Below are 114,645 nucleotides of genomic sequence, written 5' to 3' on the forward strand. Positions count from 1 at the left end.
CCTGCAGCAGGCTTTCCAGCTCTTGGCGACGACCGGCCTTGTCGAGTTCCTTGCGGGTCTCGAGGATCGCCATGATGTTGTCGGCTACCGAGAGTTTGCGGAAGATCGATGCTTCTTGCGGAAGATAGCCGATGCCAGCCTTCGCACGACCATGCATAGGCTGGTGGCTGACATCCAGGTCGTCAATCAGTACGCGGCCCTGATCGGCCTGTACCAGGCCGACAATCATGTAAAAGCAGGTGGTCTTGCCGGCGCCGTTTGGGCCTAGGAGACCGACGATCTGACCGCTGTCGATCGACAGGCTGACGTCACGCACGACCTGGCGGCTCTTGTAGCTCTTGGCCAGATGCTGAGCTTTCAGAGTTGCCATTACTGGGCCTTTTGCTCGTCGGTTTTCTTCTTCGGCTGGATCACCATGTCGATGCGCGGACGCGACTCGGTGACCTTGTTGCCCGTCGCGCGACCGGCGCTGGCCAGCTTTTTGACCGTGTCATAGACGATTTTCTCGCCTTGGGTGACGTTGTTGTCCTTGTCGACAACTTTTGCCTTGTCGATCAGTACGACGCGGTTTTGCGCTGCGTGGTACTGGATGGTCACGCCCCAGCCCTGAACGGGTTTGGTGTCGCCTGCAGTTTGCAGTTGCTCGAAATAGGCGAGGTTGCCCACCGAAGTCACCACGTCAATGTCGCCGGTCGGCGTGCGGGTGATGGTCACGGTGTTGCCTTTAACGATCATCGAGCCCTGAGTGATGATCACGTCACCTTTATAGGTGGCAACGCCATTCTTGTCGTCCAGCTGGGCATCGTCGGCCTGAATGCGGATAGGCTGCGTTTGATCGGTCGGCAGTGCCCAGGCGCTCACGCTTCCCAGTGCTGCGCTCAGACCGAGCAAAATAGGGAGGGTTTTAACGAGCCTCATACTGTCCTCTTACGTTCGATAGCAGGTGTATCCTGCTTTCTTTCAAATACGCTTTCATTCCCTTGCCAGTCGACACACCACCAGCGCCGTCGATTCTAACGGGTTGCTCGGTCTGCGCATATTGCTGCTGCGGGAACACTGTCATGCGGGTGGTGGTAATCAGGGTCTTGCGGTTTTTCTCGTCGAAGCGCGTGATGCGCACCGAGTCAATCAGTTCGACCTGAGTGCCGTCGGGATTCACTTCGCCGTGCTCGCTCTGGACGTGCCACGGAAACTCGGTTCCGCGGAACATGTTCAGGTCGGGATTGGTCAGCAGTGTCACTTCGGTGGCTTTCAGGTGTTCAACCTTGTCGGACGTCATTTCGTATTGCAGTTTGCCGTCCGGTAGATATTGCACGCTGTGGGCGTTGATCGCGTAATAGTCGATCGCGGTTTCATCGATCTTTGCCACTGGCTTATCGAGGAAGCGTTCCGGGCTGATGTTCCAGTAGCCGACCGCTGCGAATATCGCGGCGATGCAACCGAACACCAGGAATTTGCGAATCTTTTTGCTCAGCATAGTTGGCTCACAGGTACGCGGCGTTTGCCGCATCAAGGCGGCCCTGCGCGCGCAGGATCAATTCGCAGAATTCGCGAGCGGCACCCTCGCCCCCGCGGGCCTGGGTGATGCCGTGGGCGTGGTCACGGACGAAACTGGCGGCGTTTGCCACCGCCATGCCCAGGCCGACGCGGCGAATCACTGGCAGGTCCGGCAGGTCGTCACCGAGATAGGCGACTTGCTCATAGCTTAGGTTGAGTTGGGCAAGAAGCTCGTCGAGCACCACCAGTTTGTCCTCGCGCCCTTGGTACACGTGTGGAATACCGAGGTTCTTCGCGCGTCGCTCGACCACCGGGGTTTTGCGGCCACTGATGATAGCGGTCTGCACGCCGGCTGCCATCAACATCTTGATACCTTGGCCGTCGAGGGTGTTGAACGTCTTGAATTCGCTGCCGTCTTCGAGGAAGTACAGGCGTCCGTCGGTCAGTACGCCATCGACGTCAAAAACCGCCAGTTTGATGTTCTTGCCGCGTTGCAGCAGGTCGGTGCTCATTACATTACTCCTGCACGCAGCAGATCGGACAGGTTGAAGGCGCCGATCGGACGGTCCTCCTTGTCCACCACTACCAGCGCGTTGATTCGATGGTCTTCCATGATTTTCAGGGCCTCGGCCGCAAGCATATCGGCCCGGGCGGTCTTGCCGTGGACGGTCATGACCTCGTCGATGGTCGTATGGTGGATGTCGATGGTCCGGTCAAGGGTGCGGCGCAAGTCGCCGTCGGTGAAGATCCCGGCCAGTTTGCCATCGGCCTCCACAATCGCAGTCATGCCCAGGCCCTTGCGGGTCATTTCCATCAAGGCGTCCTTGAGTAGCGTGCCACGTTGCACCTGGGGCAGTTCTGCTCCGGCGTGCATGACGGTTTCCACTTTCAGCAGCAGGCGTCGGCCAAGCGCGCCGCCGGGGTGGGAAAAGGCGAAATCTTCAGCGGTAAAACCGCGGGCTTCCAGCAACGCAACGGCCAGGGCGTCGCCCATGACCAAGGCGGCAGTGGTCGACGAGGTCGGTGCCAGGTTGAGCGGACAGGCTTCGTGCTCGACGTGCACGTTGAGGTTGACCTCGGCAGCCTTCGCCAGCGGTGAATCAGGGTTGCCGGTCATGCTGATCAATTGAATGCCCAGGCGTTTGATCAGCGGCAGCAGGGTGACGATTTCATTGGTAGAGCCGGAGTTCGACAACGCCAGGATGATGTCGTCGCGGGTGATCATGCCCATATCGCCGTGGCTGGCTTCGGCCGGGTGCACGAAAAAGGCTGTGGTGCCGGTGCTGGCCAGGGTGGCGGCGATCTTGTTGCCGATGTGTCCCGATTTGCCCATGCCGACCACGACCACGCGCCCTTTGCTGGCCAGAATCATTTCGCAAGCGCGTACGAAATCCGCGTCGATACGGGGCAACAAGCCTTGTACGGCTTCCAGTTCGAGGCGGATGGTGCGTTGTGCTGATTGAATCAGGTCGCTGGATTGGCTCATGTCAGAAATCGTATAGCCTGATGAAAAGGCGGCGATTATAACGGTAATGATCGAAACCCTCACGCAAGTTCGTCGCGCTTTGTCATTCCCGGTTACCGAATACCCCTAAATAGAAGCTTTTACCTCGTCATGTTGCTCAACATGGCCCGGCTTGGGCCTTGGGCGCTTGGCCTTTGCAGTGATATAGTTCGCCGCCAGTTCGGCCTGCCCGGGAGGTATGTGCTTTCGCCAGAAAGTCAGGCGTCCGAGTGAGAGGCTGCATCGCAAGGAGATTAGATGAGTGCCGATAAAGCCTACGCGATCGAGCTGAAGGGACTGACCTTCAAGCGCGGAACGCGCAGCATTTTCAATAACGTCGATATACGTATCCCGCGCGGCAAGGTCACCGGCATCATGGGGCCTTCCGGGTGTGGCAAGACTACGCTGTTGCGGCTGATGGGCGCACAGTTGCGGCCTACCAAAGGCGAAGTCTGGGTCAATGGACAGAACCTGCCGAAACTGTCGCGCGGTGATCTGTTCGATGCGCGAAAGCACATGGGCGTGCTGTTTCAGAGCGGTGCACTGTTCACCGATCTCGATGTGTTCGAGAACGTGGCCTTTCCGCTACGCGTTCATACCGAACTTCCGGAAGAAATGATCCGGGACATCGTCCTGCTCAAATTGCAGGCCGTGGGCTTGCGTGGTGCCATCGACCTGATGCCTGACGAGTTGTCCGGCGGCATGAAACGCCGCGTCGCTTTGGCGCGGGCGATTGCCCTCGATCCGCAGATCCTCATGTATGACGAGCCCTTTGTCGGCCAGGACCCCATCGCCATGGGGGTGCTGGTGCGTCTGATCCGCCTGCTCAACGATGCGCTGGGCATCACCAGTATCGTGGTCTCCCACGACCTGGCCGAGACCGCGAGCATCGCCGATTACATCTATGTCGTCGGCGAAGGCCAGGTATTGGGGCAGGGCACTCCCGAGGAGCTGATGAACTCGCAGGAGCCACGCATCCGTCAATTCATGACAGGCGAGCCCGACGGTCCGGTTGCCTATCACTTTCCAGCGACGGATTACCGCGCAGATCTTCTGGGGCAGCGTTGATGCGCAAGATTTCACTAGTAGAACGGGTTCGCCGGTTCGGCCACTCTGGCATCGACGCGCTGGGGGTGTTCGGCCGTTCGGCAATATTCCTGTTTCATGCCTTGTTCGGTCGTGGCGGCATTGGCGGCGGTTTTGGCTTGCTGATCAAGCAACTGCATTCGGTGGGCGTAATGTCCCTGGTGATCATCGTGGTCTCCGGGGTGTTCATCGGCATGGTGTTGGCGCTGCAAGGCTTCAATATTCTATCCAGCTATGGTTCGGAGCAGGCAGTCGGCCAGATGGTTGCGCTGACGCTGTTGCGTGAACTGGGGCCCGTGGTCACGGCATTGCTGTTCGCCGGACGCGCCGGTTCGGCATTGACTGCCGAAATCGGCAATATGAAGTCCACCGAGCAGTTGTCCAGTCTGGAAATGATTGGTGTCGACCCGCTCAAGTACATCATTGCCCCGCGCCTGTGGGCCGGCTTCATTTCCCTGCCGGTGCTGGCGATGATCTTCAGCGTGGTGGGCATCTGGGGTGGTTCGTGGGTGGCCGTCGACTGGCTGGGTGTCTATGAAGGTTCCTACTGGTCCAACATGCAGAACAGCGTGACCTTTGCAGACGATGTGCTCAACGGCATCATCAAAAGCATCGTTTTCGCCTTTGTCGTGACCTGGATCGCCGTATTCCAAGGCTATGACTGCGAGCCCACTTCCGAGGGGATCAGTCGTGCCACTACCAAAACCGTGGTGTATGCCTCTTTGGCTGTACTCGGCCTGGACTTTATTCTGACCGCCTTGATGTTTGGAGATTTCTGATGCAAAACCGCACCCTGGAAATCGGTGTCGGCCTTTTCTTGCTGGCTGGCATCCTGGCTTTGCTGTTGCTGGCGTTGCGGGTGAGTGGCCTGTCCCCGAGCGCAACCACCGACACTTATAAACTTTATGCGTATTTCGACAATATCGCCGGTTTGACTGTCAGAGCTAAAGTGACCATGGCCGGTGTGACCATCGGCAAGGTCACGGCGATCGATCTGGACCGCGACAGTTTCACCGGTCGAGTGACCATGCAGCTGGAAAAACGCGTAGATAACCTGCCGACTGACTCCACTGCATCTATCCTGACCGCTGGCCTGTTGGGCGAGAAGTACATCGGTCTCAGCGTGGGCGGCGAAGAAAGCTTGCTCAAGGACGGCTCAACCATCCACGACACGCAGTCGTCGCTGGTACTCGAAGACCTGATCGGTAAATTTCTGCTCAATACCGTTAGTAAAGACGCCAAATGAGGAGCTTTTGAATGATCTCTACCTTGCGACGTGGCCTGTTGGTATTACTCGCGGCCCTGCCGTTGATGGCTAACGCCGTGGCGGCGCCCTCAGCGCACGATATCGTGCAGGACACCACCAATCGGCTACTTGCCAATCTGTCGGCCAATAAAGAGAAGTACAAGCAAGACCCGCAAGACTTCTATACGGCGCTGAACACCATCGTCGGACCTGTTGTGGATGCCGAGGGCATTTCCAAGAGCATCATGACGGTCAAATATTCGCGCAAAGCCACGCCTGCGCAAATGAAGACCTTTGAAGAAAACTTCAAAAAGGGCCTGTTCCAGTTCTATGGCAACGCTTTGCTCGAGTACAACAATCAGGGGATCGTCGTCGACCCTGCCAAGGATGAGTCGGGAGACCGTACAAGCGTTGCCATGACGGTCAAAGGCACCAACGGCGCGATCTATCCTGTGTCCTACACACTCGAAAAGATCAATGGCGAGTGGAAGCTGCGTAACGTGATCATCAACGGCATTAACATCGGCAAGCTGTTCCGTGATCAGTTCGCTGATGCCATGCAGCGCAATGGCAACGACCTGGACAAGACCATCAATGGTTGGGCCGGGGAAGTGGCCAAAGCCAAGGAAGCCAGCCAGAAGCAAACACCCGAGAAGCAAGCTCAATGAGTGTGTCGGCCATTCGCATGAGCGAATCCGGCGAGCTGACGCTCAGCGGCATGCTGGATTACCGCACCGGCCCCGGTTTGCGCAAGCAGGGGCAGGCGCTGATCAAATCCAGCAAGGCCGCTGCACTGGTGGTCGATTGCTCGGCAGTGTTGAAGTCCAGCAGTGTCGGCTTGTCACTGTTGCTGTGCTTCATGCGTGATGCAGAGGCGGCCGGCAAGGCGCTGAGCATCCGCGGGATGCCAGAAGACATGCGCGAAATCGCTCAGGTCAGCGAATTGACCGAGCTGTTGGCGCATCCATAACCGCATCTATTAAGAAGCCCCCCGTCAGAGTCCTGCTTCGCGGGGTTCGCAGGCGCGGGGCTTTTTTGTATGATGTCCGACCCGCGCGCACAGGGCGCCGATTGAGGTTGAGCATGCAGGCCGTAGAAGTGAAGAGCTTCCTTGAAGGAAAGCTGCCAGGAACCCTAGTAGAAGTCGAGGGCGAAGGCTGCAACTTTCAGCTGAACGTGATTAGCGATGAACTGGCGGCGTTGAGCCCGGTGAAGCGTCAGCAGCAGATCTATGCCCATTTGAACCCATGGATCACCGATGGCAGCATCCATGCGGTCACTATGAAATTTTTCAGCAGCGCGGCCTGGGCCGAGCGCACCTGAGCCCAAGGGCGTCGAGATTCTTATGGATAAATTGATAATTACCGGTGGCGTTCGTCTTGATGGCGAAATCCGCATCTCCGGGGCAAAGAACTCTGCCCTGCCGATCCTGGCTGCAACCTTGCTGTGCGATGGCCCGGTGACTGTTGCCAACCTGCCGCACCTGCACGACATCACCACCATGATCGAACTGTTCGGTCGTATGGGCATCGAGCCGGTGATCGACGAGAAACTCAGCGTCGAAATCGACCCGCGCACCATCAAGACCCTGATCGCTCCGTACGAACTGGTGAAAACCATGCGTGCGTCGATTCTGGTGCTGGGCCCGATGGTTGCACGTTTCGGTGAAGCCGAAGTCGCACTGCCTGGCGGTTGCGCCATTGGTTCGCGTCCGGTTGACCTGCACATTCGTGGCCTCGAAGCCATGGGCGCGGTCATCGACGTCGAAGGCGGCTACATCAAGGCCAAGGCACCTGAAGGTGGCCTGCGCGGTGCGCACTTCTTCTTCGACACCGTCAGTGTGACCGGTACCGAAAACATCATGATGGCAGCCGCTCTGGCCAAGGGCCGCAGCGTTCTGGCAAACGCCGCTCGCGAGCCTGAAGTCATCGACCTGGCGAACTTCCTGATCGCCATGGGCGCCAAGATCACTGGCGCCGGCACTGACACCATCACCATCGATGGCGTCGAGCGTCTGCACCCGACCACTTACAAAGTGATGCCTGACCGTATCGAGACCGGCACCTACCTGGTCGCCGCTGCTGTGACTGGCGGTCGTGTGAAGGTCAAGGACACCGATCCGACCATCCTCGAAGCCGTTCTTGAGAAACTCAAGGAATCGGGTGCCGAAATCACCTGCGGCGAAGACTGGATCGAGCTGAACATGCACGGCAAGCGGCCAAAAGCCGTTAACGTGCGTACCGCTCCGTACCCGGCGTTCCCGACCGATATGCAGGCGCAGTTCATCTCCCTCAACGCCATTGCCGAAGGCACCGGTGCCGTGATCGAGACGATCTTCGAAAACCGCTTCATGCACGTGTACGAGCTGCACCGCATGGGCGCCAAGATCCAGGTTGAAGGCAACACCGCCATCGTCACTGGCACCGAAACGCTGAAGGGCGCGCCAGTCATGGCCACCGACCTGCGTGCTTCGGCCAGCCTGGTGATCTCGGCGCTGATCGCCGAAGGCGACACCCTGATCGATCGCATCTACCACATCGACCGTGGTTACGAGTGCATCGAAGAGAAACTGCAGATGCTCGGCGCCAAGATCCGCCGCGTACCGGGCTAGTTTCTGCTGCATGGGCGCAAGGACGCGCCCGTTGAATTCGTTTCAAGTCGAGCCGGTTACCGGCTCGATGTGTGTCCGGCGCCATTTGCGACCGGGCATGAGTACCTTGATAAGGACTGACGTTTCCCATGTTGACCATCGCACTGTCCAAGGGCCGTATCCTTGACGACACCCTGCCGCTTCTGGCTGAAGCGGGCATCGTGCCGACCGAGAATCCGGACAAGAGCCGCAAGCTGATCATCCCCACGACCCAGGCCGATGTACGTCTGCTGATCGTGCGCGCCACCGATGTGCCGACTTACGTCGAACATGGTGCCGCTGACCTGGGCGTCGCCGGTAAAGATGTGCTGATGGAATATGGCGGCCAGGGTTTGTACGAGCCGTTGGACCTGCGAATTGCCCTGTGCAAGCTGATGACGGCCGGCCGTGTCGGCGATGTCGAGCCCAAGGGCCGCCTGCGTGTGGCGACCAAATTCGTCAACGTTGCCAAGCGCTATTACGCCGAACAGGGCCGTCAGGTCGACATCATCAAGCTCTATGGCTCGATGGAACTGGCGCCGCTGATCGGTCTGGCAGACAAGATCATCGACGTGGTCGACACCGGCAACACCCTGCGCGCCAATGGCCTGGAACCCCAGGATTTCATTGCCGACATCAGCTCCCGGCTGATCGTGAACAAAGCATCGATGAAAATGCAGCACGCCCGTATCCAGGCGTTGATCGACACCCTGCGCAAGGCAGTGGAGTCTCGACACCGCGGCTGATTTACCTGCGCGACGTTAAGTCGCGCCCGTCTATCCGCCTCATAGCCAGAATTCTCAGGTGCCCAAGCGGATCGATGGTAGCTTCGGGTACCTGAGTTTTTTGCCATTCCTATGAGGCTCTCGCTATGACCGCACCGACTGCAATTCGCCGACTCAACGCTGCTGACCCGGATTTCGCACATCATCTGGATCATCTGCTGAGCTGGGAAAGTGTGTCTGACGACTCGGTCAATCAGCGGGTGCTGGACATCATCAAGGCCGTGCGCGAGCGTGGCGATGCGGCGCTGGTGGAATTCACCCAGAAGTTCGACGGCCTGCAGGTCGCGTCCATGGCGGACCTGATTCTGCCTCGTGAGCGCCTGGAACTGGCCCTGACCCGAATCACCGTGCCACAGCGTGAAGCGCTGGAAAAAGCCGCGTCCCGAGTACGCAGCTACCACGAGAAACAGAAACAGGATTCCTGGAGCTACACCGAAGCCGACGGCACTGTGCTGGGCCAGAAGGTCACGCCGCTGGATCGCGCCGGTCTGTACGTACCGGGCGGCAAAGCGTCTTATCCGTCCTCGGTACTGATGAACGCGATTCCGGCCAAGGTGGCCGGCGTGACTGAAGTGGTCATGGTGGTGCCGACGCCTCGTGGCGAAATCAACGAGCTGGTGCTGGCCGCTGCCTGCATCGCCGGCGTCGACCGCGTGTTCACCATCGGCGGCGCTCAAGCGGTTGCTGCGCTGGCTTACGGCACCGAAAGCGTGCCGAAGGTCGACAAGGTGGTCGGTCCGGGCAACATCTATGTCGCCACCGCCAAGCGCCACGTGTTCGGCCAGGTCGGCATCGACATGATCGCCGGTCCATCCGAAATCCTCGTGGTCTGCGACGGCCAGACTGATCCGGACTGGATCGCCATGGACCTGTTTTCCCAGGCTGAGCACGACGAAGACGCCCAGGCGATTCTGGTCAGCCCGGACGCCGAGTTCCTCGACAAGGTCGCCGCCAGCATCGCCAAACTGCTGCCGACCATGGAGCGCGCCGAGATCATCGAAACGTCGATCAATGGCCGTGGTGCCCTGATCAAGGTCCGCGACATGGACCAGGCCATCGAAGTGGCCAACCGCATTGCACCGGAACACCTTGAGTTGTCCGTTGCTGATCCGCAGGCCTGGCTGCCGAAGATTCGCCACGCTGGCGCGATCTTCATGGGCCGTCACACCTCCGAGGCCTTGGGCGACTACTGCGCCGGCCCGAACCACGTGTTGCCTACCTCCGGCACCGCGCGTTTCTCCTCGCCGCTGGGTGTGTACGACTTCCAGAAGCGCTCGTCGATCATCTACTGCTCCGAGCAGGGTGCGTCGGAACTGGGCAAAACCGCTTCCGTGCTGGCCCGTGGCGAGTCGTTGACCGCTCACGCGCGCAGTGCCGAATACCGCATCGTTGACGATAAGAAGGGCAACTGAGTATGAGTAAATTCTGGAGTCCCTTCGTCAAGAGCCTGGTGCCTTACGTGCCGGGCGAGCAGCCGAAACTGGCGAAACTGGTGAAGCTCAACACCAACGAAAACCCGTACGGACCATCGCCAAAAGCCTTGGCGGCGATGCAGACCGAACTGAACGACAATTTGCGTCTGTACCCGGACCCGAACAGCGATCTGCTGAAGAACGCGGTGGCCGGGTACTACGGCGTGCAGAGCAATCAGGTGTTCCTCGGCAACGGTTCCGACGAAGTCTTGGCGCACATTTTTCACGGCTTGCTGCAACACGATAATCCAGTGCTGTTCCCGGATATCAGCTACAGCTTCTATCCGGTTTACTGCGGGTTGTATGGCATCGCCTTCGACGCGGTGGCGCTGGACGAGCAGTTCCAGATCAACCCGGCGGACTACGCCAAGCCGAACGGCGGGATCATCTTCCCGAATCCGAACGCACCGACCGGCTGCCTGTTGGCGCTGGATGCGGTGGAGAAAATCCTCAAGGCCAGCCCGGATTCGGTGGTCGTGGTGGATGAGGCTTACATCGATTTCGGCGGTGAGACGGCGATCAGCCTGGTGGATCGTTATCCGAACCTGCTGGTGACCCAGACCCTGTCCAAGTCCCGTTCACTGGCGGGCCTGAGGGTGGGGCTGGCGGTGGGGCACCCGGACCTGATCGAGGCGCTGGAGCGGATCAAGAACAGCTTCAACTCCTATCCGCTGGATCGTCTGGCGAATGTCGGTGCAGCCGCAGCGTTCGAAGATCGTGAGTACTTCGACAAGACTTGCCGGTTGGTCATCGAGAATCGTGAAAACGTCGTTGCGCAACTGCAAGCGAAAGGCTTTGAAGTGTTGCCGTCGGCGGCGAACTTCATCTTCGCCCGTCATCCGCAACACGATGCGGCAGGGCTGGCGGCGAAGTTGCGTGAGCAAGGCGTGATCGTTCGGCACTTCAAGCAGGAACGGATTGCCCAGTTCCTGCGGATCTCGATTGGCACACCGGAGCAGAATCAGGCGTTGATCGACAGCCTCGGCGACCTCTGACTCAACACTGACCCTGTGGGAGCGAGCAGGCTCGCTCCCACAGGGTTTGGTATCGACTGCTTACTCTTCTTCTTTTTCCTTGATCGGCGCAGGCGGCGGACGCAGACCGATTTCTGCCGTGAGCTTCAGCTCTTTGCCATTGCGCATCACCTGAATCGTCACCTTGTCGGTCGGCTTGATGCGCGCCACCTGGTTCATTGACTTGCGACCATCGCCCGCCGGTTCGCCGTCGATGCTGAGGATCACGTCACCCAGTTGCAGGCCGGCCTTCTGTGCCGGGCCGTCACGGAAAATCCCCGCGACCACAATGCCCGGCCGCCCCGACAGACCAAACGATTCCGCCAGTTCCTGGCTCAACGGCTGCACTTCGATACCGAGCCAGCCGCGAATCACCTGGCCGTGCTCGATAATCGACTTCATCACTTCCATGGCCAGCTTCACCGGGATTGCGAAACCGATGCCCTGCGAACCGCCGGACTTGGAGAAGATCGCCGTGTTGATGCCGGTCAGGTTGCCGTTGGCATCCACCAGCGCACCGCCGGAGTTGCCGGGGTTGATCGCAGCGTCGGTCTGGATGAAGTCTTCGTAGTTGTTCAAGCCCAGCTGATTGCGCCCGGTGGCGCTGATGATGCCCATGGTCACGGTCTGGCCGACGCCGAACGGGTTGCCGATGGCCAGGGCCACGTCGCCGATGCGGATGTTGTCGGAGCGCCCGACGGTGATCGATGGAAGATTCTTCAAGTCGATCTTCAGGACCGCGAGGTCGGTTTCCGGGTCGCTGCCGATCACTCGGGCCAGGGTTTCACGCCCGTCCTTGAGCGCTACCACAATCTGGTCGGCGCCGCTGGTCACGTGGTTGTTGGTCAGCAGGTAACCTTCCGGGCTCATGATCACGCCCGAGCCGAGGCTCGATTCCATGCGCTTCTGCTTGGGCGAGTTGTCGCCGAAGAAACGACGGAACTGCGGATCTTCGAACAGCGGATGGTTCGGCTTGTTGATGACTTTGGTGGTGTACAGGTTGACCACCGAAGGTGCGGCCGTGGTCACTGCGTCGGCATAGGACACCGGACCTTGTTGCATGGTGGTGGTTTGCGGGGCTTGCTGCATGTTGACGTCGAGGCTCGGGAGTCCGACCCACTGCGGGTAACGCTGGATGATTAACAGGGCAATAAGCACGCCGGCCAACAGCGGCCAGCCAGAAAAACGCAGCGCTTTGAGCATTAAGCACGTCCTGAGAGGTTGCAGGCGGTATGAGACCGCCCATAATGTCGCGCATTATACGAGGCGAAGCGTGCCTCTGAACGGGATATTTAGGAGTCTTTTATGGCCGTCGCCTTGAGCACCCTGGTCGAAGAAGCCGACCGTTACCTTAACAGTGCAAAGATTGCCGATTACTGCCCCAACGGGTTGCAGGTCGAAGGCCGGCCGCAGGTCATGCGCATCGTCAGTGGCGTCACCGCCAGCCAGGCGTTGCTCGACGCCGCTGTGGAAGCCAGCGCCGACCTGGTACTGGTGCATCACGGCTATTTCTGGAAAGGCGAGAATCCGTGCATCACCGGCATGAAGCAGCGTCGGTTGAAAACCCTGCTCAAGCACGATATCAGCCTGTTGTCCTACCATCTGCCGCTGGATCTGCACCCGGAAGTCGGCAATAACGTTCAGCTGGCACGTCAGCTCGATATCACAGTGGAAGGCCCATTGGATCCGGACAATCTCAAAGTTGTCGGGCTGGTCGGTTCATTGAACGAGCCGGTGACGGCCCGCGATTTTGCCCGCCGCGTACAAGAAGTCATGGGCCGCGAGCCGTTGCTGATCGAAGGCAGCGAGATGATTCGCCGCGTTGGCTGGTGCACCGGTGGCGGTCAAGGGTACATCGATCAGGCCGTGCTGGCTGGCGTCGACTTGTACCTCAGCGGTGAGGCGTCCGAGCAGACCTTCCACAGCGCCCGGGAAAACGACATCAGCTTCATCGCCGCCGGCCATCACGCCACCGAGCGTTATGGCGTGCAGGCGTTGGGCGATTATCTGGCGCGGCGCTTTGCCCTCGAGCACATCTTCATCGATTGCCCGAATCCGATCTGAATCACCCATACCCACTGTGGGAGCGAGCCTGCTCGCGATAGCTGCGTCACATTCGATATTGATGTGACTGACACACCGCTATCGCGAGCAGGCTCACTCCCACAGGACCCAGTACACCCGAACAGGCAGGTATATTCATATACCCTTTCGATCTAGCTTGCGTCCTGATTAGAAGAGGTCGCTGTGCTAGGATTCCTCGCTCGAACACGGCCCGCTGGCCGTCCATAAGATCGTTTTCGTGAGTAGCCATGGTCGACAAACTGACGCATCTGAAACAGCTGGAGGCCGAAAGCATCCACATCATCCGCGAGGTCGCCGCCGAGTTCGATAACCCGGTGATGCTGTACTCCGTCGGTAAAGACTCCGCCGTGATGCTGCACCTTGCGCGCAAGGCATTCTTCCCGGGCAAACTGCCGTTCCCAGTGATGCACGTCGACACCCGGTGGAAGTTCAAGGAAATGTACGCGTTCCGCGACCGCATGGTCGAAGAGCTCGGCCTTGACCTGCTGGTGCACGTGAATCCCGAGGGTGTTGCGCAGGGTATTAACCCGCTCACCCACGGCAGCGCCAAGCACACCGATATCATGAAAACCGAAGGCCTCAAGCAGGCCCTCGACAAGTACGGTTTCGATGCCGCTTTCGGTGGTGCCCGTCGTGACGAAGAGAAATCCCGTGCCAAAGAGCGCGTGTATTCCTTCCGCGATACCAAGCACCGCTGGGACCCGAAAAACCAGCGTCCCGAGTTGTGGAACGTCTACAACGGCAAGGTCAACAAGGGCGAATCGATCCGTGTTTTCCCATTGTCGAACTGGACCGAACTGGACATCTGGCAGTACATCTACCTCGAAGGCATCCCGATTGTGCCGCTGTATTTCGCCGCCGAGCGCGACGTCATCGAGATGAATGGCACCTGGATCATGATCGACGACGAACGCCTGCTCAATCACCTGAGCGATGAAGACAAGGCGCGCATCGTCAAGAAGAAGGTCCGCTTCCGTACACTCGGCGACTACCCGTTGACCGGTGCGGTCGAGTCCGAGGCCACCAGCCTGACCGACATCATTCAGGAAATGCTCCTGACGCGAACTTCCGAACGCCAGGGCCGGGTCATCGATCACGATGGCGCAGGCTCGATGGAAGAAAAGAAACGTCAGGGTTATTTCTAAGGGGTTGTCATGTCGCACGCATCTGATTTGATCAGCGAGGACATCCTCGCCTACCTGGGCCAGCACGAACGCAAGGAAATGCTGCGCTTTCTGACCTGTGGCAACGTCGACGACGGCAAGAGCACCCTGATCGGGCGCCTGCTGCACGACTCCAAAATGATCTACGAAGATCACCTGGAAGCCATTACCCGCGACTCGAAAAAAGTCGGCACCACTGGCGACGACATCGACCTGGCATTGCTGGTCGACGGCCTGCAGGCCGAGCGTGAGCAGGGCATCACCATTGATGTCGCTTACCGCTACTTCTCCACCGCCAAACGCAAATTCATCATTGCCGACACCCCTGGCCATGAGCAGTACACCCGCAACATGGCCACCGGTGCGTCCACCTGTGACCTGGCGATCATCCTGGTCGACGCCCGTTACGGCGTGCAGACCCAGACCCGTCGCCACAGCTTCATTGCCTCGTTGCTGGGCATCAAACACATTGTTGTCGCCATCAACAAAATGGACCTCAATGGTTTCGACGAAACCGTCTTCGAGTCGATCAAGGCCGATTACCTGAAGTTCGCCGAAGGCATCGCGTTCAAGCCGACCACCATGGCCTTCGTGCCGATGTCGGCGCTCAAGGGCGACAACGTGGTGAACAAGTCCGAGCGCTCGCCGTGGTACACCGGCCAGTCGCTGATGGAAATCCTTGAAACCGTCGAGATTGCCAACGACCGCAACTACACCGACCTGCGTTTCCCGGTGCAGTACGTCAACCGTCCGAACCTGAACTTCCGTGGTTTCGCCGGTACGCTGGCCAGCGGCGTCGTGCACAAGGGCGACGAAGTCGTGGTGCTGCCGTCGGGCAAGAGCAGCCGCGTGAAATCCATCGTCACCTTCGAAGGCGAGCTGGAGCACGCCGGTCCTGGTCAAGCGGTGACGCTGACCATGGAAGACGAGATCGACATCTCCCGCGGCGACTTGCTGGTGCACGCCGACAACCAGCCGCAAGTGACCGATGCCTTCGACGCCATGCTGGTGTGGATGGCCGAAGAGCCGATGCTGCCGGGCAAGAAATACGACATCAAGCGCGCCACTACCTACGTGCCGGGTTCGATCACCAGCATCGTCAACCGCGTTGACGTGAACACCCTGGAAGAAGGTCCGGCCAGTTCGTTGCACTTGAACGAGATCGGTCGGGTCAAGATCAGCCTCGACGCGGCCATCGCGCTGGACGGTTACGCGAGCAACCGCACCACCGGTTCGTTCATCGTCATCGATCGTTTGACCAATGGCACCGTTGCGGCCGGCATGATCATCGCTCAGCCGTTGAGCCATGGCACCAGCACGCATCACGGCAAACTGGCGCATGTTGCCACCGAAGAACGCGCCCAGCGCTTCGGCCAGCAACCGGCCACCGTGTTGTTCAGCGGCTTGTCGGGCGCCGGCAAAAGCACCCTGGCTTACGCCGTTGAACGCAAGCTGTTCGACATGGGCCGCGCGGTGTTTGTACTCGATGGCCAGAACCTGCGTCACGACCTGAACAAAGGTCTGCCACAGGATCGCGCCGGGCGTACCGAGAACTGGCGTCGTGCGGCGCACGTTGCGCGTCAGTTCAACGAAGCCGGTCTGCTGACGCTGGCGGCCTTCGTTGCGCCGAGTGCCGAAGGTCGTGAGCAAGCCCGGGAGCTGATCGGCAAGGAACGTCTGCTGACGGTCTACGTCCAGGCCTCGCCGACAGTCTGTGCCGAGCGTGACCCACAAGGCCTGTACGCGGCGGCCGGGGATAACATCCCGGGCGATTCCTTCCCGTACGACGTGCCACTGGACGCCGACCTTGTGGTCGACACCCAGTCGCTGTCGCTGGAAGAAAGCGTCAAGCAAGTGCTGGATCTGCTGCGCAAGCGTGGCGCGATCTAAGCGTTAGCCGCTAATAAAAAACCCGCCGATGAGTGATCATCGGCGGGTTTTTTTGTGTCTTTGAGATCGCCATCGCGAGCAGGCTCGCCCACAGTGGATCTTCGGCGAACACTGAACTTGTGGGAGCGAGCCTGCTCGCGATGGGGCCAGTACAGGCACCTCAAGACTTGGCGGGATACTCGCGGTGCATTTGCGCAAGCAACGCATCCTTGTCCTGCCACATCTGATTGATCCAGCCCTGAAACTGCAAGCGATACTCCCCATCCTGGTCGTAGTTCTTGCCGATGAACTGCGGCGGAATCTTCAGCTCCTGAAAGTGCACCACTACGTCCTTCACGTTCCCACAGAGCAAATCCCAGTAACCGGGACGGCCGGCCGGATAGTGAATGGTCACGTTGACGATCGCTTCCAGCTGCTCCCCCATGGCATCCAGCACAAACGCAATGCCGCCAGCCTTGGGTTTGAGTAGATGCTTGAACGGCGATTTCTGCTGGGCATGCTTGCCATCGGTGAAACGCGTGCCTTCGACGAAGTTGAAAATCCCCACCGGGTTATGGCGGAACTTGTCGCAGGTCTTGCGGGTGGTTTCCAGGTCTTTGCCTTTCTTCTCCGGGTGCTTCTCCAGGTAGGCCTTGGAGTAGCGCTTCATGAACGGAAAGCCAAGCGCCCACCACGCCAGGCCAATCACCGGCACCCAGATCAGTTCTTGTTTGAGGAAGAACTTCAGTGGGCGAATTTTCCGGTTCAGCACGTATTGCAACACCATGATGTCGACCCAGCTCTGGTGGTTGCTGGTGATCAGATACGAGTGCTGATAGTCCAGGCCTTCCAGGCCGCTGAGGGTCCAGCGCGTGTGTCCGAGCAAGTCCATCCAGGCCTTGTTGTTGCTGATCCAGGCTTCGTGGATATGGCTCATCAGCCAGTCGGTAAAACGTTGGGCGGCGGGGAAGGGCAAAAGCAGTTTGAAAATCGCCACGATGAACAGCGGTGTGCAGCAGGCAATCGTGTTCAGCGCCAACAGCAGCGAGGCAATGACGCCTCGCAGCGGTGCAGGTAGGGAGTCCAGCATTTAAAGATCCAAAGGTCGGTTGGCAGCTTGAATCGCGGTCAACGCGATGGTGTAGACGATGTCATCGACCTGCGCGCCGCGCGGCAGGTCGTTCACCGGTTTGCGCAGGCCTTGCAGCATCGGCCCGAGGCTGACGCAATCGGCGCTGCGTTGCACCGCTTTGTGGGTGGTGTTGCCGGTGTTCAGGTCGGGGAACACGAACACTGTGGCGCGACCGGCGACCTGGCTGTTCGGCGCCAGTTGCCGGGCTACCGTTTCGTTGGCGGCGGCGTCGTATTGCAATGGGCCGTCGATCAACAGCGAGTTCTGTTGTTCATGGGCGAGCAACGTCGCTTCGCGCACCTTCTCGACTTCTTCGCCGCTGGCCGATTCACCGCTGGAGTAGCTGATCATCGCCACGCGCGGGGTGATGCCGAAGGCGGCTGCCGAGTCGGCGCTTTGCAGGGCGATCTCGGCCAGTTCGCTAGCGCTCGGGTGCGGGTTCATCACGCAGTCGCCGTAGACCAGAACCTCTTCGGGGAAGAGCATGAAGAACACTGATGACACCAGCGTGCAGCCCGGCGCGGTCTTGATCAGTTGCAGGGCCGGGCGGATGGTGTTGGCGGTGGAATGAATGACCCCGGACACGAGGCCGTCCACTTCATCCAGCGCCAGCATCATGGTGCCGATCACCACGGTGTCTTCCAGTTGCTGTTCAGCCATCGGCGCGTTGAGGCTTTTGGTTTTGCGCAGGGCGACCATCGGCTCGACGTAGCGCTCGCGTATCAGGTCCGGGTCGAGGATTTCCAGCCCCGGCGGCAGCTCGATGCCTTGGGCGCGAGCCACGGCTTCGACGTCCGCCGGTTTCGCCAGCAACACGCAACGGGCAATGCCGCGCGCCTGACAGATCGCTGCGGCTTGCACGGTCAGCGGCTCGCTGCCTTCGGGCAGGACGATGCGTTTGTTGGCAGCCTGGGCGCGCTGGATCAGTTGATAACGGAACACCGCTGGCGACAGGCGCATTTCCCGTGGCGTGCCGCAGCGTTGGTGCAGCCATTTAGCGTCGAGGTGGCTGGCAACGAAATCGGTGATGATCTCCGCGCGCTCGCGGTCGTCGATCGGGATTTCCTTGTTCAAACCGTTCAACTGGTTGGCGGTGTCGTAGGAACCGGTGCTCACCGACAACACCGGCAGGCCCGCCTGCAACGCACCACGACAGAGGTCCATGATGCGCGGGTCGGGCAGGGTGTCGCTGGTCAGCAACAGGCCGGCCAGTGGCACGCCGTTCATGGCGGCGAGGCTGACGGCGAGGATGATGTCGTCGCGATCACCGGGCGTCACCACCAACACGCCGGGCTTGAGCAGCTCCACGGTGTTACGCACGGTGCGGGCGCATATGATGATATTGGTCATGCGCCGGGTTTCGTAATCACCGGCATTGAGAATCTGTGCGCCCATCAGGTCGGCGACGTCACGGGTGCGCGGGGCGTTCAATTCCGGCTGGAACGGGATGCAGCCCAGCAGACGGAAATCGCCACTGCGCAGCAACGGCGAATGCTCTTTCAAGCGCGAGGCGAAGGCCTCCATGCTCTCGTCGGTTTTGACCTTGTTGAGGATCACGCCGAGGACTTTCGGGTCTTTGGGGCCGCCGAACAATTGCGCCTGCAATTCCACTCGGCCGGACAGTTCGGTCAGCACCTCATTTTCCGGTGCCGAGACCAGGATCACTTCGGCGTCGAGGCTTTTCGCCAAATGCAGATTGACCCGTGCGGCGTAACTGGCGCTGCGGGTCGGGACCATTCCTTCGACGATCAGCACATCCTTACCGACTGCCGCCTGCTGATAGAGGGTGATGATTTCTTCGAGCAACTCGTCCAGCTGACCGTCGCCGAGCATGCGCTCGACGTGCGCCAGCCCGAGCGGCTGAGGCGGTTTCAAACCGTGAGTGCGCGCCACCAGTTCAGTGGACCGTTCAGGCCCGGTGTCACCCGGATGCGGCTGGGCAATCGGTTTGAAAAAGCCGACCTTGAGGCCGGCCCGCTCAAGGGTACGTACCAGCCCGAGGCTGATGGAGGTCAGACCCACACCAAAATCGGTGGGCGCGATAAAAAAAGTTTGCATGCGGATTCTCTGGAGGTGCATGGCAATGGTGAACGCCTATGACTGGCCTTCTACCGAAATTCAGTCGCCAAGGTTAGCGCTAACCGAGCCTTGTGCGCACCAACCGCAATCAAAGGGCTGGCCTATTTTTTCATTACGCAGCAAAGGGTCCAGCACCCAGGCTCGGGATTGCCACGGTGGCTGGTGCCGCAGGTGCTGGGTGTGACCGCAGGAAAGCTCGGCCACCCAGTGCCCGTCCTCATCTTGATGGAAGCCTGTGACCGTCGAGCCTTTCGCCGTCATCCGTCTGTCCGGGTTGTGTTCGCTTTCGGGCGATTGCTTCGCTAAACTTGGCCATTCTTCATTCTTATGCAAAAGGTCTCGCCCCATGCTGATCGCCGCCAATAAGGCTGTCTCCATCGACTATACCCTGACCAACGACGCTGGTGAGGTCATCGACAGCTCCGCCGGCGGCGCGCCGCTGGTCTACCTGCAAGGCGCAGGTAACATCATTCCGGGCCTGGAAAAGGCACTGGAAGGCAAAACAGTCGGCGACGAGCTGACCGTAGCCGTTGAACCTGAAGATGCCTACGGCGAATACGCTGCCGAACTGGTCAGCACCTTGAGCCGCAGCATGTTCGAAGGCGTCGACGAGCTGGAAGTGGGTATGCAGTTCCACGCATCCGCTCCGGACGGCCAGATGCAGATCGTCACCATTCGCGATCTGGACGGCGACGATGTCACCGTCGACGGCAACCACCCATTGGCCGGTCAGCGTCTGAATTTCCAGGTCAAGATCATCGACATCCGTGATGCCAGCCAGGAAGAAATCGCTCATGGTCACGTCCATGGCGAAGGTGGCCATCACCACTGATTTTCTGCGCTAAGCTTTCGAGAACTGGAGAGGCGCCCGAGGGGCGCCTTTTTTAGTCCGCGGCTGTCCCTGGTGACACCGCCAAGTGGCTGTTTCGAGAAGAACACGGGAATCTGGAGTTCGTCATGAGTGCTTTTCACGACCTTAAATTGACAGGCCTGGATGGTCAGGAGCTACCTCTGGCGCCCTTCAAGGGGCACGTCGTGCTGGTGGTTAACGTCGCCTCCAAATGTGGCTTGACCCCACAGTACGCGGCGCTGGAAAACCTCTACCAGCAATACAAGGACAAAGGCTTCAGCGTACTGGGCCTGCCGTGCAACCAGTTTGCCGGGCAGGAACCGGGTACCGAGCAAGAGATCCAGGCGTTTTGCAGCCTCAACTACGGCGTGAGTTTTCCGTTGTCCAGCAAGCTGGAAGTCAACGGTCACGATCGTCATCAGCTGTACCGTCTGCTGGCGGGCGAGGGTGCTGAATTTCCTGGTGACATTACCTGGAACTTCGAAAAATTCCTGCTGGGCAAGGATGGTCGCGTGCTGGCGCGATTCTCGCCGCGCACGGCGCCGGATGATCCGACTGTCGTTCATGCGATCGAAAAAGCCCTGAGCTGAACCAAAAAATCGCAGCCACTGAGCTGCGATTTTTTATGCCTGCCTTTTGAACCTTAATCACCGCAATCAATAGTGCTGTGCTTCGCTTGCCGCTCCGCATATTATCGCCGTCATAAAATCTATGTCCCGTCGATACCGTTTTCGTGGAGCGTCCCATGCCCGTCAAAGCCCTGTTCAAACCGTTCCACCTCGGCACCCTCGAACTGCCGACCCGCGTCGTCATGGCGCCGATGACCCGCTCGTTTTCGCCGGGTGGCGTGCCCAATTCCAAAGTGATCGAGTACTACCGTCGTCGCGCCGCTGCAGGTGTGGGTCTGATCATCACCGAAGGCACCACCATCGGGCACAAGGCTTCCAACGGTTACCCGAACGTCCCGCATTTCTACGGTGAAGCGGCATTGGCCGGCTGGAAGAAAGTGGTCGACGCGGTGCATGCCGAGGGCGGCAAGATCGTTCCTCAGCTGTGGCATGTCGGCAGCGTGCGCCGCATCGGCACCGAGCCGGACGCCAGCGTGCCGGGTTACGGTCCGTCGGAGAAATTGAAGGACGGTCAGGTCGTGGTTCACGGCATGACCCAGCAAGATATCCAGGACGTGATCGCCGCATTTGCCCAGGCCGCCAAAGACGCCCAGAGCATCGGCATGGACGGCGTGGAAATTCACGGTGCCCACGGCTACCTCGTGGACCAGTTCTTCTGGGAAGGCAGCAACCAGCGCACCGATGAATACGGCGGCAGCCTGGCCAACCGTTCGCGTTTTGCCATTGAACTGATCCAGGCTGTGCGTGCCGCGGTCGGTGAAGGCTTCCCGATCATCTTCCGCTTCTCGCAGTGGAAACAGCAGGATTACACCGCGCGCCTGGTGCAAACACCCGAAGCGTTGGGCGAATTCCTCAAGCCGTTGTCCGACGCCGGCGTGGATATTTTCCACTGCTCGACGCGTCGTTTCTGGGAGCCGGAGTTCGACGGTTCCGAGCTGAACCTGGCCGGCTGGACCCGTAAGCTCACCGGTAAACCGACCATCACCGTGGGCAGTGTCGGCCTGGATGGCGAGTTCCTGCAGTTCATGGTCAACACCGACAAGATCGCGCAGCCGGCCAGCCTGGAAAAACTGCTGGAGCGTTTGAACAATGATGAGTTCGATCTGGTGGCCGTCGGTCGTGCGCTGCTGGTGGACCCGGACTGGGCGCAGAAAGTGCGCGACGGCCGTGAAGAAGACATTCTGCCGTTCAGCCGTGAGGCGTTGATGACGCTGGTTTAAGCGGCGCTTGGCAGGGCCCTTTCGCGAGCAGGCTCGCTCCCACTTTCAACCGAGTTCTACCTGAAGAATGCGGTCAACTGTGGGAGCGAGCCTGCTCGCGAAGGCGGACTCAAGAACACTGAAGAATCAGAGTACCGTCGGTGCATTCGGCAGCACTTGCTCACCAACACAAGCCCCGCGCAACTGCCCCTCAAACTGCTCGATAATCGCTGCCCACCCTTGGCGACTCGCATGCTGACGCGCATTAAGCCGCACGCAGCGCAAGGTTTCGCGCTCCTCCAACAGCCAGCACGCCGCATCGCAAAACGCCTCTTCGTCCCCCGGCATCGCCAGTACGCCGTTGTAGCCATGGCGAATGTGCTGAGCCGCTGCTGCCTGATCGTAGGCCACCACCCCCAAACCCGACGCCAGTGCCTCAAGCACCACGTTGCCGAACGTCTCGGTCAGGCTTGGAAACAGAAACACATCTCCCGACGCATAGTGACTGGCCAAGGCTTCACCGCGTTGAGAGCCACAGAAAATCGCCTCGGGCAGTTCCTTCTCCAGGACCACTCGTTGCGGGCCGTCGCCGATCACGATCAACTTCAGGTTTTTCTGTGGATAAGTCGTGCGCAGCCTGTCGAAACTGCGCTTGAGCAAACCGAGATTTTTCTCCTGGGCCAAGCGACCTACATGGATGACGGCAATGTCACTATCGGCCAGACCCCACTGTTCGCGTAGCGACGTCAGCCGCTTGCTCGGGTGAAACAACTGGCTGTCGACCCCACGCGACAGCAACGCCAGGCGCTCGAAATGACGGCGCTCCAGTTCCATTCGTTGACTCACGCTCGGCACCAGGGTCAGCGTCGAACGATTGTGAAACCAGCGCAGGTAGTGGGTCAGCAATCGCGTCAGCAGTCCAAGCCCATACTGACTGGAGTACTGCTGAAAATTAGTGTGAAAGCCGCTGACCACGGAAATCCCCAAGCGCCGCGCCGCGCGCAACGCGGACAATCCCAGCGGTCCTTCCGTGGCGATGTACAGCACGTCCGGCCGATGACGCTTCCAGCGCCGCAGCAGCTTGTGCATCGATGACTGACCCCATTGCAAGCCGGGATAACCCGGTAGCGGCCAGCCCCGACATAGCAACAACGCATCATCGCTGCCCTGCTGCTGATCGCAACCCTGACGCGGTCGCACCAATTCCACCTGATGCCCGCGCGCGCGCAAGCCGTCACACAAGCGACCGAGGGTATTGGCCACTCCGTTGATTTCGGGAGGGAAGGTTTCGGTGATCAGAGTGATATGCAGAGCTGTCGTCATGACCTCAGTGTCGGCTGAGGCCATGTCGTCAGTGTGACGGTGGGATGATGAATTTGTGACCGAGTCAGCGCTGGACTACCAGGTTTTCCGCGCCGCGTTCACGCACCCAGAACAAGGTCGCACCTGCCACGGCGGCCGGCATCATCAGGATGTTGACCACCGGAATCAGCAGCACCAGATAAACACTGCCGCCGAAACTCATGCTCTGCCAGCGCTTCTCGCGCAGCCAGGCGAGCATCTCGTTCCAGCCGAGTTTGTGGTTATCCGCCGGGTAGTCGATGTACTGGATCGCCATCATCCACACCCCGAACAGCAGCCACAGTGGCGCAGCGATGATGTTCACCACCGGAATGAACGAGAGGATGAACAACCCGATGGCGCGAGGCAGGAAGTAGCCGAGTTTGCGCATCTCGCGGGACAGGGTGCGGGGGATCATGGCGATCAGTTCGCCCCAGCTGAAGGACGGGAAGTCGTCGGTCCCGCGCACCACCACTTCGACTTTCTCGGCGAGGAAGCCGTTGAATGGCGCGGCGATGACGTTGGCGAGCATGGTGAAGGTGAAAAACACCATCAAAACGACAAGCACGACGAAAATCGGCCACAGGATGTAACTGAGGAAACTCAGCCAGTCGGGCAGCGACGGCATCAACGTATCGACCCATAGGCTGAATTGATGGCTGGCCAGGTAGATCAATCCGACGAACAGCACCAGGTTGATTACCAGCGGCAACAGCACGAACAAACGCAGGCTTGGGCTCAGGACCAACTTGAGGCCTTCGCGCAGGTATTGCGGGCCGGACAGAACGGGGGCGGGCATAACGTGCTCCGAGCAAAGGGGAAACGCGCCGACCTTACCGGCTTTGCCTGACGGGCGAAAGCGCGGCAGCAGCATCGACATTAACTGTAACAAAGGCGCCTATGCATCCATCGTGATGGGATAGAGACCGCCTATGAGCTGGATTGTTAAACCGTATTTCCTTAATCTTCGCCCCCTCGATACGCTGCACCCCATACTTTTTACAGGACTGTCGAGCTCAAGCCTTCCCCAAGTGCTTTCAACGGTCCTTTTTTATTCCCGCCGGCAACCCGGCGTTCCGCGCCAGAAGTTTCGGGCCGGTCAACAGGAGCAGGTCATGTCTGAAGTCCGTCATTCGCGAGTGATTATTCTCGGTTCCGGCCCTGCCGGTTACAGCGCCGCAGTCTATGCCGCCCGTGCCAACCTCAAGCCACTGCTGATCACCGGCATGCAAGCCGGCGGTCAACTGACCACCACCACCGAAGTCGACAACTGGCCTGGCGACGTCCACGGCCTGACCGGCCCGGCGCTGATGGAACGCATGAAAGAGCACGCCGAGCGCTTTGAAACCGAAATCGTCTTCGATCACATCAATGCCGTGGACTTCGCTGCCAAGCCGTACACCCTGACCGGTGACAGCGCGACCTACACCTGCGACGCCCTGATCATCGCCACCGGCGCCAGCGCTCGTTACCTGGGCCTGCCGTCGGAAGAAACCTTCATGGGCAAAGGCGTTTCGGCCTGCGCGACCTGCGATGGTTTCTTCTACCGCAACAAGCCAGTGGCCGTGGTCGGTGGCGGCAACACCGCTGTTGAAGAGGCGCTGTACCTGGCCAACATCGCCAGCAAGGTCACCCTGATCCACCGTCGCGAAACCTTCCGCGCCGAGAAGATCCTGATCGACAAGCTGAATGCCCGGGTTGCCGAAGGCAAAATCGTCTTGAAGCTGAACTCGACACTGGACGAAGTCCTGGGCGACAACATGGGCGTGACCGGTGCCCGCCTGAAGAACAACGATGGCAGCTTCGACGAGCTGACCGTCGACGGCGTGTTCATCGCCATCGGCCACACCCCGAACACTTCGTTGTTCGAAGGTCAGCTGACGTTGAAAGACGGCTACCTGGTTGTACAGGGCGGCCGTGACGGCAACGCCACTGCCACCAGCCTCGAAGGTATCTTTGCTGCCGGTGACGTGGCTGACCACGTTTACCGTCAGGCCATCACCTCGGCCGGCGCTGGCTGCATGGCGGCACTGGACGCCGAGCGCTACCTCGACGACCTGCAGAACGCTTGATTCTGATTCTGTAGAAAACAAAAAACCGGCTTCGGCCGGTTTTTTTGTACTTGCAGAAATGTCCGATCAACCCTGTGGGAGTGAGCCTGCTCGCGATAGCGGTGTGTCAGTCGACAACAATGTCTAATGATAAATCGCTTTCGCGAGCAGGCTCGCTCCCACAGGGGAAATGTTGTGCTCTCAGCCCTTCAGCCGCTCCTGGACGAAGTCCATGACCTTCAACGATTGATAGATGGCATTGGCGGCAATCCGCCCGAACGGTCCGCCGTTCCAGTCCAGCAAGTACGGTTTGAACAGCTGATAACGCGTACTTTCCCCGCACACCGCTTCGGCGATGACCCTGCCGCCAATCGAGCCGGTATTCAAACCATGGCCACCAAACGAGGTGCAGGCCCAGACGCCCGGTTCGAGCAATCCCAGGTTGGGCATCTTGTTGGTGGAGTAACCCATCAGGCCGGACCAGGCCAATTCGATGTTGACCGGGGCCAGTTGTGGATAGACCGACACCATGTCGGCCTTGAGCATGGTGGCGAGGGCCTTTTCGTTCTGTTCGTTGCGGGTGGTGATACGTCCGCCCCAGAGCAGGCGGTCGCCTTCGACCACTCGGTAGTAATCCGAGGCGCGGCGGTCGTCGGAGAACGCGGCGCCGGAGTCGAGGACGTTTTTGATCGAGTCGCCCAAGTGTTCGGTCAGCACCACGTAGGTCGCGATGGGCAGGTAGGCGCGGCTGAGTTTTTGCAGTTCCGGGCCGCCGTAGCCGCCAGCGCAGAACACCAGGTCCTGGCAGCACACGGTGCCGTGAGCGGTCTGGACAATTTTATCGACGCCTTCGTGATGCCAGGCCAGCATTTTTGAGTGTTCGAAAATCTGCCCTCCAGCCGCTTCGATGGCGAGGGCCAGGCCCAGGCAATAATTCAGCGGGTGGAAGTGCAAGGCGTTGGGGTCTTCGACACCCTGGAAATAGCGCAAGGTGTGCGCGCGTTCGCGAACCTGGGGAGTGTCGAGGAAATTGAGTTCATAGCCAAAGTCGCGGCGCATGGTCTCGATATGGTTTTTCACCTCGGCGCTGTCGTCGTAACGCTTGACCCGGATCGTGCCTGCCGATGGCGCGCAACCGGCCAGAGCCAGTTCGGCAATGTTGTGGCGGACGATCTCGACGCCCTCGACCGACATTTGGAATAACGCCTTGGCCTGTTCCAGCCCGAGTTTCTTGCGTATCGCTCCCGAACCCTCAGCCCAGCCTGGTGAGACCACGCCACCGTTCCGACCGGACGCGCCCCAGGCGACTTGCTGGGCTTCGAGGACGATCACGCGTTTACCGCGCCGGGTCAGCTCCAGGGCCGCGGTAAGGCCCGCGATCCCGGCGCCGATGATGCAGACGTCGCAGTTTTCGTCAGTGCGAAGTTCGGATCTGGCCGCGCGGGGCAGCGAGGTTTGGGAGTACCAGGTGGTGGGGAAGGACATGGTCAATCCTTGAGAAATTGCTTTTTGTGGGAGTGAGCCGGCTCCGGGCGGCGTTCCGACGATGGCGGTCTCACATTCAACATTGATATTGAATGTTATGGCCTCATCGTCGGATCGCCGCCCGGAGCCGGCTCGCTCCCACAGGGGAGGGGGGTTATTTGATGGTCGAGTAGTCGACGCCGTACCACTTGTCCGACAGTTTGGTCAGCGTGCCGTCCTTGTGCATCTCGCCGATGATTTGACCGAGCCTGGCCTTCAATTCCGCGTCACCCTTGTCGGTGGCAATGGCCAGGGGTTCGTAGAACGCCACTGCATTGTCGACGGCCCGCAGCGGGTAACCGCTCTTCACTGCTGCGTCCAGTGTGCTGCGTTGAGTGAGGATGGCGTCCAGCCGGGTACCGTCACCCAGGCGCAGGTCGTCCAGCGGTCCGACGGAACCGGAGTAAGTCTTCATTTTTGTGGTCTTTACGTCATAAACGACAGGGGGCACGTCAGTGGTTTCAATGGCCAGCGCCTGGCTGAAATAGTCCTCGGACGTGGTGCCGCCTTCAACACCGATCGTTTTGCCATTGAGCGCTTTGTGGTCGGTGAGGGTGGATTTGTTGTGAACCGCAAACACGTAGGGCACGTAGTAATAGGTCGCGGGGAAATCGAGAATTCGCGCGCGACTTTTGGTGGCGGTCATCGAGCCCACGGACATGTCCCAGCGCCCGTTCCACTTGCCGGCGGTGATCACGTCCCAGTCAGGCGTGATGAACTTGACGGCGACGCCGAGACGCTTGGCGATCTCTTTGGAAACGTCGATGTCAAACCCGTCGATTTCGTTCTTGTCGTTGATAAACCCTTGGGGAGGCCAGGTCGCTGACGTGGCGACGGTCATTGTTTTACTACTCTGGATTTTGTCCAGAACGGCTCCGGCGTTGGCGGCGCCGACGAACACCAGCGACATTGCGGCTGCGATTACGTGTTTTTTGCTGACCATGTCCATCTCCACTTATCGTTTTTGTTATGAAGGGGCAAAGCGATGCTCAGTGACCAATGATCTGCGACAGGAATTTCTGTGCGCGTTCGGTTTGCGGGTTGTTGAAAAACTCGGAAGGGGTGGCTTGTTCGATGACCTGGCCCTGGTCCATGAACAGCACGCGGTCGGCGACCTTGCTGGCAAAACCCATTTCGTGGGTCACGCAAATCATGGTCATGCCGTCGGTGGCCAACTCGCCCATTACGTCCAGCACTTCGTGGACCATTTCCGGATCGAGGGCCGAGGTTGGCTCGTCGAACAGCATCACTTTGGGGTTCATGCACAGCGCCCGGGCAATCGCCACGCGCTGCTGCTGGCCGCCGGACAGTTGCGAAGGGTACTTGTCGGCGTGTTCGGCAATGCGTACCCGTTCCAGGTAAACCTGAGCGCGCTTTTTTGCCTCGGCGCTCGACACGCCTTGCACCAGTTGCGGGGCCAGGGTCAGGTTGTCCATTACGCTTAAGTGTGGGAACAGGTTGAAGCTCTGGAACACCATGCCGATTTCCCGGCGCACCGCGCTGACACTTTCTGCCTCGCTGGTGAGGGTGATGCCGTTGACCTGAATGTGGCCTTTCTGGAAATTCTCCAGGTGGTTGATGCAACGAATCATCGTCGATTTGCCCGAGCCCGACGGCCCGCACACTACAAGGATTTCGCCCGTGGCGACGTTCAGGTCGACATCGCGCAACGCGTGAAAATCGCCGTACCACTTGTTCAGGCCGGTGATGGAAATCATCGAAGGGCTGGCCTGCGCAACAGGTGCCAGGTCGAGTCGTTCTGCCGTAGTCATCACTCATCAACCCCTTGCAATGGATCGGTTGACCCGTTTTTCGATCCGCGCCTGCACCCGTTCGAGGATGAACGACAGGGCCCAGTAAATCATCGCGGCGGTGATCAGCATTTCCAGGTGACGGAAATCCGCGCGGCCCTGGGTCTTGGCCAGGTACATCAATTCCCAGACGCCGATCACCGACACCAGCGAACTGTCCTTGAGCATGGCGATGAACTGGTTGCCGGTGGGCGGGATGATCACCCGCAAGGCTTGCGGCATGATCACCCGGCTCAGGGTCTTGAACGGGCTGATGCCCAGGGCTCGTGAAGCCTCCCACTGACCCACCGGAATGCTCTGGATGCCTGCACGAAAAATCTCGGTCATGTAGGCGCCGTAGCACAGCGACAACGCGAGGATGCCGGCCGGCACGGCGTCCACCACATAACCCAGTTGCGGCAGTCCGAGGTAAATCAGGTAGATCTGGATCAGCAGCGGAACACCGCGAAAAAACGAGGTGTAGAACGAGGCGATGGCATTGGCCAGGCCGTTGTTCGACAGCTTGGCCACGGCGCCGATCAACGCCAGCACGAAGGCAATCACGATCGCCACGGCGGAGATGTACAGCGTGGTCGCGGCGCCCTGGATGATCAGGAAACCGATCTTGTCGAGGATGAAGCTGTAGGAAAGGTCGAAGGTGTCGAAGAACGCCAGGAACAGGATCAGCAGTTCGATCCATACCACGGTGGTCTGCACCTTGAATTTCAAGCGTCCGAGGACGTGAAAGTTCAGCGTGCCCAGTGCAGCAATCGCCAGGCCGATGGTGATATTGCGAGCGGTCAGGCTGTCCGGGGCATTGCCCAACAGTGGATGCAGGAAATGACTGAGGGCGCTGTTACCCAGGTTCATCAGGTAGGAGCCGAGAAACAGCACCACGGCTACGCCAAGCAGGAATTGAGGATCATTGGACTTTTTTTTATAAATTATATTGTCGTGATACATGAATGCCTCAGGCTTGTAGGGGGTAGTAATCTCGCTTGGTAAAAGGGGTATTGGGTGAGTATTGCGACGCGAAATCGGGGACTACAAGCGAACATAATTCGCTATGTCAGTCCCGGATCGCAGTTTGCTTTTCAGGAAAGCTTCGCCAGGCAGGCCTCGAGAATATCCAGGCCTTCTTCCAGCACCGCTGCCTCAGTGGTCAACGGCGCCAAAAGCCGAATGATGTGGCGCGACTTGCCGCTGGGCATCAGCAGCAAACCCGCGTCTCGTGCCAATGCGAGCAGTTGTGTCAACTGCGCCGATGCCGGTGTGCCGTCGGCATTGGCCAATTCAATACCGCGCATCGCGCCAACGCCGGTCAGGCGGCCCAGAAACGGGGACAGCTTGTTGGCGCGCCAGGCCTCGTAGCGGCTGACGATGGCTTCTTCCTGTTGCGAGCACCAGGCGTGCAGGTTCGCATCGGTCATCTCGTCCAGGGTTGCCAGTGCCGCGGCGCAGGCAATCGGGTTGCCCGAATAGGTGCCGCCCAGTCCGCCCTTGGGCAAGGTGTCGAGCAGCGACTTGCGCCCGACCACAGCACCCAGTGGTATGCCGCCAGCAATGCTTTTAGCGAGCAGGATCAGATCGGGCTCAATACCCAGTCGCGAAAATGCAAAGCGCTGGCCGGTGCGACCGAAGCCGGACTGGATTTCATCAGCGATCAGCAGGATGTTTTTTTCATCACAGAAGCGACGTAGCGCCTGGGCGAACTCCACGTCCAGCGTCAGGAAGCCCGATTCGCCTTGCACCGGCTCGACGATAAAACAGGCGACGTCATCGACGTCGATCTCGACGCTGAACAGCCGGTCCATGGCTTTTAGAGCCTCGGCGCAGGTCACGCCGTTGTCCTTGCTCGGGAAAGGCAGGTGAAAAACCGGACCCGGCAGCACGCCGACTTTCTGTTTGTAGGGCGCGACTTTGCCGTTGAGGTTGAGTGTGGCAAGGGTGCGGCCATGGAAGGCGCCGTCGAAGGCGATGACGGCCGTGCGACCGGTGGCACCACGCACGATCTTCAGGGCGTTTTCCGCTGCTTCCGCGCCGCTGTTGGTGAGCATGCCGCTGACCGGGTACTCCACCGGAATAAACGCGGTGAGACGATCCATCAGTTCGAGGTAGGGCACATGCGGGGCGGCGTTGAACGCGTAGTGGGTCAGCCGGGTGGCTTGTTCGCGAATGGCCTCGACGATGCGTGGATGGCAATGGCCGAGGTTCAATACACCGATGCCGCCGACGAAGTCGATGTAGCGTTTGCCATCGGTGTCCCAGACCTCGGCATTTTTGCCGTGGCTGAGCGTGACGGGATGAACGATGTTGATCGACTGGCTGATGGTTTCGCTGCTCATGGATGACCGACTCTGAAGAAGGGATGCTTCTTTTTATCTAAGCCGTGAGCAGTGGTGCCCGGCAAACGAAATAAAGTTGCCGGGTCAATCTTAAAAGTCGGGATGTGTTGCGCCCCTTGCTGGAGCATGGCTTGCCAGCGATGGCGTTCTTGAGATCGCCATCGCCTGTAGGAGCACGGCTTGCCGGCGATGGCGATCTCCAGGGCGCTATCGCCGGCAAGCCGTGCTCCTACTGTTTATTCAGCGGCGGTTCAGCGGTTGCTGCGAGAACTTCACGCCAGCCAACCCATGAGCAATCAGCGCGCGGATATTACCGTGGTCACTGCCCTCAGGCGTTGCCACCACCGAACGATAATGCTCGCCGAACGCCAACAGCGCTTCTTCATCGCTCAAGCCTTCCAGCAGCGCCAGGCCCAGGGTCTTGCACGAACCTTCGTTCTGCCCGGCTGCGTTTTCCACGCCGCCGTTGTTGAAAGCCTGAGGCTGATAGTCGTAGCCGGCGGCGATGAAGGCCAGGGTGTCGGCAAAAACGTGTTCGCCGCTCTTGAGGCTGGCGCGCAGGGTGTTCAAATCACTCATTGGGTTTTCCTTTGGCGAACGCCGCTTGTTGTTCGGCGTTGGCTTCTTGCTGGTATAGGGCTTTCCACTCGGCGTACGGCATGCCGTAAACCACTTCGCGGGCGTCATCGAGGCTGACTTCGATCTGGCGTTCATCGGCAGCGGCCTTGTACCACTTGGACAAGCAGTTACGGCAGAAACCGGAAAGGTTCATCAAGTCGATGTTCTGCACATCCTTGCGGCTGTCCAGATGGGCGACCAGCCGGCGAAAGGCGGCGGCTTCGAGTTCCAGGCGTTGTTGATCGGTCATGGCGGGCTCTGTGCAATCAAATCGTGGGGCGGATGATAAAAGTCTGACGAGCAATGTGCCAGACGCGGTCAGCGGCTCGCGGCGAGGGTAATCGATACCGACTCGGCGAAACGCAGGGCGTGGGGCTTGTCGACTTCGACCTCGGCGTACAACACCGAGTCGTTGGCCATGACCAGATCGAGAATTTCCTGAGTCAGGCGTTCGAGCAGGGCGAAGCGATTGCCTTCCACGTGGGCGATGATCGCCTTGGTGATGGTGCGGTAGTTCAGCGCGTGATCGATGTCGTTGTCACGCACCGCTTCCTGAGCGGCATACAGGATGGTCAGGTTGATCTGCACATCCTGCTTGTTGAGGATTTCATCCTCGTTGATCCCGATGAAGGTCCGCAGGCACAGGTTCTTGACCCGTATGCGTGCCGTTCCTGGTTGAAGTTGTGGCATTGCTACTTGCTCCGTCCAATCAATTGCAGGAACTCCTGGCGGGTATTGCTCGACTCGCGGAAGGCGCCGAGCATCACCGAGGTGTTCATGGTCGAATTCTGTTTCTCGACGCCGCGCATCATCATGCACATGTGCTTGGCTTCGATGACCACCGCGACGCCCGCCGCGCCGGTCACTTGCTGTACAGCTTCGGCGATTTGCCGAGTGAGGTTTTCCTGGATTTGCAGGCGACGGGCGAACATGTCCACCAGTCGTGCAATCTTCGACAGGCCCAGCACTTTGCCCGTTGGAATATAAGCCACATGGGCCTTGCCGATGAAGGGCAGCATGTGATGTTCGCAGAGCGAGTACAGCTCGATGTTGTCGACGATGATCATTTCATCGTTGTCGGACGCGAACAGCGCGCCGTTGACGATCTCTTCGACACTTTGCTCATAACCACGGCAGAGGTACTGCATGGCTTTTGCCGCGCGAACCGGGGTGTCTTGCAGACCTTCGCGGTCGGGGTTTTCACCGAGGCCGATGAGGATCTCGCGGTAGCTCTGGGACAGGGCGTTCTGGTGCAGGGATAACGTCATGGAACATCCTCGCGGGGGCCGCTTATTTGATGTGCCGTCCGCCGTTGACGGTCAGGGTCGTGCCGGTGACATAAGGGTTGTCGAGCAAATAACGCAGGCTCTGGTAGATCACTTCGCTGCCGGGTTCTATGCCCAGCGCGGATTTGGCGAGTGCCTTGGCGCGGTACGCCGCGTCGTCGTCGGGGTTGAACATTAGCAGGGCTGGCGCGATACCGTTGACCTTGATTGTCGGCGCGTATTTCGCGGCGAAGGACAGGGTGAGGCTGTCGAGCCCGGCTTTGCTGGCGCAGTAGCCAATATGCTTGCTGCTGCCCTTGCGGGTCACGTCGTCGCTGATGTGCACGATGTCGGCGGGGCTTGAACGTTGCAGCAAGTCGGCACAATGCAGATTGATCAGATAGGGCGCCAGCATGTGGACGTTGAACATGCGGATGAAGGCTGCGGCGTCGGTGTCCGGGGTTTCGGCCAGCCATTCGGAGGCGTTGTGGACGATTGCCCGCAGGCTGTCGGTGTGGTTTTTCAGTTCGCTGATAAACGCGAAGATCCCGGCCTCAGTGGAGAAATCTGCAAACACCGCGGTTGCCCCCAGGTCGCGCAAGACTTGCACGCCGGGGCGCTCACTGCGGTAGCTGAAGATCACCGGCTGGCCATCCTCGAGCAAACGCTGCGCACAGTGCAGGCCGACACGTTGGCCGGCACCGGTGATGAGGATTGGAGCTGCGAAAGAGGTCATGAACGGCTCGCGTCGCGGTAAGAGCAAAACTATACCAGCGACGTGGGGCATTCACCTCTACCGCGTAGGAGCAATGCTTGCTCGCGATGAACGATGACGCGGTTTCACAAAAAGACCGGGTTGTCTCAATCGCGGGCAAGCCTTGCTCCTACAGAGATCAGTGATTTTGGGGGGAGGGTGCAGCGGGCAGCGGCCGTTGCGGCGTGGTGTTCAGCCAACTGGCCAGCAGGCGGGTCGACAGCGGAATGAAGAAGTAGACCATCAGTGGGGTCAGGCACAAGGTGCTGATGAACACCCGGCTCAGCAAACCCATGTCGCTCAGCAACGGCCCGAGGACAAAGTTGAACAGCAGGGAAACCGGAAAGAATGCCAGCCAGATCGCCACAGCCTGTTTCCAGCGTGGTGGTCGTTGGCCGGCCGCGCCGAACCAGCCTTCGATGCCGCTGACTCGGTGTTCCGTTGGATGGGCAAACAAGTCACTGCCGCGTGCCAGCCATGCGGTACGCGAGGCGGAATGCTCCCAGGCGTGCAAAGTCTGCTCGTTCGCGAAGCGGAAAATAATCTGGAATTCGTCATCGTCGGGCGGCGGAGCAAGCACGCCAGAGCCGAGATAGCCGGGAAAATCAGTGGCCAGTTGTTCGCCTTCGTGCAACCAGGCGATCAGGTCTTGATAGCGCCCATCGGCGACGCGGCGCGCAACCATCAGCGTGACGGGTGAGGTAGACATTGTGTATCTCCGTATGACAATCGCGTCGCTCCGGGTAGGAGTTTCGCCAGGCGCAGCGCCGGGGTGTTGGACTGCGTCTTGGAACAAGCAAGGATTATTCCTGATTCGGTCGGGTACGTCAGTGATAGTCGCCGCGATCAACGTCTTGAATGGTGTGGGGGGAGGAGAGTTAGAATGGGATCCAATTTATACATGGGCGTAGAATTAAATGCCTGTCCTGACTGACGTTGTCCCTGGATTGCAGCCCAGTCTTCCACTCGAGCAGGAAGAACTGTTTCCGATTCGCGAAGTGTCGCGCCTGACAGGGGTCAACCCAGTGACGCTACGAGCATGGGAACGCCGCTATGGACTGATCCAGCCCGCGCGCACCGAAAGTGGGCACAGACTGTATTCGTTGACCGATATCGATCGTGTCCGCAGCATCCTTGGCTGGATTGAGCGTGGTGTTGCTGTCAGTAAAGTCGGCAAGGTCCTGGCCAGGATTGCGCCGCTTCAGGCCCTGTCACACATCATCCCCAATGAACTCGTACACGCTGACCACACGCAATGGCAGCAGCAAGTTCAGTCGGCGGTGAGTGCCTTTGATGAGGTTCAACTGGAGCAGGTCTATGGACAGATCTTTTCCAGTTATCCCCTGACCATCGTGTTTCAGGACATTCTGCTTCCACTCTGGAAGCAACTGCGCCAGCGCCATGAAGCATTCGGCCAGGCCAGTGAGTGGCTTTTCCTGGATGGTTTTCTGCGTTCTCGAGTGTTGCAACGCCTGCTGCTGGTGCGTGTCCTGCAACCGCGACGGGTGATTGTCTGCGCCCTGAGCGATCAGTGTCGTGAACTCGATGTGCTGGTAACCGCGCTGTTTTTGAGCAGTGTCGATTCGGCTATTCAAGTGTTGGCTATCGGTCAGCCATTCGATGAATTAGCGCTGGTCTGCGAAAGAGTCAAGCCCCAGGCGCTGGTGCTGATTTCCAATCACGCGCCTGCGCTCGAGTTGCCGCGGCGACTGAAGCGCCTGGCCTTGAGCCTTGACTGTCAGTTGTTGCTGGCGGGGGATGCGTCCGATCTGGTGCAGGAAAGCCTGGCGGGATCGTCGATTGGATGTCTGGGTAACGAAGGTTCGGTCATGCGTCAGCGTTTGAAACAGTTCCTGACAGGCAATTTGGACACCTGAATCAGAGATGCATGGCCGGATGCGTCAGCCGATGCTGTTGAAGGATGTACTGACGCAGACGCTCGGTTTCGTCTTTGTCATCCTGATTCAACTGATAGGCATAGAACCCGTTCTCGGTTTCTCTTTCGAAGGTGCCGCGCAACGCGATGCGCTCGTAGCCAGACGGGCTGAACCACAAGGCGAAATGTTTTGGCGGCTTGGTCTTGTTGCGAACTTCCAGCAAAACCCCTTTGAACGACACTTCGTGCACCCACATCGTACCGGACTGGCCACTGGCATTCTCCAGTGCAACCGGTTCTTCGAGTACCAGACGCCATGGCCGGACCATCGGTCCGTCTTCATAGATGCTGGGAACGCCAAGGCGTAAATGCATTGCGTGAAATTCGTCTTCCACCAGGTGCAGCGGGAAAGTCATTTGCTGATTTTCGAAGTTGGCCTGGATGGTGACTTGCTCATGAGCGGCAAGGCGCGTGAGCAGGTCACGGATCTGTGAACCACCGTTGACGAGCAGGCTCGACGTCGCATCCCGTACATTGAGTTGCGGGTTGTGTTGCATTTTCTGGATAAAATCCAGCTCATCCTGCGTCAGGAGTGCGTCGCGTTGCATGATCTGCTCGACAGAAAAAATTACGAAGTCACCGGTGATTGTAGTTAATGACAATCAATTCTTCGTTTTGTTTTTGCCGTTCGTCGCTTTTAGTGCGGCAAGCTCGGTCTGGACCTCGGCCAGTTGCGCTTCCAGCTGCGCGACTCGCTGCTGCGCCTTGACCTGAAGAGTGACGTCTTTCTGCACACCGATGAAATAAGTTTGTCCGTCATCAGGGTTTTTCATCGTCGAGAGGGACAGTTCGTTCCAGAACGGCGTGCCGTCCTTGCGATAATTTCTGAGGATTTCCCGGCAGGAACCGCCACTGCTCAACGCTTCGCGAATCAACGGGAGAGCTTCCTGGTCGCGGTCCCCTGACTGAAGAAAACGGCAATCCTGGTAGAGGATTTCTTCGCTGGTGTAACCCGTCAGGCGTTCGAATGCCGGGTTGACGTAAATCAGGATGTTGTCCTGCTCGCCTTCCTTTTCGGCAATCACGATGCCGTCGTTGGAAGCGTTGATCACCATTTGCAGCAGTTGGGCGTTAATCATCGGAGAGTCCTTTCCAATTTGATTGTGGGATGCATTCTAAAAGAACATTGAGAACTTTCTACTGGTCACCCGGGTTAATTGAGAGTCAATCGCAGCTTTTTTGCCACGGCTGTTAATATCCCCGTCTTTTTACTCAGCTTCAGGATCAGATTGATGAAAGTCGCCATCCTTTCCGGCTCGGTGTACGGCACGGCTGAAGAAGTCGCCCTCCACGCCGCAACTATTTTAAAAACAGCGGGTTTCGAAACCTGGCACAACCCGCGTGCGAGCCTCGCCGATGTTCAGGCCTTTGGCCCTGAAGCCTTCCTGGCGGTGACCTCGACCACCGGCATGGGCGAGTTGCCGGACAACCTGCAACCGTTGTATTTCGCCATTCGCGATCAGTTGCCGGCGGCCTGGCGTGGCTTGCCGGGCGCCGTGATTGGTCTGGGCGATGCGAGTTACGGCGACACGTTTTGCGGCGGCGGCGAGTTGATGCGCGAATTGTTCGGCGAACTGGGCCTGCGCGAAGTCCTGCCCATGCTGCGCCTGGACGCCAGCGAAAGCGTGACGCCGGAAACCGACGCCGAGCCTTGGCTGGCGGAGTTGCTCAGCGCTCTGCGGGGTTGACCGGCCGCTCGCGCAGCAAGGCGAGCCAGGCTTGCGCGGCTTTTGACAAGTACGCGCCCTGACGCCAGATGAAGGCGATATCCCAACGCAGATAGCTCGGCGCGTTCAAGGTCAGGCGCACCACGCCTGGCCGCACCAGCCCGCGAGCCACCACGCGCGGCAACAGCACCACCCCTTGACCGGCCGCCACCAGCGCCGCAAGAAAGTCAGCCTGACCGCTGCGACCACCTTCCTTCGGCGTAAACCCCAGTTGCTGGCAGGCTTGCAGCAAGCGGTCGTTGAGCACGAAGCTGCGCTGATACAGCAGGAATGGCGTGTCGGCCAATTCCTCCAGCCCAATCACAGTCTTCGACGCCAGCGGATGATCGGCCGGCAGCAGGGCGTCCAGCGGTTCATCGCAGAAAGGCTGGAAGGCGAACTGAGGGTCCTTCGTCAACAGGCTGCCACCCAGTTCCAGCTCTCCACTCAAAACGGCCTGTTCGATGTTCAGGCTCCCGCCCTCAAGCAATTGAATGCTGATGTTGGGGTAGCGTCGCCGATACTCGGCGAACAGTCCGGCGAACAGCGCGTCGCTGCCCAGTAGCGGCAAACCCAGGCGCAATTCCCCGCGGGCCAGTTGGCTCAAGTCATCCAGCTCACTGAGCAGTTCGTTGCGCAGTCGCAACATGCCTTCGGCCCGTAGAAGGACCACGCTGCCGGCGGCCGTCAGCCGCAGCTGTGAACCCTGTCGTTCAAGCAGCGCGGTGCCCAGGCTCTGTTCCAGCTGAGCGACCTGTTTGCTCACCGCCGATTGACTGATGTGCAAGGTCTTGGCGGCTTGAGTAAAACCGCCCTGATGCATGACCTCGACGAAGCTGCGTAGTTGTTTGAATTCCATCTACATGATTCCATTTTGGAATGGCTTCGAGTCTAACAATTCGCTTCGGGTATGGCAGCCCGCTCCTTAAAATGAGCACCTGTGAGGACCGAAGGCATGAACGCATCAACCTTAAAAAAATTGGCTCGACTGGCGACCGAATTGGCCGTGCTGCTGGCCATCTACCTGCTCGGCTGCCAGATGGCCGTGTGGTTTGCCTGGCCTATTCCCGGTGGTGTCATCGGCATGGTGCTGTTGCTGCTGGCGTTCGCTTTAGGTGTGGTCAAACCGGCAGCGCTGCAAATGGGCGCCGGCCTGTTGATGGCCGAGATGCTGTTGTTCTTCATTCCTGCGCTCATGAGCCTGCTCGATTACGGCGGCCTGCTGCGCAGCGACGGTTGGCGAATTTTGCTGGTGATCGGCGTCAGCACGCTGATGGTGATGCTGGTGACCGCCTTTACCGTGGAACTGGTGGTGCGGTTGAGGAGGTCTCGTGAAGCTTGAGCTGATGCCGATGTTCTGGCTGGCCTTCACGCTGCTGGCCTATCTGTTCAGTCGCTGGATCTATCGGCGCACCGGGCGCTATGTGTTGTCGCCACTGATTCTGGTTCCAGCCTTGCTGTTGGCACTCGCTGTGCCGCTGCACACCGCGTATGCCGAATATTCGAGCAACACCCATTGGCTGATGTTGGTGCTGGGGCCGGTTACCGTCGCTTTTGCAGTACCGATCTGGCAGCAGCGGCAGATGCTGATGCGGCATTGGTCGGCGTTGTTGCTGGGGATGCTGGCGGGCAGCGCGGCGTCTATCGGCAGTTCGTTCGGGTTGGCCAAGGCGCTGGCACTGGACAGTTCGGTGACGATGTCGCTGGTGCCGCGCTCGATCACCACGCCTTTTGCCATGCCGCTGGCCCATGACCTGGGCGGCGTACCGGAACTGACCGCGGTGTTTGTGATGTTCACCGGGGTGTTCGGGGCGATGCTCGGCGGCATTCTGCTCAAGTGGTTGCCCCTGCGCAGTGCCTTGGCTCGAGGGGCGCTGTTTGGTGTCGGTGCTCACGGTGCCGGGGTCAGTCGAGCACATGAAGTGGGGGGTGAAGAGGGCTCGGTGGCGGGGTTAGTCATGGTTCTGACGGGGCTGCTGAATCTGTTCGCCGCACCCTTGTTGGCGGCAGTACTTTGACATGGATCCACGTTCATCGGCGTACTGACTCGCTAGGCCATCAAGCTGGCTGCCAATGCAACTACACGATCCCCGGGGCGTGACTAGACTGGAGTAACGTCGGTAAACAATAGAAACCCCAAGAATAAAAATTAGAGGTTCCTTGCCGTGAAGGTAGCTCCCGTCCAATCGCCACACAGTGTCAAAGACCAGGTCAGCGCCGCTGAGTGGCAGACTCGAGTTGATCTTGCCGCCTGCTATCGACTGGTCGCCCTGCATGGCTGGGATGACCTGATTTTTACCCACATCTCGGCCAAGGTCCCCGGTACCGAAGACTTTCTGATCAACCCGTTCGGGCTGATGTTCCACGAGATGACTGCGTCCAGCCTGGTCAAGGTCGATCAGGCGGGCAACAAGCTGATGGACAGCCCTTACGAGATCAACCCGGCCGGTTACACCATCCACAGCGCGGTGCACGAGGTTCGTCACGATGTCGTCTGCGTGCTGCACACCCACACTGCCGCCGGTGTCGCTGTGTCGGCGCAGAAACAAGGTATTTTGCCGATCAGCCAACAATCGTTGTTTGTCCTGTCCAGCCTGGCTTATCACGCCTACGAAGGTGTTGCGCTTAACCATGAAGAGAAAGCGCGGCTGCAAGCCGACCTCGGCGAAAACAATTTCCTGATGCTGCACAACCACGGTCTGCTGACCTGCGGCGGCACCATCGCCGACACGTTCCTGATGATGTTTACCTTCCAGCGCGCCTGCGATATCCAGGTGCTGGCGCAGAACGGTGGCGCCGAGTTGATCGCCATCGAACCGCAGATTCTGGCGGGCGCCAAGGCGATGATCGCCGGCGTCACCAAAAGTGCTCAAGGGATGGGCGGCGCACTGGCCTGGCCAGCGCTGCTGCGCAAACTCGATAAACAAGACCCGGGTTATAAACTCTAATGCCTCTCGCCGAGATTCCCCTGTGTGTCTGGCGCAAACGCGGCCAGACGTTCGTATTCCGTGGCCAGACCATCCGTTACTGGACGGCGGGGCAGGGTGAGCCACTGTTGCTCATCCATGGCTTCCCGACCGCCAGTTGGGACTGGCATTTTCTCTGGCAGCCCCTGACCCAGCGCTATCGGGTGATTGCCTGCGACATGCTCGGCTTTGGTGATTCCGCCAAACCGGTGGACCACGAATACAGCCTGCTGGAGCAGGCCGATCTGCAACAGGCCTTGCTGGCACACCTGCAGGTCGAGCAGCCGGTGCATCTGTTGGCCCACGATTATGGCGACAGCGTGGCCCAGGAACTGTTGGCCCGGCATTACGAAGCGCGCATTGATATCGCCAGTTGTGTGTTCCTCAATGGCGGCCTCTTTCCTGAAACCCATCGTCCGATACTGATGCAAAAACTCCTGCTCAGCCCCTTGGGCTGGATGATCGGTCGAGCTTTTTCCCGTGACAGCCTGGTGAAGAGTTTCCGACAGATCTTCGGCCCCCAGAGCCGCCCCACCGAAAGCGAGATGGACGATTTCTGGAGCCTGATCGAGAGCAATCACGGGCCACGGATCATGCACAAATTGATCGCCTACATCCCTGAACGGCGTGCCCAGCGCGAGCGTTGGGTCAGCGCGATGCAGCGTGGTGAAGTGCCGTTGCGGGTGATCGATGGTGAGGTCGATCCGATCTCCGGCGCGCACATGGTCAAGCGTTATCGGGAACTGATCCCGAACCCGGACACGGTCTTGTTGCCCGGTATTGGTCACTACCCTCAGACCGAGGCGCCGGGGCAAGTGCTCAAGCATTATCTGGAGTTTCGCGATCAGCTGGTTTCACCGCCGCGCAAGGTCGCTTGTTCCTGATTATCCCCCTGACTTATCGCGCACCATTCAGCCTCACCTCAGTTCATTGTGGCCCGCATTGTCGTGCCTGACACTCCAGCTTATTGTCCCTGGCCTGCTGGAGTCCCCCAATGAATGAGTCTGTGCGCTTCGAAGATAAAGTCGTGATCATCACGGGGGCAGGCGGCGGCCTGGGTCGGGCCCACGCGCTGTTGTTCGCCAAACAGGGCGCCAAAGTGCTGGTCAACGATCTCGGCGGCTCGGCTCAGGGCGAAGGCGCAAACGCTTCGGCAGCCGACCGGGTGGTGGCAGAAATTCGTGAGGCCGGTGGAATTGCCGAGGCCAACCATGACTCCGTCACCGACGGCGACAAAATCGTTCAAAACGCCTTGGACACCTTTGGCCGTGTCGATGTTGTGGTCAACAACGCCGGAATCCTGCGGGACAAAACCTTCCACAAAATGGAAGACGGCGATTGGGACCTGGTTTACCGCGTCCATGTCGAAGGCGCCTACAAAGTCACCCGCGCCGCCTGGCCGCACCTGCGCGAGCAAAATTATGGCCGCGTGATATTCACCGCTTCGACCTCGGGCATCTACGGCAACTTCGGCCAGTCCAACTACGGCATGGCCAAACTCGGCCTCTACGGCCTGACCCGCACCCTGGCCATCGAAGGCCGCAAGAACAACATCCTGGTCAACGCCATCGCGCCTACTGGCGGCACGCGCATGACCGAAGGCCTGATCCCGCCGCAAGTCTTCGAACAACTCAAACCGGAACTGGTCAGCCCGCTGGTGGTGTACCTCGCCAGCGAGAACTGCCAGGAAACCTCCGGGTTGTTTGAAGTCGGTGGCGGCTGGATGGGCAAGGTGCGCTGGGAACGAAGCCTGGGCGCGGGGTTTGATCCGCGGATTGGGTTCTCACCCGAAGATGTGGCGGCGCATTGGCAACAGATCTGCGACTTTGAAGGTGCGGCGCATCCGCAGGACAACCTTGAAGCGTTGAAGGAAATGATGGCGAATTTGCAGAAGTATTCGATTTAACGATCTTGCGACCCCCCAAGCCGTCCAAGGCGGCTTGGAGGGTCGATTTTTTTTAATTGATGTAGCGTTTTTCTATGACGAACTGGGGCACTTTCCAGTTGGGACCCTTTCTCGCGCCAGTACACCCGCTTATAGCGTTATCGGAAACCCGCTAAAAGTTACACTTCGCCTCCGTCACAAAACCATCCCCCATAAAAAAGGCCGCTGCAAACGCAGCGGCCAAAGTAAGACGATTGATTAAGGAGCAATAAATCAACGTCAGTGAACACGGGGCGATGAGTCGAACATCTTCAATTCATCTGAAATCTGTCGCCAATGGCGTGGACTGGCCACCGCCATTGCTTCGTGCTTTTCGGCTGTTTGCCGTGAAAGCCCGGCAAGAATAAGGCCTTGAGCCAAAAGGAAAAATAGCGATTCGTGACATGCACTGTTGCAGTCTCGGCAACAGTTCCATTTGACATGGGATCTGGGGCGGCTGCTGCCACAGGTTTGCGTTCACAACGCCCTATGCCCCTGACTGATACCCCCCCATCCAGCCCATCCATAACCCGCGCAAATCCCCGTCCCATGCGGGCATTCATCCTTTGGAGGTACACCGCGAATACCTCCTTGGTGCGCTTATCGCTCCCAACGTGCGGCAGTAGGGTGGGGCCTTCTGTCACTCACCGGGGAAGACGCATGACAAAAACAACAATGCGCGCCATCTTCACGCCGCAAGCGCTCGCCGCTGCGGTTGCCTTGGGTTGCTGCGCCCAGGCGCAGGCTGTTTCATTCAACATTGGGGAAATCGAGGGGACCTTTGACTCTTCGCTGTCCGTCGGCGCGAGCTGGGGCATGCGCGATGCCGACAAATCCCTGGTGGGCGTCGTCAATGGCGGGACCGGCCAGTCTTCGACCGGGGATGACGGGCGGCTGAACTTCAAGAAGGGCGAAACCTTCTCCAAGATCTTCAAGGGTATTCATGACCTCGAATTGAAGTACGGCGACACCGGGGTGTTCGTGCGTGGCAAGTACTGGTACGACTTCGAACTCAAGGACGAGGATCGCGAGTTCAAACCGATCAGTGACAGCGGTCGTAAAGAAGGCGCCAAGTCTTCCGGGGCGCAGCTGCTCGACGCCTTCGTCTATCACAACTATTCCATCGCCGAACTGCCGGGCACGGTGCGCGCCGGCAAGCAGGTGGTGAGTTGGGGTGAAAGTACCTTCATCGGCAACTCGATCAACAGCATCAACCCGATCGACGTTTCAGCGTTCCGCCGTCCTGGCGCCGAAATCAAGGAAGGCCTGATTCCGGTGAACATGCTGTTCGCCTCCCAAAGCCTGACCGACCAACTCTCGGTGGAAGGTTTCTATCAACTGGAGTGGGACCAGACTGTCGTCGACAACTGCGGCACCTTCTTCGGCAACGACGTGGTGGCAGACGGCTGCAACAAGAATTACACGGTGGCCAGCCCGGCGATTGCACCGTTGCAACCGATCGCTGCGGCGTTTGGCCAAGGCTTCGAAGTCAGCAGGGAAGGTGTGATCGTGCCGCGCGGTGGGGACCGCGATGCCCGCGATTCGGGGCAGTGGGGAACGGCGCTGCGCTGGCTCGGCGACGATACCGAGTACGGCCTGTACTTCATGAACTACCACAGTCGCTCCCCGACGGTCGGCACCACCACTGCCGGTCTGACAACGCTGGCACGGATTCCGGCCATCGTCGGTGCCGCCAATAGAATCGCCCCCGGCACCGGGTCGGCACTGGCTCAGAGTGTGATGCTCGGTCGTGGCCAGTATTACCTTGAGTACCCGGAAGACATTCGTCTCTACGGCGCGAGCTTTTCCACCACCTTGCCTACCGGCACGGCGTGGACCGGCGAGATCAGCTATCGCCCCAACGCTCCGGTGCAAGTCAACACCAACGACCTGACGCTGGCCTTGCTCAACCCGATTGCACGCGGCGCGGCATCGCCTATCGCCACCACGCCAGGTGCCGACAACAAAGGCTACCGCCGCAAGGAAGTGACCCAGGTCCAGAGTACCCTGACGCACTTTTTCGACCAAGTGCTGGGTGCCCAGCGGCTGACCCTGGTTGGCGAGGCGGCGGTGGTGCACGTCGGTGGCCTGGAGTCGCGAACCAAGCTGCGTTACGGCCGTGACTCGGTCTATGGCCAATACGGTTTTGGCGGCGATACCGACGGTTTCGTCACCTCGACCTCCTGGGGCTATCGCGCCCGGGCAATTCTCGATTACGCCAACGTGATCGGCGGGATCAACCTCAAGCCCAACCTGTCCTGGTCCCACGACGTCGCCGGCTACGGCCCCAACGGTCTGTTCAACGAAGGCGCCAAGGCCGTCAGCGTCGGCGTCGATGCCGACTACCGCAACACCTATACCGCGAGCCTCAGTTACACCGATTTCTTCGGCGGTGACTACAACACCCTGGAAGACCGCGACTTCCTGGCGCTGAGTTTCGGCGTGAACTTCTGATCTGGCTGAGAAGGATGAATTTAATGCGCAAGATGATTCTGCAATGCGGCGCCCTGGCCTTGAGTCTGCTGGCTGCCAACGTGATGGCGACGGTCTCGCCTGAAGAAGCCAACAAGCTTGGCACCAGCCTCACGCCGCTGGGTGCCGAGAAGGCCGGCAACGCCGACGGCTCTATCCCTGCATGGACCGGCGGCATCCCGAAAAACGCCGGCGCAGTCGACAGCAAAGGTTTCCTGGCTGACCCGTTCGCCAGTGAAAAACCGCTGTTCACCATCACCGCGGCTACGGTCGACAAGTACAAAGACAAGTTGTCGGATGGCCAGGTAGCGATGTTCAAGCGCTATCCGGAAACCTACAAGATCCCGGTCTACCCGACCCATCGCACCGTGGCCCTACCCCCGGAGATTTACGAGTCGGCCAAGCGCTCCGCACTGAACGTGAACAGCATCAACGACGGTAACGGCCTGGCCAACTTCACCGGCAACCGCTACTACGCGTTCCCGATTCCGAAGACCGGCGTCGAGGTGCTGTGGAACCACATCACCCGCTATCACGGCGGCAACCTGCGACGCATCATCACTCAGGTGACCCCGCAAACGAACGGCAGCTACACGCCGATCCGCTTCGAGGAAGAGATCGCCGTACCGCAACTAATGAAGGACCTGGATCTGGAAAAAGCCGCCAACGTGCTCACCTTCTTCAAGCAATCGGTGACGGCCCCGGCACGTCTGGCGGGTAACGTGCTGCTGGTGCACGAAACTCTCGATCAGGTGAAAGAGCCGCGTCTGGCGTGGATCTACAACGCCGGCCAGCGTCGTGTGCGTCGCGCACCGCAAGTGGCTTATGACGGGCCGGGTACTGCGGCTGACGGCCTGCGCACGTCCGACAACTTCGACATGTTCTCCGGCGCCCCGGATCGCTACGACTGGAAACTGGTCGGCAAGAAGGAAATGTACATCCCTTACAACAGCTACAAACTCGACTCGCCGAGCCTCAAGTACGACGACATCGTCAAGGCCGGGCACATCAATCAGGACTTGACCCGTTATGAGTTGCACCGGGTCTGGGAAGTGATCGGTACGGTCAAACCGAGTGAACGGCACATCTACGCCAAACGCCACATGTACCTCGACGAAGACAGCTGGCAAGTAGCGCTGGCAGACCATTACGACGGTCGCGGTCAGCTGTGGCGAGTCGCCGAGGGTCACGCTCAGTACTACTACGATCACCAGACTCCGGCCTACACCCTCGAAGCGCTCTACGACATCATTGCCGGCCGATACATTGCCCTGGGAATGAAGAACGAAGAGAAGCACAGTTTCGAATTCGGCTTCGAAGCCAAGGCCGCCGACTACACGCCATCGGCCTTGCGCGCCGAGGGCGTTCGGTAAGGGTTTTGATACATTGGCAGTACAAAAGGCGACCGGGTGGTCGCCTTTTTTATGGCTGCCAATCAGCGTGCTGAATACTTCTCAACAAGCGGGTTAGAGAGGGCTAGGGTTGCCGGACAATTATAAAAAGGCACGCCGCAATGACCGCCATGATCCCGTGTCTGGACCGTCCTGGATTCCTGCCCCGTCTGTCCACTCATCACCTGTCACGGGCTCGCTTGACCGAGCCGTTACTGACCTCCACGGCACGGGTGAAATTACTCTGCGCGCCGGCCGGCAGCGGCAAGACTGCGCTGCTCGCCGAATGCCTGTTACAGGCCCCGTCGCATTGCCGCGTGTTCTGGTTGCCATTGTCTGGCGTGGTGTTGAGCGCGGTGGATTTTCGTCACCGTCTGGCAGAGACGCTGGGGCTGGCTACGTCGAGTGAAACGGAGCTACTCGGCTATCTGGCGCGATTGCAGACGCCGACCTGGCTGTTTCTCGATGATTATTGCCGCCTGCCTGACCCGGAGTTGGACCTGTTGCTCGATCGCATGCTGGCGACCAGCAGTCCGATGCTGACCTGGTGGCTGGGTGCTCGCCGCCGGCCACCCTGCAACTGGCCAAGGTTGCTGCTCGACGATGAGTTGTACGAGTGCGAAAGCACTTCGCTGGCTTTTACGGCCAATGAAGTCGAGCAGATCGTGCAGCCCTGGGTACCGGAGCATGCCGGCAAAGTGGCCAGTCGGATCATCCAGCGCACCGGCGGCTGGTGTGCCGGTGTGCGGATTGCATTGCTGCAAAAGTGCGATTGGACGCGACAGAACAAACCCCTGGGAAGGGCGGACACCTTGCTCGATTACCTGGAGCATGAGTTGTTCAACTCGCTGACGCCTGAGTTGAGCGAAGCCTGGCGGGTGCTGGCCCATTTGCCCCGCTTCAATGCCCGGCTGTGCGATCACCTGTTCGGGGCGGGAGAGGGCGCTCAGTACTTGCGGACCTTGCAAACGCTGGGCTGTTTTATCGAACCTTGGGGGGACTCCACCGATTGGCTGCAGATATTCACCCCGTTCACCCAGTTGTTGCGCGATGAGCAATGGCCGGCGGGACGCTCCTGGCATCGGCGTGCCTGCCAATGGTTCTGTACCGAACAGGACTGGAAATCGGCCTTCGAACAGGCCTTGCTCGCCGAGGAATATGAGGTGGCGGTCAGCCTGTTGCAGCACTTCAGTTTCGAGCATTTGTTCGAGGAGCAAACGGTGGTGCTGTTGTTGCGTTTGCATGAGCAGCAAGGCGAGGAATTGACGCTGGGCAGCCCGCAATTGGTCGGATTGATTACAGCTGCGCTGTTGTTCGCCGGACGTTTCGAACAGGCGACTGCCTGTATCGCTCATTTGGCGCATTTCACGCCTCAACCCTCGGCGGTGCTTGAGCGTCAACTGATTGCACGTTGGCAGGCCCTGCAGGGTTGGTTGCTGCATTTGCAGGGACGAATGGAGGCTTCGCGCGCGCACTTTCTTGATGCGTTGAACGCGCTCGATCCTGAATGTTGGACGGCGCGCCTGATGTGTTTGTCCGGTTTGACGCAACAGGCATTGCTAAGGGGCGAACTCGACGTGGCGCAAGCCCACAACCGCGAGGCGCTGTGCCTGGCGCGGGCACAAGGTTCGCTGGTGTTCGAAGGCCTGATGGAACTCGATCATGCGCAATGGCTGGAGCAGCGGGGTGCCCCGGCTCGCGCTGAAAGCCTGCTCTGCAATATCGATGAACTGCTCCGTCAGCGTTCGGATCGACCCGCACCCTTGTTGGGACGAATTGCATTGCGTCGTGGGCGGTTGGCCTTGTGCCTGGGGGCAGATCAGCGCGCTGCCGAATTCTTTCAAGCAGGCCTGGACGATTGTTTGCGCAACCACGACAAGCGCGTGTTGTATGGGTTTCTGGGTCAGGCCCAACTGGCTGCGAACAAGGGCGATTACGCCCAGGCGTTCGTCCGGTTGCGCGACGCTGAGCGGCTGATGCAACAACGGCATATTCCAGACACCGTTTATCGCGGCGTTCTGCTGCAAGTCAGCAGCCAGCTCTGGTTGCAACAAGGCCGCCCGAAACTGGCACACGAGGCCCTGACTCGCGTGCTGCGCCACCATCGCGGGCCGAATGCTCGGCAGGCACCGCCGGCGACCCTGGAGCTTATTGCGCGAATCGAATACTTGCTGGTGTTGGCCGATACCCAACTGCGCCTGGCGGTCGAACCCTTGGCGCAACTTCAACGGCTGCTGGCCGCTGCGCACGAACGTGGCATGTTGAATCTGGAGACAGAACTACAACTGATGATCGCTCAAGTGGCTTGGCTGACCGGCGATAGTGCGCTGGCGCAAAGTGCCCTGCAGCGGGGCCAGGAATTAGCGGAGCGCGGTCATTTACAGTTTGCGCTGCGTGAATTGAGTTTGCGCCAGCCCGATTTGTACAGTTGTGCGGGGCTGGTAGATCCCAGGGAAAAGGCTGAGGCGGTGATTGCGCATGGCCCTCTGAGTCGGCGGGAACTTGAGGTGCTCACTTTGATTGCGCAGGGTAATTCCAATCAACAGATTGCCGAGCAACTGTATATTTCCGTTCATACGGTAAAAACCCATGCTCGTCGTATTCATGGGAAGTTAGGTGTTGAGCGTAGAACTCAGGCGGTTGCCAAGGCTAAGTTGTTGAAGTTGTGTTAGGTGGCTAAGTGGGGGTTTTAAATTTATTGAAATAAACATCCTGTGTTCGATTGGTGGTTATTATTTTAGAGTTGGGCTTAAGTTTCATGGTGAATAAATAATTATTTACCAATTAGCTCAAAGTAAAGGATGAATCAATTGAACAAGATGTTCACGAGTTTGATGCTCGATACCCTGCGCCAACGCGTTGATAGTGCAACTGAGTTGAAGAAGGCTGACGCGGCAGGTCAACAACTGTTGGCGGTGCTGAAGGATATTCCTTCGTTCAAGGACATGGCGCGAATACGATTGGGTGAAGAACTTCGGTATTCTCATCCGGGTGTTGAACTCAATAAGGTATTTGTGAATAGAGGCAGCTACACGGAAGACCTCGAAAATCGACCGGTAGGTTCGTTGCTGGAGGTCCACTTAGAATGCCTGTCACGTAATCTGCATCCCGACTACGGGATCGGTTCTGATGGTGTGTATGACCGCCCGAACACGACCGACAGCCAATTCAAAGTTCCTGGGCTGGATATCTATCAGGTTGAGCGTCTTCTCGAGAACGCTCGTAAAAATCTGAGCTGGAAGCATCGCAATAGTCTTGACCAGTATTGGAAGGCTGCGGCCAATTGGCAAGTCGCTGGAAACCCTTCATCTACCAACAAGGATGTTCTGCAGCAATCGATAGCAAGGACGGTGATGGCGGAGCTTTCCTTGAGCGTTATCGGTGGGCGGCTGGAGCCTCAGCAAGGCGAGCGGGTTGCAGATATTCTACTGTCGGGTCATGGCGGCTCGCTGTATCAGGTGGTGATTAACAATGCGGGTGAGTTCCCTGTTCGGCTCTCATCAGGATTTGTCGTGGACATGTCCGGTTTGGGTAATGCTGAGCTGTTACTGAACAATGATCATTACGCATACGTGCTGTATACCCCCGACCGAGGGTTCGAGTATTTCCGGAGCAGCAACGACGTACATGTAGCATTGTGCAGTCGCCTGTCGATATCCGGGGGTGATATTTCTTACCCAAGCCTGCAGGAAAGTGCCTTTCAGTACTGCGTCAGTTCGCAGATCAAACTCCAGAAAGATGAAGTATCAAAGTTTCTTGGTAATAGTGACTATAGCAGTGTGGATCTTTTTGCTCTGGAGCGTAATCAGCAACTGAGCACGCTTCAATCCAGTTGGTTGTTGAGCTTCGAAGCGTTGCAGGCCGCCATTAAGCGCACCGAATGGCCTAACTGGTTGAAGCTTGCAAACCAAACCGTGCAGGAGCGCTATTCGGAACTCGAGTACTCGATGGTCAAGTACGAGTCTGACTTTAATGCCACCTTCAATGGTTATTTTTCTTTGCGGGAGTATGCCCGACGGCAAGTCACTGATTGGACCCGGAGTGCTCTAGGTATCGCATTGGATCCCGAGAGCATTCGGGTGCGCAGTATCCATGAGTTCAACGTTGGTGGACGGACTATCCGTCAAGAGGACAGCTACACCTTGACCGAGTTTGTGACGGTTGGCTTGCATGATTCCGGTCATCGCGCCCGGTTGGTGCTTGAGGGCGCCGAGGCCTCCGGTCTGACCATCGCGAAGCTCGAAAGCTGGTTGCAAAATGTTGATGTGCGAGCAAGCTTTGTGAATGCTCTGCCGGTCAATCTGCCCCAGCCTTACCGCGAAGCGTTTTACAATAAAATGTACAGTCAGATGGATTTTGCCTTATGGATTGCTCACCATTCCGGTCGTTTCAGCAGTGAGGATTTCAATCTCATCAATCGGGCAATGAACGGCGATTCATCGGTCTTGATCAATGCTGTGAGTTTTGCGGATTCAACTCAACCGTTGAAGGATGTGCTGGCATTTCATGGAAGTCAGGGGGTGCTAGGGCCACAGCAGGTTTTTCTGAAAAACCCTCAGGGTCACTTTGAGTTTCTGCGCTTCGGTAACTTTTCTGAATTTGAAGATCAACTAAAACTCTGGATGAGCGAGGACCCTGTTTATGCTGCGTCGCTGATTAACTCCAATGACCTGCCAACTATCGGTAAACAGTTGAACGCGGCGAGGGGGCAGTGGTGGATGCTGGAACGTATTCGTGTCGATGCGATGGTGCTGAGCGCCAGCCCGAATGAACCGCTGGCCGATATTGTACAGATAGATTACCGGCGGATGTTCGCCGAAATAAATCTGGTGGCACCCTCTAATTATCGAAGTGTCCCGCAATCCCTGCGTCAGAAGTACGCTCGGCTCAATACAGAACTCAAGGCGCTGTATACGGTCGAGTTCCGTGACACCGGCTTCCCCTCCTTTGAACTCTTCGCTCGCAACCTTATTAAGCAGCGGGTAGAACAGGTACTTCGAGAGCGGGGGAGCGTGGTTGAAGTAAATCCGGATCTTGTTTATGTGCAGATCAGTCCTCAAGAGGAAATGACCCTGTCGCAACTGATTATCAGTGAGCGTAGTTTTGAAGCCAACAATAGTCCGAATCCGGTCCCTGAGGACTATCCACGATTCCGCTGGTCAATAGCTCACCCGTCACTGGACAAGTTGTCGATCCGGGATATTTCCGGATGGTCGAAAACACTTCGTGCGGGGGAGAATTATATTGCGTTGTTAAAGACTGATTATTTGTCGTCAAGTCACCCGCTGTATACGTTCAAGCGAGAGGTGAACTTAAAGAAGTTGCAGAGTGAGATGTATCAGGCGTTACTCTCTCAATATTTTGACGCTGCTTTGAATTTTGAGCAGTTGAATAGCTTGGAGCGGATCATTATCAGGTTGGAAACTCCGGAGGAGTACCGCTATTCAGAGCCCGTCGTCAATACTGAAAGTGTTTACTATTTTACGTTGAAGAGCTCCCGTAATGTTGAGGGTGTTTATATTTTTCGAGCCGTCACAAGCAAAGGGGTTGAAGACTTTCTTTACACTCCGCATGCACCGGATCATGTCGCATTTCGGAGTGTAAATAGCTTTGTGGGGGCCATTCGAGATCGCTTTGGGTCGTTCAGGGATTACTACATAAAGCGTATAAGCTTTCTCGATCAGAAGGTCATTAACGACTATTTCGATGAGCTTATGGCGACGCTTAATGCCGTACCGCCACCGATGCCTCTGACCAATACTCGCGTCAGGGATTTGGGAATGTCCTACGGAATTCACGTCAGGCGGGTTATCGAGGACGTGGACGCCCAAACCACCAGTCTTGGCGAAATTATCGGAGGCCTGGTTTACGACAACCTGAAGTTGGCGGCCACTGTTATCAGTATCGTCATTCCTCCCGTTGGCCTTGCAGTAACGGCGATCGAAGTCGCTAAAAACATCTACGACGGTATCAAGGCTCATTACTACGGAGATTACGAAGCCACGTTTACCCATTTCAAGGATGCCCTGATCGGGCTGGTCGATCTGGCTCAGGTGGGGCAGGGAGTCAAGAGCGTGACCAAGGCGCAGAAGACGCTCATTCAACTGGCGGGTGATGCCAATACGGTGGTAGGGCTGGTGTCTACGGCGGTGGGACAGGCACTTGGTCACGAGCGTCTTATTGAGATCATCCGGCAAGTGCTCGACGAACCTGACGTCAGCACCAGTAAAACCATAGTGATTTAATGGGCCGCTAACATTCGCCTGGCAGGTATGCCGTCAGCGGAAGCTCAAATCGAGCTGGCGGGCTCAAACCCCATCCGCCAACTCACGGCCCGCGTCGCAGCCAACAACCGCTGCGCCGCCGGGCCGTTTTCGTCGGCGTGGAACAACGAAGCCGGACCGACGATGGTCAGCACGGCGGCGATCTGTCCGACCGCGTTGAACACCGGGGCCGACAAGGCGTCCACGCCCGGCATCAGCAAACCATGCACATGATGCAGGCCGCGTTCGCGGATCTGTTCGCACAACGCCTGGTAGGCCTGATCGTCCGCCAGCGCATGTGAAGCGCTGCTGTGCAGTTCCCGCTCGCGCAATTCGACGGTTTCACGCTTGGGCAGATAGGCGCCGAACACCAGCCCTGTGGACGAACTGAGCAACGGCAACACCGAACCCAATTGCGTCACCACCGTTACCGCGCGCACTGCCGGCTCGATGTGCACCACGGTCGCGCCCTGGTTGCCCCACACGGCTATAAAGCAGGTTTCGTTCAACTCATCGCGCAATTCAACCAGGGGCAGGGCGCCGACTTTCAGCACGTCCATACTGTTGAGTGCTGCCAGCCCTACACGCAAGGCTTCGCGGCCCAGACCGTAATGGTTGGTGGCCGCATTCTGTTCAGCAAAACCGCTGGCGATCAGCGCCTGTAGATAGCGGTGAACCTTGCTCGCCGGCATCTGTACGTGTTCGGCCAGGCGCGACAGTGACGTCGATGGCGATAACTCGGCCAAGGCCTTGAGGATGTCGGTGCCGACCTCGGCCGACCGGACTTTCTGTTTATCGTTGCTGCGCGGCGTTTCCATGGAGGCGGTCTGATCCCGGGACGAATGGGCGTCTTTATAGCTTGACGGTCAATACCAATCAAATTACGTTAAGCGTAATCGAATTACGATAAAAATAACCCGGGCGTGCCCAGACCTCTTGAATGGAGCGACAGGCCATGCCTACTCCCTGTTCAGGAGGCTCCATGAACCTCGATTCAACGGCGCCCGAGCTGGCTTATCAGTCCGGCTTCGGCAACGAATTCAGCAGCGAAGCGTTGCCTGGCGCACTGCCCGTCGGCCAGAATTCCCCGCAAAAAGCCCCTTACGGTCTCTACACCGAACTGTTCTCCGGCACCGCGTTCACCATGGCCCGCAGCGAAGCGCGGCGCACCTGGATGTACCGCATTCAGCCGTCGGCCAATCACCCGGCGTTCGTCAAACTGGATCGGCAACTGGCCGGCGGCCCGTTGGGTGAAGTGACCCCCAATCGCCTGCGCTGGAACCCGTTGGACATCCCGAGCGAGCCAACCGATTTCATCGACGGGCTGGTGAGCATGGCTGCCAACTCCGGCGCGGAAAAACCGGCCGGGATCAGCATTTATACCTACCGCGCCAACCGTTCCATGGAGCGCGTGTTTTTCAACGCCGATGGCGAACTGCTGCTGGTACCGGAGCTGGGACGTCTGCGCATCGCGACGGAATTGGGCGTACTGGAACTGGAGCCGCTGGAAATCGCCGTGCTGCCACGCGGCCTGAAATTTCGCGTCGAACTGCTCGATCCGCAAGCCCGCGGCTACATTGCCGAGAACCACGGCGCGCCACTGCGCCTGCCAGACTTGGGGCCGATCGGCAGCAATGGCCTGGCCAATGCGCGGGACTTCCTGACCCCGGTCGCGCATTACGAAAACCTCAAACAACCGACCACCCTGGTGCAGAAATTTCTCGGCCAGTTGTGGGGCTGTGAGCTCGATCATTCGCCGTTGAATGTGGTCGCCTGGCACGGCAACAACGTGCCGTACAAATATGACCTGCGTCGTTTCAACACCATCGGCACGGTCAGTTTCGACCACCCGGATCCGTCGATCTTCACCGTCCTGACGTCGCCGACCAGTGTCCACGGTCTGGCCAATCTTGACTTCGTGATCTTCCCGCCACGCTGGATGGTCGCCGAGAAAACCTTCCGGCCACCGTGGTTCCACCGCAACCTGATGAACGAATTCATGGGCCTGATCAAGGGCGAGTACGACGCCAAGGCCGAAGGCTTCGTGCCCGGCGGCGCGTCCTTGCACAGCTGCATGAGCGCCCACGGCCCGGATGGCGAAACCTGCACCAAGGCGATCAACGCCGAACTCGCACCAGCGAAAATCGACAACACCATGGCTTTCATGTTCGAGACCAGCCAGGTGCTGCGCCCGAGCCGCTTCGCCCTGGATTGCCCGCAACTGCAAAACAACTACGATGCCTGCTGGGCCACGCTGCCCGCCACTTTCGACCCGACCCGGAGATAACCCATGACTCAGACTTCCATCACTCGTAGCTGGGTTGCCTCCGCCAACGGCCACGCGGATTTTCCGCTGCAAAATCTGCCGTTGGGCGTGTTCAGCGTGAAGGGCGGCGCGCCGCGCAGTGGCGTGGCGATCGGCGACCATATCTTTGATCTGGGAGCGGCACTCGATGCCGGGCTGTTCGACGACGGTGCTGCGCGGACCGCCGTTGAAGCCACCCGTGGCGGCCAGTTGAATGCATTTTTCGAGCTGGGTCGCGAGGCTCGTGTCGCCCTGCGTCAACGCATGATCGAGTTGTTCAAGGAAGACAGCACCCAGCGCGGCAAGATCGAAGCCCAAGGCGCAAAACTGCTGCCGCTGGCGGCGGATTGCCAGATGCACCTGCCGGCGAAGATCAACGATTACACCGACTTCTACGTCGGCATCGAGCACGCGCAAAATGTCGGCAAACTGTTCCGCCCGGACAACCCGTTGCTGCCGAACTACAAGTACGTGCCGATCGGTTATCACGGCCGCGCTTCGACCATTCGCCCGTCGGGCACCGAGGTTCGCCGTCCGAAAGGCCAGACGCTGCCAGCCGGCCAGACCGAGCCGACGTTTGGTCCGTGCGCACGTCTGGACTATGAGCTGGAACTGGGCATCTGGATCGGTCAGGGCAACGACATGGGCGACTCGATCGCCATTGGTGACGCGGCCGATCACATCGCCGGTTTCTGCCTGCTCAACGACTGGTCGGCGCGGGACATCCAGGCTTGGGAATACCAGCCGCTGGGGCCGTTTCTGTCGAAGAGTTTCATCACCAGCATCTCGCCTTGGGTGGTGACGGCCGAAGCGCTGGAGCCGTTCCGTCGCGCTCAGCCGGCACGTCCGGAAGGCGATCCACAGCCACTGCCGTACCTGTTCGACAAACGCGATCAAGCCACTGGCGCCTTCGACATCGAACTGGAAGTGCTGCTGCTCACCGAAGGCCTGCGCGAACAAAACCTGCCGGCCCATCGCCTGACCCTCAGCAATACCCAACACATGTACTGGACCGTGGCGCAAATGGTCGCGCACCACAGCGTCAACGGCTGCCAGTTGCAGGCCGGCGACCTGTTCGGTTCGGGCACGTTGTCGGGGCCGGAGAACGGTCAGTTCGGCAGCCTGCTGGAAATCACCGAGGGTGGTAAAAAGCCGATCGAACTGGCGTCTGGCGAGGTGCGTAAATTCCTTGAGGACGGCGACGAAATCATCCTGCGTGCCCGTTGCAACCGCGAGGGTTTTGCCTCCATCGGTTTCGGCGAATGCCGCGGCAAGGTGCTGCCGGCGCGCTAAGAGGATCGGGTCATGGAACTCTATACCTACTACCGTTCGACTTCGTCCTTTCGGGTGCGTATTGCGTTGGCGCTCAAGGGACTGGACTACCAGGCGCTGCCGATCAACCTGATCGCGCCGCCAGGTGGCGAACATCGACAGCCGCCTTATCTCGGCATCAATCCGCAAGGCCGGGTGCCGGCCTTGCGCACCGACGAAGGCGAACTGCTGATCCAGTCGCCGGCGATCATTGAATACCTGGAGGAACGTTATCCACAGGTGCCGCTGCTCTCCAAAGACCTCGCCGCTCGCGCCCATGAGCGTGGTGTGGCGGCAGTGATTGGTTGCGATGTGCATCCGCTGCATAACGTCAGCGTACTCAACAAGCTGCGGCAGTTGGGGCACGATGAACCGCAAGTGGTGGAGTGGATCGGGCACTGGATCAGCCAGGGATTGGCGACGGTGGAGCAGTTGATCGGCGCTGAGGGTTATTGCTTTGGTCCGATGCCTGGGCTGGCGGATGTTTACCTGATCCCGCAGCTGTACGCGGCTGAGCGCTTCAGCATTTCACTTGAGGCGTACCCGCGGATTCGTCGAGTGGCGGCGTTGGCGGCGACGCATCCGGCATTCATCAAGGCGCATCCGGCGAATCAGCCGGATACCCCATAAAGCCTCACACCGCCCCTTGTAGGAGCAAGGCTTGCCCGCGAAGAACGATAACGCGGTGATCCTGATGGACCGAGTCGCCTGCATCGCGAGCAAGCTCGGCTCCTACAAAGGGCGGTGTTTAGTGGACGATGGAGTTAGGCGGCAAATGTCCCAACCGTTCAGTCAGGCGAATCCGCTGAATCGGGTCGTCACTGAGCAGCAGGGCATGCTCCAGGTCAAAGCGCTCGGCGTTCGGGCAATCCAGCCGTTGATAGAGGCTGGCCCGGGCCAGGTAGTCGGAGGCACTGGCGTTGCCCAGTTCCAGCACGCGTTCGGCGTCGATCAGGGCGCCGATGTAGTCATCGTTGGAAAGGTGTAACTGACGCAGGTTACGCGACAGCCGCTGCAGCATTTGCACCGGTTCGGCGGTGAGCAAATGCTCGGCGCCAAGCTGCATGTTCGGGCCGTACTGGCGTTGCAGCAATTCCCGGCAATCGTTGGGGTACAAACGACGCCCGCCGCACGGGTCGAGCAGGTGATCGGCGCCCGGTACCCGCAGCAGGAAATGCCCGGGGAAGTTGACTCCAACCATGGGGATTTCCAGACCTTTGGCCAGTTCCAGAGCAATCAATCCCAGGCTCAGTGGCTGCCCGCGTCTGCGTTCCAGCACTTTATTGACCAGCGCGACTTGCGGACGCAATGGCGTGGAGTCGTCCTGAGCGAATCCCAAGTCATTCATACGCCGTAACAACGGCTGGGCCAGCTCGCTCACCGGCAACATCGGCAAGCCACAACTGACCCGTTGTTGCAGGTCCTTGAAATCTTGCAGCACGGCCTCGGGATTGACCTCACTGTCGTGTTCGGCGGCAATCCACAGCGCCGCCTCGAACAGCGCAGGCGGTGAACGTTGCAGACAGTCGAAAAAACGTTGGCGGGGGGTCATCAAAATCTCCGGCTAATGCCTCGTTTTAGCCCCGTCTCCGGCATTCGTCCAGTGCCGAACATAGGCGGTTGCAGGTTATGTCCGAAAGTCTGCATGGCGGCGTCGCTTATTCCGGTGCGCTTCTGCAATTTTTGGGCGCAAGCCTATACTGGCCACTACAAGAAGTGATTCGGGAGCCCTACGATGTTCGCTCTCATGCAAAGCACTCGCCTTGAATCCCTGCATCTGAGCGTCGACTCGGTCACCGGGTTGAAGGCGGTCATTGCCATTCATAACAGCCGTCTGGGGCCTGCCCTGGGCGGGTGTCGTTACCTTGCCTATCCCAGCGACGAGTCCGCCGTCGAGGATGCGGTGCGCCTCGCCCAAGGCATGAGTTACAAGGCGGCGCTGGCCGGCCTGGCTCAGGGCGGCGGCGTGGCGGTGATTGTTCGCCCGGTTCATGTGGAAAACCGCGCCGCGCTATTCGAAGCCTTCGGGCGTTGCATCAATCAGCTCGACGGCCGCTACATCACCGCCATCGACAGTGGCACCTCGGTGGCGGACATGGATTGCATCGCCCAACAGACCCAGCACGTCACCAGCACCACCGCGGCGGGCGACCCGGCACCGCACGCGGCGATGGGCGTGTTCACCGGTATTCGTGCCACCGCCATGGCCCGGCTGGGCAGCGATAACCTCGAAGGCCTGCGAGTAGCGATTCAAGGGCTCGGCAACGTTGGTTTTGCCCTCGCCGAACAGCTGCACGCCGCCGGAGCCGAATTGCTGGTCAGCGACATCGATCACGGCAAGGTCCAACTGGCGATGGAACAACTTGGCGCCCATCCGATCGCCAACGACGCGCTGCTCAGCACCCCTTGCGACATTCTCTCGCCCTGCGGACTCGGTGGCGTACTCAATAGCCACAGCGTGACGCAACTGCGCTGCGCAGCGGTGGCCGGCTCGGCGAACAACCAACTGACCCATCTGGAAGTCGCTGATCAACTGGAGCGGCGGGGCATTCTGTATGCGCCGGATTACGTGATCAATTCCGGCGGGCTGATCTACGTTTCGCTCAAGCACCGCGGCGAAGAGCTATCGACCATCACCGCACACCTGTCGAAAATCAGCTCCCGGCTGACCGAAGTCTTCGCCCATGCCCAAGCGGAAAAACGCTCGCCGGCCCGGGTAGCTGACGAGTTGGCGGAGAAAGTGCTGTATCGATGAGGTTGAACCGATGAAGGAGTGAGGGCCTATCCGGCAGACTTGCTCCCAAGGCCTGGCGCCACAAGCGTCAGGCTTGACTGACGCACGCTGACGCGGCGTGCCAGGAGCCCCTGTGATGCTTCACAAGGTTGAGCTGCCTTACACCCGATTTTTATCCCCTGACGGCCAATTGCTCGGCGAACTTCCTGCCTGGGCCGACGATTTCAATTTGCTGACGCGCCTTTATCGGCAGATGGTCCTGACCCGCCTTTTCGATCAGAAAGCCGTCGCCCTGCAACGCACCGGGCGCATCGGCACTTATGCGCCGACATTGGGCCAGGAAGCCATCGGCGTCGCCGTCGGCAGCGTGATGCACGCCGAAGACGTGCTGATTCCGTATTACCGTGACACCGCCGTGCAGTTGATGCGCGGGGTGCGCATGGAAGAAATCCTCCTGTACTGGGGCGGTGACGAGCGCGGCAGCGATTTTGCCGAACCGGCGGCGGCCCAGGACTTTCCGATCTGTGTGCCGATTGCCACCCAGGCGTTGCATGCCTGCGGCGTTGCCAGTGCATTCAAAATCCGCGGCGAACATCGGGTCGCCGTCACCACCTGCGGCGACGGCGCCACCAGCAAGGGCGATTTCCTCGAAGCCCTCAACGTCGCCGGTGCCTGGCAGTTGCCGGTGGTGTTCGTGGTCAATAACAACCAATGGGCGATCTCGGTGCCACGACGGATTCAGTGCGGCGCCCCGACCCTGGCACAGAAAGCGATCGGTGCCGGGTTCCACGGTGAGCAGGTCGACGGCAATGACATGCTCGCGGTTTACGACCGGGTACACGTGGCCCTCGACAGGGCGCGTCACGGTAAAGGCCCGGTGTTGCTGGAATGCCTGAGCTACCGCCTCGGCGATCACACGACGGCCGACGATGCCACACGCTACCGGTCGGCGGACGAGGTCAAGCAGGCCTGGCTCGAAGAGCCGGTCAAACGCTTGCAACGTTTCATGGTCGACCAGGGCGTGTGGGACGAAGGCCGCGAACAGGCGCTGATCAGCGAATGTCAGGGCTTGGTTCAACGTGCTGTGGATAACTTCGAGGCTGCGGGAACCCAGGCGCCCGAATCGATCATCGATCACGTCTACGCCCAATGGCCGGCGTCCCTCGCCGGGCAGCGTGAAGAGTTGCTCGAAAGGGCGGCGCGCCGCACGGGAGATGCGAGCCATGAGTAACGGCAAAGTCACGTTGCTGGAAGCGGTGAATCTCGCGCTGCATCGGGCGATGAGCGAAGACGAGAACGTCATTGTCCTCGGTGAAGACGTCGGGGTGAACGGCGGCGTGTTTCGCGCCACCCAAGGGCTGCGCGACAGCTTTGGCTTCAAGCGAGTGATCGACTCGCCGCTGGCCGAAACCATGCTCGGCGGACTGGTGGTCGGCATGGCCGCTCAGGGCTTGAAACCAGTGGTGGAAATCCAGTTCATGGGTTTCATCTACGCGGCCATGGAACACCTGGTGTCCCACGCCAGCCGCATGCGTAATCGCACTCGCGGGCGGATCACGTGCCCGATGGTGATGCGCACGCCGATGGGCGCAGGAATTCGCGCGCCGGAACATCACAGCGAAAGCACTGAAGCATTGTTCGCGCACATTCCAGGTCTGCGGGTGGTGATTCCGTCATCGCCGGCCCGGGCCTATGGCTTGTTGCTGGCGGCCATCGATGACCCGGACCCGGTGGTGTTTCTCGAACCGACCCGGCTCTATCGCATGAACCCGCAACCTCTGTTGGATGACGGTAAACGCCTGCCACTGGACAGCTGTTTCACCCTGCGTGAAGGCAGCGACATCACGCTGATCAGCTGGGGTGCCAGTGTGATGGAAACCCTGCAAGCCGCCACCGCATTGGCCGAGCGGGGCGTCTCGGCGGAAGTGATCGATGTCGCGAGTATCAAGCCGCTGGACCTCGACACCATGGAAGCCTCGGTGCGCAAGACCGGTCGTTGCGTGATCGTTCATGAAGCGCCGCGCTCCTGTGGCGTCGGTGCGGAAATCGCCGCGAGCCTCTATGAGCGGGTGTTGCTGGAATTGCAGGCACCGATCCAGCGCGTTACGGCGCCGGACATTCCGCCGCCGCTGTATCGACTTGAGTCGCTGTACATGCCCAACGTCGAGGACATTCTTCAGGCCTGCGATAACGTTCTTCACTTTGCCTGAACCCAAGGAGGCTGCGATGAAATACTTCAAACTGCCGGATCTGGGCGAAGGTTTGCAAGAGGCGGAAATCGTCCGCTGGCATGTCGCGGTCGGCGATACCGTCACGGCCGATCAACTGCTGGTGTCGGTAGAAACCGCCAAAGCCCTGGTGGATATTCCCGCGCCCTATGACGGCGTGGTGGCAAAACTTTACGGCGGCGAGGGCGACATTGTTCACGTCGGAGAACCCTTGCTCGGCTACGAAGGCGAAGCCGATGCGGGCACCGTAGTGGGGCGACTCGAAGGTGGCGGAAGCAGTCAGGAGGACTCGTTTTTCATCGGGGCGGCCCCCTCGACCCGAGAGCACCTGGCGACTCGCGCCACGCCGGCCGTGCGGCAACTGGCCCGGCAACTTGGCGTGGAGTTGAGCGGTGTGACGGGCTCTGGCCACGAGGGGCTGATCACCCGGACGGATGTGGAAAACGCGGCTCAAAACGAACTGGATCGCTTCGGCGGCGAACGGTTGCGCGGTGTGCGGCGCAGCATGGCGCTGAACATGGCCCGGTCCCACGCCGAAGTCGTGCCGGTGACGATTTTCGGTGATGCCGACCTGCATCGCTGGGGACAGGCGCGCGAACCGCTGATTCGTCTCGCCAAAGCGATGGCGGCCGCGTGCGCCGTGGAGCCGGTGCTCAACAGCGCTTTCGACGGCAAAAGCCTGTCGCTCAAGCAACACGAACGGCTCGACCTGGGCATCGCCGTGGATACCCCGGACGGCTTGTTCGTGCCAGTGCTGCGCGATGTCGGTCATCGCACTTCGGCTGATTTGAAGGAAGGCGTCATGCGATTAAGGGCCGACGTGCAGGCGCGATCGATTCCGCCCAAGGAAATGATGGGTGCAACCCTGACGCTGTCGAATTTCGGCACCTTGTTCGGTCGCTACGCCAACCCGGTGGTGGTGCCGCCGCAAGTCGCGATCCTCGCCGCTGGCGCGATCCGTGACGAACCGGTGGCGGTCGATGGCGCGGTGATGGTGCATCCGGTTTTGCCGCTGTCCCTAACTTTCGATCATCGCGTGGTCACGGGGGGCGAGGCGGCACGTTTCTTCAAGGCGCTGGTCGAGGCGCTGGAACAACCCGACGCTTAAGTTTTTCGCAGGCATGAAAAAGGCCCTGAGTCATTTGACTCAGGGCCTATTCAATTCGGGCGTTGCTTACTTGGCAGCCTTGGGCGCTTTAGCTGGCTTGGTCGGCTCAGCGACTTCAGCAGGTGCAGGTGCCTCAACGGGGGCAGCCTTTTCAACGACTTCAGCAGGCGCATTGAGCAATTCGGACAGCGCGTCCGGTTGGCTCTTGAACGCCTTGGCGAACACATCGCGGTTCTTCGCCATGTAGATACCGGCTTCTTCTACTTGCTGTTCGGTCAGGGACGGAACGGCTTTTTGCAACACTTCGGCCAGCAACTCGGCCAGTTCGAGCATTTTGTCATGACGGTCAGCTTCGGCTTTATCCATGAACAAGCGCTCCAGATCTCGGCTGCTGCGGTATACCACTTCGACGGCCATTCACCACCTCACATGCCTTCACATTAAGTTGTCTTATTCGACCACTGTATTTATATACAGCGAAAAGGATAAGCGAATCCCTGCGCTTTGGGTAGTGGCTTTTTAATGTAGACCGAATTGAGGTGGTCTGCGCAAAACCTGTGGGAGCCGAGCTTGCTCGCGATGAGGCCCTCGAATCCAGTACAAAAGTGTCCAGTAGCAGCCCATCGCCATCTCACCCAACAGCCTCTGGCCTTTTTTCTGCATGCAAGACAAACGTCACGTCAAACCCGCATCATCCGCTCGAACCGAGCTAAGGAAGAATCATCGTGAAAATCAACTGGGCCGAGAACCTGCGGCAGAACGTGCATCAACTGGCCGAGTCCCTGGGCAACCTGTTCGTCGAGACCTTCCATTACATGGCGCTGTTCGCCATCGGTGCAGTCACCGCGTGGGCGGCGGTGATGGAGTTTTTGCAGATGATCGAGGCGGGGCACATCAAAATCGATGACATCTTGCTGCTGTTCATCTACCTGGAACTGGGGGCGATGGTCGGGATTTACTTCAAGACCAACCACATGCCGGTGCGTTTCCTGATCTACGTCGCGATCACCGCGCTGACGCGACTACTGATCTCCAACGTCTCGCACCACAACCCACCGGATATCGGCATCATCTACCTGTGCGGCGGGATTCTGCTGTTGGCGTTCTCGATTCTGGTGGTGCGTTACGCTTCGTCGCAATTCCCTTCGGTGAAGATCGAACACCCGCAACGCAAGATCGGTGCGGGTTCCGGTGAGCATCCCGAAGTCGAGAAGGGCGAGCTTTAAAGCCGCATGGCTGGCCGGCTGTGGCCCTTGACGCGTGGCGGCGGCAGGTTGTGATTGTCGCCGTCGGTCATGGCTTCGAGGATGGCCACGGCGCTATGGCCCTGTTCGATGGCGATGCCGAACTGAATGCTTTGTACCAGGCGTTTGAGGCGCTGGGGGTCATTGCGTTGTTCGGCGCTGATCATCCGTTTGGCGACCACGTGGCCGTTGTTGGACAGGGTCAGCATGATGCTGCCATCCAGACCCTGAATGCTCAGGTTGATCTGATAATCCGCTGCAAAAGCATCGGTAATGAGCTGAAAAGGGTTGTCCATTTTGCGTTACCGCCTGATTGAACGTGCAGTTGTTGACCCACCGTGATCGGGATTAGTTCGCAACACCAGACCACCGGCACGTCGCTCGCTGAGGTTTTCAAAAGTCCTTTTGCCTCACAGGTAACGTAGCAAGGGGCATGCCGGAAAAATTGTCGAACAATAGACACGGCAAAAAGAAGGCGGGCACTACAGCCCGCCTTCTTTTTGCCTGCCCGTTTCAGGGCATGAATGAGTAGATGATCGCAGACAGTGCAATCAAACCGATCAGCACCACGAACACGTTCGAGGCCTGCCCCGAATACTGGCGCAAGGCTGGCACTCGACGGATGGCGTACATCGGCATCAGGAACAACAGGCACGCGATGATCGGCCCGCCGAGGGTTTCGATCATGCCGAGGATGCTCGGGTTGAAGGTCGCCACGGCCCAGCAACTGAGGATCATGAACAGTGCGGTCACGCGGTTCAGCCAGCTCGCCGACATCACCCGGCCACGGCCGCGCAGGCTTTTCACGATCAGCCCCTGAAAGCCTTCACTGGCGCCGATGTAATGGCCGAGGAAGGACTTGGTGATCGCCACCAGCGCAATCAGCGGCGCCGCGTAAGCGATGACCGGCGTCTGGAAGTGGTTGGCCAGGTACGACAGGATCGAGATGTTCTGCGCCTTGGCAGCCGCCAAATCCGCCGGTGACAAGGCCAGCACGCAGCTGAAGCAGAAGAACATCACCGTCACCACCATCATTGCGTGGGCGATGGCGAGGATGCCGCTGCTTTTGCGTTCGGCCTGTTCGCCGTAACGCTGTTTCTGATCGACGGAGAAGGCGGAGATGATTGGCGAATGGTTGAACGAAAACACCATGACCGGAATCGCCAGCCACAAGGTCTTGAAGAACAGCGGCATCGGCATGCCTTCACTGGCGGTGGCGAAGAATGCGCCGTTCCAGTTCGGGATCAGGCTCAAACCGAGCAGCAGCAACGCCGCCACGAACGGATAAACCAGCACGCTCATGCATTTGACGATGACGCCCTGACCGCAACGGACGATGGCCATCAGACCGAGGATCAGCACCAGTGACAGAATCGCCCGTGGTGGCGGGGCGATGTGCAACTGATGCTCCATGAAGCTGCTCAAGGTATTGGTCAGCGCCACGCTGTACACCAGCAGAATCGGGAAGATCGCAAAGAAATACAGCAGCGTGATCAGCTTGCCAGCCCCGATGCCAAAGTGTTCTTCCACCACTTCGGTGATGTCCCCGGAACGCCCGGACAACACGAAGCGGGTCAGGCCGCGGTGGGCGAAGAAAGTCATCGGGAAGGCCAGCACTGCCAGGATCAGCAGCGGCCAGAAACCGCCTACGCCGGCGTTGATCGGCAGGAACAGCGTGCCGGCACCGATGGCGGTGCCGTAAAGGCCAAGCATCCAGGTGGTGTCGTGTTTACTCCAGCCTTTGTGGGTTATTTCGCTATTGCGTGTCAGGTCTACAGCAGGATTATCGGCAGCAGGTGTACGTACATCGGTCATCGTTTGGCCTCGTTATTGTTCTTGCTCGGGCTCACGTGTTACAGGCGTCGGGAATGCTCCTCAGCACTCCACCCAGCTGACAGCCAGGCCGCCCCGTGAAGTCTCTTTGTATTTGTCATGCATGTCGGCGCCGGTATCGCGCATGGTGCGAATCACCCGGTCCAGGGAAATGAAGTGTTTGCCGTCACCGCGTAGCGCCATTTGCGTAGCGTTGATCGCCTTCACGGCGGCGATGGCGTTGCGCTCGATGCACGGCACTTGCACCAGGCCGCCGACCGGGTCGCAGGTCAGGCCGAGGTTGTGTTCCAGGCCGATTTCGGCGGCGTTTTCCAGTTGCTCTGGCGTGGCGCCGAGCACGTCCGCCAACCCGGCGGCGGCCATGGCGCAGGCGGAGCCGACTTCGCCCTGGCAGCCAACTTCGGCGCCGGAGATAGACGCGTTTTTCTTGCAGAGGATTCCTACGGCCGCAGCGCCCAAGAAGAACGCGACGACGTCATCGTCCGACGCGTCCGGGTTGAATTTCATGTAGTAATGCAGCACCGCCGGAATGATCCCCGCCGCGCCGTTGGTCGGCGCCGTGACCATGCGCCCGCCCGCTGCGTTTTCCTCGTTCACGGCGAGGGCAAACAGGTTCACCCACTCCATGGCCGATAGCGTGGAGGTGATGACATTCGGCTTGCCGATTTCCAACAGGCTGCGGTGCAGTTTCGCCGCGCGACGGGGAACATTCAGACCGCCGGGCAGGATGCCTTCATGGCGCAGCCCTTGCTCGACGCATTCGCGCATCACCGACCAAATGTGCAGTAGTCCCTGACGGATTTCGGCTTCGCTGCGCCAGGCCAATTCATTGGCCATCATCAACTCGGAAACGCGCAGACCGTGCAGGTTGCAGAGCTTGAGTAGTTCGGCGGCACTGGAAAAATCGTACGGCAGCACCACATCGCTGGTGGGCGCGATGCCGGACTCGGCTTCGGCCGCTTCGATGATGAAACCGCCACCGATCGAGTAGTACGTTTGCTCTGCCAGCTCTCCGGTTTCGCCAAAGGCTGTCAGCGACATGGCATTGGGGTGGTAGGGCAGGCTCTCGTCCAGCAGCAGGAGGTCGCGTTGCCAGTTGAAGGCGATGGTGGTTTTGCCTGCCAGAAACAGTTCGCCGGTTTCGCGCAGGGTCTGGATTCGGCTGTCGATGGACGTGGGATCGATGCTGTCCGGCCACTCGCCCATCAGGCCCATGACGCAGGCGCGGTCGGTGGCGTGACCGACGCCGGTCGCCGACAGCGAGCCATAAAGCCGGATTTCTACCCGCCGTACGTCGGCCAGCAATTGTTGGTCAATCAGGGCTTGGGCGAAGGTCGCGGCGGCGCGCATCGGGCCGACGGTATGGGAACTGGACGGACCGATGCCGACTTTGAAGAGATCGAAAACACTGATAGCCATGCTAAAGCCTATACAAGCAATGGAAGAGAAATCGCTGCCATTTTTGTAGGACAAGCGCAATGTCGGCGATACTGCCTACCTCGGTCCTACGTGACCAACGAAACTTCCTAAGACAGCCTTTAGCAGGACTAAACAATGAGTCGCCAATTGCACGCCCAGACTTACGTCTGGCTGCACGTGTTTTCCTGTGCCGCGCGGCACTTGTCGTTCACCCGTTGCGCCGAAGAACTGCACATCACGCCGGGTGCGGTCAGTCAGCAAATCCGACAGCTGGAAGAGCGACTGGGTTTTCGCCTGTTTCATCGTCGCGCTCGCGGCGTGGAATTGAGCGCTGAAGGCCAGCGACTGGCCATCACGGTCAATGAGGCTTACGGCAGCATCGATGCGGAATTGCGACGACTGGATGCCGGAATGATCAGTGGGATTTTGCGGGTGCGCTCGATTCCATCGTTCCTGAGCAAGTGGTTGACCCCAAGGTTGCCGCGCTTGCAGCAGCGCTTTCCGGACATTCAATTACGTCTGGTGGCCGAGGACAGCAGCGTGCCCTTGCACGAAGGCGACTTTGACTTGGCCATCGACCTGAATGACGGCAGCTATCCCGGTTTGTTATCCACAACCTTGCTCGACGAGCAGATTTTTCCGGTCTGTGCCCCAAGCCTGCTGCGCGGCCGGCCGCCACTGCATGGCCCGGCGGACCTGATGCATTTCCCGTTGCTGCACGACATTACCGCCTGGCGCGGCAGTTACGAGTACGCGGAATGGGAGTTTTACCTCAACGCCATCGGCTTCGAAGGTGCGGACGTGCGGCGCGGGCACACCTTCAATCGCAATCACCTGACCATCGAAGCGGCGATTGCCGGGATGGGCGTGGCGATTGCGCGGCGAACCTTGCTCAATGATGAGTTGGAGCGGGGGACGTTGATCGTGCCGTTTGGCTTGGCGGTACCCAATCACAAGCGTTACGTGCTGCTCTATGCGCCTGGGGCGCTGAGCCATCCGGGCGTGCGTGCGGTGCATGACTGGCTGGTGGAAGAGGCGGGGATATTTCGAAGCCTGCATCCGCTGGCGGAGCGGCAGATGTGAGCAATTGTGACAAAAGAGTCAGGCGACCCAACTCCCGACCTTAACAGCGCTTTTGCTCCTTGTCCGGCTTTTTTTGCGAATCAAAATTTATCTTTTTTTAGGGGTTGAATTGTTCTGCGAGCCGACCGATTGTGTAAGTAAGAGGTCACGGTGATGACGCCCAAGGGCCAGCCGATGTGCCTCTCGCGAGCTAGCTGAAATAAGGGATGAACTATGCAAATCCAAGTCAACAGCGATAACCATATTCAAAGCAGCATCCGACTGGAGGAGTGGGTACGTACTACCATTGAGAGCACGCTCGAACGTTATGAAGAGGACCTGACACGCGTCGAGGTTCATCTGCGGGACGAGAACGGCGACAAGCCAGGTCCCCATGACATGCGCTGTCAGCTGGAAGCGCGGCCAAAAGGCCACCAACCGATTTCTGTCACCCATAAAGCCGCAAACCTGGAACTGGCGATCGACGGTGCGGCCGAAAAACTTGAACATGCGCTTGAGCACCTGTTCGGCAAACTGCGGGGCAAACCACGTGCCGCTATCGTGCCGTTTGAGAGAGTTGCAGCCGATGCGCTGCTGGAAGACGAGTTTCTCGAGAACGAACAGGCTGCGCAAAACGGCTGATATCTGATTAGGTTTTTACCTTCCACCACTGACAAACGGGTCTGCTTAAGCAGGCCCGTTTTTGTTTGTGCTGACTGACCGCTGACTGGTGTAACAGCGATCCCGTCGTATTCTATTTTGCACATGAGAATATTTATCATTAATATTGCGGCCTTGTTGGCTCCGTGACATTCACGAGGCCTCACCCGTTTCAAGGTCGAAACATGAAAGGCAAAATCACCGCGCTCCCCGTTTCCTACCGACTGGCCGTCACTTCCCGAGTGCTGGCCGCCGTGCTGGGGGGTTACCTCGTCGCGGCATTGGCCAGTGTCAGCCTGACGATGTGGCTGCCTTTGGCTCGTGGCGAAGCGGTGGTCACCGGGATGATGACCTCGTTTTTGGTGTATCTGGTCGCCGTACTCTGGTGCTTTGCCTGTCGCAGTGCGTGGCAAGCCTGGTTCGGATTGATCGTGCCGAGCGTGGTTTTGGCGGCGGTGTCGGGGCTGGCGTATTGGATGGGCCACTGATGAAAGAGGGGTTTCGGCAGGCCATGGCCTGGTTGCACACTTGGGCCGGGTTGATCTTCGGCTGGCTGCTATTCGCGATTTTCCTGACCGGCACGCTCGCCTATTTCAAGGATGAGATCAGCCACTGGATGCAGCCGGAAGTTCCCGCCCGTTCGCTGTCCTCAGAAGCCAGTCTGGCTCTCGCCCAGCACTACCTCGAGCAGCACGCCGCGGGTGCCTCGCGATGGCTCATCGATTTACCGGATGCTCGCGAACCCGGGCTGTCGGTGAGGTGGCAGCAAGCACCGGCCAAGCCCGGCACGCGCGGTCAATTCACCGAAAAACTCCTCGATCCGCAAACCGGTGCAGAAGTGCAGGGCCGGGACACACGCGGTGGCGAGTTCTTTTACCGCTTCCACTTTCAGCTGCAGATGCCCTATCCGTGGGGGCGCTGGCTGTCGACGATCGCAGCGATGGTGATGTTCGTCGCGCTGATCAGCGGGATCATCACCCACAAGAAAATCTTCAAGGACTTCTTCACCTTCCGCCCGCGCAAGGGCCAGCGCTCCTGGCTGGACGGGCACAACGCGGTGGGCGTTCTGGTGTTGCCGTTTCATTTGATGATCACTTACAGCAGCCTGGTGATTTTCATGTCGATGGTGATGCCGGCGAGCATCCTTGCCGCGTACAACGGTGATGTCGAGGCGTTTTACGATGAGGTGTTTCCGGCGTCCAATACGCCCGACATGGCGGGCAAGCCGGGCCAGTTGGCACCCTTGGCTCCGCTGCTGGAACGGGCCAGCGAGCTGTGGTCGGGCGGGCGAACCGGGTCGCTGACGGTGAACAATTCGGGCGATGCGAATGCCTCGGTCATTCTTGCGCGTGACGGCGCCGACCGAGTAGTCCACGACTTTGGCAGCGCGGTGACATTCAACGGCGTGACCGGGCAGCTACTCAGCGCAACGCCGAAGCAAGCAATGCCCATGGTGATTGCCGGCAGTTTCTACGGCTTGCACATGGGCCATTTCGCCGGTCCGGTGTTGCGCTGGCTGTACTTCATGTGTGGTTTGGCGGGCACTGCGATGATCGGCACCGGACTGGTGATCTGGCTCGGCAAGCGTCAGCTCAAACATGCGAAGAGCGGTGTGATGCCGTTTGAGTTGCGGCTGGTGGAAGTGCTGAACATCGCCAGCCTGTCGGGGTTGATGGTCGCGGTGGCGGTGTTCTTCTGGGCCAATCGATTGTTGCCGGTCGCAATGGCCGGGCGGGCGGATTGGGAGGTGAACAGCTTCTTCATCGTCTGGGGCCTGAGTGTGTTGCACGCCGTGGTCCGCCGCGGTCGCGCCGCGTGGGTCGAACAGTTGGCGCTGACGGCGTTGCTGTTCTGTGCGCTGCCGTTGCTGAACGCGTTGACTACGCCTTATCACTTGGGCGTCACCCTGATGCAGGGGGATTGGGCCATGGCCGGTTTCGATCTGACGTGTCTGGGCAGCGGTCTGTTTTTCGCGTGGACTGCGTGGAAAATGCAGCGCGCGGGGCAGGCTGGAATCGCCACCCGACCACGGGCGAAACCGATGCTGCTTGAGCAAGAGGCGCACTGAATGTTCCTGGCCTTGTTGCTGTGCTACGGCGGTTTCACCGCGCTGTGTTTATCGATGGATCGGCATCACGCCGAAATGCTGGGGCGCAAGCCTTCGGCCCGTCGCCGCCAAGGAATGAAACTCAGTGGCTGGTTGTTGCTGGCGTTATCGCTGTGGGCTGCGGTGTCGTCGACGGGTTGGGGACTTGGATTGGTGGAGTGGTTTGCGGTGTTGATGCTCAGCGCTTTGCTGCTGGTGTGGTTGATGACGTATCGCCCGCGCCTGGCCTTGGCGTTGGCCGGTTTGAGTTTGCTTGCCAGCCCCGTCGCCGTGTTTGCAAAGGGCTGACCTGATGATCACCAGCCCCCCGGAATCCCATGACGACGAACATCGCGGTGCGCGTGCGCATTTCCTGCAGGTGTTCCTTTCCCAGCGTTCGCAAATGGAAGCGCTGGTGAGCCGTCGTGTCGGTTGTCGGGCGACCGCCGCGGACCTGGTGCAGGATTTGTTCCTGCGTTTCTGGCGTCGGCCGCTGGTGCAGGTTGAAGAGCTCAGCACTTACCTGTTGCGCTGCGCCGGCAACATCGCCATCGACCATTTGCGCAGCGAAGGCACGCGGGTGCGGGTCAATGAGGGCTGGATGCCGGATCAACCCGACAGCCACGGCAGCGAGCCGCAAGCGGCGCTGGAGGCGGGCAACGATTTGCGTCACGTCGAAGCGGCGTTGCGCGCGCTGCCCGAGCGCACGCGGCAGATCTTTTTGCTCAACCGTATTCACGGGCGCAAATACGCCGAGATCGCCAAGGCCATGGGGTTGTCCCAAAGCGCCGTTGAAAAACATATGATGCGCGCCCTCGAGGCTTGCAAGGCCAGCCTGCGGGAACCCGAACCGCGCACGCCAGGGAAAGCATTGTGACCAACACCGAACGCGTCACCCCGACGCCTGCTCAGGAACAGGCGGCCTTCGCCTGGCTGAGTCTGTTGCATGACCAGCCCAGCAGCGGCGATCAGGCCACCTTCAGCCATTGGCTACAGGCCGACCACGCCCATGCCGAGGCTTACGCCCAGGCGCAAGTGGTGTGGGAGTTGACCGAAACTCCGGCCCGAACGTTGGCCGGTGAAGAAGCGTTTGCCTTGCAGGGTTATCTCAATGCGATGAATCGCTCGCGCCGTACCCGCGTTCGGCGTTGGTCCGGGGCGTTGGCGATGGCGGCGTGCATGGTAGTGATGATCGGCGTCGGTGCTGGCTGGCAACCGTCGCGCTGGGTCGATGATCTGGGCGCGGACTATGTGTCGGCGCCGGGGGAGATTCGCACTGTCACGCTGTCGGATCAGTCACAAGTCACGCTTGATGCCGACAGCGCGATTGCGGTGGATTTCAGTCGTGGCGAGCGGCATGTCCAGCTGCGGCGCGGCGCCGGATTTTTCAGCGTGACCCACACCGGCGAGCCGTTTGTGGTGGACGCTGAAAAAGGTCAGGCGCGGGTGCTGGGGACTCAGTTTGAAGTGCGTCTGCAACCGCACGGTGCGCAGGTCACGGTGTTGTCCGGGCGGGTCGGTGTGACGGCGAACAAGTACGCCGAGCAACAAATTCTCATCGCTGGCCAGCAAGTGGCTTATGGCGAGGGTTCGGCGCAAAAACTCCATAGGGTCGACAGCGAAGCGCAATTGGCGTGGCGTCAGGGATGGCTCAATTACTACAAGGCGACACTCGCCGACGTGGTGCAAGACCTTGGGCGTTATTACCCGGGACGGATTGTGCTGCTCAACGGTGAACTCGCGGGGCGGCGGGTCAGTGGCAGCTTTCCGAGCAAGGATCCGCAAGCGGTGCTGAGTTCGTTGCAAGGGGTGTTGGGGTTTGAACAGCACAAGGTTTTGGGGCGTTTGATTATTTTGCGTTGAGGCTGCTGGCCCCATCGCGAGCAGGCTCGCTCCCACATTTGAAACGCATTCCCCTGTGGGAGCGAGCCTGCTCGCGATGGCGTCAGATCGAACACACATTCTTTCAACTGATCGTTCCCACGCAGAGTGGTCTGCACACCAGAGCGTGGGAACGATCGAAGTGTTTTGAAAATAATTTCAAAATTCTGATGAGGTAAACCCAGACGCCATCCGTGTAGTGACTGAAACTGCGAGTCATTCGCATTCCGTAGGTTCTACACAGGTCATGAGCAATGAAGTCCAGGGCAAAATCGGGTTCGGTCAAACAGTGGTTGGGTACGTGTGCCTTGAGCTTTTCGGCGCTGGCATTGCTGCCGTTGAGTGTGGCGGTGGCGGCTGAGGCTGGCAGTGCCCGGCAGAGTGCGCCGTTCAGCTTCGCAATGGCCGCCAAACCGCTGCCCCAGGCCTTGAGCGACTTCAGCCGGATCACTGGCATCAGCGTGGTCTACACCGATGAAGCGCCGTACGGCATCAACGCTCCAGCGCTCAGCGGGCAGATGAGTGCCGAGCAGGCGATGCAGCGTTTGCTCAGCGGTTCGGGGTTCACCTTCCGTCGCACTGATAGTCACACCTTGCTGCTGGAGCCGTTGCCTACCGATGGCGCCTTGAATCTGGGCGCGACCACCATCACCTCGGTGGCCGATCAGTCCATGAGCTATCAGCCACCGCCCACCAGTTCGGTGCTGCGCTCTTCGGCCTTGATCCAGGAAATCCCCCAGACTGTCAACGTGGTTCCGGCGCAGGTTATTCGCGATCAGGCGCCGCGCAATCTGGACGACGCGCTGGCCAACGTCAGCGGCATTACTCAAGGCAACACACTGGCGAGCACTCAGGATTCGGTGATGACTCGCGGTTTCGGCGACAACCGCAACGGCTCGATCATGCGCGACGGCATGCCGATCGTGCAGGGCCGTGGCATGAATGCGACCGTGGACCGGGTCGAAGTGCTCAAGGGCCCGGCCTCGCTTCTTTATGGCATTCAAGACCCGGGCGGCGTGGTCAACATGGTCAGCAAGAAACCCGAGCTTGAGCAGTACAACGCGTTGACCCTGCGTGGCTCGACCTATGGCGACGGCAAAAACGGCAGCGGCGGCGGCCTCGACAGCACCGGCGCGCTGGGTGATTCCGGGCTGGCCTATCGCATGGTCCTGGACCACGAAGACGAAGATTACTGGCGCAACTTCGGTACTCACCGCGAGACATTGGTAGCACCGTCCCTGGCCTGGTTCGGCGAAAGCACCAAGCTGCTGTTCGCCTACGAACACCGCGAGTTTCTGACCCCGTTCGACCGCGGCACGATCATCGACCCGCGTGACAACCATCCGCTGGACATCTCCCGCGAGCGTCGCCTCGACGAACCCTTCAACAACATGGAAGGCCGCTCGGACCTGTATCACTTCGAGGCCGATCACGAGCTCAACGACAACTGGAAAGCCCACTTCGGCTACAGCTGGAACCGCGAAACCTACGACGCCAGCCAGGTGCGCATCACCGCCATCGACACCAACAAGGGCACGTTGACTCGCAGCATGGACGGCACTCAAAACGCGATCAGCACCGACCGCTTCACCACCGCCAGCCTGGAAGGCAATGTCCAGCTCGCAGGGATGAAACATGACCTGGTGTTCGGCGTCGATGATGAATACCGCAAGATCTACCGCGAAGACCTGATCCGTCAGAAAAGCTTGAGCACCTTCAGTTACGTCAACCCGGTTTACGGCCGCGAAGTCGCCGGCACCACGGTCAGCCCGGCCGACAGCGCGCAAACCGATGAACTGCGCAGCGATTCGGTGTTTTTGCAGGACTCGATTCACCTGACCGATCAATGGATTCTGGTAGCCGGTGGGCGCTTCCAGGAATACAACCAGTACGCCGGCAAAGGCGTGCCGTTCAAGGCCAACACCGACAGCAACGGTCAGAAATGGGTGCCTCGCGCCGGTCTGGTGTATCGCTACACCGATGAACTGTCGTTCTACGGCAGCTACACAGAATCGTTCAAACCCAACTCGACCATCGCACCGTTGAGCGGCAGCAGCACCGTGCTGGACGGCAGCATCGCGCCGGAAGAAGCCAAGTCCTGGGAAATCGGCGCCAAGCTCGACATGCCAGGCCGCGTTACCGGTAACGTCGCGCTGTTCGACATCAAGAAACGCAACGTGCTGGTGGCCAACTCCGAAGGTCCGGTGACGATCTACAGCGCCGCCGGTGAAGTGCGTTCCCGTGGGCTGGAAGTGGACTTGAGCGGTCAGTTGAGTGATCGCTGGAGCATGATCGGCAGCTATGCCTACACCGACGCTGAAGTGACGGAGGACCCGATCTACAAAGGCAAGAAATTGCAAAACGTCGCCAAGAATAGTGGTTCGCTGTCGGCGGTTTATGACTTTGGCACTATCGTCGGTGGCGATCAGCTACGGGTCGGCGCAGGGGCACGGTATGTCGGTGAGCGAGCGGGTAACGCGGTGAACGATTTCGACCTGCCGAGCTACACCGTGGCCGATGCGTTCGCTACCTACGACACCAAAGTCGAGGGGCAGAAGGTCAAGTTCCAGCTCAATGTGAAGAACCTGTTTGACCGCACCTACTACACCTCGGCAGCGAGCCGGTTCTTTGTGTCGATGGGGGATTCGCGGCAGGTGTCGCTCTCAAGCACGCTGGAGTTCTGATCGCAGACCGCGTCATCGTTCTTCGCGAGCAAGCCCGGCTCCTACAGGGGAATGCATTCCAAATGTGGGAGTGAGCCTGCTCGCGATGGCGGCTTGCCAGACACTGAAGACTTCAGGATTACCGCAAAAACGCCTGCCGATACTCACCGGGCGTTCCCCCCAATGCCTGCCGAAACCGATTGGTGAAATGACTCGCACTGGCAAACCCACACGCCAACGCAATATCCCCCAACGGCTGCGACGTCGTACGCAACAACTCCCGCGCCCGGCTCAGTCGCCGCGACAGCACATACTGATGCGGCGGCAAGCCAAAACTCTCGCGAAACATCCGCGCAAAGTGGTATTCGGATAACGCACACAACGCTGCCAACTGCCCCAGGCTAATCGCCTCGGCCAATTGGTTGTCGATGAACTCCACCAACTGCCGCCGCTGATGCGCTGCCAATCCGCCTTTGAGCCGCAAGCCTTCACGCATCCCGACCTGGCCGAGCAAAACGTGGCTGAGCATTTCATGGGCCAGGCTGCTGGTGAGCACGCGTTCGCCGGGCTCGTCCCAGTTGAGTGTGAGCATTTGCCGAAAGCGCCGGGCTTGCACCGGGTCGTCGAGAAAGGTGGCTTCGCGCAGCTGCAGTTCGCGAGGTTCGCGGTCCAGCAACGTAACGCAGCCGAGGGCGAATTGTTCGGGGCTGAAATACACGTGGGCCAGGCGTATGTCGCCGTTGATCACCCAACCCGATTGATGCTCTGCCGGCAGGATGCACAGCTTGTCCGGGCCGCCCTTGGTGCCGGGTTGGTCGCGGCGAAAAGTGCCGGTGCCGCCAGCGATGTAGCAGGACAGGGTGTGATGACTCGGCGCTTCGTAATCCTGGGCGTCGTGATGGTTGCTCCACAAGGCTGCAGCCATGCCGTCACCGAGCTCGGCGCTGTGCTCGAGGCGAGCATTGGGCGAGCGGTTGAGGGCTTGAAAGACTTGCAGGGTTTCCAGTGCAGGCATGATGGCTTCTCTTTGACGCCTTGCATCCTACTCCGTAGCCGTTCGGCTGCCAGCCTGTGGCCTGACAAAAGCGCAAGTTTATGCAAGTGCGAAAGGCCCTGGCGCAGGACACTGAAGACCTATTCAGGAGTCTTTGCCATGAACCTTTCGTTGTATCTGCTGACCGTGCTGATCTGGGGCACCACCTGGATTGCCTTGAAATGGCAATTGGGCGTGGTGGCGATTCCGGTGTCGATCGTCTATCGCTTCGGCCTCGCCGCGTTGGTGCTGTTCGTGATGCTGCTGCTGAGTCGCCGCCTGCAAGTGATGAACCGTCGCGGGCATCTGATCTGTCTGGCGCAGGGGTTGTGCCTGTTCTGCATCAATTTCATGTGTTTTCTGACGGCCAGCCAGTGGATACCCAGCGGTCTGGTCGCGGTGGTGTTTTCCACCGCCACGTTGTGGAACGCACTCAATGCGCGCGTGTTCTTCGGCCAGAAAGTAGCTCGCAATGTGCTGATGGGCGGTGCGCTGGGGCTGCTTGGGCTTGGCCTGTTGTTCTGGCCTGAGGTGGTGGGCCACACCGCGAGCCCGCAAACCTTGCTCGGGTTGGGTCTGGCATTGCTCGGGACACTGTGCTTCTCGGCGGGCAACATGCTGTCGAGCCTGCAACAGAAAGCCGGGCTCAAACCGCTGACCACCAATGCCTGGGGCATGGCCTATGGCGCGGCCATGCTGTCGGTGTGGTGCCTGGTCAAAGGCATTCCGTTCGACATGGAATGGAATGCGCGCTACATCGGCTCGCTGCTGTACCTGGTGATTCCGGGTTCGGTGATCGGTTTCACGGCCTACCTGACGTTGGTCGGGCGGATGGGGCCGGAACGCGCAGCCTATTGCACCGTACTGTTCCCCGTCGTGGCGCTGAACGTGTCGGCGTTTGCCGAAGGCTATCAATGGACCGCGCCCGCCTTGGTGGGTTTGGTACTGGTGATGCTGGGCAATGTGCTGGTGTTTCGTAAGCCCAGGGCGCCGATGGTTCAGGGGAACGGCAAGCTGGCCTGAGAGGCATGATGGTTGAGCGCTAAGGCCATTTAGCGCTCAGTTCTGATGGCTATAAATATCAGCAAAGGCAATATGAAATCGACGATATGCCGAGCCCAGTCTTTCGCGTTCCAGGTTTGTGATTCATCCATGTTGAACCATTCGACACCGACCACTTGCAGGCAGATGTAATAAACAAACATGGCGATCAATAATCCAACAATCGCAAACTTTTTCGCTTCATGAAAGTTTTCGGGAGAGCCGTTTATGTTTCGGTAAAGATGATAGGCGCCTAGCAAACAGAAAGCGGTATAAGTGACTTCAAGGGTAATAATGATCCAGTAGATTCGGTGGTGGAGTATGGGCGAGGTAATTGCCCTGTAGCTCAGGTTCAGGTTCTCTCGGGTGGTGTCCATGCTAAGGACGTGACCGACATATTCATAGTTGGATGCGTAGTCGGTGAAGTTGCTGTACATCACGAGCAGGCCAAAGAAACTTATATAAATCATCAGTATTACTTTGCTGTATCGGATGATCTTGTCGGTTGTAATGTTGTTCAAGGTAAGCGCTCTCCATAGCTAATAAACCGTAGGGTTGGTAAGGAATGGAGAGTTTATAATGCCTATCTCGTTTTCGTCGGTAGACTGAATTGCAAGTTGTGTATGGACCGGGCAGACATTTAATGCATCTGCCCTTTTTAGTTAGCCTTTCCAGACTTGGGGGTTCACCAGATCTTGTGGTCGCTCACCCAGCAAAGCGCTGCGCAAGTTGGCCAAGGCGCGGTTGGCCATGGCTTCGCGGGTTTCATGAGTGGCCGAGCCGATGTGCGGCAATGTCACCGTGTTTTTCAGTTGGAACAGGGGGGACTCGGCCAGCGGCTCTTTCTCGTAAACGTCCAGCCCGGCGCCACGAATCCGATTGTTTTGCAGGGCTTCGATCAAGGCGGGTTCGTCCACCACCGGGCCGCGGGCAATGTTCACCAGAATCGCACTGGGTTTCATCAATGCCAATTCACGGTGGCTGATCAGGTGTCTGGTTTTTTCGCTGAGCGGCACCACCAGGCAGACGAAATCAGCTTCGGCCAGCAATTGATCAAGGCTGCGCATCTGCGCGCCGAGTTCTTGCTCCAGTTCGGTCTTGCGGCTGTTGCCGCTGTAGAGGATCGGCATGTTGAAGCCCAGCCGCCCGCGACGGGCGATGGCCGCACCGATGTTGCCCATGCCGACGATGCCCAGGGTCTTGCCGTGTACGTCGCAGCCGAACAACGGCGCACCCACGGTGGCTTGCCATTGGCCTGCCTTGGTCCAGGCGTCCAGTTCGGCGACGCGGCGGGCGCTGCTCATCAGCAGGGCGAAGGCCAGGTCGGCGGTGCTTTCGGTGAGGACGTCGGGGGTGTTGGTGAGCATGATCCCGCGTTCATTGAAGTAGGCGACATCGTAGTTGTCGTAGCCGACCGAGACGCTGGAGACGACTTCCAGTTTGGCGGCGTTTTCCAACTGTGCGCGACCGAGTTTGCGACCGACGCCGATCAGGCCGTGGGCGTGGGGCAGGGCTTCGTTGAATTGGGCGTTGATGTCGCCGTTTTTCGGGTTTGGCACGATAACGTCGAAGTCTTGCTGCAGGCGTTCGACCATTTCCGGGGTGATGCGGCTGAAGGCGAGGACGGTCTTTTTCATGGGAGGAGGGCTCTCGGGCGCAGGTGAATGCCAAGCACGCTAACATTCTTCTTTGGATTTGGGCGAGGCTGTTGGGCTCTTTTGTCCTTGGCGGCCTTTGGGCCGACCATGTTGCTGTTGGTGGTGTACATATCCGTTTCTGCGGTAACGGCGGCTTAGGGTTTCGCCCTTACGGCGAGTCCCTTTTGTCAAACGCCACAAAAGGAACCAAAAAGTCTCGCCCCAGCGTCCGGCCCCTCGCTTGGGCTCGGCGTTCCTTCGCTCCGGCGTCCATCTGGGGGCATCGCCTCCGGTCGGCTTCGCTTCGACCTCCTCTCGATGTGTTCGACTGCGTCGAACGGCGCTGCGCGCCTGCCCCCCAGATGAACACCTCCACTCAGCCTGCCGAAGGGGCGGGTGGATCAAGATCAAGAGCTGCAGGCGAGCTAACGCTCGGCCTGATGAGTGGTGAGGGGCGAAAGGCGAAAGGCGAAAGGCGTACGCCGATCTCCTGTGGGAGCGAGCCTGCTCGCGATGGCGGCCTGACAGCCGACCGATCACCCGCAGGTGTACACCATTCCCCTGTGGGAGCGGCGGTGCGACGATTCGACTTGCTCGCGAAGGCGGTCTATCAGCCGGCCGATCAATTCGCCACCCGAACCCCACCCATGCTCCCACTCAACTCATAAGCCACCAATTCCGCCTGATGCGCCGCCAATATCTCTGGCAAGGACCCGCGCAAATACTCGACCCACGTTTTAATCTTCGCGTCCAGGTACTGCCGCGACGGGTAGATCGCATACAGATTCAATTCCTGCGACCGGTAGTTCGGCATCACCCGCACCAGCGTGCCGTTGCGCAACCCTTCAATCGCTGCATACACCGGCAAAACCCCAACCCCCATGCCGCTGGTGATCGCCGTCTTCATCGCATCAGCGGAGTTCACCAGAAACGGTGAGCTATTAATCGTCACCATTTCCTGGCCTTCGGGACCGTCGAAGGTCCATTTCTCCAGCGGAATCACCGGGCTTACCAGACGCAGGCACGCGTGGTTCAGCAGGTCGCTGGGCTTCTGCGCGCAGCCGTTGGCTTTCACATAGGCCGGCGAGGCGCAAACGATGCTGTAGGTGATGCCCAAACGCTGGGAGACGAAGCCTGAGTCCGGCAGTTCGCTGGCGAGCACGATGGACACGTCGTAGCCCTCGTCCAGCAAGTCCGGGACGCGGTTGGCCATGGTTAGGTCGAAGGTGACGTCGGGGTGGGTTTTGCGATAGCGGGCGATGGCGTCGATCACGAAATGCTGACCGATGCCGGTCATGGTGTGCACCTTGAGCTGCCCGGCCGGGCGGGCGTGGGCGTCGCTGGCTTCGGCTTCGGCTTCTTCGACGTAGGCCAGGATCTGCTCGCAGCGCAATAGATAGCGCTTGCCGGCCTCGGTCAGGGCGATGCGTCGGGTGGTGCGGTTGAGCAGGCGGGTTTGCAGGTGGGCTTCCAGGTTGGAGACCGCGCGCGAAACGTTAGCCGTCGTGGTGTCGAGTTGCACGGCGGCGGCGGTGAAGCTGCCGGCCTCGGCCACGTAACTGAAGGCGCGCATGTTTTGCAAAGTGTCCATGGGGTGCTCTCGGAGGCGATGGCAAATTGTGACACGAAGTTTCAGGGTCTGAGACCCCGACTAACGGATTATCGCGTTAACGGTAACAAAGATTCACAGGATTCCCAGCTTATCGCCAACAAAGCCGAGCCCTAGAATTGCGCCACCGCTGGAACATCGAACCCCCGTGGGAACGAGCCTTTGTGGCGAGGGGGTTCATCGGAACGCCGCATCGCCCCGTTCGGCTGCGAAGCAGTCGTAAAACCTGAGCATGCGGTCCGCCAGACACACCACGGTGGCAGGTTTTGGGGCCGCTTCGCGACCCAACGGGGGTAAACCCCCTCGCCACAAAAGCTCGTTCCCACAGGGGTTGCGGTGCCGTTCCCACAAAATTTTTTACCTCCCCTACTTCAGGAAATCGCAGCAGTGCCGCGTCGCATCAACAGAGCGCTTCAGACACTCAGTGTTTTGGCTTTAACCCTGGCAATCAGCGGCTGCATCGGTACCGGAGGTATTGCCCCGCAGGGCAAGGCGCTGGAGGCCGATTCATTGGCCACCGACGAAGCCATCCAGAACGCTGCACAGGACGCTCACTGGCCCACCGCGCAATGGTGGCAGGCCTATGGCGACCCGCAATTGAACCGCTGGATCGACCTCGCCCTGCAAGGCAGCCCGACCATGGCCATGGCGGCGGCGCGAGTGCGTCAGGCCAAATCCATGGCCGGGATCGCCGAGTCCGCCGAGTCGCTGCAGATCAATGGCCAATCCACCCTCAAACGCCATAACTGGCCCACCGATCAGTTCTACGGGCCGGGCGAATTGGCCAACACGACGACCTGGGACAACAACGCCGCATTGGGCTTCAGCTACGCCCTCGACCTTTGGGGGCGCGAAAGCAACGCCAGCGAGCGCGCCGTTGACATGGCTCACATGAGTGCCGCCGAAGCGCGTCTGGCCCAGCTCGAATTGCAGAACAACATCGTGCGCGCCTACATCGAGTTGTCGTTGCATTACGCGCAACGGAACATCGTCGAGGCGACCTTGAAACAGCAGCAGCAAATTCTCGACCTCGCGCAGAAGCGTCTGAACGGTGGCATCGGCACCCATTTTGAAGTCAGTCAGGCTGAAACGCCGCTGCCGGAAACTCACCGTCAGATCGATGCACTGGACGAAGAAATCGCCCTCAGCCGCAACCAGCTCGCGGCCCTTGCGGGCAAAGGTCCGGGGGAGGGCGCGCAGTTGCAGCGGCCAACGTTGTCATTGGGCGCAGCGCTGAAACTCCCGTCGTCGTTGCCCGCGCAGTTGCTCGGTCAACGCCCGGACGTGGTCGCCAGTCGCTGGCAAGTGGCGGCCCAGGCACGGGGTATCGATGTCGCGCACGCTGGTTTCTACCCCAACGTCGACCTGGTTGGCAGCCTCGGCTACATGGCTACCGGCGGTGGAGCGCTGGAGTTTTTGACCGGCAAGAAGCTCAACTACAGCGTTGGCCCTGCGATCTCGTTGCCGATCTTCGACGGCGGCCGGTTGCGCTCGGAGCTGGGCGAAGCCTCGGCGGGTTACGACATCGCCGTGGCCAAGTACAACCAGACGCTGGTCAACGCGCTGAAAAACATCTCCGACCAGTTGATCCGCCGCGAATCCATGGACAAGCAGCAAACCTTCGCCGCCGAGTCGGTGGCCACGGCCCAGAAGACTTACGACATCGCGATGATCGCCTACCAGCGCGGCCTCACCGACTACCTCAACGTGCTCAACGCCCAGACGCTGTTGTTCAAACAGCAGCAGGTCCAGCAGCAGGTGCAGGCGGCGCGACTGAGTGCTCATGCGGAATTGGTGACGGCACTCGGCGGTGGGCTAGGCGCAGGTAACGATGCGCCGAAAGACAGCCAGACCCAGGCACCGAAAACCCCGAGCCTTCTTAAGAACATCTCGAATTGAACACAAAACCTGTGGGAGCGAGCCTGCTCGCGATGAGGGCGTATCAGTCAATGCTTGTGTCGCCTGACACTCAGCTATCGCGAGCAGGCTCGCTCCCACAGGTGCCGCGCCCGGCCTTAATTTCAATGAGCAGGATTTCATGACTCCCTTGCCCGCACCTTTGCGCTGGCTGTATTCCCTTGAATGGCGCCGGGGTTTCTTTGACTGGGCGCGCAGCGATGGCGTGACCTGGGTCTACATTTTCAAGGTGCTGTTCGCCGCGTTTCTGACGCTGTGGCTGGCCATGCGCCTGGAGTTGCCGCAACCGCGCACGGCGATGATTACCGTGTTCATCGTCATGCAGCCGCAAAGCGGTCACGTGTTGGCCAAGAGTTTCTATCGCTTCCTGGGGACATTGGCCGGCTCGGCGGTGATGGTCGCGCTGATTGCCTTGTTTGCGCAGAACACCGAGTTGTTCCTCGGATCGCTGGCGATCTGGGTCGGCATCTGTTCGGCGGGCGCGGCGCGCTATCGCAACTTCCGCGCCTATGGTTTTGTGCTCGCCGGGTACACCGCCGCGATGGTCGGTTTGCCCGCATTGGCGCACCCGGACGGCGCGTTCATGGCCGCCGTCTGGCGGGTACTGGAAATCTCCCTGGGAATTATCTGCTCCACGCTGGTCAGCGCCGCGATCCTGCCGCAATCCGCCAGTGCCGCCATGCGCAACGCCTTGTATCAGCGCTTCGGGGTGTTCGCGCTATTCGTCACGGATGGCTTGCGCGGTCGCAGTAAACGGGAAGCTTTCGAGGCGAGCAACGTGCGCTTCATCGCCGAGGCCGTGGGGCTGGAAGGGTTGCGCAGCGTCACTGTGTTTGAAGACCCGCACATGCGTCGGCGCAGCGGTCGGCTCAGCCGCTTGAACAGCGAATTCATGGGCATCACCACCCGTTTCAACGCCTTGCACCAGTTGCTCGAACGCTTGCGCAGCAGCGGCACCGATCAGGTGGTCGCGGCGATCAAACCGGGTTTGCAGGACCTGGCCGAACTGCTCGATGGCTTCAGCGGCCGTGCCCTGACCAACGCCGATGCGGGCCGTCTGGTCATCGCGCTAACCGCCTATAAAGAAGGTCTGCCGGCGCGGGTTCGCAGCTTGCGAGCGGTTTTTCAGGAGAGCAATCCGAGCGACGCCGAGCAGCTGGATTTTCATACCGCGTACGAGCTGCTTTATCGCTTCGTCGACGATTTGTACAGTTATGCACAGACCCACGCGTCTCTGGCTGATCACAGCCATGCGCGCGAGCAATGGGATGAGCCATTCACCCCGCAAACCAACTGGATGGCGTCGGCCGCCTCGGGAATTCGCGCGGCGTTCATTCTGGTGGTTCTGGGCAGCTATTGGGTCGCGACCGCGTGGCCGAGCGGGGCGACGATGACGCTGATTGCCGCTGCTACCGTGGGCCTCTCGGCGGCGACACCGAATCCAAAACGCATGGCCTTTCAGATGGCTTGCGGGACGCTCCTCGGGGCGCTGATCGGCTTCGTCGAGATGTTTTTCATCTTCCCCTGGATCGACGGCTTTCCGTTGCTCTGCGTGATGCTCGCGCCGGTGATCGTGCTCGGTTCGTTCCTCACATCAAGGCCGCAATACGCCGGTGTCGGTCTCGGTTTGCTGATCTTCTTCAGCACCGGTTCGGTGCCGGACAACCTCACCGTTTACAACCCTTACGCCTTTATCAACGACTACATCGCCATGGTGCTCGGCATGCTGGTGTGCGCGGCGGCCGGGGCGATCATTCTGCCGCCCAACAGCCGCTGGTTGTGGCGTCGGCTGGAGCAGGATTTGCGCGGGCAAGTGGTGTACGCCATCAGCGGCAAACTCAAGGGTTTGGCGTCGAGTTTCGAAAGCCGTACGCGGGACTTGCTGCATCAGGCCTACGGTCTCGCGGCAGGGCAGCCGCAGGTGCAACGGGACTTGCTGCGCTGGATGTTCGTGGTGCTGGAAGTCGGCCACGCGATCATCGAGTTGCGCAAGGAACAGGCGATCCTGCCGGTGCATCCGGCCTATGCCGAATCGCAGCCGTGGCGTCAGGCGATCCGGGTGATGGGGCGCTCGCTGGTGCGGCTGTTTCTGCAACCGAGCCAAAGCAATCTGGAGCGTGGCCTGATCGCCGTCGATCACGCGATCAGCCGCGTGCAAGCCACCGACGAACCTTTCGCGCCGCACTTCGACACCTCGGCCCTGCGTCGGGTGAAGAGCTATTTGCACTTCATCCGCACCTCATTACTGGACCCGCAATCACCGCTCGCCGCTTATGCCAAAGGACTCGAACATGCCTCGTGAAATCGCCTTCCACGGCGTGTACATGCCGACCATGACCCTGATGTTTTTCATCGCGGCGGCGCTGGCCTGGGCACTTGACCGGTTCCTGTCCGGGTTCGATCTGTACCGCTTCTTCTGGCACCCGGCGCTGCTGCGCCTGAGTCTGTTTACCTGTCTGTTCGGCGCTCTGGCGCTGACTGTTTACCGTTGAGGCCCTGATGAAAAAGCTTTTCAGCCTGCTCGCCACGCTATTGGTGCTGGCCCTTGCGATGTGGATCGGCCGGACCCTGTGGGTGCATTACATGGACACGCCGTGGACCCGCGACGGCCGGGTGCGCGCCGACATCATCAACGTCGCCGCTGACGTCACCGGGGAAGTGGTGGACGTGCCGGTGCGCGACAATCAACAGGTGAAGAAGGGTGATTTGCTGATGCGGATCGACCCCGAGCACTACCGCATTGCGGTCAAACAGGCACAGTCGCTGGTGGCCTCACGCAAGGCCACATGGGAAATGCGCAAGGTCAACGCCCACCGCCGCGCCGACATGGACAACCTGGTGATCTCCAGGGAAAACCGCGACGACGCGAGCAACATCGCCGACTCGGCCCTGGCCGATTACCAGCATGCTCAGGCACAGCTCGAAGCCGCCGAGTTGAACCTGAAACGCACCGAGGTCCGCGCAGCGGTGGACGGTTATGTGACCAACCTCAATGTGCATCGCGGCGATTACGCGCGTATTGGCGAAGCGAAAATGGCCGTGGTCGACATGAACTCGTTCTGGGTCTACGGCTTCTTTGAAGAAACCAAATTGCCCCACGTGCGGGTCGGCGATAAAGCCGACATGCAACTCATGAGCGGGGAAGTGTTGAAGGGGCATGTGGAAAGCATTTCTCGCGGTATCTACGACCGTGATAACCCGGAAAGTCGCGAGCTGATTGCCGATGTGAACCCGACCTTTAACTGGGTGCGTCTGGCGCAACGGGTGCCGGTGCGGATTCACATTGATGAAGTGCCGGAGGGTGTGTTGTTGGCGGCGGGGATTACGTGCACGGTGGTAGTTAAGTAAACCGTTAGACCGAGTCGCCTTCATCGCGAGCAGGCTCACTCCCACACTTGATTTGCGTCGTACATATACTTTGTGTTCATTGCAGATCTAATGTGGGAGTGAGCCTGCTCGCGATGAAGTCGACTCGGTCCCACTGACAGATTGCGGCAGTTCACTCCTTGCAAAACGTCTCATGCAAATGCCGCCAAATGAGTTTGCCATCGGCCCGCTTCTCAAACACCACGGTCGAACGCCGATCAGAGTGCAGCCCTGTCGCATCGGTCTGCTGCTCGCGATAACTCACCGTTGCTCCACCATCGTACAGAGCAATGCCACGCAACTCGCTGAGCTCAATTCTGAATCCGAGCTTCTTCCCGCCCGCCATCAAAAACAATTCGCTCAACGCGTCGAAATCCAGCACCCGGCCCAACGGCGAGACCATGGAAAACTGCGGCGAAAAACGCGTCAGCAACTGTTCAAGCGCCGGCTCGTCCTGTTCCTCGGCCAACCATTGCTCGATGGCGACGTGGGCCTGGATCACTTCGTCAAAGTATTCGGTGTAGTCGGTCATGGAAGTGTTTCCTGAAATTTTCTGCGTTAGTTCTGACGCCATCGCGAGCAGGCTCGCTCCCGCAGGGTTCTGCTGCGTGGCATAAATTGCATTCACACCAAAGATCCCTGTGGGAGCGAGCCTGCTCGCGATGGCGTCGACTCGGTCTCAGAGTTGCCCGCGCAGCCCGAACCGCTTCATCAACCCCGCCTCCAGCAGCCCTTTAGGCAATACCCCCGCCAGCAACGGTAACGCCCGACTGCCATTGCCCAAACGAATCAGGCGCGGTGGTTTGCTCTGCTGCACGGCCTTGAGCAAACCGGCGGCAAATTCGCTGGCCGGGGTCGGGTTGTCCTGGGAGGCTTTGGCCCGTGCGCGAATGCCTTCACGCAGCGGAAACCACGGCGATTGTTCGGTAATCAGCTGCTCCGCCTCATGGCCGGCATTCTTGGCAAAACTCGAGGCGATGGCGCCCGGCTGGACTTCCATGACCCGCACGCCAAACGGCGCCAGTTCCATGCGCAACGCATCGGTCAAGGCATGCACCGCCGCTTTCGAGGCGCAGTAGGCGCCGGCGAATGGCGTGACCAAAACCCCGGACACGCTGCCGATGTTCACCACCAGGCCCTTGGCACGACGCAGCACCGGGAACAGGGCGCGGGTGACGCCGACGATGGCGAACACATTGGTTTCGAATTGCCGCTGCATGGCCGGCACCCCGCCATCGAGCAATGGCCCCATGGCGCCGTAACCTGCGTTATTGATCAGCACGTCGAGGCCGCCGTGTTGCTGGTTGATGCGCTCGCTCAAGTGTTCGAGTGCCGCGCCGTCGTTGACGTCCAGTTGCACGGCGGTGAAACCGGCAGCGGCCAGCGCCGCCACGTCTTCAGCCTTGCGAGCGCTGGCCCAGACGTCGTATCCGGCATTTTTGAAAACGTCTGCGAGGGCGCGGCCAATGCCGCTGGAACAACCGGTAATCAACGCAACGGGCATGGCGCGGTCCTTGTGCAAAAAGAGGAAGGGGATTAATCGGAGAAACTACCCTGCAAATGCTCGGCGCGAAACTCCAGTGTTTGCGGGCGATAACCGGGGCGCAAAGGCGGCAGCGGCAAACAGTCTTCCCAGTTCGCGCCGGCCTGCAATTCGCCGGGGCCGCGATAGCGCGGGGCGGCGTATTGATTGTCGGCCAGGTTGACCGTATCGCCCGGCGCATACGCGGCGACGCGCCAGCGTAGCTCGGTCAGCGGAACGTCGTTGCCGTTGTTCATTGTCAGATGCAACGGCCGGTCCACCGGGCACTGTTCGGGTGCGTAAGTGATGCGCAACTCAAGGCGCGCCAGTTGCTTGACCTCGCGGCTGTCCATCCAGATCACCCACGTTGCCACGACACCCAATCCGATGGCCGCCGCCACAGAGACCGGCAACGCCTTGGTCGGGTAGCGTAGCAACAAAATCAGCCAGGTGATGACCAGCAGGACGCCGATGAACATGTTTGAACGCTCCTTGAACTCATGACCACCATCCTACCGAAGGGCTGAAGGAATGGACATTCGTCGATCAAGGTCTGTTGCCGTTGGTCGGCACTGTGATTTCTGACAGTAGCCTGGCCTGCCCACGAGCGGTTAGATGACTGCTGGCAAACAGGGACGCGACCGGCATGCAAGCCTTGACGATAGGAATGCACCACAAAACCCCCGGATTGTCGGTTGTCGACCCGCGTGGTCTACCGATCCGTTCGGTTGATTATTGGCGTGAGGTCGAAGGTGACCCCACTCAGGCACGCATCAGCCGCACCTTTTATGATGCCGCAGGACATGCAGTTGAACAGTGGGACCCACGGCTTTGGGCGCTGCCAAAAGAGGATCCGTTGCGGCGCGCCAACCTCACGACGGTGTTTTCGCTGTCGGGTAACGCGCTGTTCACTGACGGCGTCGATGCCGGTTGGCAGCTCAGCCTGTCGGGGCTGGGCAATGAGGTGTTGCTGGGGTGGGACAGCCGAGGCACCGGACGCAAGGTCGAGTACGACGACTTGCTTCGCCCCGTTTCGGTGTTCGAGCAGGGCGTGACCGAGCCGCGAAGGGCTGTTGAGCGCATGACTTATGGCGGTCCCGATCATGGCGTCCGGAATCAGTGCGGGCAGTTGATCCGTCATGATGACCCCGCCGGGACGGTGCTGTTCGAGGCGTTTTCAATCACCCGTCGATGCGTGAAGCAAGTCCGTCATTTCACCCTGGACCCTGTTGCACCTGATTGGCCGGAGCTGGAAGGCGATCGCCAGCGGCTGCTTGAGCCGGGGGAGGGTGCCGTTTCGACGTGGAGCTTCGGCCCGCTGAATGATGTGCTGGAACAGGTCGATGCCAAGGGCAACCGCCAGGCCTTCCGCCTGACACTTGACGGTCGCTTGCGTGAGACGCGTCTGCTGCTTCAGAAGCTGGCCACCTGGCAAACGCTGGTCAACGATATCCAGTACAACGCCGAGGGGCAGGTTACACACGAAACTGCCGGCAATGGTGTGCAAACAACCCTCCTTTACCGCGCTGAAGATGGCTTGTTGAGTGAGCGCGGGGCACAGGACGCGAGTGCCCGGTGGTTGCAGCATCTGATCTACGACTATGACCGGATGGGTAATGTCCTGAGCATCGAGGACAAGGCACTGCCAGTGCGTTACTTCGCCAACCAGCGTGTCGAGCCCATCAGTCGCTTTCGCTACGACAGCCTTTACCAATTGATCGAGGCTTCTGGCTGGGAGGCGGGCGGCCCCAACCAGGGACCGGAATCCGTGGGGCGGGCCGATCCGGCGGCGGTCAGCAACTATCACCAGACCTACAGTTACGACGAAAGCGGCAACCTGCTGACGCTGACGCATGTCGGCGCGCAAAGTCCGGGGCGTGAACTCAAGGCGGCGCGATATAGCAACCGCTGTCGACCCTGGCGCGACGGCGTACCACCCACCGAGGAAGAAATCGCCCTCGCGTTCGACAAAAGAGGCAATTGTCTGGAGCTGGATCAGGGAAGGTTCCTGAGGTGGGACCTGCGTAACCAGTTGCAGTCGGTCAGCCCGGTGGAGCGCAATTGCGGACGCAATGACAGTGAGTCCTATGTTTATGACGGTGGCGGCCAGCGCGTGCGCAAAATTCGCACGTTGCAGACCAATGCCCGAACCGTGGTGGCTGAGGTGCGTTACTTGCCGGGACTTGAATTGCGCACTGATGACGGGACTGCGACGAAGCTGCAGGTGATCACCGCCCAGGCCGGTCTCAACAGCGTGCGGGTACTGCACTGGGAGACCGGTCCACCGCACGGCATGAGCAACGATCAATTCCGTTACAGCCTCATCGATCACTTGAGTTCTTGCACGCTGGAGCTTGCGGGTGACGCGCGAATCATCAGTCGGGAAATCTATTACTCGTTTGGCGCCACGGCCTGGTTTGCCGGGGATGATGTGATTGAGGTCAGTTACAAAGTGATCCGTTACTCGGGCAAGGAACGGGATGCCACAGGGCTTTATTACTACGGCCTGCGTTATTACGTGCCGTGGTTGCAGCGATGGCTTAACCCCGATCCCAAGGGGTTCATCGATGGGCCGAACCTGTATCAGATGGTCGGTAATTCGCCCATGAATTATGTCGATAGCGACGGCGGTGGAAAGACCGAAGCTTCAGAGTTGAGCCAAAGCCTGGACAAGCAACAAGCCTTGGTCTCATCAGTTGGAGGAGCCGCTTCTGATCTCAAAAATTCAATACTTAACCACGCCTATGCGCAGCATCGGTTCAAAGCGTTGGGCAGACGAGTCGTTACCCAACTGGCCAGCAGTGCTGTCAGTACTGTGGCTACGTCGGCAGGTACTGCGGCAGGCGGTGCCTTGGGTGGGTTGATAGGTCCGGGGGGGGCAACGCTTGGAGCTATGGCCGGGACAAAAGCCGGCTCCAAGGCGGCAGATGCTTTGATTTCCAAGGTGGTGGACACCTATCAATTGGATCGTCCGATCAACTTCAAGGGTAACGAAATGAACCCTAAAGCATTCATTGAGAGCGTTGAACCCAAAAACAAACTCAGCCTTGCAACGGTAAAACTTGAGCTGTCGGCGATTGACCCGCGGACAAGTGAAGGGCGAAAGCAAATAAGGAAAAAAGTCACCACCGCGGTGGTTGATAAGGGTATTGAAAAGGTCGCCAGTAAGCTGGGACCGGAAGCGCCAGGGCTGATCAAGACAGGTCGGGAGTTCTACCAGGCATCGCAAGGGCTCAAAGCGGAATCGCTTAGCACGGCTTACGACGAGACACCCGCAGTGATCGATATGTTGGAGTTCAGGATGCAGGCAATTAAAACTGAATTCGCAGTTTCCGGCAGCGCGGATCCGGAAACCTTCGAGCGTATCGCCGAGCTCTCGACGCAGACGCAGGCAGTGGTTCAGACGTTGAGCCGAAACCAGGGTTTCATTGAGCTTGTCGCGCCCAAGCCTTATGCCGGAAGACGACAATCACTGAATGGAACGTCCAGGTCAGCCCCGGCTCGGCAAATGTCAAAAGGTTGATGCAAAAAAAAGCCCCCACCCAACCCGCTGCGGATAGGGAAAACGCAGCGGGCTGGGCGAGGGCTTTTCGTTTTGCTGAACGCTTACTGCGCGATGGTTTTCACCGACACGCCGCGTTCGATCGGGTTGGAGCGACCGTAGATATCTTCAAACCGCTCGATATCGTCTTCGCCCAGGTAGCTGCCCGATTGCACTTCGATGATTTCCAGCGAGATCTTGCCCGGATTGCGCAAGCGGTGGACCGAGGCGATCGGGATGTAGGTCGACTGGTTTTCAGTGAGCAGGAACACGTTTTCGTCGCAGGTCACTTCAGCAGTGCCGCTGACCACGATCCAGTGTTCGGCGCGGTGGTGGTGCATTTGCAGCGACAGGCACGCGCCCGGTTTGACCGAGATGCGCTTGACCTGGAAGCGACCGCCCATGTCCACCGAGTCGTAGGAACCCCACGGACGATAGACTTCGCAGTGCGTCTGGGTTTCGCTGCGGCCCAGCTCGTTGAGGGTGTTGACCATCTGTTTCACGCCTTGGACCTTGTCCTTGTGGGCGATCATCATGGCGTCCTTGGTTTCGACGACCACGATGTTTTCCAGGCCGATCACCGACACCAGTTTGCCGTTGCCGTGGATCATGCAGTTTTTGCTGTCCTGAATGACCACATCGCCTTTGGTGACGTTACCGTTGGCGTCTTTTTCATTCACTTCCCACAACGACGCCCAGCAACCGACATCGCTCCAGCCCGCGGTCAGCGGCACAACGCAGGCGCGCTGGGTTTTTTCCATCACCGAGTAATCGATGGAATTGTCCGGGCAGCAAGCGAAGGTGGCGGAGTCGATGTCGACGGTGTCGGCATCCTGCTCGCTACGTTCCAGGGTCAGCACGCAGGTGTCGTAGATGTCCGGATCGTGTTTTTTCAGCTCTTCGAGGAAACGGCTGGCACGGAACAGGAACATGCCGCTGTTCCAGAAGTAACCGCCGGATTCGACGAACTCGGTGGCGCGCTTCACGTCCGGTTTTTCGACGAAATGCGAAACACGGCTGACGCCTTCGGGCAGCAGCGAATCATTGGCCGACTTGATGTAGCCGTAGCCGGTTTCCGGTTTGGTGGCCGGGACGCCGAACAGCACCATTTCGCCGTTTTCTGCAGCGACCGTGGCCAGGGCCAGCGCGCGTTGCAGGGCTTTCTGATCTTCCAGCACGTGGTCGGCTGGCAGCACCAACATCAATTCGTCGCGACCTTCGTTGACCAGCATCAGTGCGGTCAAGGCCACGGCTGGCGCGGTGTTGCGGCCGAACGGTTCCATCAGGACGCGCTGCACGTCCAGTTTACGGGCGGCCAGTTGCTCGTTGACGATGAAACGGTGTTCCTTGTTGCAGACCACGATGGGGGTGTCCATGCCTTCGAACACCAGGCGTTCCAGGGTTTGCTGGAACAGTGTGTGTTCGCCGGTCAGGGCGAGGAATTGCTTAGGGAATTGCTTACGCGAAAGCGGCCAAAGACGTGAGCCACTACCACCTGACAAGATCACCGGAATCATGTTGTTACTCCTTGAAAATCGTATGGGTCAGAGCTACTGCGTTCTGTCGTTTCACTCTTGTTCTTATTCCGTGTCCCAATTGACGCCTCGGTTCCTTGTGGGAGCGGGCTTGCTCGCGAAAGCGGTGGGTCAGCCAACTTTATCGTTGAATGTGAAACCGTCTTCGCGAGCAAGCCCGGCTCCCACAGGGATGTGGGTCAACCGGGCAAATGTGTTAGCGCGTCGAAACCGGGCGTTTTACCCAGACTGGCGCCAGGCTGCTGCCGCTGCCGGTCACATACAGCACGGCGGCTTCACCGCGTTCCAGGGCAACCGGTTTCACGTCGCCGACTTTCTTGTCGCCATCGTATAGCGCCAGGCTGACCTTGACCGGGTTGATTTCACGTTCGCCACGGCCCTTGGCGGCCACGGTCGGGACCACTTCGGTCTTGCCGTCAGCGGTTTTCAGGGTCAGGGCCTTGTCGCTGAGGTTCTGCACGCGAACCAGGGATTTCTGCTTGTTCTTGAACGGCGGTTCTTCGATCAGTTGCGGTGCGCCGCTGGCGTTGTTGACCAGGGTGTAATAGTGATCACCGGCCAGTTTCACCGGCAGGGACTGGCTACCGATCTTGGCGCTGTAGTCGCCGCCCGGCATGAAGCTGAAGTCAGTGCTGGACAGCGGCGCGACTTCGGCCAGGTTGGTGGTGCCGACGGTGGCGCTGACTTCAGCGTTACCGGCGTTGTAGACACGTACGAAGCTCGAACCTTTCGGTGCAGTCGGGCCGTAGAGTGCGGCGTCGCCAGCGAAGGCGGACATCGACAGAACGCTCATGCCTGCAACGAGTGCGAAGGTCTTGGCGAGACGGCGAGGAGTAGTAGTGAAAGTCATGGTGTACCTCTCTTTCAGTTTTGCGCCCGGTCGGGCGTCTCGGATTTAGTGTTTGCGGCTACGTTTTGTTGGCGAACGCCGGCTTCTTTGAGCTCTGCGACCCACTGCGGGTCGGCGTCACCGATTTCGTTGTTCACAGGCAGATAACGTTCAGGAAACTCCCAGATCAGCACTTGTGGCGGGCTGTTCTTGAAAGCATCGCTTTTCAGGTAGCTGAGCATCGGCAGAATCGGGCCGTGGCCGTCTTCGGCGTAATTGACCACGTCGCTGTTCAGCGCTTGTTTCAGCGCACCGACGAAGTTCCAGTTGGGGTTGGCGCTGTAGCTGGTGCCGATCAGGGCCACCGGCACTTCAGTGTTGGCGAACAAGGCGTCATCACCGCCAGCCTGGTCTTGCGCCGCAACGGTGTTGCGCTTCTGCAACGGCTCAGTCTTGGGCATCAGGTTTTCGAACAGCGGGTCCAGCGGCAGGAACAACCGCAGGTCGCCCTTGTGAGTCACCTTCTCCGCAGGTTCAGTGACGAAGTGTTGCGGCTCGCCGCTCAGCGGGGCTTTTTCGGCGATGGTTTTGGCCAGGGCCTCGGCAGCGATTTGCGCGCCTTCCGGGGTCCAGTGAGTGTCGGTGCGCAGGAACACTTGCTGACCGTCCAGCTTGGCCTTCAGCATCGGGCCGAACAGGTCGGGAGCGAGGATCTTGTTGGCCGCCACATGAGCGTGGAAGTCGTCATAGAGGTTGGCGTGGATGCTCGAAGGCTTCACTTCACCCAGGTGTTCCGGGTACAGGCGAGTCTTGGCCGGCACGATCGCCATGACCAGTTTCACGCCTTTCGCCTTCAGCTCCTGGCGCACGCCTTCAACCAGCGCGTAGTTGCCTTGCAGGTTCAGCTCTTCGTTGACGATCGGGTTGAATTCCTCATCGCTGTACAACCACTGATCGCGGCCGAGCACGACGCCCGGACGACCTTCGTTGAACAGTTTGAAATCCAGCGCAGCCCAAAGGTTGGTACCCAGGCGCTTGATCGGGAACTCGTCGTCGTAATGCGTCTCTACGGCTTTGGTCCAGCGGCCGTTGAGCACCGTCGTTTCGGCCGAGGTGCTGAAACCGAAGAAACTGCGCGTGGACCACAGGCCCAGGACTAACAGCGTCACCATGAACAGGCCGATGTAGAGGATGCGTAATGAGCGGGTCATAGTCAGATCCCTCAGAACTGGAAGTAAAGGAACGGCGAGAAGCTTTGCGCCGAGAGTTTGAAAATCGAGGCGATGAACAGCACCAGTACCAGCGTGCGCATCACGTAACGAGGCCAGTCGGCAGTCCAGTAGGCCGGTTGCACAGTCGCTTCAACGCCGACGGTGTAGCCAGGCTGGTGGATGCTGCCCGGGTTGTCGCCCGGTACGGCTTTGATCATTCCAGGGGTCGCGGCAGCCGGGCCATCGGCCCCGACGTTCACAACAGGCTTGGTCTTCTCAGGCGGCAGGTTGCTGTAGAAGTCACGAATGCCGAAGAACGCCAGGGTCATGTAAGCCACCACCAGGGTCGCTACTTGCAGGCCGGTGAGGCTGGCCGCGTTGAGTTCCGACAGGGACCATTCGCCGAAGCTGAACATCGCGCCGTACATACGAGCGGCGACGTGCAGGTTTTCCGAGCGGAAGATCACCCAGCCCATGACCACGAGCAGGAAAGTCAGCGCCCAGCGGATCGGGTTGATGCTGCGCGGCGAGGTATTCAGGCCCAGGGCTTTTTCGATCGCCAGCCACATGCCGTGCCAGGCGCCCCAGACGATGTAGGTGATGTTCGCGCCGTGCCACAGACCACCGAGCAGCATGGTCAGGAACAGGTTGCGATAGGTCATCAGCGTACCTTTACGGTTACCGCCCAGCGTGATGTACAGGTAGTCACGCAACCAGGTCGACAGGCTGATGTGCCAGCGACGCCAGAACTCGGTGATCGACTGGCTGATGTACGGCTGTTTGAAGTTTTCCATGAAGCGGAAACCCATCATCAAGCCCAGACCGATGGCCATGTCGCTGTAACCGGAGAAGTCGAAATACAGCTGCGCGGTGTAGGCCAGCGCGCCGAGCCAGGCATCGCCCGTGGTCGGGTTCTGCAAGGCGAAGCAATGGTCGGCCACGACCGCCAGGGTGTCGGCAATGAACACCTTCTTGATGAAACCCTGCATGAACCGCGTGCAGCCTTCGGAGAATTTGTCGAGGGTGTGGGTGCGGTTGTTGAACTGGTCGGCGAGATCGCGGAAGCGCAACACCGGACCGGCGATCAGGTGCGGGAAGATCGCCACGAAAGCGGCAAAGTCGATCAGGTTGCGGGTCGCCGGCGTGTCACCACGGTAGACGTCGATGATGTAGCTGATGGACTCGAAGATGTAGAACGAGATCCCGATCGGCAACAGTACGTGGGTCAGGATGAACGGCGACAGACCGACGGAGGTCATCATCGCGTTGATGCTGTCGACGCCGAAGTTGGCGTACTTGAAGTAGCCGAGAATGCACAGGTCGACGGCCACGCCCAGGAGCAACCAGCGTTGTGCCGGTTTGGTCCGAACGCCTGCGGCACCGACTTTGAGGCCGATCCAGTAGTTCCACAGCGTGACGGCTGCGAACAGCGCAAGGAAGTCCACACGCCACCACGCATAGAACACGTAGCTGGCGATCAGCAGCAGCAGGTTGCGATAGCGTATTCCGCTTAAGTAGTACATGCCGAGAAAGATCGGCAAGAACAAAAACAGGAACACGTTGGATGAAAATACCATCCCGGTCTCTCCATGTTTAACCAACAGTCAAGGGCCGCAGCCCCCCCAAACCCCCCATCGAAATTGAGGGGTAAAACGATGTTTCCTTGAGGGCGTGGTTGGCCTCAAGACCAACCCCTCACCCCCCGCCCTCTCCCCAGAGGGGAGAGGGAGCCTGATCTCTGTCGTTTTCAGAACCAGAGATCGACTCGATATTTCAGGTCGCCGGTACTCGAACAGACATCACGGTCAGTCCCCTCGCCCCTCCGGGGAGAGGGTTAGGGTGAGGGGCTGGTTTTCAGCCCCACCACAACTCACGAACCTTTTTTGCCTTTTTCGTTGGCCGGGTCGTAGACCTTGGTCAGGTCACCCCCGAGGCGGAAAGTCTTGAATGGCTGCATTTCGTGCTTTTTCTCGAGCACATCCGGCGAGCAGGTGTAGAGCGAGCAGAACGGTTCGAGCCAGGCAAATTTCGAGTCGACCTTCAGGTCGGTCATGTCCTGTTCCTTACCGTTCTTCTGCTCGAATTCGTCCGGGTCTTTGACGCCCGCGAGCACTCGATCACCCAGGCGTTTCAATGCGCCGTTGTTTTCCTGACGCAAGTCCACACCGTTGACCTGAGCGAAACTGGCGATCATCGCGAGCGGCGGCAGGGCGTAGTTGTGGTAGGCGAGGGCGCGTTGCTGGCGCTTGAGTTCGTTGGGCAGGTAACCCTGGGCGTCGATTTGATTGGCGCCGACCTTGAATTCCTTCACAGACCAGTCGAACAGGTCGCGACGGTTGGTGGCGATGGACGTTGCCATCACCGACCAGGCGGCCCAGTACGAATGGTTGTTGGTTTGTTCCAGCGGCAAGTTGTCCCAGTCGCTGACTACCTGATCGGCCATCTTGTTGAACCAGGCTTCAATCAACTGCGATTCTTGCGGATGATTCGCCAACGGATGGGAGTCGGAAAACTTCAGGCGAATGTACGACGACGCCATGCTGCCCAAGGCCCATTTGCGCATCGACTTGCCGGTGTGGTTGAAGTCCTTGGACATTAACGCATCGGCCTTGGCCCAGGCGGTCAACCAGTTCAGCGTGCATTCGAGTTGTTCCGGACGACCGTCACGCATGAACTGCATCACGCGCTTGCTGGTGCCGCGTTCCAGTTTGGTGATGTCGGCGGTGCTGTCGCGAAAGGCTTTTTCCGACGCCTCGTTCAGGGTCGAACGGGCCTTGTCGGAACCTTCGTATTTGCTGCGAAATTGCAGCGAGCCGGTGTACGGCGTCGGCATCGCATCACAGCCTTCGCTCTTGTCGCCGGTTTTGACTTTTTCAATCGGCGCGAAATAACCCTGTGGTGGACGCAGGGGCGCGGCGGCCTGGGTGGCTCCGGCGAACATCGCCAGAGTCAGCAGGGACGGTGCGATCAATCTTTTCAAAGTTCGGGTTTGCATAGTTGCCTCATTGCCCGGCCTGAGCGGTACGCTGCCCAGCGCCAGGGAACACGTTGCGTTTGCAGATTTTCGCTTCGACTTTCTGTCCCGCGGCACCTGCTTCAGGGCCCTGGACTTCGACGGCCAGCAGATTCTGCGAGGCCCAGTCTTCGTCCGTGCGCAACTCAAAGGCGAAACGCCCGTCAGTGTCGGAGGTTTCCGGCTTTTCGATCTTGATGTCCTCGTGGCGGCCGTTCATGTACCAGAGGGTGGCTTGCAGAGTTTTCACCGACGGATCGGCGAAGCGGATATCAACCTGATGGCTGCTGTTTTGCAGGTTCAGGTTCTTGCTGTTGACCATCAATTCGTTCTTGCCCGGTTTCAACGTGGTGCTGCCGGTCATCTGTGCATCCTTTCCTTCGCAACCGTTGTCCAGCAGCGCCATCATCTGGCGGTAGATGGTTTCCTGGTCGAGGCGATAGAGCGGCGAGAATTCCCAGATCAGAATCTTCGGAGGCTTCTTCTGGAACTCTTCGCTGCCCAGGTACTGCAGCATCGAACCTTCCAGGCCACCGCCGGGGAACGCTACGTTGAGGATGTCGGCGCCGATGGCCTCTTCGAGGAAACCGGCGAAGTTGTAGTTCTTGCCACTGTGGCTGGTGCCGACCAGGGTGATCTCCGGATTACCGGAATCACTGAACAGATCGCCATCAGCTGCTTCGCCTTTCGGCTCGGTGGTGAACTGATCCATGTACTGGATCGCGTAGCTGGTGCCACAGAGTTGACCAGCCATATTGTGTAACGTTCCGGTCTTGCCCATGCGACCCGACTTATGGCTCTCGAATTCGCGTTTCGGTACGTCGGCAAAGGCCGGCATTTTCTTGATTTGCTCACCGACGATTTTCGCCGTGCGCTGGGCGCCATACGGCGTCCAGTGTTGGTCGCCCTGGAAGTAGAAGTCGTGGGCCGGCAGAGTGTCAGGCAGCGACTCGTTGGTCAGCGGCGACAGGTCCGGCACGGTGTAGCCCATGGCGGCGAAACGCCCGAGCATGGTCTTGTAGTTCCTCAAGGCCTTGTCGAAATCGTACTTGGCCTTCTCTTCCGGGTTGAGCTTGTTGCGGTTCACCAGACCTCGGGTCGGCTGGTAAACGATGACCAGTTCAATGCCTTTGCTCTTGAACGCATCGTGCAGTTCTTTCATGCGCTTGTAGCCGGCGGGCGTGGTGTCGAATTCGGTGCGCAAGTCTTCTTGCGTACGGAACAGCCAATCGCCCTGAGCCTGCACCAGCGTGGTGAAGTTCTGCTGGTAACGCGTGGTGTAGTTCTTCGCGTCGTGGGCTTCCGGGCACAGGTTGCAGCACGGTTCTGCGTTGAAGGTTGGTGCTTTGGCTTCATCGGCACGAGCGCCGGCGCTGGCCGCGAGAATGCCGGCGGTCAGGGCCGACAGGCTGAGTAATTTGATCAAGTGTGGGTGCATAAAATTATCCTCAGTCCCGTACTTTGGTCTGGCGTTCGACAGGGTCGATCAACACGGCTTTCTGCTGGCGCACCAGCAGGTCGAGAATTTCATCCTGGCGCTCGCCGAGAATCCCCGAGAAGCTGATGCCGCTGGATTTGGTCGGCGCGAGCATGGACACGCGATACAACTCCACGCTCAACGGCGAGTCGATGGACAGCGGGCCGCTGCCGTTGCCGGCCAGTTCGCCGCCGACCACGATCAGGGACACCTGGGCGTCGAACGGGTCGAGCTTGATGTCCCGGTCGGTGTCGCTCAGGTCCTTGATGTGCCCGTAGACGCCAGTCAGGCCGTTGGCCATGGACAGGTTTTCGTAGAGGCGGATGTTCACGCTGTTACGAATCCGGATGCCGTGGCGTTGGTTGCTGATCACCTTGTTGCCGTAGATCAGGTTGTCGGCACTCTCGTAGAGGGTGATGCCGTCAGTGTGGTTCTTGTAGATCTCGTTGTAGGCGATCAGGTTGTTGACGCTGTTACGGTCGATCACCAGGCCCGACAACTTGTTGTCGTAGCTGCGGTTGTTGAAGATGAAGCTGTCGTTCACTTCACGGGAAATAATGATCCCGTGCTTCTTCTTGGTACCGAACACCGTGTTGTCGGCAATGATCAGACCGTGGGAACGGTCATGCGGGTCAATGCCGTAGACGATGTTGTCTTTGTAGGTGTTGCCCTTGACCACGAAGTCGCGGGTTTCGTAGCAGTAGAAGCCGTACCACATGTCCGAGAACTCGGAACCGACGATCCAGCCGCTCGGTTCAGGGCGCTTGAGCACCTTGGCCATGTTCGGCGTGTACTGGGAAATACTCACGCCATAGGACTTACTGTTGGCGTAGCCGAAACTGGCGATCTTGCTGTTGGCGATGTAGGTCTGGGTGCCGCCCCAGGACAGCAGGAACGGACGGAATTCCTTCGGCGACTTGAAGGCCGCCGGGCCGTTTGCCTTCTCGCTCCAGCCAGTGATTTTGGTATCGCGCACGAATAGCTGGCCGTCGTTGACCAGGAACGAACCGCCCTCTTGGGACAGGCGCAGTTCCTGGGTCTGCTTGTCGATTTCCAGGATGCCTTTCTCACCCACCACGATCGGCAGCTTCGCCAGGAATACACCCGGCGAGGTTTCGCTGAAGTACTGCTTGGGTACTTTCTTGGCCAGATCCTTGAGGTTCATGTAGCCGTCGTCGATGAAAATCGCCTGCGGGATACCGTGCTGACGCACGACCCATTCGGCCATCTTGTTATCGCCGCCAATGAAGTCCTTCAGGGCGTTTTCCTGCATCATCCGGCGCACGCTGATTTTGCCGGGCTTGGTGCGCACGACTTTCGCGGCGATGGCTTCGGCGGTATAGCCGGAGGTGTCCGGCAGCTTCGGCGCGGCCAGCTCCAGCGGCGCGGTCGGGGCGCTGCTGACGGTGTAGGTCTTGGCCTGTTGCAACCCTTTTGCAATGGTCGCCGGTTGCCCTTTTTGAACGGGCGAGGCCGGCTCCACTGTGGCGAAGGCTGCCGTGCTGGCCAGCAACATCGCGCCGGCCAGCAAGGTTATCGAGCCTCTCTTCGGACTGTTCATGTCAGGAACTCCCTTAGCGGTTTGCATCAGAAGCGCCAGATCACGTCGATAAACGCGCGGTGCATGTACGAGTCGACGCCTTTGCCATACGCATCGCCGGGCTTGAACACACCGCCACGCAACCGCACCAGGGCCGAAGGCTCATCGATCGACTGGCTCAAGGAGGCGGGCAGCAGGCCTTGCTTGAAGTACTTGGTGACGACCACGTCCATTTCCTGACCGAGGTCTTTGTTGCCATCTTCCAGCGGCAGGGACGTGCTGGACAGAATTGCGCCGGTCGCGTCGTCGGTGTTGTTCTCGACGGCGTTGATGCCGTTGCTGCCGACAGGCTTGTTGCCGTCTACGCGCCAGAATTTGTGGTAGATCACGCTGGCGTCGTATTCGTCGTTGAGCATCCACGAACCGAACAGGGTGGCGGACTGCATGTTTTGCATTTCGCCACGGAAGGCTTCGCCGAAACGGTGAACCCGCGAGCGAGTACCGGTGTAGTTCGAGCGGTTGCTTTCCAGGCCGTTCTGTTCGTATTCGGCGCTGGCACGGGCATAGGCTGCACCGACTTGCCATTGCGGATCGAGGCGCAGACGCACGCCCAGGTCAGTGGCCCAGCCATCTACATTGCCACTGGTTTTGGCTTGTGCTGGAGCGGTGCCATCGGCGTTGAGCGGGTTGACCTTGTCGCGGTCGCCGCTCATACCGGTCACGCTTCCCCAGTAGTTGACGGTGTTGGTGTTGCGCCAGTTGTAGGCATCGCTGTCGGCGGTAAGGCCGAGCCAGCTGATGTCGCCATTCTGTTTCTTGTCCAGGGAATCGGCGGGAACACCCGGCTGCGCGTAGTCGAGCTTGCCGTCATCGTGGGTGTGATGACCGCGAATGCCGACCCAGTTGCCCGGGGTCCACTGGTACGCCGCATCGGCGAAAGCGTGCAGGCGATCCTTGTCCTTGGGCGCGAGTTCTGTGAGGTCGGTGCGGTACTCGCTGAAGCGTTCGGCAACACCGGCGTTGGCGCGCAACAGGGTGGTGTCGAAGGTCCAGTTCAGGGCTTCGATGTTGGTGTCGCGCCATTGGCCATCGTCATTGTGCAGGCGCTGGCGACCGAGCTTGAGCATCTCGCCGGGGTACGGCGTCAGGCCTCTGTAGCCGACCCAGAACTCACGCATCGCCAGGTAGTTTTTCTTGCTTTTGCGATCACCGTTGTCGGTGGCCTGTGTGCCGTCGCTGTCGGACTGTTGCAAGGTGTCCGTCTCGATGATGTCGGTGGACGTCACCGCCTGACCCATGGCGTAGGCGCTCCACGCGCCGCTCTCGCCGTAGACCCATGGACGCAGGTCGAGGCCGACGCCGTTGACGTCGCCGCCGCTCGCCGTACCGAGGTCAGTGTCGTCTTCGGACTGGGCGGTGACTTTCACGTCAAGGCCGTAGTTCTTGCTTTCAGTCAGGGCCGCCAGGGTCGGGCACGACCACAGCAGGGCGAATGACAGGCCAATACCAGCCTTAACGAATGGATTCAACTTCATAGGGATTCCTCGCCGTCTTCTTCTTCCAGGGCATGCAGTTCCAGCGTGTTCTGACTCAAGGCACCACGAACGGCCTGTTCTTGTTTCAACAGGCGTTGGGCCTCGGCGAGCTGGGCAGGCGGCAGTTGGGTTTCGAGTGTTTGCGCAAGCTCGGTGGCTTGCGGGGTGTTCTGGACCTTGGCCAATTGGCTGAAGACATAAGCGTTAAGTGGGTCGGGCCGGGTGCCCTTGCCTTGGGAGAACAGTTGGGCAATGGCGAAGTCGGCGCTGTTCTGGCCGTTACGCGCAGCCTTGAGCAGGTGATCCAGCGCTTTCTGCGGATAGACTTTGCCCAGGTAACCGCGACGGTAGATCTGGCCGAGGTAGTAATCGGCGGCCACTTCTCTGTCGACGGCTTTCTTGAAGTGTTCTTCGGCGACCTTCGCGTCGGCCGGCACCATTTTGCCTTCGTAGTAGAGCTTGCCCAGCAGCAGTTCCGCGCGCGGCTGGTCGGCGGCGCGGCCGTTGTCCAGGTACTTCATCATCGTGTCGACGTCACCCAGTTCCGGGAAGTCGTAGAGCAGTTGCGCCAGGCTGACCCAGGAAGCGGGGTAGCCGGGTGCGATGCCTTCGAGCAGCGACTGGGCGGTTTTCTCGTCGGTCGTGCCCAGGGATGCATCGCCCAGTACGCGAGCCACGCTGTCCACCCGCTGGGCGGAAACCGCACCGCGAGCCTGAGCGGCTTGCATTTGCTTGATCAGCTCGGCCTGTTTCTCTGGCTGGGCTTTTTTCTGATAGACCGTGGCCAGTTCGACGTAGCAGATGTCGGTGGTGTTCAACGCGGCTTTGCAGATCGATTCCACTTCGTCCAGGTGCTGGTCGTAAGTGCCCTGGGTGCGATAGAGCAGCACTTGGGCCAGGCCCGCTTCCGGCTTGCCTTCGGCGCGCCATTGGCTGATCTGCTGTTGAGCATTGACGTTCGGGAAACTGTGCGGGTATTGCAGGTACAGCATCGCCAGCGGGATCAGGGTGTTGCCTTCACCATTGGCCGAGGCTTTTTTCAACAGGCCTTCGGCTTCGTGCTGTTCGGCTTCGGTGGAGCCGGGTTTGGCCACCAGCAGACGACCCAGGCGAGCCTGAGCTCGCGGCGAGACGCTGGCCGCGGCGCGATAAGTCGCCTCGGCTTTCTTGATCTGCGCCGGGTCATGGCTGTCGACCTGGATATCGGCGAGGCCAACCTGTGCTTCGCTGTAGCCCAGGTCTGCCAGTTGCTGGTAATTCTGCGCCGCCAGCGTGGTATCACCGCGCTTGAGGGCTTCGTTGGCCAGACGCTGGTCGGGCAGGCCGGCGCATCCGGCCAGGGCAATTGCCATGGCCAGAGTCAGCGGAACTGGCAGGATTCTGAGTGGGCTAGTCACGGGCATGTCCTCTTGTTTTTAACGACCGGCGGCCATGGCTTTGTCGATCAGCCAGTTCAGGTTCGGACCACGGGTGGCGTTGACTTCAACCGGGCGACCGGCGAATTTGCTGTCCAGCGGCTCGTCAGGCTTGATCATCACGCGGATGTCGGACGACAGGTCGGCGCTTTTCAGGCTGGTGCTGCTGACGATCGTGCCGGAGCGGGTTTTGTCTTCGCCGGCGATCTGGAAGCTGACCGAGCTGCCTGGCAACACGTCGGCGAACTGGCGATAGGAGAAGCGCGCTTCAACGTTGGCTTCGCTGTTACGCGGCACCAGTTGGAAGATCACGTCACCTTTGCTGGCGTACTGACCGTTGGCGACCATTTGCTGCGCTACGGTGCAATCGCACGGCGACGTCAGGGTGCCGGTCATTTGCTTGCCGAACAGTTCTTCAACCTTGGCTGGTTGCAATTGATTGTCGTCAAGATGGCCCTTGAGCACATCGAGCATGCTGGTGCTGAAGGTCGCGAGCGGCGCGCCCTTGGCGGCAACGCCGTCGGGCTTGATCAGGCTCTGCACCGTGCCATCGCGCGGCATGGTGATGTTCATGCCCGCCACGCTGACCAGACCGGCCTGGGCGTGGCTGATGAAGTACATGCCGTACACCGACTTGAAGATGAAGCCGAATGCCGTCAGACCGATGAGGAAGATCGCCAAGCTGAAGGTCACTGCACGCAGACGACCGAACGGGGTCATGCCGTGGCCGCCATCCTTGGTCTTGCGCGCCTTGGTGAAGTTGTCGCGTTGCAGGGTGGCCAGCACTTCACCCATGGTGACGATGTCGCCGGCCAGGTGAGAAGTGATCAGGTGGCGCAGGGTGGAAATGTCCTGGGATTCGAGGTTCTGGAACTGGCAACCGGTACGGCCGGTTTCGCGGTCGTGGGAGCGCACCAGTAACTCGACGTCCATGGCCAGGCCGAGGTTATCGATGACGAACTGCAGGCGAGCCTTGTACACGTCACCGATCTTCAGGGGCAGCTGACCGGCGTTGAAAGCCAGGCCGCCAGCGGAGAGGTCGATGACCCGAGCTTCGACCGGGGTCCGGTCAGGACCGAAGAAACGCAGCTTGGCCGGAATTTTTACTCGGGCGTGTTGGCGCTGGGCTTCTGATTCATGCACTACGTTGGCGTTGACGGCGGTATTCATATGGGCGATTTCCTAGTTAATTCAGGCGAGTTCGGTCAGACCATCATCAACAGCACAGCAACAAAAATGCTGCCGGCGGAGAAGGTCATGGTCCGAGACGACCAAGTGTTGAACCAACCTTGAAAGCTGGCGAGATCACGGGTCAGGGAAGTGGGCTGGCGACTCCAGGACTGTCGGTCGAGGCGGAAGAACACGTAGATCTTCACCAGCGCGCCGACGATCTGGTTGTAATAGAGAATCACCGGGTAGGCCGGGCCGATCGTGTGACCGGACAAAGACAGCAGCACGGTCAGGATCAGGCGGGTAATGCCGATCCACAGCAGGTAAACCAGGATGAACGCGATGCCGTACTTGAAGCTGGCGATGAGCGCGACGGTCAGGCCCAGCAGTGACGTCCACATCGACACACGCTGGTCGAACAGCACCACCGAGGTGAACAGACCGAGACGTTTCATCCCCAGGCCCAAGGCGCGGGAGTTCTGCCGCAGGTTGTTGCCGTACCAGCGGAACATCAGTTTGCGGCTGGCCTTGATGAAGCTTTTTTCCGGCGGGTGTTCCACGGTATGAATGGCGGCGTCCGGCACATAAAACGTGTCGTAGCCCATGCGCATCAAGCTGAACCAGCTCGACTTGTCATCACCGGTGAGGAACTTGAAGCGACCCAGGCGCCAGTGTTGCAGCGAGTCGCTTTCCACGTCGGCGATGAATTCCGGGTTGGTCACCACAGTGGCGCGGAATACCGACATCCGCCCGGTCATGGTCAGCACGCGCTTGGACAGGGCCATCGAGCACATGTTGATGTGGCGCTGGGCGAATCGCAGTTTGTGCCATTCGCTCATGATGTAGCCGCCGCGCACTTCGCAGAACTCGTTGGTAGTCAGGCCGCCGACATTGCCGAACAGCTGGAACCACGGCACGGTCTTGAGCACGACGCCTTCGGCGAGCACGGTGTCGCCATCGATCACTGCAACCACTGCGCGGTCGTCCGGCAGGTGGCGGGAGATGGCGCGGAAACCGTAGGCCAGGCCATCACGCTTGCCGGTGCCGGGAATGCGCACGAAGTCGAGCTTGACGCGAGCCGGTGGGTTCATTTTGACCCAAAGGCTTTTCACCAGCTTCTCATCGGACATTTCCACGATGGAGCAGACCATGGTGGTTGGCAGTCCGCAGTCGATCGCTTCGCGAATTACCGAGGCGTAGACCTGGGCGGTGGTCAGCGCGTCGATACGAAAACTGGTGACCATCAGAAACACATGGGACGGGTCTGCCGCTTTACCCAGCTTGCGCACTTTGCGCCGCAGGTGCGGGTAGACCACGTACAGAAACAGCATGCCGCGCAAAAAGTGCGTGGCACCCATCGAGTAGCGCCAGATACCGACGATACCGATCAGGAAGATGAAGTCCTTCGACTCGGAGTCGAACGTGGACGCAGGCAACGCCATGGCGATGCCCATCAAAATACTTAAGTAAAACAGCCAACCGGCGGCCTGAAGTAGGCCGTGCTTTAGCCTGTGCATAATCTGCATCCGTCTCTATCTCGGGCGAGCCTGTGGGGTGGCCCGATGGGGTTAAGGCAGGCTTACGAAAACTGGCGACATCCGGTCTGGATGACGCCAGAAATCCTGTAGGAGCTGGCGAAGCCTGCGATCTTTTGATCTTTCGCTTGAAACTCAAGTGGACCTGGAAAGATCGCAGCCTCGTTTCACTCGACAGCTCCTACGACCGCATTACCAGCAGATGCCTTCGGTCCGGCCACTTACGCTGGTGGCCTGGGACATGAAGCCGACCAGGTCGATCACTTGCTTGCCGTGTGGAGCGTTCTGCGCCAGGGCGCGGAATTTCTCGTCACGGTTGCCAAGGATGATCACGTCGGAGTTGTTGATCACGTCGTCGAAATCGGAGTTGAGCAAGGACGAGACGTGAGGGATCTTCGACTCGATGTAATCCTTGTTCGCACCGTGGACACGGGCGTATTCGACGTTGGTGTCGTAGATGCTCAGTTCGTAACCCTTGCCGATCAGCATTTCCGCCAGATCAACCAGCGGGCTTTCGCGCAGGTCGTCAGTACCGGCCTTGAAGCTCAGGCCCAGCAGGGCGACTTTGCGTTTGCCGTGGCTGGAGACAATGTCGAAAGCGTTCTGCACCTGGGACTCGTTACTGCGCATCAGCGAGTTGAGCAGTGGTGCTTCCACGTCCAGGGAGCCGGCACGGTAGGTCAGGGCGCGAACGTCCTTCGGCAGGCAGGAACCGCCGAATGCGAAACCAGGGCGCATGTAGTACTGGGACAGGTTCAGCGTCTTGTCCTGGCAAACCACTTCCATCACTTCGCGACCATCGACGCCGACAGCCTTGGCGATGTTGCCGATCTCGTTGGCGAAGGTCACCTTGGTGGCGTGCCACACGTTGCAGGTGTACTTGATCATCTCGGCCACTGCGATGTCCTTGCGGATGATCGGAGCGTCGAGTTCTTCGTACAGCGATTGCAGAACGTCACCCGAAGCCTTGTCGAACTCGCCGATGACGGTCATTGGCGGCAGGTCGTAGTCGGCGATCGCGGTGCTTTCACGCAGGAACTCAGGGTTCACTGCAACGCCGAAGTCGACGCCGGCTTTCTTGCCAGAGCAGTCTTCGAGGATCGGGATCACTACGTTTGCCACAGTGCCTGGCAGTACGGTGCTGCGAACCACGATGGTGTGACGGGTGGTCTTGTCACGCAGGACAAAACCGATCTCGCGGCACACAGCTTCGATGTAGTTCAGTTCCAGGTCGCCGTTCTTCTTGCTCGGCGTGCCGACGCAGATCATCGACAGGTCGGTGTCGCGAATCGCCTCGGCGAAGTTGGTCGTGCCGCGCAATTTGCCCGTCTCGATACCCTTCTGCAGAAGCTCGCCCAGACCCGGTTCAACGATCGGCGATTTACCGGCGTTGATCATATCGATTTTGTCTTTGGCAACATCGACGCCAACGACGTCATGGCCCCGTGCAGACAGGCAACCGGCACATACTGCGCCGACGTAACCCAAACCAAATATGCTGATGCGCATCGCAATTACCTCTGTGTTTATCAAGCCATTACATGGCCGGAGTTAATGGTGTTCAGCGGTCGAAGTGCACTCGGAAGTGCGCCTTAAAGGCGTCACAATGCCGCGTGCAGGCATATAAGTTCCGAGTGTCTAAATAAGTGCACTCAAGATGTGCGCAACTAGGCTTTTATTGTTATGGCGTGCCCTGTTATGCAGCAGGTCTTCTAATCAGAAGACATTCGTGCAAAGGTCTTGCGCGCTCAATGCCAGGCCAGAAGCCCGTAAATCAAGCGGTTGGGTGCTCAGGTGAGCACGTTTATAGGGGCGCAGCCTTGGCCTTGTAGGGGATATTTCTGATGTTTATCTCCTGTCCTTCATGTGTTGCCCAAATCAGGGATCAGTAAGCAGAAGTTAATGTGACAACTTTGCTATGTGAATCTCTTCTCTGCGTAAGTCATCTCGTACAAGCTCAGAGAGAATGGTTACCGGTGGTATGAGCGACGCATTTGGACATAGTTCCTGTCCGCCCATCGTGAATTCTGAAATTTCTTGAAATATTGAAAAAGATGGCACTGCTTTCATATTGATAGCAACACCTGTTTGGCCCTTGATACATAGGGTTATTGTCGGATTAGATAGTTATGTGCCACTACCGATAAAAAATTTCAGTGCCACTACTGAAAAATTTCAACAAAGTCGAGTGAAACTAAAGTTAGAAAATCAGGCGATGGATTTTTGACGTCAGTAAGGTGACGAATGAGGCGGGGAATTGTTGGACGATTGGACGTGGCGCACGACCCGTAATGAGGCGTGCGCCAGCCGGGTGTTTACTCGGGGGCGTGATCGCGCAGGAACACCAGATTGTCCGGTTTCGACTGCTCGGCGCTGTAGCGATAACCTTGTGCATCGAACTGCTTGAGGGCTTGCGGGTCGTTGATGCGCTCTTCAATGACGAAGCGACTCATCATGCCGCGGGCTTTTTTCGCGTAGAAGCTGATGATCTTGTACTGGCCGTTCTTCAGGTCCTTGAATTCGGTATTGATGATGCGCGCGTTCAGGGCGTTGCGTTTGACTGCCGAGAAGTACTCGTTGGAGGCCAGGTTCAGCAGCACGTCATCGCCTTGATCGGCCAGGGCTTCATTCAACCATTCGCTGATCCGTGTGCCCCAGAAGGCATACAAGTCCTTGCCACGGGCATTCGCCAGTTTGGTGCCCATCTCCAGTCGATATGGCTGCATCAGGTCCAGTGGGCGCAGCAGGCCGTATAGGCCGGACAACATGCGCAAGTGCTGCTGGGCGTAATCGAAATCGGCCTCGCTGAAGGTTTGAGCATTCAACCCGGTGTAGACGTCGCCCTTGAAGGCGAGCAGCGCCTGCTTGGCGTTTTGCGGAGTGAACGCGGGCGTCCAGCTGCCGAAACGCGCGGCGTTGAGCCCGCCGATCTTGTCGGAGACGTGCATCAACTCGCTGATCTGCGCAGGGGCCAGCTCGCGCAATTGCAGGATCAGCTCCTGGGAATGGTCAAGGTATTGTGGCTGGGTGAAGCGCTGGGTCGCCGGCGGTGTTTCGTAATCGAGGGTCTTGGCGGGGGAAATCACCATCAGCATGAAGTCGTCTCCTTTAATCGTGGGGGCGATTCTAGGGGGTTGTCCTTGTTGACTCCAGCTATCAAGTCCATAGGTGATCGGCGGTGGAGCGCGGTTTGATCGTTCCCACGCTCCGCGTGGGAATGCCTCCCCGGACGCTCCGCGTCCGCTTCGGCGGTGACGCGGAGCGTCACTGGCTGCATTCCCACCAGAGCGTGGGAACGATCATGTCGGTCGGATCAGCTATAGTGCCGCGCGGGTTTTGTTATGGAGACATCCCATTGCGTATCGTTTTTCTATTCTCGGCCTGGCTGTTGAGCTTTGGTGCCATGGCGGCGTCGGGCGATGTGGCGACGCTTGATCGCAGCACCTGGCCTGAACAGCTCAACAGCCCGACCCTGTTTGATGTGGCGTCACGGGCCGAGATCCTCATGTTTTCTCGCGTCCTGTTGGCCAGCGAATCCCTGGATGAAGTGAGCCTGGCCCAGCGCCTGGGGTTGCGTACGGTCAATCTGGAATCGATCAACAATCTGCGCCAGCGCATGTGGCAGAGGCTGCTGACCAACTACAACTACGCCCAGCAGAGCTGCGATCAGGATGCTTCCTTCTGTTTCCTGGTCGAGGACATGGACACCCTGCGCCAGCAAGCCGCGAAGTTTCAGGTCAGCGATGAGAGTTACTACATAAAGTGGGCCGAGCCGAGCCGACTGTTCCATGCCCAGTACCTGGACGAGCAATTGCGCAAGGCAGCGCTGTTTCCGCAAACCAGCAGCGAAGTCGATCGTTTTGGCGACTATGAGCGCAACGGCGATCAAATGCATGACCGGCTGTTTTTGCTGACCTTCGACAGCGCCGCCAATACCGCGCCGGATAACACCGCCTGGGCCACGGAATACCTGCGCAAGTCGAACATGAGTGGCACGTTCTTCGTCCTCGGCAAGGACATCCAGGCCCGTCTGGCCGATCGTTCGGTCGTCAGCCTGCAAGCGACGTACTCCAAGCAGTGCATTGGCGTGCAAGGTTGGGAATTTCGCTCACACAGCCACTGGCAGGACTGGCAGGATTCGGTGCGACGCAGCGCCGAACTGGTCAAAAACAAACTGCCCGAGAACTACGTGCCGTTGTTTCGGCCGCCCGACGGTCAGCGTCGGTCCGATGCTGAAGGATTCTTCAAATCTCAGGGTTTGCAGGTGGCGCTGTGGGATATCGATGCCCAGGACGGCGCGGGCAAGCTGAAAGCCAATCAGAGCGCGCAACGGGTGTTGAGCCTGATGTTGTTGTGGCGCCACGGGGTGATCAACTTCAACGTGAAGCAGGATGCGCTGAAAACGGCGATGCCCTGGCTCATCACGCAAACGGCGCAAAGCGGTATCGGCTGGGAAGACTGTCAGGACGCGTTTCGCTGAAAACGACGAAAGGCCGTAAACATTGGGGGAGGGGTGGTTTTGGACGAGAATTCGGTGCAGGCGGACTTCCGACTTTAACGGGGTGATGGCAATCCGCCTAGTGCTATTGGTCACTCTGAAAAATAAACTTCAAAAAAACGTCAAAGTACTTTTTTCTGTCACAGGTTTTGGAGTATTACGAAGACAGACCGCCGAAACCTGCAGACAGGTGGCGTCTTCCAAGACCCAATTTGTGTGCAGTTCACTTGACTCCTCGCAGGTGAATTCGGTGGTCACTTCGAGGCGCAGCACTGTAATGGTATTGCGTCGACTGGCTCCCACAAAGGTGACCGAGTATGGATGATCACGGACGTAATTCTTCCTCCAACCAGCCAATCCTTTATGTACTCGATACCAACGTATTGATTCACGATCCAAACGCCCTGCTTAACTTCGAAGAACACCACGTCGCCATCCCGATGACCGTGCTTGAAGAGCTCGACAAGCTCAAGAGCGGGCATCACAGCGTGGCTGCGGAATGCCGTCAGGCGATTCGTCTGATCGACAAGACCCTGGGCGATGCCAGTCCTGAAGACGTCGAGCTCGGCGTCCCGATCCAGCGTGGCAAAAGCGGACCGAAGGGTTTGCTGTCAATTCTGATGAGCAAGCGTGCAGAACCGAACCTCATTCTGCCCGAGCACCTGAACGACAACATCATCATCAACCAGTTGATCGACCTGCACGCACGCGAACCAAAGCTGCCCGTGGTGCTGGTCACCAAAGACATCAACATGCGCCTCAAGGCCCGGGCTTGCGGGATCGCGGCCGAGGACTACAGCACCGACCAACTGGTCGACGACGTGTCGCTGCTGCCCAACGGTTATCACAACATGACCGGCTCCTTCTGGGACCGCGTGAGGAATGTCGATACCCGTCAGGACCATGGCCGCACCTGGCACCAGGTGCAGCTGATCGACAACCTGCCGGCAGTACACGTCAACGAGTTCATCATCGATGAACAGGGCTTTGTCGGCTGGATCAAGGAGATTGAGGAAGACAAGCTGCTGATTCTCGACCTGCATCAGGAACCCCTGTTGCACCAGGAAGCCTGGGGCCTGAAACCACGTGACATCTATCAAAGCCTGGCGCTGTACGCCTTGCTCGACCCGGATATCCACCTGGTCAACCTGACTGGGGCAGCAGGTTCCGGTAAAACCATCCTCGCACTGGCGGCGGCGATCGAGCAGACGATGGTCAGCAAACGTTATCGCCGGATCATCGCGACCCGTAGCGTGCAGGGCCTGGACCAGGAGATCGGCTTCCTGCCCGGTACTGAAGCGGAAAAAATGGAGCCTTGGCTGGGCGCCATCACCGACAACCTCGAAGCCTTGCACATGGATGACGAAAACACCCATGGCAGTGTCGATTACATCCTCAGCAAAGTGCCGTTGCAGTTCAAATCCCTCAACTACATTCGAGGCCGCAGCTTCCAGCAGAGTCTGATCCTGATCGATGAATGCCAGAACCTAACGCCGCACCAGATGAAAACCATCATCACCCGTGCCGGCGCCGGTTCCAAAGTGGTGTGCCTGGGTAACCTGGCGCAGATCGACACCCCTTACCTGTCCGCGACCAGTTCCGGGCTGACGTACCTGACAGAGCGCTTCAAGGATTTCCCCAACGGTGTGCACATCACCCTGCAAGGGGTGCCGCGTTCGATTCTGGCCGAATACGCCGAATCGCATTTGTAACAACCCCCACCCAAACCGGGCGGCCTAAAAGCCGCCCGGTTTTTTATGCCCGCACAAATCCCTTGTGGGAGCGGGCTTGCTCGCGAAAGCGAAGTGTCAGCCACATCAATATTGACTGAAACGACGCCTTCGCGAGCAAGCCCGCTCCCACAAGGGGTTGTGTTGATCCGATAATCAAACGTGCGGAATTTTGACCCACAGGTTTACAATCGGGGCTTCTGATCAGGAGTATCCCTGTGCTGACTCATCTCGATTCCCAAGGTCGCGCCCATATGGTCGACGTCACTGAAAAAGCCGTGACGTTCCGTGAAGCAACGGCCCAAGCGCTTGTGCGCATGCTGCCCGAAACCCTGCAGATGATCGTCAGCGGCGGTCACCCCAAGGGTGATGTGTTCGCCGTGGCGCGTATCGCCGGCATTCAGGCGGCGAAGAAAACCAGCGATCTGATCCCTCTGTGCCATCCGCTGCTGCTCACCGGCGTCAAGGTCGAGCTCAGTGCCGAAGGCGATGACACCGTGCGCATTGTCGCGCGCTGCAAGTTGTCCGGGCAGACCGGCGTAGAGATGGAAGCCCTGACCGCCGCCAGCGTCGCGGCGCTGACTATCTACGACATGTGCAAAGCCGTGGATCGCGGCATGACCATTGAAAGCGTGCGCCTGCTTGAGAAGCTCGGCGGCAAGAGCGGCCATTTCCAGGCGGATCAGCCATGAACGTCACCGTGAAGTTTTTTGCCCGTTACCGTGAGGCGCTCGGCGTGGACTCGGTGAAGGTTGAAGGTGATTTCGCCACGGTCGACGATGTGCGTGCGCTGCTGGCCCAGCGTGACGGTGCCGAAGTGTTGAGCGAGCAAAACTTGATGTGCGCCCGCAACGAAGACCTGTGCCAGCTCGATGAGCCGGTAAGCGATGGCGATGAAGTGGCATTTTTCCCGACCGTGACCGGAGGCTGAGCCATGGCGATTCGCGTGCAATCCACGGCGTTCGATCCGGGTGCTGAAGTCAATGCCATGCACGCCGCCAATGTGGGCGTTGGTGCGGTGGTGAGTTTTGTCGGCTATGTTCGCGACTTCAATGACGGACTCGACGTCGCCGGGATGTTCCTTGAACACTACCCGGGCATGACCGAAAAAGCCCTCGCCAAGATATCCACAGAGGCCGAGCAGCGCTGGCCGCTGCTCAAGCTTGAAGTGCTGCATCGCATCGGCGCCCTGGAACCGGGTGAGCCGATTGTCTTTGTCGGCGCCGCCAGCGCCCACCGCCAGGCCGCGTTCGACGCCTGCGCCTTTGTCATGGACTACCTGAAAACCCGTGCTCCGTTCTGGAAGAAAGAAAACACCCCTGACGGGTCGCGTTGGGTTGAAGGGCGGGACAGCGATCATGCGGCGGCGGATCGCTGGAAGCAGTAAACAGCCAGTCAGTTCTTCATTGACTGTCCGTCCGCCTTCGCGAGCAAGCCCGCTCCCACAGGGAATCTATGTCGTACACAGAATTTGTGTACATGAAGATCAAATGTGGGAGCGGGCTTGCTCGCGAAGAGGCCAGTAGCACCACTTACTTCCCCCCTCTGATTCCCTCCCGACCATCGGCGACCACATCGTCAAGAACCCCGATTGACGATCAATACATAAAAGTCCAGTATGGATTTATAAGTACAAAAAAGCGCTTCCCCCGTTTCTGCTCTTTCTTCTGTCTTGCCAAACCAACAACAACCCGCGAGAGAACGAATATGAAGAAATTCCCCCTCATCACCGGTCTGGCTCTGAGCCTGTTGGCGTGCAGTTCCCTGTTCGCCGCCGATAAAACCCTGCGCATTGGCATCGAAGCGGCTTATCCACCGTTCGCGTCCAAAACCGATAAAGGTGAGATTGTCGGGTTCGACTACGACATCGGCAATGCCCTGTGCGCGCAGATGAAGGTCAAGTGCGTCTGGGTCGAAGGTGAGTTCGACGGTCTGATTCCTTCCCTTAAAGTGAAGAAAATCGACATGGCGCTGTCGTCCATGACCATCAACGAAGACCGTAAGAAGTCGGTGGATTTCACCCACAAGTACTACTTCACCTCATCGCGACTGGTGATGAAGGACGGCGCGGTCGTGGATGATCAGTACGCCAGCCTCAAGGGCAAGACGGTCGGCGTGCAGCGCGCAACCACCACTGACCGTTACGCCACTGAGGTTTTTGAACCGAAAGGTATCAACGTCAAGCGCTACGGCAACAACGAAGAGATCTACATGGATCTGGCGGCGGGTCGCCTCGACGCCATTTTTGCCGACACCATCCCGCTGAATGACTTCCTGACGATGCCGCGTGGCAAGGGTTATGCCTTTGTCGGGCCGGAGCTCAAGGATCCGAAATACGTGGGCGAGGGCGCCGGGATTGCGGTGCGCAAGGGC

Annotated in this window: 106 protein-coding genes and 1 pseudogene (2 of these 107 only partly in view); 56 read left to right on the plus strand and 51 right to left on the minus strand. The window is 59.2% G+C overall.

From position 1 onward, the window contains the following. The 5 genes in view from lptB to IB252_RS21235 are tightly spaced (at most 7 nt apart) and all read right to left on the minus strand, a layout consistent with a single transcriptional unit that may run on beyond the window. On the minus strand, positions 1-370 hold the 5' portion of the coding sequence (gene lptB, locus IB252_RS21215) for an LPS export ABC transporter ATP-binding protein (RefSeq protein ID WP_008150757.1). The gene continues 356 nt to the left of window position 1, outside the view; 370 of the gene's 726 nt are visible here — the first part of the coding sequence; it begins with the start codon at positions 368-370; its stop codon lies beyond the left edge, outside the window. Beyond that, positions 370-918, minus strand: a complete 549-nt coding sequence (gene lptA / locus IB252_RS21220; RefSeq protein ID WP_111450405.1) for a lipopolysaccharide transport periplasmic protein LptA — start codon at positions 916-918, stop codon at positions 370-372. The genes lptB and lptA overlap by 1 nt, the downstream gene beginning before the upstream one ends. Further along, positions 905-1,477 carry an LPS export ABC transporter periplasmic protein LptC gene (gene lptC, locus IB252_RS21225; protein ID WP_046052887.1) on the minus strand — a complete coding sequence of 191 codons (573 nt, stop codon included), beginning with the start codon at positions 1,475-1,477 and terminating at the stop codon, positions 905-907. The genes lptA and lptC overlap by 14 nt, the downstream gene beginning before the upstream one ends. 7 nt (positions 1,478-1,484) lie before the next feature. Continuing rightward, positions 1,485-2,009 carry a KdsC family phosphatase gene (locus IB252_RS21230; RefSeq protein WP_192410156.1) on the minus strand — a complete coding sequence of 175 codons (525 nt, stop codon included), beginning with the start codon at positions 2,007-2,009 and terminating at the stop codon, positions 1,485-1,487. After that, positions 2,009-2,983: a KpsF/GutQ family sugar-phosphate isomerase gene (locus tag IB252_RS21235; RefSeq protein WP_008150750.1), complete on the minus strand. Its 975-nt coding sequence runs from the start codon at positions 2,981-2,983 to the stop codon at positions 2,009-2,011. The genes IB252_RS21230 and IB252_RS21235 overlap by 1 nt, the downstream gene beginning before the upstream one ends. Positions 2,984-3,259: 276 nt before the next feature. Here IB252_RS21235 and IB252_RS21240 point away from each other — a divergent pair, with 276 nt between their 5' ends. The 10 genes from IB252_RS21240 to hisC all read left to right on the plus strand — a co-directional run bounded on the left by IB252_RS21240 (position 3,260) and on the right by hisC (position 11,214). After that, positions 3,260-4,069, plus strand: a complete 810-nt coding sequence (locus tag IB252_RS21240; RefSeq protein WP_192410157.1) for an ATP-binding cassette domain-containing protein — start codon at positions 3,260-3,262, stop codon at positions 4,067-4,069. Then, positions 4,069-4,866, plus strand: coding sequence for a lipid asymmetry maintenance ABC transporter permease subunit MlaE (gene mlaE / locus IB252_RS21245; RefSeq protein WP_192410158.1), 798 nt, complete (start codon positions 4,069-4,071; stop codon positions 4,864-4,866). Before IB252_RS21240 ends, mlaE begins: the two co-directional genes overlap by 1 nt. Beyond that, a complete protein-coding gene (gene mlaD / locus IB252_RS21250; protein WP_111450402.1) occupies positions 4,866-5,333 on the plus strand; it encodes an outer membrane lipid asymmetry maintenance protein MlaD in 468 nt (155 codons plus the stop codon). Before mlaE ends, mlaD begins: the two co-directional genes overlap by 1 nt. Before the next feature lie 11 nt (positions 5,334-5,344). Continuing rightward, on the plus strand, positions 5,345-6,001 hold the full coding sequence (locus IB252_RS21255; protein ID WP_192410159.1) for a phospholipid-binding protein MlaC: 657 nt from the start codon (positions 5,345-5,347) through the stop codon (positions 5,999-6,001). After that, on the plus strand, positions 5,998-6,303 hold the full coding sequence (locus IB252_RS21260) for a lipid asymmetry maintenance protein MlaB (RefSeq protein ID WP_008150739.1): 306 nt from the start codon (positions 5,998-6,000) through the stop codon (positions 6,301-6,303). Before IB252_RS21255 ends, IB252_RS21260 begins: the two co-directional genes overlap by 4 nt. Before the next feature lie 113 nt (positions 6,304-6,416). After that, positions 6,417-6,656 carry a BolA family protein gene (locus IB252_RS21265; protein ID WP_007912386.1) on the plus strand — a complete coding sequence of 80 codons (240 nt, stop codon included), beginning with the start codon at positions 6,417-6,419 and terminating at the stop codon, positions 6,654-6,656. A 22-nt stretch (positions 6,657-6,678) separates the two neighbouring features. Further along, the gene (gene murA, locus IB252_RS21270; RefSeq protein ID WP_111450400.1) at positions 6,679-7,944 is read left to right on the plus strand and encodes a UDP-N-acetylglucosamine 1-carboxyvinyltransferase; all 1,266 of its coding nucleotides are present in this window, start codon (positions 6,679-6,681) and stop codon (positions 7,942-7,944) included. 128 nt (positions 7,945-8,072) lie between these two features. Next, on the plus strand, positions 8,073-8,708 hold the full coding sequence (gene hisG / locus IB252_RS21275; protein ID WP_007901570.1) for an ATP phosphoribosyltransferase: 636 nt from the start codon (positions 8,073-8,075) through the stop codon (positions 8,706-8,708). 125 nt (positions 8,709-8,833) lie between these two features. Beyond that, positions 8,834-10,159 (plus strand): histidinol dehydrogenase, encoded by a 1,326-nt coding sequence (gene hisD, locus IB252_RS21280; RefSeq protein ID WP_111450399.1) that lies wholly within the window; start codon positions 8,834-8,836, stop codon positions 10,157-10,159. Between the two features lie 2 nt (positions 10,160-10,161). Next, positions 10,162-11,214, plus strand: coding sequence for a histidinol-phosphate transaminase (gene hisC / locus IB252_RS21285; RefSeq protein ID WP_192410160.1), 1,053 nt, complete (start codon positions 10,162-10,164; stop codon positions 11,212-11,214). Between the two features lie 60 nt (positions 11,215-11,274). Here hisC and algW read toward each other — a convergent pair whose 3' ends face one another. Beyond that, the gene (algW, locus tag IB252_RS21290; protein WP_192410161.1) at positions 11,275-12,435 is read right to left on the minus strand and encodes a Do family serine endopeptidase AlgW; all 1,161 of its coding nucleotides are present in this window, start codon (positions 12,433-12,435) and stop codon (positions 11,275-11,277) included. A gap of 102 nt (positions 12,436-12,537) precedes the next feature. Between algW and IB252_RS21295 the strand changes: the two genes are divergently transcribed. The 3 genes from IB252_RS21295 to cysN all read left to right on the plus strand — a co-directional run bounded on the left by IB252_RS21295 (position 12,538) and on the right by cysN (position 16,370). After that, entirely contained in the window at positions 12,538-13,296 is a 759-nt protein-coding gene (locus tag IB252_RS21295; protein WP_046045869.1) for a Nif3-like dinuclear metal center hexameric protein, read from the plus strand. Between the two features lie 248 nt (positions 13,297-13,544). Further along, positions 13,545-14,462 (plus strand): sulfate adenylyltransferase subunit CysD, encoded by a 918-nt coding sequence (cysD, locus tag IB252_RS21300; protein ID WP_030128620.1) that lies wholly within the window; start codon positions 13,545-13,547, stop codon positions 14,460-14,462. 9 nt (positions 14,463-14,471) lie between these two features. Beyond that, positions 14,472-16,370, plus strand: coding sequence for a sulfate adenylyltransferase subunit CysN (gene cysN, locus IB252_RS21305; protein ID WP_046045871.1), 1,899 nt, complete (start codon positions 14,472-14,474; stop codon positions 16,368-16,370). A gap of 160 nt (positions 16,371-16,530) precedes the next feature. On the opposite strand, the gene IB252_RS21310 is transcribed toward cysN, so the two are convergent. The 3 genes from IB252_RS21310 to IB252_RS21320 are packed head-to-tail and all read right to left on the minus strand — an operon-like array spanning position 16,531 to position 19,938. Further along, positions 16,531-17,439 (minus strand): acyltransferase, encoded by a 909-nt coding sequence (locus tag IB252_RS21310; RefSeq protein WP_111450395.1) that lies wholly within the window; start codon positions 17,437-17,439, stop codon positions 16,531-16,533. Continuing rightward, positions 17,440-19,539 (minus strand): phosphate acetyltransferase, encoded by a 2,100-nt coding sequence (pta, locus tag IB252_RS21315; RefSeq protein ID WP_008150719.1) that lies wholly within the window; start codon positions 19,537-19,539, stop codon positions 17,440-17,442. It abuts the gene before it with no gap. A 60-nt stretch (positions 19,540-19,599) separates the two neighbouring features. Then, a complete protein-coding gene (locus IB252_RS21320) occupies positions 19,600-19,938 on the minus strand; it encodes a DUF3565 domain-containing protein (RefSeq protein ID WP_192410162.1) in 339 nt (112 codons plus the stop codon). Between IB252_RS21320 and IB252_RS21325 the strand changes: the two genes are divergently transcribed. The 3 genes from IB252_RS21325 (at position 19,907) to IB252_RS21335 (ending at position 22,259) form a co-directional block, all read left to right on the plus strand. Next, positions 19,907-20,392 carry an FKBP-type peptidyl-prolyl cis-trans isomerase gene (locus IB252_RS21325; RefSeq protein ID WP_008150718.1) on the plus strand — a complete coding sequence of 162 codons (486 nt, stop codon included), beginning with the start codon at positions 19,907-19,909 and terminating at the stop codon, positions 20,390-20,392. The two genes, IB252_RS21320 and IB252_RS21325, sit on opposite strands and share 32 nt — an antisense overlap. 125 nt (positions 20,393-20,517) lie before the next feature. Beyond that, positions 20,518-21,000 carry a glutathione peroxidase gene (locus IB252_RS21330; RefSeq protein WP_008150716.1) on the plus strand — a complete coding sequence of 161 codons (483 nt, stop codon included), beginning with the start codon at positions 20,518-20,520 and terminating at the stop codon, positions 20,998-21,000. 155 nt (positions 21,001-21,155) lie between these two features. Beyond that, positions 21,156-22,259, plus strand: coding sequence for an NADH:flavin oxidoreductase (locus tag IB252_RS21335; protein WP_192410163.1), 1,104 nt, complete (start codon positions 21,156-21,158; stop codon positions 22,257-22,259). A gap of 126 nt (positions 22,260-22,385) precedes the next feature. On the opposite strand, the gene IB252_RS21340 is transcribed toward IB252_RS21335, so the two are convergent. Together IB252_RS21340 and cysZ are read right to left on the minus strand one after the other, a co-directional pair. After that, entirely contained in the window at positions 22,386-23,585 is a 1,200-nt protein-coding gene (locus tag IB252_RS21340) for a glycosyltransferase family 4 protein (protein ID WP_111450393.1), read from the minus strand. Positions 23,586-23,625: 40 nt separating this feature from the next. Further along, positions 23,626-24,378 carry a sulfate transporter CysZ gene (gene cysZ, locus IB252_RS21345; protein ID WP_134096678.1) on the minus strand — a complete coding sequence of 251 codons (753 nt, stop codon included), beginning with the start codon at positions 24,376-24,378 and terminating at the stop codon, positions 23,626-23,628. A 316-nt stretch (positions 24,379-24,694) separates the two neighbouring features. Between cysZ and trxB the strand changes: the two genes are divergently transcribed. Then, a complete protein-coding gene (trxB, locus tag IB252_RS21350; RefSeq protein WP_111450392.1) occupies positions 24,695-25,651 on the plus strand; it encodes a thioredoxin-disulfide reductase in 957 nt (318 codons plus the stop codon). Positions 25,652-25,831: 180 nt separating this feature from the next. Here trxB and IB252_RS21355 read toward each other — a convergent pair whose 3' ends face one another. The 11 genes from IB252_RS21355 to IB252_RS21405 all read right to left on the minus strand — a co-directional run bounded on the left by IB252_RS21355 (position 25,832) and on the right by IB252_RS21405 (position 34,635). Then, the gene (locus tag IB252_RS21355) at positions 25,832-27,115 is read right to left on the minus strand and encodes an NAD(P)/FAD-dependent oxidoreductase (protein WP_192410164.1); all 1,284 of its coding nucleotides are present in this window, start codon (positions 27,113-27,115) and stop codon (positions 25,832-25,834) included. 154 nt (positions 27,116-27,269) lie between these two features. Beyond that, positions 27,270-28,097, minus strand: coding sequence for a transporter substrate-binding domain-containing protein (locus IB252_RS21360; protein WP_192410165.1), 828 nt, complete (start codon positions 28,095-28,097; stop codon positions 27,270-27,272). 46 nt (positions 28,098-28,143) lie between these two features. Next, positions 28,144-28,872 carry an amino acid ABC transporter ATP-binding protein gene (locus tag IB252_RS21365; RefSeq protein ID WP_132834042.1) on the minus strand — a complete coding sequence of 243 codons (729 nt, stop codon included), beginning with the start codon at positions 28,870-28,872 and terminating at the stop codon, positions 28,144-28,146. 60 nt (positions 28,873-28,932) lie between these two features. Further along, on the minus strand, positions 28,933-29,907 hold the full coding sequence (locus tag IB252_RS21370) for an amino acid ABC transporter permease (RefSeq protein ID WP_192410166.1): 975 nt from the start codon (positions 29,905-29,907) through the stop codon (positions 28,933-28,935). A 131-nt stretch (positions 29,908-30,038) separates the two neighbouring features. After that, complete coding sequence (locus IB252_RS21375; RefSeq protein WP_192410167.1) at positions 30,039-31,289, minus strand: aspartate aminotransferase family protein; 1,251 nt, start codon at positions 31,287-31,289, stop codon at positions 30,039-30,041. Between the two features lie 240 nt (positions 31,290-31,529). Further along, positions 31,530-31,868 carry a HopJ type III effector protein gene (locus IB252_RS21380; protein ID WP_008150702.1) on the minus strand — a complete coding sequence of 113 codons (339 nt, stop codon included), beginning with the start codon at positions 31,866-31,868 and terminating at the stop codon, positions 31,530-31,532. After that, positions 31,861-32,157, minus strand: a complete 297-nt coding sequence (locus IB252_RS21385; protein WP_111450387.1) for a DUF1244 domain-containing protein — start codon at positions 32,155-32,157, stop codon at positions 31,861-31,863. Before IB252_RS21385 ends, IB252_RS21380 begins: the two co-directional genes overlap by 8 nt. Before the next feature lie 68 nt (positions 32,158-32,225). Then, positions 32,226-32,597 (minus strand): dihydroneopterin triphosphate 2'-epimerase, encoded by a 372-nt coding sequence (gene folX, locus IB252_RS21390; RefSeq protein WP_192410168.1) that lies wholly within the window; start codon positions 32,595-32,597, stop codon positions 32,226-32,228. A gap of 2 nt (positions 32,598-32,599) precedes the next feature. Next, the gene (gene folE / locus IB252_RS21395) at positions 32,600-33,175 is read right to left on the minus strand and encodes a GTP cyclohydrolase I FolE (protein ID WP_008150696.1); all 576 of its coding nucleotides are present in this window, start codon (positions 33,173-33,175) and stop codon (positions 32,600-32,602) included. Between the two features lie 22 nt (positions 33,176-33,197). Further along, on the minus strand, positions 33,198-33,908 hold the full coding sequence (folM, locus tag IB252_RS21400; protein ID WP_111450386.1) for a dihydromonapterin reductase: 711 nt from the start codon (positions 33,906-33,908) through the stop codon (positions 33,198-33,200). 157 nt (positions 33,909-34,065) lie between these two features. Next, positions 34,066-34,635: an antibiotic biosynthesis monooxygenase gene (locus IB252_RS21405; RefSeq protein WP_111450385.1), complete on the minus strand. Its 570-nt coding sequence runs from the start codon at positions 34,633-34,635 to the stop codon at positions 34,066-34,068. A gap of 208 nt (positions 34,636-34,843) precedes the next feature. On the opposite strand from IB252_RS21405, the gene IB252_RS21410 reads away from it, so the two are divergent. Beyond that, the gene (locus IB252_RS21410) at positions 34,844-35,803 is read left to right on the plus strand and encodes a MerR family transcriptional regulator (RefSeq protein ID WP_192410169.1); all 960 of its coding nucleotides are present in this window, start codon (positions 34,844-34,846) and stop codon (positions 35,801-35,803) included. Position 35,804: 1 nt separating this feature from the next. Here the strand turns inward: IB252_RS21410 and IB252_RS21415 are convergent, their stop codons facing one another. Together IB252_RS21415 and IB252_RS21420 are read right to left on the minus strand one after the other, a co-directional pair. Beyond that, positions 35,805-36,410: a hypothetical protein gene (locus tag IB252_RS21415; protein WP_111450383.1), complete on the minus strand. Its 606-nt coding sequence runs from the start codon at positions 36,408-36,410 to the stop codon at positions 35,805-35,807. A 54-nt stretch (positions 36,411-36,464) separates the two neighbouring features. Then, a complete protein-coding gene (locus IB252_RS21420) occupies positions 36,465-36,941 on the minus strand; it encodes a PAS domain-containing protein (protein ID WP_008150687.1) in 477 nt (158 codons plus the stop codon). 153 nt (positions 36,942-37,094) lie between these two features. Here IB252_RS21420 and IB252_RS21425 point away from each other — a divergent pair, with 153 nt between their 5' ends. After that, entirely contained in the window at positions 37,095-37,550 is a 456-nt protein-coding gene (locus IB252_RS21425; RefSeq protein ID WP_192410170.1) for a flavodoxin, read from the plus strand. Here IB252_RS21425 and IB252_RS21430 read toward each other — a convergent pair. Continuing rightward, complete coding sequence (locus IB252_RS21430) at positions 37,531-38,427, minus strand: LysR family transcriptional regulator (RefSeq protein ID WP_192410171.1); 897 nt, start codon at positions 38,425-38,427, stop codon at positions 37,531-37,533. The genes IB252_RS21425 and IB252_RS21430 overlap by 20 nt on opposite strands. Before the next feature lie 96 nt (positions 38,428-38,523). Here IB252_RS21430 and IB252_RS21435 point away from each other — a divergent pair, with 96 nt between their 5' ends. From IB252_RS21435 to IB252_RS21475, 9 genes are all read left to right on the plus strand, one after another. Next, positions 38,524-38,910, plus strand: a complete 387-nt coding sequence (locus tag IB252_RS21435; protein WP_134096671.1) for a CidA/LrgA family protein — start codon at positions 38,524-38,526, stop codon at positions 38,908-38,910. Further along, a complete protein-coding gene (locus IB252_RS21440; RefSeq protein WP_033057889.1) occupies positions 38,900-39,586 on the plus strand; it encodes an LrgB family protein in 687 nt (228 codons plus the stop codon). Before IB252_RS21435 ends, IB252_RS21440 begins: the two co-directional genes overlap by 11 nt. Before the next feature lie 147 nt (positions 39,587-39,733). After that, positions 39,734-40,516, plus strand: coding sequence for a class II aldolase/adducin family protein (locus IB252_RS21445; protein ID WP_134096670.1), 783 nt, complete (start codon positions 39,734-39,736; stop codon positions 40,514-40,516). After that, positions 40,516-41,418 (plus strand): alpha/beta fold hydrolase, encoded by a 903-nt coding sequence (locus IB252_RS21450; RefSeq protein ID WP_192410172.1) that lies wholly within the window; start codon positions 40,516-40,518, stop codon positions 41,416-41,418. Before IB252_RS21445 ends, IB252_RS21450 begins: the two co-directional genes overlap by 1 nt. A 110-nt stretch (positions 41,419-41,528) precedes the next feature. Beyond that, positions 41,529-42,440: an SDR family oxidoreductase gene (locus IB252_RS21455; RefSeq protein ID WP_192410173.1), complete on the plus strand. Its 912-nt coding sequence runs from the start codon at positions 41,529-41,531 to the stop codon at positions 42,438-42,440. A 678-nt stretch (positions 42,441-43,118) separates the two neighbouring features. After that, complete coding sequence (locus IB252_RS21460; protein ID WP_192410174.1) at positions 43,119-44,912, plus strand: DUF1302 domain-containing protein; 1,794 nt, start codon at positions 43,119-43,121, stop codon at positions 44,910-44,912. 23 nt (positions 44,913-44,935) lie between these two features. Continuing rightward, positions 44,936-46,303 carry a DUF1329 domain-containing protein gene (locus tag IB252_RS21465; protein ID WP_192410175.1) on the plus strand — a complete coding sequence of 456 codons (1,368 nt, stop codon included), beginning with the start codon at positions 44,936-44,938 and terminating at the stop codon, positions 46,301-46,303. A gap of 140 nt (positions 46,304-46,443) precedes the next feature. Next, the gene (locus IB252_RS21470; protein WP_192410176.1) at positions 46,444-48,993 is read left to right on the plus strand and encodes a LuxR C-terminal-related transcriptional regulator; all 2,550 of its coding nucleotides are present in this window, start codon (positions 46,444-46,446) and stop codon (positions 48,991-48,993) included. Positions 48,994-49,140: 147 nt separating this feature from the next. After that, entirely contained in the window at positions 49,141-52,566 is a 3,426-nt protein-coding gene (locus IB252_RS21475) for a dermonecrotic toxin domain-containing protein (protein ID WP_412548180.1), read from the plus strand. Positions 52,567-52,610: 44 nt separating this feature from the next. On the opposite strand, the gene IB252_RS21480 is transcribed toward IB252_RS21475, so the two are convergent. Further along, positions 52,611-53,402, minus strand: coding sequence for an IclR family transcriptional regulator (locus tag IB252_RS21480; RefSeq protein ID WP_192410178.1), 792 nt, complete (start codon positions 53,400-53,402; stop codon positions 52,611-52,613). Between the two features lie 164 nt (positions 53,403-53,566). On the opposite strand from IB252_RS21480, the gene hmgA reads away from it, so the two are divergent. From hmgA to maiA, 3 genes are read left to right on the plus strand one after another with little or no spacing between them, the layout of a single operon-like run. After that, positions 53,567-54,871, plus strand: a complete 1,305-nt coding sequence (gene hmgA / locus IB252_RS21485) for a homogentisate 1,2-dioxygenase (RefSeq protein WP_192410179.1) — start codon at positions 53,567-53,569, stop codon at positions 54,869-54,871. A gap of 3 nt (positions 54,872-54,874) precedes the next feature. Next, entirely contained in the window at positions 54,875-56,182 is a 1,308-nt protein-coding gene (fahA, locus tag IB252_RS21490) for a fumarylacetoacetase (protein WP_192410180.1), read from the plus strand. 12 nt (positions 56,183-56,194) lie between these two features. Next, positions 56,195-56,830 carry a maleylacetoacetate isomerase gene (gene maiA, locus IB252_RS21495; RefSeq protein WP_192410181.1) on the plus strand — a complete coding sequence of 212 codons (636 nt, stop codon included), beginning with the start codon at positions 56,195-56,197 and terminating at the stop codon, positions 56,828-56,830. 118 nt (positions 56,831-56,948) lie between these two features. Here the strand turns inward: maiA and IB252_RS21500 are convergent, their stop codons facing one another. Next, entirely contained in the window at positions 56,949-57,752 is an 804-nt protein-coding gene (locus tag IB252_RS21500) for a SirB1 family protein (protein WP_192410182.1), read from the minus strand. A 183-nt stretch (positions 57,753-57,935) separates the two neighbouring features. Between IB252_RS21500 and IB252_RS21505 the strand changes: the two genes are divergently transcribed. From IB252_RS21505 to IB252_RS21520, 4 genes are all read left to right on the plus strand, one after another. Next, the gene (locus tag IB252_RS21505) at positions 57,936-58,955 is read left to right on the plus strand and encodes a Glu/Leu/Phe/Val dehydrogenase family protein (RefSeq protein ID WP_192410183.1); all 1,020 of its coding nucleotides are present in this window, start codon (positions 57,936-57,938) and stop codon (positions 58,953-58,955) included. Positions 58,956-59,070: 115 nt separating this feature from the next. Then, the gene (gene pdhA, locus IB252_RS21510; protein ID WP_192410184.1) at positions 59,071-60,165 is read left to right on the plus strand and encodes a pyruvate dehydrogenase (acetyl-transferring) E1 component subunit alpha; all 1,095 of its coding nucleotides are present in this window, start codon (positions 59,071-59,073) and stop codon (positions 60,163-60,165) included. Beyond that, positions 60,158-61,144, plus strand: coding sequence for an alpha-ketoacid dehydrogenase subunit beta (locus IB252_RS21515; protein ID WP_192410185.1), 987 nt, complete (start codon positions 60,158-60,160; stop codon positions 61,142-61,144). The genes pdhA and IB252_RS21515 overlap by 8 nt, the downstream gene beginning before the upstream one ends. 16 nt (positions 61,145-61,160) lie before the next feature. Next, a complete protein-coding gene (locus IB252_RS21520; RefSeq protein ID WP_192410186.1) occupies positions 61,161-62,270 on the plus strand; it encodes a dihydrolipoamide acetyltransferase family protein in 1,110 nt (369 codons plus the stop codon). Between the two features lie 162 nt (positions 62,271-62,432). Here the strand turns inward: IB252_RS21520 and IB252_RS21525 are convergent. Next, positions 62,433-62,687: pseudogene (locus tag IB252_RS21525) on the minus strand (YebG family protein); the annotation flags it as partial. Between the two features lie 308 nt (positions 62,688-62,995). Between IB252_RS21525 and IB252_RS21530 the strand changes: the two are divergent. Beyond that, complete coding sequence (locus tag IB252_RS21530; RefSeq protein WP_192410187.1) at positions 62,996-63,496, plus strand: phosphate-starvation-inducible protein PsiE; 501 nt, start codon at positions 62,996-62,998, stop codon at positions 63,494-63,496. Here the strand turns inward: IB252_RS21530 and IB252_RS21535 are convergent. The 3 genes from IB252_RS21535 to IB252_RS21545 all read right to left on the minus strand — a co-directional run bounded on the left by IB252_RS21535 (position 63,493) and on the right by IB252_RS21545 (position 66,766). Further along, complete coding sequence (locus tag IB252_RS21535; RefSeq protein ID WP_111450358.1) at positions 63,493-63,810, minus strand: DUF3509 domain-containing protein; 318 nt, start codon at positions 63,808-63,810, stop codon at positions 63,493-63,495. The two genes, IB252_RS21530 and IB252_RS21535, sit on opposite strands and share 4 nt — an antisense overlap. A 217-nt stretch (positions 63,811-64,027) precedes the next feature. After that, positions 64,028-65,329: a serine/threonine transporter gene (locus tag IB252_RS21540; RefSeq protein WP_192410188.1), complete on the minus strand. Its 1,302-nt coding sequence runs from the start codon at positions 65,327-65,329 to the stop codon at positions 64,028-64,030. A 60-nt stretch (positions 65,330-65,389) separates the two neighbouring features. Beyond that, entirely contained in the window at positions 65,390-66,766 is a 1,377-nt protein-coding gene (locus tag IB252_RS21545) for an L-serine ammonia-lyase (RefSeq protein WP_192410189.1), read from the minus strand. A gap of 135 nt (positions 66,767-66,901) precedes the next feature. Here IB252_RS21545 and IB252_RS21550 point away from each other — a divergent pair, with 135 nt between their 5' ends. From IB252_RS21550 to IB252_RS21585, 8 genes are all read left to right on the plus strand, one after another. Beyond that, entirely contained in the window at positions 66,902-67,849 is a 948-nt protein-coding gene (locus IB252_RS21550; protein ID WP_008150625.1) for a LysR substrate-binding domain-containing protein, read from the plus strand. A gap of 213 nt (positions 67,850-68,062) precedes the next feature. Next, the gene (locus IB252_RS21555; RefSeq protein ID WP_111450355.1) at positions 68,063-68,470 is read left to right on the plus strand and encodes an HPF/RaiA family ribosome-associated protein; all 408 of its coding nucleotides are present in this window, start codon (positions 68,063-68,065) and stop codon (positions 68,468-68,470) included. 203 nt (positions 68,471-68,673) lie between these two features. After that, positions 68,674-68,976, plus strand: coding sequence for a DUF3649 domain-containing protein (locus IB252_RS21560; protein ID WP_192410190.1), 303 nt, complete (start codon positions 68,674-68,676; stop codon positions 68,974-68,976). Further along, positions 68,976-70,556 carry a PepSY-associated TM helix domain-containing protein gene (locus IB252_RS21565; protein WP_192410191.1) on the plus strand — a complete coding sequence of 527 codons (1,581 nt, stop codon included), beginning with the start codon at positions 68,976-68,978 and terminating at the stop codon, positions 70,554-70,556. The genes IB252_RS21560 and IB252_RS21565 overlap by 1 nt, the downstream gene beginning before the upstream one ends. Then, complete coding sequence (locus IB252_RS21570; RefSeq protein ID WP_192410192.1) at positions 70,557-70,883, plus strand: DUF3325 domain-containing protein; 327 nt, start codon at positions 70,557-70,559, stop codon at positions 70,881-70,883. Between the two features lie 4 nt (positions 70,884-70,887). Continuing rightward, positions 70,888-71,451: an RNA polymerase sigma factor gene (locus IB252_RS21575; RefSeq protein ID WP_008150603.1), complete on the plus strand. Its 564-nt coding sequence runs from the start codon at positions 70,888-70,890 to the stop codon at positions 71,449-71,451. After that, positions 71,448-72,437, plus strand: a complete 990-nt coding sequence (locus tag IB252_RS21580) for a FecR family protein (protein ID WP_192410193.1) — start codon at positions 71,448-71,450, stop codon at positions 72,435-72,437. The genes IB252_RS21575 and IB252_RS21580 overlap by 4 nt, the downstream gene beginning before the upstream one ends. Positions 72,438-72,709: 272 nt before the next feature. Beyond that, complete coding sequence (locus IB252_RS21585; RefSeq protein ID WP_192410194.1) at positions 72,710-75,139, plus strand: TonB-dependent siderophore receptor; 2,430 nt, start codon at positions 72,710-72,712, stop codon at positions 75,137-75,139. A 118-nt stretch (positions 75,140-75,257) separates the two neighbouring features. Here IB252_RS21585 and IB252_RS21590 read toward each other — a convergent pair whose 3' ends face one another. Next, complete coding sequence (locus IB252_RS21590; RefSeq protein WP_111450348.1) at positions 75,258-76,133, minus strand: helix-turn-helix domain-containing protein; 876 nt, start codon at positions 76,131-76,133, stop codon at positions 75,258-75,260. 138 nt (positions 76,134-76,271) lie between these two features. Here IB252_RS21590 and IB252_RS21595 point away from each other — a divergent pair, with 138 nt between their 5' ends. Further along, a complete protein-coding gene (locus IB252_RS21595; protein ID WP_192410195.1) occupies positions 76,272-77,174 on the plus strand; it encodes a DMT family transporter in 903 nt (300 codons plus the stop codon). Positions 77,175-77,203: 29 nt separating this feature from the next. Here the strand turns inward: IB252_RS21595 and IB252_RS21600 are convergent, their stop codons facing one another. The 3 genes from IB252_RS21600 to IB252_RS21610 all read right to left on the minus strand — a co-directional run bounded on the left by IB252_RS21600 (position 77,204) and on the right by IB252_RS21610 (position 80,420). After that, a complete protein-coding gene (locus IB252_RS21600; RefSeq protein ID WP_111450346.1) occupies positions 77,204-77,713 on the minus strand; it encodes a DUF2165 family protein in 510 nt (169 codons plus the stop codon). A gap of 141 nt (positions 77,714-77,854) precedes the next feature. Further along, complete coding sequence (locus tag IB252_RS21605; RefSeq protein WP_192410196.1) at positions 77,855-78,829, minus strand: 2-hydroxyacid dehydrogenase; 975 nt, start codon at positions 78,827-78,829, stop codon at positions 77,855-77,857. A gap of 622 nt (positions 78,830-79,451) precedes the next feature. Next, complete coding sequence (locus IB252_RS21610) at positions 79,452-80,420, minus strand: LysR family transcriptional regulator (RefSeq protein WP_008150590.1); 969 nt, start codon at positions 80,418-80,420, stop codon at positions 79,452-79,454. A 405-nt stretch (positions 80,421-80,825) separates the two neighbouring features. On the opposite strand from IB252_RS21610, the gene IB252_RS21615 reads away from it, so the two are divergent. The 4 genes from IB252_RS21615 (at position 80,826) to IB252_RS21630 (ending at position 85,703) form a co-directional block, all read left to right on the plus strand. After that, positions 80,826-82,337 carry an efflux transporter outer membrane subunit gene (locus IB252_RS21615; protein ID WP_192410197.1) on the plus strand — a complete coding sequence of 504 codons (1,512 nt, stop codon included), beginning with the start codon at positions 80,826-80,828 and terminating at the stop codon, positions 82,335-82,337. Positions 82,338-82,476: 139 nt separating this feature from the next. Further along, entirely contained in the window at positions 82,477-84,657 is a 2,181-nt protein-coding gene (locus IB252_RS21620; RefSeq protein WP_192410198.1) for an FUSC family protein, read from the plus strand. After that, entirely contained in the window at positions 84,647-84,847 is a 201-nt protein-coding gene (locus tag IB252_RS21625) for a DUF1656 domain-containing protein (protein WP_007896379.1), read from the plus strand. The genes IB252_RS21620 and IB252_RS21625 overlap by 11 nt, the downstream gene beginning before the upstream one ends. A 7-nt stretch (positions 84,848-84,854) precedes the next feature. After that, positions 84,855-85,703 carry an HlyD family secretion protein gene (locus tag IB252_RS21630; protein ID WP_111450341.1) on the plus strand — a complete coding sequence of 283 codons (849 nt, stop codon included), beginning with the start codon at positions 84,855-84,857 and terminating at the stop codon, positions 85,701-85,703. Between the two features lie 151 nt (positions 85,704-85,854). Here the strand turns inward: IB252_RS21630 and IB252_RS21635 are convergent, their stop codons facing one another. From IB252_RS21635 to IB252_RS21645, 3 genes are all read right to left on the minus strand, one after another. Beyond that, positions 85,855-86,253: a DUF4440 domain-containing protein gene (locus tag IB252_RS21635; protein ID WP_192410199.1), complete on the minus strand. Its 399-nt coding sequence runs from the start codon at positions 86,251-86,253 to the stop codon at positions 85,855-85,857. A 147-nt stretch (positions 86,254-86,400) separates the two neighbouring features. Next, positions 86,401-87,225, minus strand: a complete 825-nt coding sequence (locus tag IB252_RS21640; RefSeq protein WP_192410200.1) for an SDR family oxidoreductase — start codon at positions 87,223-87,225, stop codon at positions 86,401-86,403. Between the two features lie 32 nt (positions 87,226-87,257). Further along, the gene (locus IB252_RS21645; protein WP_192410201.1) at positions 87,258-87,722 is read right to left on the minus strand and encodes a multidrug transporter; all 465 of its coding nucleotides are present in this window, start codon (positions 87,720-87,722) and stop codon (positions 87,258-87,260) included. 167 nt (positions 87,723-87,889) lie between these two features. Between IB252_RS21645 and IB252_RS21650 the strand changes: the two genes are divergently transcribed. Further along, positions 87,890-90,766, plus strand: coding sequence for an RHS repeat domain-containing protein (locus IB252_RS21650; RefSeq protein ID WP_225607536.1), 2,877 nt, complete (start codon positions 87,890-87,892; stop codon positions 90,764-90,766). A gap of 83 nt (positions 90,767-90,849) precedes the next feature. Here the strand turns inward: IB252_RS21650 and IB252_RS21655 are convergent, their stop codons facing one another. The 13 genes from IB252_RS21655 to yaaA all read right to left on the minus strand — a co-directional run bounded on the left by IB252_RS21655 (position 90,850) and on the right by yaaA (position 109,139). Further along, positions 90,850-92,301: a mannose-1-phosphate guanylyltransferase/mannose-6-phosphate isomerase gene (locus IB252_RS21655; protein ID WP_192410202.1), complete on the minus strand. Its 1,452-nt coding sequence runs from the start codon at positions 92,299-92,301 to the stop codon at positions 90,850-90,852. Positions 92,302-92,515: 214 nt separating this feature from the next. After that, positions 92,516-93,169 carry an alginate O-acetyltransferase AlgF gene (locus IB252_RS21660; protein ID WP_111450336.1) on the minus strand — a complete coding sequence of 218 codons (654 nt, stop codon included), beginning with the start codon at positions 93,167-93,169 and terminating at the stop codon, positions 92,516-92,518. 14 nt (positions 93,170-93,183) lie between these two features. Continuing rightward, positions 93,184-94,359 carry an alginate O-acetyltransferase gene (locus tag IB252_RS21665; RefSeq protein ID WP_111450335.1) on the minus strand — a complete coding sequence of 392 codons (1,176 nt, stop codon included), beginning with the start codon at positions 94,357-94,359 and terminating at the stop codon, positions 93,184-93,186. An 11-nt stretch (positions 94,360-94,370) separates the two neighbouring features. Further along, entirely contained in the window at positions 94,371-95,936 is a 1,566-nt protein-coding gene (locus IB252_RS21670; RefSeq protein ID WP_192410203.1) for an MBOAT family O-acyltransferase, read from the minus strand. A gap of 293 nt (positions 95,937-96,229) precedes the next feature. Next, positions 96,230-97,354 (minus strand): mannuronate-specific alginate lyase, encoded by a 1,125-nt coding sequence (locus IB252_RS21675; RefSeq protein WP_192410204.1) that lies wholly within the window; start codon positions 97,352-97,354, stop codon positions 96,230-96,232. A 7-nt stretch (positions 97,355-97,361) separates the two neighbouring features. Continuing rightward, a complete protein-coding gene (locus IB252_RS21680; RefSeq protein ID WP_192410205.1) occupies positions 97,362-98,810 on the minus strand; it encodes an alginate O-acetyltransferase in 1,449 nt (482 codons plus the stop codon). 10 nt (positions 98,811-98,820) lie between these two features. Beyond that, on the minus strand, positions 98,821-100,410 hold the full coding sequence (gene algG / locus IB252_RS21685) for a mannuronan 5-epimerase AlgG (protein ID WP_192410206.1): 1,590 nt from the start codon (positions 100,408-100,410) through the stop codon (positions 98,821-98,823). A 26-nt stretch (positions 100,411-100,436) separates the two neighbouring features. After that, positions 100,437-101,924 carry an alginate export family protein gene (locus IB252_RS21690; protein ID WP_111450330.1) on the minus strand — a complete coding sequence of 496 codons (1,488 nt, stop codon included), beginning with the start codon at positions 101,922-101,924 and terminating at the stop codon, positions 100,437-100,439. Next, positions 101,921-103,327 carry an alginate biosynthesis TPR repeat lipoprotein AlgK gene (gene algK, locus IB252_RS21695; protein ID WP_111450329.1) on the minus strand — a complete coding sequence of 469 codons (1,407 nt, stop codon included), beginning with the start codon at positions 103,325-103,327 and terminating at the stop codon, positions 101,921-101,923. The genes IB252_RS21690 and algK overlap by 4 nt, the downstream gene beginning before the upstream one ends. 12 nt (positions 103,328-103,339) lie before the next feature. Beyond that, positions 103,340-104,509, minus strand: a complete 1,170-nt coding sequence (locus tag IB252_RS21700; protein WP_192410207.1) for an alginate biosynthesis protein Alg44 — start codon at positions 104,507-104,509, stop codon at positions 103,340-103,342. Between the two features lie 35 nt (positions 104,510-104,544). Continuing rightward, complete coding sequence (alg8, locus tag IB252_RS21705; RefSeq protein WP_371922175.1) at positions 104,545-106,026, minus strand: mannuronan synthase; 1,482 nt, start codon at positions 106,024-106,026, stop codon at positions 104,545-104,547. Between the two features lie 210 nt (positions 106,027-106,236). Further along, positions 106,237-107,553: a nucleotide sugar dehydrogenase gene (locus IB252_RS21710; protein ID WP_111450326.1), complete on the minus strand. Its 1,317-nt coding sequence runs from the start codon at positions 107,551-107,553 to the stop codon at positions 106,237-106,239. Between the two features lie 806 nt (positions 107,554-108,359). Further along, a complete protein-coding gene (gene yaaA, locus IB252_RS21715) occupies positions 108,360-109,139 on the minus strand; it encodes a peroxide stress protein YaaA (RefSeq protein WP_192410208.1) in 780 nt (259 codons plus the stop codon). 260 nt (positions 109,140-109,399) lie between these two features. On the opposite strand from yaaA, the gene IB252_RS21720 reads away from it, so the two are divergent. From IB252_RS21720 to IB252_RS21745, 6 genes are all read left to right on the plus strand, one after another. Further along, positions 109,400-110,524 (plus strand): polysaccharide deacetylase family protein, encoded by a 1,125-nt coding sequence (locus IB252_RS21720; protein ID WP_192410209.1) that lies wholly within the window; start codon positions 109,400-109,402, stop codon positions 110,522-110,524. 335 nt (positions 110,525-110,859) lie between these two features. Further along, positions 110,860-112,254: a PhoH family protein gene (locus tag IB252_RS21725; protein WP_111450322.1), complete on the plus strand. Its 1,395-nt coding sequence runs from the start codon at positions 110,860-110,862 to the stop codon at positions 112,252-112,254. 236 nt (positions 112,255-112,490) lie between these two features. Further along, positions 112,491-112,964, plus strand: coding sequence for a cyclic pyranopterin monophosphate synthase MoaC (moaC, locus tag IB252_RS21730; protein ID WP_095132959.1), 474 nt, complete (start codon positions 112,491-112,493; stop codon positions 112,962-112,964). After that, complete coding sequence (moaD, locus tag IB252_RS21735) at positions 112,961-113,203, plus strand: molybdopterin converting factor subunit 1 (protein WP_008010586.1); 243 nt, start codon at positions 112,961-112,963, stop codon at positions 113,201-113,203. The genes moaC and moaD overlap by 4 nt, the downstream gene beginning before the upstream one ends. A 3-nt stretch (positions 113,204-113,206) precedes the next feature. After that, complete coding sequence (gene moaE / locus IB252_RS21740) at positions 113,207-113,659, plus strand: molybdopterin synthase catalytic subunit MoaE (RefSeq protein ID WP_111450321.1); 453 nt, start codon at positions 113,207-113,209, stop codon at positions 113,657-113,659. Positions 113,660-113,979: 320 nt separating this feature from the next. Next, positions 113,980-114,645: the 5' portion of an ABC transporter substrate-binding protein gene (locus IB252_RS21745; protein ID WP_123365366.1), read on the plus strand. Its footprint extends 111 nt past the window's final position; 666 of the gene's 777 nt are visible here — the first part of the coding sequence; it begins with the start codon at positions 113,980-113,982; its stop codon lies off the right edge, out of view.

It is taken from the genome of Pseudomonas sp. PDM10 (assembly GCF_014852295.1).
Classification (GTDB): Bacteria; Pseudomonadota; Gammaproteobacteria; order Pseudomonadales; family Pseudomonadaceae; genus Aquipseudomonas.

Bases quoted from the DNA above. Each gene is read 5' to 3' on its own strand.
- IB252_RS21640 (WP_192410200.1), bottom strand. From the start codon at position 87,225: ATGCCCGTTGCGTTGATTACCGGTTGTTCCAGCGGCATTGGCCGCGCC.
- mlaD (WP_111450402.1), top strand. From the start codon at position 4,866: ATGCAAAACCGCACCCTGGAAATCGGTGTCGGCCTTTTCTTGCTGGCT.
- IB252_RS21625 (WP_007896379.1), top strand. From the start codon at position 84,647: ATGCCTCGTGAAATCGCCTTCCACGGCGTGTACATGCCGACCATGACC.
- moaD (WP_008010586.1), top strand. From the start codon at position 112,961: ATGAACGTCACCGTGAAGTTTTTTGCCCGTTACCGTGAGGCGCTCGGC.
- IB252_RS21470 (WP_192410176.1), top strand. From the start codon at position 46,444: ATGACCGCCATGATCCCGTGTCTGGACCGTCCTGGATTCCTGCCCCGT.
- cysZ (WP_134096678.1), bottom strand. From the start codon at position 24,378: ATGCCCGCCCCCGTTCTGTCCGGCCCGCAATACCTGCGCGAAGGCCTC.
- IB252_RS21670 (WP_192410203.1), bottom strand. From the start codon at position 95,936: ATGGTATTTTCATCCAACGTGTTCCTGTTTTTGTTCTTGCCGATCTTT.
- IB252_RS21565 (WP_192410191.1), top strand. From the start codon at position 68,976: ATGAAAGAGGGGTTTCGGCAGGCCATGGCCTGGTTGCACACTTGGGCC.
- algW (WP_192410161.1), bottom strand. From the start codon at position 12,435: ATGCTCAAAGCGCTGCGTTTTTCTGGCTGGCCGCTGTTGGCCGGCGTG.
- hisD (WP_111450399.1), top strand. From the start codon at position 8,834: ATGACCGCACCGACTGCAATTCGCCGACTCAACGCTGCTGACCCGGAT.
- cysD (WP_030128620.1), top strand. From the start codon at position 13,545: ATGGTCGACAAACTGACGCATCTGAAACAGCTGGAGGCCGAAAGCATC.
- IB252_RS21460 (WP_192410174.1), top strand. From the start codon at position 43,119: ATGACAAAAACAACAATGCGCGCCATCTTCACGCCGCAAGCGCTCGCC.
- IB252_RS21430 (WP_192410171.1), bottom strand. From the start codon at position 38,427: ATGGAATTCAAACAACTACGCAGCTTCGTCGAGGTCATGCATCAGGGC.
- IB252_RS21255 (WP_192410159.1), top strand. From the start codon at position 5,345: ATGATCTCTACCTTGCGACGTGGCCTGTTGGTATTACTCGCGGCCCTG.
- IB252_RS21240 (WP_192410157.1), top strand. From the start codon at position 3,260: ATGAGTGCCGATAAAGCCTACGCGATCGAGCTGAAGGGACTGACCTTC.
- IB252_RS21575 (WP_008150603.1), top strand. From the start codon at position 70,888: ATGATCACCAGCCCCCCGGAATCCCATGACGACGAACATCGCGGTGCG.
- IB252_RS21520 (WP_192410186.1), top strand. From the start codon at position 61,161: ATGAAATACTTCAAACTGCCGGATCTGGGCGAAGGTTTGCAAGAGGCG.
- IB252_RS21690 (WP_111450330.1), bottom strand. From the start codon at position 101,924: ATGAAGTTGAATCCATTCGTTAAGGCTGGTATTGGCCTGTCATTCGCC.
- IB252_RS21415 (WP_111450383.1), bottom strand. From the start codon at position 36,410: ATGCAACGCGACGCACTCCTGACGCAGGATGAGCTGGATTTTATCCAG.
- folE (WP_008150696.1), bottom strand. From the start codon at position 33,175: ATGACGTTATCCCTGCACCAGAACGCCCTGTCCCAGAGCTACCGCGAG.
- IB252_RS21515 (WP_192410185.1), top strand. From the start codon at position 60,158: ATGAGTAACGGCAAAGTCACGTTGCTGGAAGCGGTGAATCTCGCGCTG.
- IB252_RS21450 (WP_192410172.1), top strand. From the start codon at position 40,516: ATGCCTCTCGCCGAGATTCCCCTGTGTGTCTGGCGCAAACGCGGCCAG.
- IB252_RS21725 (WP_111450322.1), top strand. From the start codon at position 110,860: ATGGATGATCACGGACGTAATTCTTCCTCCAACCAGCCAATCCTTTAT.
- IB252_RS21610 (WP_008150590.1), bottom strand. From the start codon at position 80,420: ATGGACACTTTGCAAAACATGCGCGCCTTCAGTTACGTGGCCGAGGCC.
- IB252_RS21265 (WP_007912386.1), top strand. From the start codon at position 6,417: ATGCAGGCCGTAGAAGTGAAGAGCTTCCTTGAAGGAAAGCTGCCAGGA.
- IB252_RS21650 (WP_225607536.1), top strand. From the start codon at position 87,890: ATGCAAGCCTTGACGATAGGAATGCACCACAAAACCCCCGGATTGTCG.
- lptC (WP_046052887.1), bottom strand. From the start codon at position 1,477: ATGCTGAGCAAAAAGATTCGCAAATTCCTGGTGTTCGGTTGCATCGCC.
- IB252_RS21260 (WP_008150739.1), top strand. From the start codon at position 5,998: ATGAGTGTGTCGGCCATTCGCATGAGCGAATCCGGCGAGCTGACGCTC.
- IB252_RS21645 (WP_192410201.1), bottom strand. From the start codon at position 87,722: ATGTTCATCGGCGTCCTGCTGGTCATCACCTGGCTGATTTTGTTGCTA.
- IB252_RS21455 (WP_192410173.1), top strand. From the start codon at position 41,529: ATGAATGAGTCTGTGCGCTTCGAAGATAAAGTCGTGATCATCACGGGG.
- IB252_RS21620 (WP_192410198.1), top strand. From the start codon at position 82,477: ATGACTCCCTTGCCCGCACCTTTGCGCTGGCTGTATTCCCTTGAATGG.
- hisC (WP_192410160.1), top strand. From the start codon at position 10,162: ATGAGTAAATTCTGGAGTCCCTTCGTCAAGAGCCTGGTGCCTTACGTG.
- IB252_RS21680 (WP_192410205.1), bottom strand. From the start codon at position 98,810: ATGCACCCACACTTGATCAAATTACTCAGCCTGTCGGCCCTGACCGCC.
- IB252_RS21375 (WP_192410167.1), bottom strand. From the start codon at position 31,289: ATGAGCAGCGAAACCATCAGCCAGTCGATCAACATCGTTCATCCCGTC.
- folM (WP_111450386.1), bottom strand. From the start codon at position 33,908: ATGACCTCTTTCGCAGCTCCAATCCTCATCACCGGTGCCGGCCAACGT.
- trxB (WP_111450392.1), top strand. From the start codon at position 24,695: ATGTCTGAAGTCCGTCATTCGCGAGTGATTATTCTCGGTTCCGGCCCT.
- IB252_RS21480 (WP_192410178.1), bottom strand. From the start codon at position 53,402: ATGGAAACGCCGCGCAGCAACGATAAACAGAAAGTCCGGTCGGCCGAG.
- IB252_RS21570 (WP_192410192.1), top strand. From the start codon at position 70,557: ATGTTCCTGGCCTTGTTGCTGTGCTACGGCGGTTTCACCGCGCTGTGT.
- IB252_RS21295 (WP_046045869.1), top strand. From the start codon at position 12,538: ATGGCCGTCGCCTTGAGCACCCTGGTCGAAGAAGCCGACCGTTACCTT.
- IB252_RS21590 (WP_111450348.1), bottom strand. From the start codon at position 76,133: ATGCCTGCACTGGAAACCCTGCAAGTCTTTCAAGCCCTCAACCGCTCG.
- alg8 (WP_371922175.1), bottom strand. From the start codon at position 106,026: ATGCACAGGCTAAAGCACGGCCTACTTCAGGCCGCCGGTTGGCTGTTT.
- IB252_RS21330 (WP_008150716.1), top strand. From the start codon at position 20,518: ATGAGTGCTTTTCACGACCTTAAATTGACAGGCCTGGATGGTCAGGAG.
- IB252_RS21425 (WP_192410170.1), top strand. From the start codon at position 37,095: ATGAAAGTCGCCATCCTTTCCGGCTCGGTGTACGGCACGGCTGAAGAA.
- algG (WP_192410206.1), bottom strand. From the start codon at position 100,410: ATGAACAGTCCGAAGAGAGGCTCGATAACCTTGCTGGCCGGCGCGATG.
- IB252_RS21545 (WP_192410189.1), bottom strand. From the start codon at position 66,766: ATGGCTATCAGTGTTTTCGATCTCTTCAAAGTCGGCATCGGTCCGTCC.
- IB252_RS21500 (WP_192410182.1), bottom strand. From the start codon at position 57,752: ATGACCCCCCGCCAACGTTTTTTCGACTGTCTGCAACGTTCACCGCCT.
- IB252_RS21555 (WP_111450355.1), top strand. From the start codon at position 68,063: ATGCAAATCCAAGTCAACAGCGATAACCATATTCAAAGCAGCATCCGA.
- IB252_RS21335 (WP_192410163.1), top strand. From the start codon at position 21,156: ATGCCCGTCAAAGCCCTGTTCAAACCGTTCCACCTCGGCACCCTCGAA.
- IB252_RS21435 (WP_134096671.1), top strand. From the start codon at position 38,524: ATGAACGCATCAACCTTAAAAAAATTGGCTCGACTGGCGACCGAATTG.
- IB252_RS21700 (WP_192410207.1), bottom strand. From the start codon at position 104,509: ATGAATACCGCCGTCAACGCCAACGTAGTGCATGAATCAGAAGCCCAG.
- IB252_RS21585 (WP_192410194.1), top strand. From the start codon at position 72,710: ATGAAGTCCAGGGCAAAATCGGGTTCGGTCAAACAGTGGTTGGGTACG.
- pta (WP_008150719.1), bottom strand. From the start codon at position 19,539: ATGCAAACTTTTTTTATCGCGCCCACCGATTTTGGTGTGGGTCTGACC.
- IB252_RS21230 (WP_192410156.1), bottom strand. From the start codon at position 2,009: ATGAGCACCGACCTGCTGCAACGCGGCAAGAACATCAAACTGGCGGTT.
- IB252_RS21630 (WP_111450341.1), top strand. From the start codon at position 84,855: ATGAAAAAGCTTTTCAGCCTGCTCGCCACGCTATTGGTGCTGGCCCTT.
- IB252_RS21325 (WP_008150718.1), top strand. From the start codon at position 19,907: ATGCTGATCGCCGCCAATAAGGCTGTCTCCATCGACTATACCCTGACC.
- IB252_RS21635 (WP_192410199.1), bottom strand. From the start codon at position 86,253: ATGACCGACTACACCGAATACTTTGACGAAGTGATCCAGGCCCACGTC.
- IB252_RS21655 (WP_192410202.1), bottom strand. From the start codon at position 92,301: ATGATTCCGGTGATCTTGTCAGGTGGTAGTGGCTCACGTCTTTGGCCG.
- IB252_RS21595 (WP_192410195.1), top strand. From the start codon at position 76,272: ATGAACCTTTCGTTGTATCTGCTGACCGTGCTGATCTGGGGCACCACC.
- IB252_RS21235 (WP_008150750.1), bottom strand. From the start codon at position 2,983: ATGAGCCAATCCAGCGACCTGATTCAATCAGCACAACGCACCATCCGC.
- IB252_RS21675 (WP_192410204.1), bottom strand. From the start codon at position 97,354: ATGCAAACCCGAACTTTGAAAAGATTGATCGCACCGTCCCTGCTGACT.
- folX (WP_192410168.1), bottom strand. From the start codon at position 32,597: ATGCCACAACTTCAACCAGGAACGGCACGCATACGGGTCAAGAACCTG.
- IB252_RS21360 (WP_192410165.1), bottom strand. From the start codon at position 28,097: ATGGTCAGCAAAAAACACGTAATCGCAGCCGCAATGTCGCTGGTGTTC.
- IB252_RS21410 (WP_192410169.1), top strand. From the start codon at position 34,844: ATGCCTGTCCTGACTGACGTTGTCCCTGGATTGCAGCCCAGTCTTCCA.
- IB252_RS21710 (WP_111450326.1), bottom strand. From the start codon at position 107,553: ATGCGCATCAGCATATTTGGTTTGGGTTACGTCGGCGCAGTATGTGCC.
- IB252_RS21310 (WP_111450395.1), bottom strand. From the start codon at position 17,439: ATGCTGGACTCCCTACCTGCACCGCTGCGAGGCGTCATTGCCTCGCTG.
- IB252_RS21550 (WP_008150625.1), top strand. From the start codon at position 66,902: ATGAGTCGCCAATTGCACGCCCAGACTTACGTCTGGCTGCACGTGTTT.
- IB252_RS21380 (WP_008150702.1), bottom strand. From the start codon at position 31,868: ATGAGTGATTTGAACACCCTGCGCGCCAGCCTCAAGAGCGGCGAACAC.
- yaaA (WP_192410208.1), bottom strand. From the start codon at position 109,139: ATGCTGATGGTGATTTCCCCCGCCAAGACCCTCGATTACGAAACACCG.
- murA (WP_111450400.1), top strand. From the start codon at position 6,679: ATGGATAAATTGATAATTACCGGTGGCGTTCGTCTTGATGGCGAAATC.
- lptA (WP_111450405.1), bottom strand. From the start codon at position 918: ATGAGGCTCGTTAAAACCCTCCCTATTTTGCTCGGTCTGAGCGCAGCA.
- IB252_RS21420 (WP_008150687.1), bottom strand. From the start codon at position 36,941: ATGATTAACGCCCAACTGCTGCAAATGGTGATCAACGCTTCCAACGAC.
- hisG (WP_007901570.1), top strand. From the start codon at position 8,073: ATGTTGACCATCGCACTGTCCAAGGGCCGTATCCTTGACGACACCCTG.
- mlaE (WP_192410158.1), top strand. From the start codon at position 4,069: ATGCGCAAGATTTCACTAGTAGAACGGGTTCGCCGGTTCGGCCACTCT.
- hmgA (WP_192410179.1), top strand. From the start codon at position 53,567: ATGAACCTCGATTCAACGGCGCCCGAGCTGGCTTATCAGTCCGGCTTC.
- IB252_RS21535 (WP_111450358.1), bottom strand. From the start codon at position 63,810: ATGGACAACCCTTTTCAGCTCATTACCGATGCTTTTGCAGCGGATTAT.
- IB252_RS21505 (WP_192410183.1), top strand. From the start codon at position 57,936: ATGTTCGCTCTCATGCAAAGCACTCGCCTTGAATCCCTGCATCTGAGC.
- IB252_RS21370 (WP_192410166.1), bottom strand. From the start codon at position 29,907: ATGTATCACGACAATATAATTTATAAAAAAAAGTCCAATGATCCTCAA.
- fahA (WP_192410180.1), top strand. From the start codon at position 54,875: ATGACTCAGACTTCCATCACTCGTAGCTGGGTTGCCTCCGCCAACGGC.
- IB252_RS21320 (WP_192410162.1), bottom strand. From the start codon at position 19,938: ATGGAGACAGCCTTATTGGCGGCGATCAGCATGGGGCGAGACCTTTTG.
- IB252_RS21665 (WP_111450335.1), bottom strand. From the start codon at position 94,359: ATGACCCGCTCATTACGCATCCTCTACATCGGCCTGTTCATGGTGACG.
- IB252_RS21340 (WP_111450393.1), bottom strand. From the start codon at position 23,585: ATGGCCTCAGCCGACACTGAGGTCATGACGACAGCTCTGCATATCACT.
- IB252_RS21540 (WP_192410188.1), bottom strand. From the start codon at position 65,329: ATGACCGATGTACGTACACCTGCTGCCGATAATCCTGCTGTAGACCTG.
- maiA (WP_192410181.1), top strand. From the start codon at position 56,195: ATGGAACTCTATACCTACTACCGTTCGACTTCGTCCTTTCGGGTGCGT.
- IB252_RS21405 (WP_111450385.1), bottom strand. From the start codon at position 34,635: ATGTCTACCTCACCCGTCACGCTGATGGTTGCGCGCCGCGTCGCCGAT.
- IB252_RS21365 (WP_132834042.1), bottom strand. From the start codon at position 28,872: ATGATTTCCATCACCGGCCTGAACAAGTGGTACGGCGATTTTCACGCG.
- pdhA (WP_192410184.1), top strand. From the start codon at position 59,071: ATGCTTCACAAGGTTGAGCTGCCTTACACCCGATTTTTATCCCCTGAC.
- IB252_RS21660 (WP_111450336.1), bottom strand. From the start codon at position 93,169: ATGACTTTCACTACTACTCCTCGCCGTCTCGCCAAGACCTTCGCACTC.
- IB252_RS21475 (WP_412548180.1), top strand. From the start codon at position 49,141: ATGTTCACGAGTTTGATGCTCGATACCCTGCGCCAACGCGTTGATAGT.
- cysN (WP_046045871.1), top strand. From the start codon at position 14,472: ATGTCGCACGCATCTGATTTGATCAGCGAGGACATCCTCGCCTACCTG.
- IB252_RS21385 (WP_111450387.1), bottom strand. From the start codon at position 32,157: ATGACCGATCAACAACGCCTGGAACTCGAAGCCGCCGCCTTTCGCCGG.
- IB252_RS21560 (WP_192410190.1), top strand. From the start codon at position 68,674: ATGAAAGGCAAAATCACCGCGCTCCCCGTTTCCTACCGACTGGCCGTC.
- IB252_RS21465 (WP_192410175.1), top strand. From the start codon at position 44,936: ATGCGCAAGATGATTCTGCAATGCGGCGCCCTGGCCTTGAGTCTGCTG.
- IB252_RS21355 (WP_192410164.1), bottom strand. From the start codon at position 27,115: ATGTCCTTCCCCACCACCTGGTACTCCCAAACCTCGCTGCCCCGCGCG.
- IB252_RS21605 (WP_192410196.1), bottom strand. From the start codon at position 78,829: ATGAAAAAGACCGTCCTCGCCTTCAGCCGCATCACCCCGGAAATGGTC.
- algK (WP_111450329.1), bottom strand. From the start codon at position 103,327: ATGCCCGTGACTAGCCCACTCAGAATCCTGCCAGTTCCGCTGACTCTG.
- moaE (WP_111450321.1), top strand. From the start codon at position 113,207: ATGGCGATTCGCGTGCAATCCACGGCGTTCGATCCGGGTGCTGAAGTC.